The 115,343-nt window shown below is 38.2% G+C and carries 93 protein-coding genes, 1 tRNA gene, 4 rRNA genes, 4 pseudogenes and 1 other annotated feature (1 of these 103 cut by a window edge); of the genes and pseudogenes, 70 read left to right on the top strand and 32 right to left on the bottom strand.

Annotated features, from left to right (window positions below; translation table 11 throughout):
• Positions 1-1,232: 1,232 nt before the first annotated feature.
• The 3 genes from rpmG to radC all read right to left on the bottom strand — a co-directional run bounded on the left by rpmG (position 1,233) and on the right by radC (position 2,562).
• Positions 1,233-1,400, bottom strand: a complete 168-nt coding sequence (gene rpmG / locus WH390_RS08910; RefSeq protein ID WP_026821921.1) for a 50S ribosomal protein L33 — start codon at positions 1,398-1,400, stop codon at positions 1,233-1,235.
• Positions 1,401-1,411: 11 nt separating this feature from the next.
• Complete coding sequence (rpmB, locus tag WH390_RS08905; protein WP_032115801.1) at positions 1,412-1,648, bottom strand: 50S ribosomal protein L28; 237 nt, start codon at positions 1,646-1,648, stop codon at positions 1,412-1,414.
• A gap of 245 nt (positions 1,649-1,893) precedes the next feature.
• Positions 1,894-2,562: a DNA repair protein RadC gene (gene radC, locus WH390_RS08900; protein WP_032115802.1), complete on the bottom strand. Its 669-nt coding sequence runs from the start codon at positions 2,560-2,562 to the stop codon at positions 1,894-1,896.
• Positions 2,563-2,755: 193 nt separating this feature from the next.
• On the opposite strand from radC, the gene coaBC reads away from it, so the two are divergent.
• From coaBC to slmA, 3 genes are all read left to right on the top strand, one after another.
• A complete protein-coding gene (coaBC, locus tag WH390_RS08895) occupies positions 2,756-3,970 on the top strand; it encodes a bifunctional phosphopantothenoylcysteine decarboxylase/phosphopantothenate--cysteine ligase CoaBC (protein WP_032115803.1) in 1,215 nt (404 codons plus the stop codon).
• Entirely contained in the window at positions 3,948-4,406 is a 459-nt protein-coding gene (gene dut, locus WH390_RS08890) for a dUTP diphosphatase (protein WP_032115804.1), read from the top strand. The genes coaBC and dut overlap by 23 nt, the downstream gene beginning before the upstream one ends.
• A 114-nt stretch (positions 4,407-4,520) precedes the next feature.
• Entirely contained in the window at positions 4,521-5,120 is a 600-nt protein-coding gene (gene slmA, locus WH390_RS08885) for a nucleoid occlusion factor SlmA (RefSeq protein ID WP_032115805.1), read from the top strand.
• An 86-nt stretch (positions 5,121-5,206) separates the two neighbouring features.
• On the opposite strand, the gene pyrE is transcribed toward slmA, so the two are convergent.
• Together pyrE and rph are read right to left on the bottom strand one after the other, a co-directional pair.
• The gene (gene pyrE, locus WH390_RS08880; protein WP_032115806.1) at positions 5,207-5,857 is read right to left on the bottom strand and encodes an orotate phosphoribosyltransferase; all 651 of its coding nucleotides are present in this window, start codon (positions 5,855-5,857) and stop codon (positions 5,207-5,209) included.
• A 73-nt stretch (positions 5,858-5,930) separates the two neighbouring features.
• A complete protein-coding gene (rph, locus tag WH390_RS08875) occupies positions 5,931-6,647 on the bottom strand; it encodes a ribonuclease PH (RefSeq protein WP_032115807.1) in 717 nt (238 codons plus the stop codon).
• Positions 6,648-6,765: 118 nt separating this feature from the next.
• On the opposite strand from rph, the gene WH390_RS08870 reads away from it, so the two are divergent.
• From WH390_RS08870 to WH390_RS08855, 4 genes are all read left to right on the top strand, one after another.
• Positions 6,766-7,629, top strand: a complete 864-nt coding sequence (locus tag WH390_RS08870; RefSeq protein ID WP_032115808.1) for a YicC/YloC family endoribonuclease — start codon at positions 6,766-6,768, stop codon at positions 7,627-7,629.
• A gap of 411 nt (positions 7,630-8,040) precedes the next feature.
• Positions 8,041-8,262: a type II toxin-antitoxin system Phd/YefM family antitoxin gene (locus WH390_RS08865; RefSeq protein WP_032115809.1), complete on the top strand. Its 222-nt coding sequence runs from the start codon at positions 8,041-8,043 to the stop codon at positions 8,260-8,262.
• A complete protein-coding gene (locus WH390_RS08860; protein WP_032115810.1) occupies positions 8,259-8,651 on the top strand; it encodes a type II toxin-antitoxin system death-on-curing family toxin in 393 nt (130 codons plus the stop codon). The genes WH390_RS08865 and WH390_RS08860 overlap by 4 nt, the downstream gene beginning before the upstream one ends.
• 822 nt (positions 8,652-9,473) lie before the next feature.
• Positions 9,474-10,211, top strand: coding sequence for a LuxR family transcriptional regulator (locus WH390_RS08855; protein ID WP_032115853.1), 738 nt, complete (start codon positions 9,474-9,476; stop codon positions 10,209-10,211).
• On the opposite strand, the gene WH390_RS08850 is transcribed toward WH390_RS08855, so the two are convergent.
• On the bottom strand, positions 10,182-10,844 hold the full coding sequence (locus tag WH390_RS08850) for an acyl-homoserine-lactone synthase (protein ID WP_032115811.1): 663 nt from the start codon (positions 10,842-10,844) through the stop codon (positions 10,182-10,184). The two genes, WH390_RS08855 and WH390_RS08850, sit on opposite strands and share 30 nt — an antisense overlap.
• 643 nt (positions 10,845-11,487) lie before the next feature.
• Between WH390_RS08850 and pfkA the strand changes: the two genes are divergently transcribed.
• Complete coding sequence (pfkA, locus tag WH390_RS08845; protein ID WP_032115812.1) at positions 11,488-12,465, top strand: 6-phosphofructokinase; 978 nt, start codon at positions 11,488-11,490, stop codon at positions 12,463-12,465.
• Between the two features lie 70 nt (positions 12,466-12,535).
• Here pfkA and glpD read toward each other — a convergent pair whose 3' ends face one another.
• The 6 genes from glpD to gntX form a co-directional block, all read right to left on the bottom strand.
• Complete coding sequence (gene glpD, locus WH390_RS08840; protein WP_032115813.1) at positions 12,536-14,032, bottom strand: glycerol-3-phosphate dehydrogenase; 1,497 nt, start codon at positions 14,030-14,032, stop codon at positions 12,536-12,538.
• A 259-nt stretch (positions 14,033-14,291) separates the two neighbouring features.
• Positions 14,292-15,050, bottom strand: a complete 759-nt coding sequence (locus WH390_RS08835) for a DeoR/GlpR family transcriptional regulator (protein WP_032115814.1) — start codon at positions 15,048-15,050, stop codon at positions 14,292-14,294.
• Between the two features lie 17 nt (positions 15,051-15,067).
• Positions 15,068-15,922, bottom strand: coding sequence for a rhomboid family intramembrane serine protease GlpG (gene glpG / locus WH390_RS08830; RefSeq protein WP_032115815.1), 855 nt, complete (start codon positions 15,920-15,922; stop codon positions 15,068-15,070).
• 15 nt (positions 15,923-15,937) lie between these two features.
• A complete protein-coding gene (glpE, locus tag WH390_RS08825; RefSeq protein ID WP_032115816.1) occupies positions 15,938-16,264 on the bottom strand; it encodes a thiosulfate sulfurtransferase GlpE in 327 nt (108 codons plus the stop codon).
• 94 nt (positions 16,265-16,358) lie between these two features.
• Positions 16,359-16,937 (bottom strand): Fe-S biogenesis protein NfuA, encoded by a 579-nt coding sequence (gene nfuA / locus WH390_RS08820; RefSeq protein ID WP_032115817.1) that lies wholly within the window; start codon positions 16,935-16,937, stop codon positions 16,359-16,361.
• A gap of 58 nt (positions 16,938-16,995) precedes the next feature.
• Positions 16,996-17,679, bottom strand: a complete 684-nt coding sequence (gene gntX / locus WH390_RS08815) for a DNA utilization protein GntX (protein WP_032115818.1) — start codon at positions 17,677-17,679, stop codon at positions 16,996-16,998.
• A 39-nt stretch (positions 17,680-17,718) separates the two neighbouring features.
• Here gntX and bioH point away from each other — a divergent pair, with 39 nt between their 5' ends.
• A complete protein-coding gene (bioH, locus tag WH390_RS08810) occupies positions 17,719-18,495 on the top strand; it encodes a pimeloyl-ACP methyl ester esterase BioH (RefSeq protein ID WP_032115819.1) in 777 nt (258 codons plus the stop codon).
• Positions 18,496-18,583: 88 nt separating this feature from the next.
• Here bioH and WH390_RS08805 read toward each other — a convergent pair whose 3' ends face one another.
• From WH390_RS08805 to WH390_RS08790, 4 genes are all read right to left on the bottom strand, one after another.
• Positions 18,584-18,823: a FeoC-like transcriptional regulator gene (locus tag WH390_RS08805; protein ID WP_032115820.1), complete on the bottom strand. Its 240-nt coding sequence runs from the start codon at positions 18,821-18,823 to the stop codon at positions 18,584-18,586.
• Between the two features lie 10 nt (positions 18,824-18,833).
• A complete protein-coding gene (gene feoB, locus WH390_RS08800; RefSeq protein WP_032115821.1) occupies positions 18,834-21,149 on the bottom strand; it encodes a Fe(2+) transporter permease subunit FeoB in 2,316 nt (771 codons plus the stop codon).
• Positions 21,150-21,208: 59 nt separating this feature from the next.
• Positions 21,209-21,445, bottom strand: a complete 237-nt coding sequence (gene feoA / locus WH390_RS08795; protein WP_032115822.1) for a ferrous iron transporter A — start codon at positions 21,443-21,445, stop codon at positions 21,209-21,211.
• 315 nt (positions 21,446-21,760) lie between these two features.
• A complete protein-coding gene (locus WH390_RS08790) occupies positions 21,761-24,088 on the bottom strand; it encodes a Tex family protein (protein WP_341860366.1) in 2,328 nt (775 codons plus the stop codon).
• Positions 24,089-24,273: 185 nt separating this feature from the next.
• Between WH390_RS08790 and greB the strand changes: the two genes are divergently transcribed.
• From greB to hemN, 14 genes and pseudogenes are all read left to right on the top strand, one after another.
• A complete protein-coding gene (gene greB, locus WH390_RS08785) occupies positions 24,274-24,759 on the top strand; it encodes a transcription elongation factor GreB (RefSeq protein WP_032115823.1) in 486 nt (161 codons plus the stop codon).
• Between the two features lie 140 nt (positions 24,760-24,899).
• Positions 24,900-25,619, top strand: coding sequence for a two-component system response regulator OmpR (gene ompR, locus WH390_RS08780; RefSeq protein WP_026821896.1), 720 nt, complete (start codon positions 24,900-24,902; stop codon positions 25,617-25,619).
• On the top strand, positions 25,616-26,941 hold the full coding sequence (gene envZ / locus WH390_RS08775; RefSeq protein WP_032115824.1) for a two-component system sensor histidine kinase EnvZ: 1,326 nt from the start codon (positions 25,616-25,618) through the stop codon (positions 26,939-26,941). Before ompR ends, envZ begins: the two co-directional genes overlap by 4 nt.
• A 265-nt stretch (positions 26,942-27,206) precedes the next feature.
• Complete coding sequence (pstS, locus tag WH390_RS08770) at positions 27,207-28,244, top strand: phosphate ABC transporter substrate-binding protein PstS (RefSeq protein WP_032115825.1); 1,038 nt, start codon at positions 27,207-27,209, stop codon at positions 28,242-28,244.
• Positions 28,245-28,340: 96 nt separating this feature from the next.
• Positions 28,341-29,297, top strand: coding sequence for a phosphate ABC transporter permease PstC (gene pstC, locus WH390_RS08765; protein ID WP_032115826.1), 957 nt, complete (start codon positions 28,341-28,343; stop codon positions 29,295-29,297).
• 1 nt (position 29,298) lies between these two features.
• Positions 29,299-30,183: a phosphate ABC transporter permease PstA gene (gene pstA / locus WH390_RS08760; RefSeq protein ID WP_032115827.1), complete on the top strand. Its 885-nt coding sequence runs from the start codon at positions 29,299-29,301 to the stop codon at positions 30,181-30,183.
• A 38-nt stretch (positions 30,184-30,221) separates the two neighbouring features.
• Positions 30,222-30,998, top strand: a complete 777-nt coding sequence (pstB, locus tag WH390_RS08755; protein WP_032115828.1) for a phosphate ABC transporter ATP-binding protein PstB — start codon at positions 30,222-30,224, stop codon at positions 30,996-30,998.
• A 14-nt stretch (positions 30,999-31,012) separates the two neighbouring features.
• Positions 31,013-31,732 carry a phosphate signaling complex protein PhoU gene (gene phoU, locus WH390_RS08750; RefSeq protein WP_032115829.1) on the top strand — a complete coding sequence of 240 codons (720 nt, stop codon included), beginning with the start codon at positions 31,013-31,015 and terminating at the stop codon, positions 31,730-31,732.
• Positions 31,733-31,896: 164 nt separating this feature from the next.
• Positions 31,897-32,721: a transporter substrate-binding domain-containing protein gene (locus WH390_RS08745; protein ID WP_032115830.1), complete on the top strand. Its 825-nt coding sequence runs from the start codon at positions 31,897-31,899 to the stop codon at positions 32,719-32,721.
• A gap of 61 nt (positions 32,722-32,782) precedes the next feature.
• Positions 32,783-33,519, top strand: a pseudogene (locus WH390_RS08740) (amino acid ABC transporter permease).
• A gap of 1 nt (position 33,520) precedes the next feature.
• Positions 33,521-34,255, top strand: coding sequence for an amino acid ABC transporter permease (locus WH390_RS08735; protein WP_032115831.1), 735 nt, complete (start codon positions 33,521-33,523; stop codon positions 34,253-34,255).
• 249 nt (positions 34,256-34,504) lie between these two features.
• Entirely contained in the window at positions 34,505-35,833 is a 1,329-nt protein-coding gene (locus WH390_RS08730) for an NCS2 family permease (RefSeq protein WP_032115832.1), read from the top strand.
• Positions 35,834-35,996: 163 nt separating this feature from the next.
• Positions 35,997-36,500, top strand: a complete 504-nt coding sequence (yihI, locus tag WH390_RS08725; protein ID WP_032115833.1) for a Der GTPase-activating protein YihI — start codon at positions 35,997-35,999, stop codon at positions 36,498-36,500.
• A gap of 270 nt (positions 36,501-36,770) precedes the next feature.
• Positions 36,771-38,144 carry an oxygen-independent coproporphyrinogen III oxidase gene (gene hemN, locus WH390_RS08720; RefSeq protein ID WP_032115834.1) on the top strand — a complete coding sequence of 458 codons (1,374 nt, stop codon included), beginning with the start codon at positions 36,771-36,773 and terminating at the stop codon, positions 38,142-38,144.
• 45 nt (positions 38,145-38,189) lie between these two features.
• Here the strand turns inward: hemN and glnG are convergent, their stop codons facing one another.
• The 4 genes from glnG to argE all read right to left on the bottom strand — a co-directional run bounded on the left by glnG (position 38,190) and on the right by argE (position 43,639).
• The gene (gene glnG / locus WH390_RS08715) at positions 38,190-39,617 is read right to left on the bottom strand and encodes a nitrogen regulation protein NR(I) (protein WP_032115835.1); all 1,428 of its coding nucleotides are present in this window, start codon (positions 39,615-39,617) and stop codon (positions 38,190-38,192) included.
• Positions 39,618-39,626: 9 nt separating this feature from the next.
• Positions 39,627-40,667, bottom strand: a complete 1,041-nt coding sequence (glnL, locus tag WH390_RS08710; protein ID WP_032115836.1) for a nitrogen regulation protein NR(II) — start codon at positions 40,665-40,667, stop codon at positions 39,627-39,629.
• 148 nt (positions 40,668-40,815) lie between these two features.
• Positions 40,816-42,225, bottom strand: coding sequence for a glutamate--ammonia ligase (gene glnA / locus WH390_RS08705; protein ID WP_032115837.1), 1,410 nt, complete (start codon positions 42,223-42,225; stop codon positions 40,816-40,818).
• Between the two features lie 259 nt (positions 42,226-42,484).
• Positions 42,485-43,639, bottom strand: coding sequence for an acetylornithine deacetylase (argE, locus tag WH390_RS08700; protein ID WP_032115838.1), 1,155 nt, complete (start codon positions 43,637-43,639; stop codon positions 42,485-42,487).
• 623 nt (positions 43,640-44,262) lie between these two features.
• On the opposite strand from argE, the gene oxyR reads away from it, so the two are divergent.
• Entirely contained in the window at positions 44,263-45,165 is a 903-nt protein-coding gene (gene oxyR / locus WH390_RS08695; protein WP_032115839.1) for a DNA-binding transcriptional regulator OxyR, read from the top strand.
• 35 nt (positions 45,166-45,200) lie between these two features.
• On the opposite strand, the gene sthA is transcribed toward oxyR, so the two are convergent.
• Positions 45,201-46,598 (bottom strand): Si-specific NAD(P)(+) transhydrogenase, encoded by a 1,398-nt coding sequence (gene sthA, locus WH390_RS08690; RefSeq protein ID WP_406850559.1) that lies wholly within the window; start codon positions 46,596-46,598, stop codon positions 45,201-45,203.
• A gap of 211 nt (positions 46,599-46,809) precedes the next feature.
• Between sthA and fabR the strand changes: the two genes are divergently transcribed.
• Positions 46,810-47,451 (top strand): HTH-type transcriptional repressor FabR, encoded by a 642-nt coding sequence (gene fabR / locus WH390_RS08685; protein ID WP_032115841.1) that lies wholly within the window; start codon positions 46,810-46,812, stop codon positions 47,449-47,451.
• Between the two features lie 132 nt (positions 47,452-47,583).
• Here the strand turns inward: fabR and WH390_RS08680 are convergent.
• Together WH390_RS08680 and trmA are read right to left on the bottom strand one after the other, a co-directional pair.
• Positions 47,584-48,620, bottom strand: a pseudogene (locus tag WH390_RS08680) (IS5 family transposase).
• 308 nt (positions 48,621-48,928) lie between these two features.
• Positions 48,929-50,032 (bottom strand): annotated as a pseudogene (gene trmA, locus WH390_RS08675) (tRNA (uridine(54)-C5)-methyltransferase TrmA).
• A gap of 339 nt (positions 50,033-50,371) precedes the next feature.
• Here trmA and murI point away from each other — a divergent pair.
• The 8 genes from murI (at position 50,372) to WH390_RS08635 (ending at position 60,529) form a co-directional block, all read left to right on the top strand.
• Entirely contained in the window at positions 50,372-51,211 is an 840-nt protein-coding gene (gene murI, locus WH390_RS08670) for a glutamate racemase (RefSeq protein WP_032115842.1), read from the top strand.
• Positions 51,212-51,642: 431 nt separating this feature from the next.
• A 16S ribosomal RNA gene (locus tag WH390_RS08665) occupies positions 51,643-53,182 on the top strand.
• Between the two features lie 87 nt (positions 53,183-53,269).
• A tRNA-Glu gene (locus WH390_RS08660) sits at positions 53,270-53,345 on the top strand.
• A gap of 375 nt (positions 53,346-53,720) precedes the next feature.
• A 23S ribosomal RNA gene (locus tag WH390_RS08655) occupies positions 53,721-56,624 on the top strand.
• Between the two features lie 154 nt (positions 56,625-56,778).
• A 5S ribosomal RNA gene (rrf, locus tag WH390_RS08650) occupies positions 56,779-56,894 on the top strand.
• A 149-nt stretch (positions 56,895-57,043) separates the two neighbouring features.
• Positions 57,044-57,159, top strand: a 5S ribosomal RNA gene (gene rrf, locus WH390_RS08645).
• Together the 16S, 23S and 5S rRNA genes with 1 tRNA gene alongside form the textbook arrangement of a ribosomal RNA operon.
• Positions 57,160-57,476: 317 nt before the next feature.
• The gene (locus WH390_RS08640) at positions 57,477-58,469 is read left to right on the top strand and encodes a glycosyltransferase (protein ID WP_032115051.1); all 993 of its coding nucleotides are present in this window, start codon (positions 57,477-57,479) and stop codon (positions 58,467-58,469) included.
• Between the two features lie 407 nt (positions 58,470-58,876).
• Complete coding sequence (locus tag WH390_RS08635; RefSeq protein WP_032115052.1) at positions 58,877-60,529, top strand: Na/Pi cotransporter family protein; 1,653 nt, start codon at positions 58,877-58,879, stop codon at positions 60,527-60,529.
• A 226-nt stretch (positions 60,530-60,755) separates the two neighbouring features.
• Here the strand turns inward: WH390_RS08635 and rsmC are convergent, their stop codons facing one another.
• Positions 60,756-61,772, bottom strand: a complete 1,017-nt coding sequence (rsmC, locus tag WH390_RS08630; protein WP_032115053.1) for a 16S rRNA (guanine(1207)-N(2))-methyltransferase RsmC — start codon at positions 61,770-61,772, stop codon at positions 60,756-60,758.
• Positions 61,773-62,159: 387 nt separating this feature from the next.
• Here rsmC and WH390_RS08625 point away from each other — a divergent pair, with 387 nt between their 5' ends.
• The 11 genes from WH390_RS08625 (at position 62,160) to deoD (ending at position 74,218) form a co-directional block, all read left to right on the top strand.
• Positions 62,160-62,570 carry a DNA polymerase III subunit psi gene (locus tag WH390_RS08625; RefSeq protein WP_032115054.1) on the top strand — a complete coding sequence of 137 codons (411 nt, stop codon included), beginning with the start codon at positions 62,160-62,162 and terminating at the stop codon, positions 62,568-62,570.
• Positions 62,539-63,003, top strand: coding sequence for a ribosomal protein S18-alanine N-acetyltransferase (gene rimI / locus WH390_RS08620; protein ID WP_032115055.1), 465 nt, complete (start codon positions 62,539-62,541; stop codon positions 63,001-63,003). The genes WH390_RS08625 and rimI overlap by 32 nt, the downstream gene beginning before the upstream one ends.
• 115 nt (positions 63,004-63,118) lie before the next feature.
• On the top strand, positions 63,119-64,357 hold the full coding sequence (gene fliB / locus WH390_RS08615; protein ID WP_032115056.1) for a flagellin lysine-N-methylase: 1,239 nt from the start codon (positions 63,119-63,121) through the stop codon (positions 64,355-64,357).
• Positions 64,358-64,660: 303 nt separating this feature from the next.
• Entirely contained in the window at positions 64,661-65,545 is an 885-nt protein-coding gene (locus WH390_RS08610) for a triacylglycerol lipase (protein WP_032115057.1), read from the top strand.
• 386 nt (positions 65,546-65,931) lie between these two features.
• Entirely contained in the window at positions 65,932-67,521 is a 1,590-nt protein-coding gene (gene prfC, locus WH390_RS08605; RefSeq protein ID WP_032115058.1) for a peptide chain release factor 3, read from the top strand.
• Between the two features lie 198 nt (positions 67,522-67,719).
• On the top strand, positions 67,720-68,787 hold the full coding sequence (locus WH390_RS08600; protein ID WP_052044838.1) for a patatin family protein: 1,068 nt from the start codon (positions 67,720-67,722) through the stop codon (positions 68,785-68,787).
• A complete protein-coding gene (locus WH390_RS08595) occupies positions 68,777-69,571 on the top strand; it encodes a TatD family hydrolase (protein ID WP_032115059.1) in 795 nt (264 codons plus the stop codon). The genes WH390_RS08600 and WH390_RS08595 overlap by 11 nt, the downstream gene beginning before the upstream one ends.
• 247 nt (positions 69,572-69,818) lie before the next feature.
• Complete coding sequence (locus WH390_RS08590) at positions 69,819-71,105, top strand: NupC/NupG family nucleoside CNT transporter (RefSeq protein WP_032115060.1); 1,287 nt, start codon at positions 69,819-69,821, stop codon at positions 71,103-71,105.
• Positions 71,106-71,183: 78 nt separating this feature from the next.
• Positions 71,184-71,963, top strand: coding sequence for a deoxyribose-phosphate aldolase (gene deoC / locus WH390_RS08585; RefSeq protein WP_032115061.1), 780 nt, complete (start codon positions 71,184-71,186; stop codon positions 71,961-71,963).
• A gap of 252 nt (positions 71,964-72,215) precedes the next feature.
• On the top strand, positions 72,216-73,439 hold the full coding sequence (gene deoB, locus WH390_RS08580) for a phosphopentomutase (RefSeq protein ID WP_032115062.1): 1,224 nt from the start codon (positions 72,216-72,218) through the stop codon (positions 73,437-73,439).
• 65 nt (positions 73,440-73,504) lie between these two features.
• A complete protein-coding gene (gene deoD, locus WH390_RS08575; RefSeq protein ID WP_032115063.1) occupies positions 73,505-74,218 on the top strand; it encodes a purine-nucleoside phosphorylase in 714 nt (237 codons plus the stop codon).
• A gap of 66 nt (positions 74,219-74,284) precedes the next feature.
• Here deoD and WH390_RS08570 read toward each other — a convergent pair whose 3' ends face one another.
• Entirely contained in the window at positions 74,285-74,926 is a 642-nt protein-coding gene (locus WH390_RS08570; RefSeq protein WP_032115064.1) for an AhpA/YtjB family protein, read from the bottom strand.
• A gap of 120 nt (positions 74,927-75,046) precedes the next feature.
• Between WH390_RS08570 and serB the strand changes: the two genes are divergently transcribed.
• From serB to nadR, 3 genes and pseudogenes are all read left to right on the top strand, one after another.
• Positions 75,047-76,024 carry a phosphoserine phosphatase gene (gene serB, locus WH390_RS08565; protein ID WP_032115065.1) on the top strand — a complete coding sequence of 326 codons (978 nt, stop codon included), beginning with the start codon at positions 75,047-75,049 and terminating at the stop codon, positions 76,022-76,024.
• A 33-nt stretch (positions 76,025-76,057) separates the two neighbouring features.
• Positions 76,058-77,440 (top strand): DNA repair protein RadA, encoded by a 1,383-nt coding sequence (gene radA, locus WH390_RS08560; RefSeq protein ID WP_032115066.1) that lies wholly within the window; start codon positions 76,058-76,060, stop codon positions 77,438-77,440.
• A gap of 11 nt (positions 77,441-77,451) precedes the next feature.
• A pseudogene (nadR, locus tag WH390_RS08555) lies at positions 77,452-78,698 on the top strand (multifunctional transcriptional regulator/nicotinamide-nucleotide adenylyltransferase/ribosylnicotinamide kinase NadR).
• 43 nt (positions 78,699-78,741) lie between these two features.
• Here nadR and ettA read toward each other — a convergent pair.
• Positions 78,742-80,409 (bottom strand): energy-dependent translational throttle protein EttA, encoded by a 1,668-nt coding sequence (gene ettA, locus WH390_RS08550; RefSeq protein WP_032115067.1) that lies wholly within the window; start codon positions 80,407-80,409, stop codon positions 78,742-78,744.
• Between the two features lie 436 nt (positions 80,410-80,845).
• Here ettA and sltY point away from each other — a divergent pair, with 436 nt between their 5' ends.
• A complete protein-coding gene (gene sltY / locus WH390_RS08545) occupies positions 80,846-82,768 on the top strand; it encodes a murein transglycosylase (protein WP_032115068.1) in 1,923 nt (640 codons plus the stop codon).
• Between the two features lie 73 nt (positions 82,769-82,841).
• Positions 82,842-83,162, top strand: a complete 321-nt coding sequence (trpR, locus tag WH390_RS08540; protein ID WP_032115069.1) for a trp operon repressor — start codon at positions 82,842-82,844, stop codon at positions 83,160-83,162.
• Positions 83,163-83,233: 71 nt separating this feature from the next.
• Here the strand turns inward: trpR and yjjX are convergent, their stop codons facing one another.
• Positions 83,234-83,773 carry an inosine/xanthosine triphosphatase gene (gene yjjX, locus WH390_RS08535; RefSeq protein WP_032115070.1) on the bottom strand — a complete coding sequence of 180 codons (540 nt, stop codon included), beginning with the start codon at positions 83,771-83,773 and terminating at the stop codon, positions 83,234-83,236.
• A gap of 51 nt (positions 83,774-83,824) precedes the next feature.
• On the opposite strand from yjjX, the gene gpmB reads away from it, so the two are divergent.
• Complete coding sequence (gene gpmB, locus WH390_RS08530) at positions 83,825-84,472, top strand: 2,3-diphosphoglycerate-dependent phosphoglycerate mutase GpmB (protein WP_032115071.1); 648 nt, start codon at positions 83,825-83,827, stop codon at positions 84,470-84,472.
• Positions 84,473-84,565: 93 nt separating this feature from the next.
• Here gpmB and robA read toward each other — a convergent pair whose 3' ends face one another.
• Positions 84,566-85,471 (bottom strand): MDR efflux pump AcrAB transcriptional activator RobA, encoded by a 906-nt coding sequence (gene robA, locus WH390_RS08525; protein WP_032115072.1) that lies wholly within the window; start codon positions 85,469-85,471, stop codon positions 84,566-84,568.
• Between the two features lie 167 nt (positions 85,472-85,638).
• Between robA and creA the strand changes: the two genes are divergently transcribed.
• The gene (creA, locus tag WH390_RS08520) at positions 85,639-86,112 is read left to right on the top strand and encodes a protein CreA (RefSeq protein WP_032115073.1); all 474 of its coding nucleotides are present in this window, start codon (positions 85,639-85,641) and stop codon (positions 86,110-86,112) included.
• 52 nt (positions 86,113-86,164) lie between these two features.
• Here the strand turns inward: creA and arcA are convergent, their stop codons facing one another.
• A complete protein-coding gene (arcA, locus tag WH390_RS08515) occupies positions 86,165-86,881 on the bottom strand; it encodes a two-component system response regulator ArcA (protein ID WP_032115074.1) in 717 nt (238 codons plus the stop codon).
• A 646-nt stretch (positions 86,882-87,527) separates the two neighbouring features.
• Here arcA and thrL point away from each other — a divergent pair.
• The 4 genes from thrL to thrC all read left to right on the top strand — a co-directional run bounded on the left by thrL (position 87,528) and on the right by thrC (position 92,376).
• Complete coding sequence (gene thrL / locus WH390_RS08510) at positions 87,528-87,596, top strand: thr operon leader peptide (RefSeq protein WP_072012858.1); 69 nt, start codon at positions 87,528-87,530, stop codon at positions 87,594-87,596.
• Positions 87,535-87,662 (top strand) — a sequence feature (Thr leader region). (Overlaps the previous gene by 62 nt.)
• Positions 87,663-87,687: 25 nt before the next feature.
• On the top strand, positions 87,688-90,153 hold the full coding sequence (gene thrA, locus WH390_RS08505; protein ID WP_032115075.1) for a bifunctional aspartate kinase/homoserine dehydrogenase I: 2,466 nt from the start codon (positions 87,688-87,690) through the stop codon (positions 90,151-90,153).
• Position 90,154: 1 nt separating this feature from the next.
• A complete protein-coding gene (gene thrB, locus WH390_RS08500; RefSeq protein WP_032115076.1) occupies positions 90,155-91,084 on the top strand; it encodes a homoserine kinase in 930 nt (309 codons plus the stop codon).
• A 2-nt stretch (positions 91,085-91,086) separates the two neighbouring features.
• The gene (gene thrC / locus WH390_RS08495) at positions 91,087-92,376 is read left to right on the top strand and encodes a threonine synthase (RefSeq protein ID WP_032115077.1); all 1,290 of its coding nucleotides are present in this window, start codon (positions 91,087-91,089) and stop codon (positions 92,374-92,376) included.
• Between the two features lie 37 nt (positions 92,377-92,413).
• Here thrC and yaaA read toward each other — a convergent pair whose 3' ends face one another.
• Positions 92,414-93,190, bottom strand: a complete 777-nt coding sequence (gene yaaA, locus WH390_RS08490) for a peroxide stress protein YaaA (protein ID WP_032115078.1) — start codon at positions 93,188-93,190, stop codon at positions 92,414-92,416.
• Positions 93,191-93,449: 259 nt separating this feature from the next.
• Here yaaA and tal point away from each other — a divergent pair, with 259 nt between their 5' ends.
• Entirely contained in the window at positions 93,450-94,403 is a 954-nt protein-coding gene (tal, locus tag WH390_RS08485) for a transaldolase (RefSeq protein WP_032115079.1), read from the top strand.
• A 185-nt stretch (positions 94,404-94,588) separates the two neighbouring features.
• Entirely contained in the window at positions 94,589-95,164 is a 576-nt protein-coding gene (gene mog, locus WH390_RS08480; protein WP_032115080.1) for a molybdopterin adenylyltransferase, read from the top strand.
• Between the two features lie 194 nt (positions 95,165-95,358).
• Here mog and satP read toward each other — a convergent pair whose 3' ends face one another.
• Positions 95,359-95,925 carry an acetate uptake transporter gene (gene satP / locus WH390_RS08475; protein ID WP_032115081.1) on the bottom strand — a complete coding sequence of 189 codons (567 nt, stop codon included), beginning with the start codon at positions 95,923-95,925 and terminating at the stop codon, positions 95,359-95,361.
• Positions 95,926-96,276: 351 nt separating this feature from the next.
• Between satP and dnaK the strand changes: the two genes are divergently transcribed.
• From dnaK to nhaR, 5 genes are all read left to right on the top strand, one after another.
• A complete protein-coding gene (dnaK, locus tag WH390_RS08470) occupies positions 96,277-98,202 on the top strand; it encodes a molecular chaperone DnaK (RefSeq protein ID WP_032115082.1) in 1,926 nt (641 codons plus the stop codon).
• A gap of 116 nt (positions 98,203-98,318) precedes the next feature.
• Entirely contained in the window at positions 98,319-99,455 is a 1,137-nt protein-coding gene (gene dnaJ / locus WH390_RS08465; protein WP_032115083.1) for a molecular chaperone DnaJ, read from the top strand.
• 353 nt (positions 99,456-99,808) lie between these two features.
• Positions 99,809-100,681, top strand: coding sequence for a hypothetical protein (locus tag WH390_RS08460; protein ID WP_032115084.1), 873 nt, complete (start codon positions 99,809-99,811; stop codon positions 100,679-100,681).
• Between the two features lie 168 nt (positions 100,682-100,849).
• Positions 100,850-102,043 (top strand): Na+/H+ antiporter NhaA, encoded by a 1,194-nt coding sequence (gene nhaA / locus WH390_RS08455; protein WP_052044840.1) that lies wholly within the window; start codon positions 100,850-100,852, stop codon positions 102,041-102,043.
• Positions 102,044-102,219: 176 nt separating this feature from the next.
• The gene (gene nhaR, locus WH390_RS08450) at positions 102,220-103,131 is read left to right on the top strand and encodes a transcriptional activator NhaR (RefSeq protein WP_032115085.1); all 912 of its coding nucleotides are present in this window, start codon (positions 102,220-102,222) and stop codon (positions 103,129-103,131) included.
• Positions 103,132-103,195: 64 nt separating this feature from the next.
• On the opposite strand, the gene rpsT is transcribed toward nhaR, so the two are convergent.
• The gene (rpsT, locus tag WH390_RS08445) at positions 103,196-103,456 is read right to left on the bottom strand and encodes a 30S ribosomal protein S20 (protein WP_026821429.1); all 261 of its coding nucleotides are present in this window, start codon (positions 103,454-103,456) and stop codon (positions 103,196-103,198) included.
• 336 nt (positions 103,457-103,792) lie between these two features.
• On the opposite strand from rpsT, the gene ribF reads away from it, so the two are divergent.
• From ribF to carB, 8 genes are all read left to right on the top strand, one after another.
• On the top strand, positions 103,793-104,722 hold the full coding sequence (ribF, locus tag WH390_RS08440; RefSeq protein WP_032115086.1) for a bifunctional riboflavin kinase/FAD synthetase: 930 nt from the start codon (positions 103,793-103,795) through the stop codon (positions 104,720-104,722).
• Between the two features lie 38 nt (positions 104,723-104,760).
• Positions 104,761-107,577, top strand: coding sequence for an isoleucine--tRNA ligase (gene ileS, locus WH390_RS08435; RefSeq protein WP_032115087.1), 2,817 nt, complete (start codon positions 104,761-104,763; stop codon positions 107,575-107,577).
• Entirely contained in the window at positions 107,577-108,077 is a 501-nt protein-coding gene (lspA, locus tag WH390_RS08430) for a signal peptidase II (RefSeq protein ID WP_032115088.1), read from the top strand. The genes ileS and lspA overlap by 1 nt, the downstream gene beginning before the upstream one ends.
• Positions 108,078-108,138: 61 nt before the next feature.
• Positions 108,139-108,609, top strand: coding sequence for an FKBP-type peptidyl-prolyl cis-trans isomerase (gene fkpB, locus WH390_RS08425; protein ID WP_032115089.1), 471 nt, complete (start codon positions 108,139-108,141; stop codon positions 108,607-108,609).
• Complete coding sequence (gene ispH / locus WH390_RS08420) at positions 108,590-109,540, top strand: 4-hydroxy-3-methylbut-2-enyl diphosphate reductase (protein ID WP_032115090.1); 951 nt, start codon at positions 108,590-108,592, stop codon at positions 109,538-109,540. The genes fkpB and ispH overlap by 20 nt, the downstream gene beginning before the upstream one ends.
• Before the next feature lie 179 nt (positions 109,541-109,719).
• On the top strand, positions 109,720-110,541 hold the full coding sequence (dapB, locus tag WH390_RS08415) for a 4-hydroxy-tetrahydrodipicolinate reductase (protein WP_032115091.1): 822 nt from the start codon (positions 109,720-109,722) through the stop codon (positions 110,539-110,541).
• Positions 110,542-110,974: 433 nt separating this feature from the next.
• A complete protein-coding gene (gene carA, locus WH390_RS08410; RefSeq protein WP_032115211.1) occupies positions 110,975-112,141 on the top strand; it encodes a glutamine-hydrolyzing carbamoyl-phosphate synthase small subunit in 1,167 nt (388 codons plus the stop codon).
• Between the two features lie 13 nt (positions 112,142-112,154).
• Positions 112,155-115,343, top strand: the 5' portion of a protein-coding gene (carB, locus tag WH390_RS08405; protein WP_032115092.1) for a carbamoyl-phosphate synthase large subunit. Its footprint extends 36 nt past the window's final position; 3,189 of the gene's 3,225 nt are visible here — the first part of the coding sequence; its start codon is at positions 112,155-112,157; its stop codon lies off the right edge, out of view.

Raw genomic sequence — 115,343 nt, 5'->3', positions numbered from 1 at the left:
TAATTTATTATCTACTATTTTTTACTACACATCACGCTATCTATCTATTTTTTAAATAGAAATATCCATAAATATTTTTAGAAAGTTTGAATCGACAGTGGTGAAAGATTATATGGCTAGTATGAAAATAAGATAACTCGATGGTTTGATTTAGTTTATTATAACAAAAAATTGAATAATTTTTGTTACTCTTCAAGTTTCTGTTAACGGTTTGAGTAATTATGGTAATAATTTTAAATGCACCGGTTATTTCACTTTAGAGATAAATTTTAGAAGTTTATTTCATTATTCCAAAAATAGTAATTCTTGACTGTCTGCGTAATGTTTTTATTCAAAGAAAAATTATATCGATATGTAAGTTCAAACTTAATGAATAAAATAATAGGGTTTTCCTATTTTTAATAATTATTTATATTCGATAATTTTTTTCAAAAGGTTATTTATTATATTGAAAACAGATTTTTTTAGTCTATTTTAAGATAAAATTAATAAAGCTATTTGCTATTAAAGCATTAATTAAAATTTTAGTTTTATTCAAATCGTCCTTTGCACTCTTCAACACTTAGTCGATATTTTCAGTCGTTGCAATAGCTATAAAAACGCCTAGCAGTCACTTTTCTTTTTATCGGTATTAATCATATCATAAAATGTTTAGGTTGGCTGTCTTCTATATAATCGGTTAGACACCTATCAACAGCAGTTTGGTTGTCAATGATTTTTTATTAGAGGTGATATGGAGTTGTTATAGCTGTTTATATTCTTATTTTAATTAGCAAAAGATACACTGGAAAATTATCTATTTTGCTACCAACATTAGTAACTGTTACTGTCGATAAATATCTGATATCTGATATCTGATATCTGATATCTGATATCAGATAAAGTTGAGAATTTAAACTTACTTAAATTGCGACTGACCAATTTAATTGGTTTAATTAACTCAAGGCTAAAATGTCTTAATATTTTTAGTATTGAATCTTTGGACAACTTTTCTTAGGTACCATACCAATAGCCAGTAATAATAACTTATGGCGTATTTTAAACCATTAACGATTTATTTCTTGATGATAAATAAGAATATTAAAAGTGAGATATAAATTTTTCAAATAGGGCGTAGATCTTGTTGTAAAAAGAATGGAATGAATAAAAATGTGAATAATATAAGGCTTTGTTTTATATATCCAAAATACTATATAAAAAACCCAGCTTGCGCTGGGTTTTTTATTAAGAAGTTATTTAATTTTAGCTTCTTTATAAATCACATGCTTACGAACAACTGGATCGAATTTTTTCATTTCCAATTTTTCAGGCATAGTACGTTTGTTCTTCGTTGTAGTATAGAAGTGACCTGTACCTTCAGAAGAAACCAGTTTAATTTTATCGCGAATACCTTTAGCCATTCTTTAGCTCCTTAGTATTTCTCACCACGGGTACGAAGCTCAGCAAGAACTGCGTCGATCCCTTGTTTATCGATTATACGCATGCCTTTTGCTGACACACGAAGCTTTACGAAACGTTTCTCAGATTCAACCCAGAAACGGTGAGAGTGCAGGTTTGGCAGAAAGCGGCGTTTAGTTGCATTCATTGCGTGTGAGCGTTTGTTACCACTCATCGGGCGCTTACCAGTAACTTGACAGACTCGTGACATGTCTATTTCTCCAAAAATCTAATCAGCTCGAGCTTTATATCGGGAATGACTGCCTCGTCAGACTTGGAAGCCTATCTCAGCAAATTTTCTTAATATAAAAAATAACTTAACTTCAGTAAAACTCACTGAGATAGGCTCTTCTTGTCAAACCCGAGATCCTAAAAGGTGGAGTATTATACGCCCTCTAGCGCTTTCACTCAAGCCCAGAACTAATAAAGTTGCTATTTATTAGTCAAAATGTGGTACTAGAGTAGACCAAGTTCGACAAATGAAAGGCATTTTTTATGAGTGACGACAAAATGGTCAAGCAATTTTATATCTATCAAACGGCAAGCATTAGCAATTTTTTCGGTGACAATTTTATCCGCTAAACTGGGCTCTGGGTTACCCGAAGGATGATTATGTGCAAGAATAATGGATACTGCATTTACTTTAACCGCCTGCCTTAAAATTTCTCTTGGATGTACTTCTACGCGATTTATGGTGCCTTTAAACATTTCTTCATAGCAGATAATTTGATTTTGGTTGTTTAAGAATAATACAATAAAAATTTCTCTATCCTGTCCAAGATAAAAATCGAGAAGATATTTTTTCAAGTGCTTAGGACTTCTCATAATACTTTGATTAATAAGTTGTTGTGTAAAGAATCGTTTAGCGACTTCACCAATCGCTTGTAATTGTGAATACTTACAAATTCCTAATCCCTTGTGCGCTGAAAATTGTTGATAATCAGCAGATAATAGTTTGTGCAACGAGCCAAATTCTTTTAATAAGTTTTCAGCCAATATTAAAACCGGAAATCCAGGCAATCCTGTGCGAAGAAAAATGGCCAAAAGCTCTTGGTCACTTAATGATGATGCCCCATAAGCTAAAAGCTTTTCTCTAGGTTGAAGTGCATAATTTATTTCGTCCATATGTTTTTCCTGTCTATTTCCTTGTAGCTTTGACAGGTTACAGCATGCCAAAATATGGGCCAAAATTTTCTAGCGTAGTTGCGTAGCGTTTTGCAAAAAAGTTTTTTTATAGATAAAAATTGATGGTATTCTCACCTAAACTTCAGCTTATGGTAATATCAGTAGACTCATCATTTGAATTTGGATATATATGATGGCAGAACTTACAGGTAAACATATCGTACTTGGCATTAGTGGTGGTATTGCTGCTTATAAAACACCAGAATTAGTTCGTCGTTTGCGTGACCATGGTGCAATTGTACGTGTGGTAATGACGAATGCCGCCAAATCTTTTATTACACCGTTGACGCTACAGGCTGTTTCGGGCTATCCAGTTGCTGATGATTTATTGGATCCTGCCGCAGAAGCTGCAATGGGTCATATTGAATTAGCTAAATGGGCAGATTTAATTATTTTAGCGCCTGCAACTGCAGATTTGCTGGCTCGTTTATCCGTTGGTATGGCGAATGATTTATTAACAACGGTCTGTTTAGCTTCAGAGGCAACAATAGCTGTCGTACTGGCAATGAATCAGCAAATGTATCGCGCTAATATTACTCAGCAAAATATTGCAATACTTAAAGAACGCCATGTTTTAGTTTGGGGCCCAGATGAAGGTAGTCAAGCTTGTGGTGATGTTGGCCCTGGTCGAATGTTAGAGCCGTTAGCTATTGTTGAATTAGTTAAGAATAGTTTTCAGCATAAGCTAGATATGGTAAACCTGCATTTAGCAATTACTGCGGGGCCAACACAAGAAGAAATTGATCCCGTTCGTTTTGTGACTAATCATAGTTCAGGGAAAATGGGTTTCGCGATAGCACAAGCTGCTGCAAAACGAGGGGCTAATGTAACACTTATTACCGGTCCAGTTAATTTACCAACACCTGCAGGCGTTAAACGTATTAATGTTGTCAGCGCGTTGGAAATGTATAGTCAAGTACATAATATAATTGATAAACAAGATATTTTTATTGGATGTGCCGCAGTTGCTGATTATCGACCAAAAGAGTTTACAAAAGAAAAAATTAAAAAGCAGGCAGATGAAATTACTCTGACATTGGTAAAAAATCCTGATATTGTGGCAAGTGTTGGTAAATTGACTAAAAATCGTCCTTATGTCGTTGGATTTGCAGCAGAGACACAAAATGTGGAAGAATATGCCCGTAATAAGCGTACCCAAAAACATCTGGATCTTATTTGTGCAAATGATGTTTCATTAGCTGATCATGGGTTTAATTCAGAAAGCAATGCCTTGAATTTATTTTGGGAAGATAAAGAGATACATTTACCACATAGCCATAAATTAGAGCTTGGTCACCGTTTACTCGATGAGATACTTCAACGTTATGAAGAAAAAAATAGACATTAAAATTCTTGATCCTCGTGTAGGAAATAAATTTCCGTTGCCAACTTATGCGACAGAAGGATCTGCTGGGTTAGATCTACGAGCTTGCTTAGATCAGGCTATTCAATTAGAACCAGGTCAAACTGAGCTATTACCTACAGGATTAGCAGTGCATATTGCAGATCAACAATTAGCTGCAGTCATTCTTCCTCGTTCAGGTTTAGGACATAAACATGGTGTTGTATTAGGAAATTTAGTCGGTTTAATCGATTCTGATTATCAAGGTGAATTGAAGGTTTCAGTCTGGAATCGTGGTGATACAAGTTTTACTATTGAACCTGGTGAGCGTATAGCACAAATGGTTTTTGTACCAATTGTTCAAGTTGAATTTGATCTGGTACAAGATTTTGAAACGACAAAACGAGGTAGCGGTGGTTTTGGTCATTCAGGTCGTCAATAATAATCTTGTTATTTATAAAATATTATAAATTTATTAAATTTTGTGCTTTATAAATGATGAAAGGCAAGGATTGCGTGGTCTGTTTTGTTGTTTTATCAGGGGTCTTGTTTCGCCATGGCAGGAAAAGAGATAACAAAGAAGAAAAACAGGCGTGAGGAAATCTTGCAGGTGCTTGCGCAAATGTTGGAAACGAGTGATGGTAGTCAACGCATTACCACAGCTAAGTTGGCAAGTCATGTTGGCGTATCTGAAGCAGCACTTTATCGGCATTTCCCTAGTAAGGGAAAAATGTTTGATAGTCTTATTGAATTTATTGAAAATTCTTTAATTTCACGGATTAATCTGATTCTGCAAGATGAAAAAGATACCATTAGGCGTATTCGGTTGATTTTAATGTTGATACTCGGTTTTGCGGAGAAAAATCCTGGATTGACACGAATAATGACGGCACATGCGTTGATGTTTGAGCAAGTTCAGTTACAAGATAGGATTAGACAATTATTTGAACGTATCGAAGCGCAATTTAGACAGGTTTTAAAGGAAAGAAAAATACGTGATAAGCAAAGTTTTAGTTATGATGAGAGCTTATTAGCATCTCAATTATTAGTGTTTTGTGAGGGGATGCTATCACGTTTTGTACGTTCAGAATTTCGGTATTGCCCAACTAAAGAATTTGATGCACGCTGGCCTATGATCTTGGTGCAGTTGCAATAATTAATTGTACTACTCACTCCGCCTGATATTTGGGCGGAGTTTTTTTTATGTTAGTGGGTTAATAAAATTGCTAATTTTTTTATTTGTTAATAGGGAGTAATACCGTAATTCTCACGATAAGCTTTCATCGTAGCTAAATGGGTTGACATATTCGGATTTTCACTTAGATAATTAATTAAATCATTCAAAGTGATAATAGAAAATACCTTGCATTTGAATTTTTTTTCGATTTCTTGGACGGCGGATAGATTCTTTTCACCTTTCTCCTGACGATCTAGACTTAATATAACAGCACTAAGTTTAGCTTTATATCGCTTAATTATTTCTGCAGATTCTTTGATTGCAGTTCCTGCTGTAATAACGTCGTCAACGATCACAACGTTTCCTTTTAATGGGCTACCGACTAATTCCCCACCTTCCCCATGTTTTTTAACTTCTTTACGATTAAAACAGTAAGGCTTATCGAAGTGATAATGCTCAGATAGTGCAACTACCATGGTTGTTACGATCGGGATACCTTTATAGGCCGGACCAAAAATAATGTCACAAGTAGGATTATGATCCATAAACGCTTGGGCATAAAAATGACCGAGTGCAGCTAAATCTTTTCCTGTATTAAAGAGGCCAGCATTGAAAAAATAGGGGCTCTTACGACCAGATTTCAACGTAAATTCACCAAATTCCAATGCTTTTTTTTTCATGGCGAGTTTAATAAATTCGCGCTGATAACCTTTCATTAAATTTTCCTCTTTAATTTATTCTCACTTTAATTAATCGCTATAAAAAGACCGTTAAACAGATGATTAAAATTTATTGTTCTAATGCATCTTTTTGGGCGGTAAAAATAATTTGTAAACCATTTTTTGCTAAAGAAAGCAGTGATAGCAGCTCTTCATGACTAAATGGCTCACCTTCGGCAGTACCTTGAATTTCGATCATTTTACCATTATCCATCATGACAACATTCATATCTGTTTCTGCGGCAGAGTCTTCAATATATTCTAGATCACAAATAGGTTTGCCATCCACTATGCCGACAGAAACCGCAGCAACCATCGATTTAAGTGGGCTTTTTTTCAATTTTCCTTCTGTGACCATTTTATTTAATGCGTCAGTCAAAGCGACACAGGAACCAGAAATTGCAGCGGTACGAGTCCCTCCATCAGCTTGAATAACATCACAATCTAGTGTAATGGTATATTCACCTAATTGCTTTAAATCAACGGCGGCACGCAGAGAACGGGCAATAAGGCGTTGTATCTCCATGGTGCGACCCGTTTGTTTGCCTTTTGCTGCTTCGCGTATATTACGAGAATTTGTTGCCCGTGGTAGCATACCGTATTCCGCTGTTATCCAACCTTGTGATTGGCCTTTTAAAAAGCGGGGAACGCCTTCTTCGATTGTGGCGTTACATAATACTTTGGTATCACCAAATTCAATTAGAACAGAGCCTTCGGCATGTTTAGTATATTGGCGGGTAATTTTTATAGGGCGCACCTGATTAGCTTCTCTATTCTCTGGACGCATGGTGTTATCTCCGTAGTTAAATAATGTTGGTGGCGCATTATACGTTCTTCGACATTGAATGCCTATCCTATGGTTTCACTCAAGGTTATAATTTAATTTTTATTTATAGGAACGAAATATGATCCATAGTATGACCGCTTTCGCACGACGAGATATAAAAAGTGAATGGGGAAATGCGGCTTGGGAGCTGCGTTCCGTTAATCAACGTTATCTTGAAACTTATATTCGCTTGCCGGAACAATTTAGAAGTCTGGAACCTGTTATTCGTGAGCGTCTACGTGCCAGATTAACCCGAGGGAAAGTAGAGTGTAGTTTACGTTTTGAACTTAGTTCACATCAACAGAGTGAATTAGTACTGAATGAAGAGTTAGCTAACCAATTGATTAGAACTGCTAACTGGGTAAAAAAGAGTAGTGGTGAAGGAGAAATTAATCCGTTAGAAATTCTTCGCTGGCCTGGTGTTATGTCGGCTCAAGAACAGAATTTGGATGTTATTTGTACGCATTTGCTTAAAGAATTAGAACTTGCTTTAGATGATTTTATTCTCAATCGGGAAAGCGAAGGCAAGATGCTAAAAATAATGATTGAGCAACGGCTAGATGCTGTTTGTCAGGAAATTCAAGCGGTTCGTCGTCAAATGCCTGAAATTTTAAAATGGCAGCGTGAGCGCTTACAAACAAAATTAGAGGAGGCAGAAATTCAGATAGATAATAATCGATTAGAACAAGAGCTTATCATATTAGCGCAACGTATTGATGTTGCAGAAGAGCTTGATAGGCTGGATGCTCATGTCAAAGAAACACGTAATATTCTTAAAAAACAAGAAGCTGTCGGCCGTCGGTTAGATTTTATGATGCAGGAGTTTAATCGTGAAGCAAATACCTTGGCCTCAAAGTCTATTAATAGCCAAGTGACTAATTCTGCTGTTGAATTAAAAGTATTAATAGAACAAATGCGTGAGCAGATTCAAAACATCGAGTAGATTCGCAAGTAAATTCACTAAATATCATAACTTGCAACTAATACCAATAAGCCAGTGCGAATACTGGCTTTTTTAATTCAACAAGTTTCATATGATATCACTAAAGCGCACATTATTGGTGTACTTAAAAGGGTACTTAGTTGGTTTTAAGTACACTAATTTAAGGACACCTTCAATAAAATCGATAAAATATGGGAAAACTTAACGACATATAAAAAAGAACATGGATATGAAGTGGAGAACTCTTTGTAAGATGCTCAGACGGTAGTGAGCTATATTTTATTTTCCAAGCTAATAAAAAAATAAACAAGTATTATATACGTCAATTTCAATGTCTAATGGCCCCATCACTCATTTCTTTTATACAGATGTTCGACGTACAATTTAAATGTACACTTTAGGAGACATATCATGCGTACATACACTTCCACTCAAGCCCGCGCCAATATCTCAGAAGTGCTGGATGCTGCCACTCATGGTGAACCCGTTGAAATCACCCGCAGGGATGGAAGTTCAGCAGTAGTTATCAGCAAGGCTGAATTCGAGGCATATCAGAACGCTAAGCTGGATGCGGAGTTTGATGTGATTATACAGCGCTATGGGCATACTATAGAGGCATTGACAAACCGATGATATGGGTCAGCGCACAGGAAGTTATTGCTTTTCATGACCGTATATTGCAATGGCTTGCCGGCGTTGCTGGTATGCCGGATCCTAGCAGAGCGGAAGCTCTTATTTACCGGGTGCAAAATCGTGCACATTATGACGGTGTTACGGATATTTTTGAGTTGGCTGCCACTTACTGGGTTGCTATCGCCAGAGGTCACATTTTTAATGATGGCAATGAGCGTACCGCGTTTTTTGTGACCATGACTTTCCTCTACTGCAACGGTATCAATATCCGAGATAACGACAATACTTTGGAAAATTTAACGGTAGAAGCTGCTACCGGAGAAAAAACTGTTGATCAGTTAGCGCAACAGTTACGTGAGTTAGTAAATCGTATCGAGCCAATTGGTTGAATAGTCATTGTTTTTCATGTAATTAATCAAAAACTAGTTTAGTAAAAATATAATCAAATAATATTAGTAGTAAGCCACTATTCAGTACTCAAAATCATACTAGTTTATTAAGTTAAGGTGTTTTTTAAAATTGTTAGCGTGGCTAAATAACGCACTTGTATTGCTATGGTGTTGTTTTTTTAAAAAGATATTGTTAATTAGTGACAGAATATTGAAAAATTCAATCATGATAAGCATCTATCGAAAAAATATTGTTTATTTAGCACATTTATTTTCATAAAGAATAAACCATTCATAATGTTTTTATATCGTAAAATTCTTAGATAATTTTAATATGTAGGATGTTCGATATATAACTAAATGAAATTTATAGAGCAATTGAGATATAGATTAAACTGATTTTTAGAATGAAATATGGCTAATTAGTCGATATATTGATTTAATTATAAATAAATTTGTAAGCAAAAGTTTATTTCTTTGTTAAGGTTAATATATTGATATATAAGTAAAAATTAAAGTCTCGCGAAGAAAAATTGAGTTGTTAGTGGCAAATTATGATTAAAAAAAGCTATAAAGCCAGCAGAGACATCTTGCTTCTGCTGACTATATGGCTTTATGATATTGAGAAATAAATTTCCCTGGTGTTGGCCAACTTGGCAGCCTGACCTTACATGAGGTCAGGTTTTTTTATTGTTTTTATATAAATCTAATAGTGACTTTACCCTTTTTTATGCTTCGATTGTAGTTAGACTTAAGTCTAGTTTTGTACTATACTTTTGTCCTGACACGGAGGTTATTATGTATTTTGGGGGGAATTACTGGATGTCAAAGGCGTTTTTTGATAATGATACGATAAATAATGTAATAAAAAACTACTTAGATAAAGAATTAGCTGTTTTTGGGAAATTTAGGTATGCATATATAATCTTAAATAAAAGAAATCCAGCGGAAATGTTTGTGATAACAAATTATCTAGATAAGTGGGTTGAGATATATAAGGAAAGGAATTATCAACAAATAGATCCCGTTGTTATCTTTGCTCTTAATAGAGTTTCTCCTTTTGAGTGGGACGAAAGTTTGTCTGTTAATTCTAATGTTGATTTCTCCAAAATTTTTAATATTTCAAAAGATTATAATGTTGTAAATGGCTATACTTTTGTATTACACGATTATAATAATCGCCTTGCTATGTTATCAATTGTCATGATCAGTTCGGAAGTTGTGGAAATAGAAAAAAGGATAAAAGATCATAAAAATGATTTGCATATGCTTCTTCTTGATGTTCATGAAAAAATCACCTCTCTGTATCGAGAGATGATTAGACGAAACTATCAGAACCCAGCAAGTGGAAAAGATTGTTTTTCACCCCGCGAAAATGAAATTTTATATTGGGCTAGTATGGGAAAAACTTACGCGGAAATTGCAACCATACTAGGTATAAAATTGGGTACAGTAAAATTTCATATTGGCAGTGTTGTGAAAAAATTAGGCGTTATGAATGCTAAGCATGCAATAAGGCTCGGTGTCGAATTACAACTCATTAAGCCTATCTCCGAATGACGGATATATCAATGGCCATTTTTTTAAATTATTATTAACAAGTCTGTCATAATGGCTCCTTATTTTTCCAATTAGTTTATTTTGATTTTTAGAATCTATAGGTAAAAGCAGTAGATAAACTTTTTCATTTTTCTCTGATAAACCTTGTTCGATGATTGAAACCTCCCAACCGGATCGCTCTACTACTTTTAACATACCATGGCTGATAATAGTAAGAATCCCATCATAATCGCCTTTTTGCGCATAATTAATCATTGCTAGACATAGTATAAAAAAGACAGGATGTTTGTCGCAATTTAGTTCTTTTGTTCGGTCTTTGGCCACGAAAAAGCGGCTTGATTCAATATAGTTTCCTTTAGGGAGATTGAGATGCTTGAAAAAAGGGGCAAATGTGCCTGTGATCATATTAGGAAATTGCATTTCAATAAATCTAACACTACAGATGATGGTGTTACTTCTTACGCCAAATAGATAGTTAGCTTTGTCATTATCATATTCATCAAACTCCATGCCATTAATACAATTAACTGCCCAGTTAAGGCGATCTTTAAATGTTTCTTTTCTTAGCGTAAATAATTCTTTTGATTTTTTTTCAGTCAAAAGGTTGTAGTTCACATCGAATATTTCTAACATTTTTTCTCCATTATTTCATTTACTCGCAGATCCTATATTTAAAATTACTAAAATATTTCTATCTAGCGATACTATTTTTCGATTTCCACTATCGGTAATAATGCCTATTATATTTTGCCTTCTCTGTAATTTTTTGTACACTAGTGGTGTTAAGTTTATATATGCGTTTTTCGATGGAACTAACTGACTTATAAGGAATATTTTATGGGAAGTGCAAATCGGAGGTGTAAATTAATCGGACAGTTTTTAATTAAAAGTTAAAAGTTTTTATAGATAAAGTTAGCTATATTAAAAAGACATAAAAAGCGTTTTATTGATAGCGCTGGTTTAAGAAAAGTAATCTATATATTTATAGTATAAAAAAAATTAAACTATCTATTAAGATAACTGAATTATCCGCTAAATATATAATTTATTAACATAATGATTAATCATTTTTTTATTTAATTATTCTAATGATAGCATTTGCAATATTTATACTAAATTTTACCTTTATCAAAGAAAGTTAATAATTTAAGCATTCGGTAAAAGTTTTATCGTATAATGTAGTAAGCCCAATCAATTCAGCCAGTTATAGCCATAAGCGAAATGAATGAAATTATGGTTTTTATACTTATGGTAATATATTAAATCAGAGGTCACCATGAACAAAAAAGGAATAAAAAAAGTTGGCGTTTTAACCAGTGGTGGTGATGCGCCAGGAATGAATGCCGCTATTCGTAGTGTTGTGCGCATGGGACTTTCTGAAGATTTAGAAGTTTATGGTATCTATGACGGCTATATGGGACTTTATGAAAATCGAATAAAAAAACTCAACCGTTTTAGTGTTTCTGATATTATTAATCGCGGCGGTACTTTCTTAGGCTCTGCCCGTTTTCCTGAATTTCGTGATAGTGAGAAGGTAAGAACCCAAGCTATTGAGAATATGAAAAAACATAATATTGATGCCTTGGTTGTCATCGGTGGAGATGGCTCTTATCGTGGCGCAAAGAAGATCACTGAAGCGGGCTTCCCTTGTATAGGTGTACCTGGAACTATTGATAATGATGTTGCCGGTACTGATTATACGATTGGTTATTTTACCGCTTTGGATACTATTGTTGAGGCAATTGATCGTTTACGTGATACCTCAACTTCCCATAAACGTATTTCGATTGTTGAAATAATGGGGCGTCATTGTGGTGATTTGACTTTATCCGCGGCTATTGCTGGCGGCTGTGAGTTTGTGGTATTGCCCGAAATACCTTTTGATAAGGAAGAGTTACTGACAGAAATTAAATCTGGCTTAGCAAGAGGTAAACGTCATGCAATTGTTGCCATTACTGAACATATTTATGATGTTAATGAATTGGCAAAATATATTGAAAAAGCAACGGGGCATGAGACACGAGCAACGGTTTTAGGCCATATTCAGCGAGGTGGTAGCCCAGTTGCGAGTGATCGAGTTCTGGCATCCCGTATGGGTGCTTACTCTATTCAGTTACTTTTACAGGGGTATGGTGGGCGCTGTGTTGGTATTCAAAATGATAAACTGGTTCATCATGATATTATTGATGCAGTTGAAAATATGCAACGTAAGTTTAAGCAGGATTGGTTAGATACGGCGAAGAAACTTTATTAACTGGTTTGAGCGGGTTGTAGCTGATAAAGTTTCGATATAAGCCTCATAAATTTATGAGGCTTATATGGTTTTATTGCGTGATGGTTGTATTTTTAGTCAACCATTGCGTTATTCGTTGTTTCTCATCATCATTGAGCCACATACCTAATTTGGTTCTGCGCCAGATGACATCATCTAACTCTGTAACCCATTCATTTTCGACTAAATAACGTAATTCAGCTTCGTATAAATTGTGGCCAAAAGCTTCACCTAGATCTGATAACGATTGTGCTTGTTTTAAGATCAAATTGCTATTACTACCGTAAGTGCGGGCATATCGCAATGCAATGCCTTCTGGTAACCATGGGTAGCGTTTACGTAATAGTTGGGCATAACCGTCACGATCACAGCCTTCGATATCACCACCAGGTAGCGTTGCTTCTTTAGTCCACGCTTTACCGGCATTAGGATAGTAATGAGCTAATTTATCTATCGCATGTTCTGCAAGTTTACGATAGGTGGTTAATTTACCGCCGAAAACAGATAGTAAAGGTGCTTTTCCTTGTTCATCATGGATGTCGAGGGTGTAATCACGTGTAATAGCTTGAGGTGAATCAGATTCATCATCACATAATGGACGTACCCCAGAGTAAGTCCAGACAATATCTTGCTGTGTTAGCTGTTTTTTGAAATGATCGTTATAAACTTTTAATAAATAATTGATTTCATTATTATCTATGTGAACATCTTTTGGATCACCTTGATATTCGACATCGGTAGTACCGATAATGGAAAACTCGTCCATCCAAGGTATAACAAAGACAATACGATGATCTTCATTTTGTAAAATATAAGCTTGTGAGCCATCGTGTACACGAGGTACAACAATATGGCTACCTTTAATTAGCCGGATACCGTAGGGAGATTTTAATTGTAACCCTTCATCAAAGAAAGATTTAACCCAAGGTCCTGTTGCGTTTACTAATCCTTTTGCTTGCCAAGTTTCTTTTTTGCCCGTACGTAAGTCTTCTGCTTCTACGACCCACAGCCCATTCTCACGCCAGGCTTTCGTCGCTTTAGTGCGAGTTCGAACTTCACCTTTATGTCTGAGAATTTCTTGTGCATTGAGGACAACTAAGCGTGCATCATCTACCCAACAATCTGAATATTCAAAACCTTTTGTCAATTCTGATTTTAAGACAGAGTTTTTACCAAATTTTAGTCCTTTACTTCCGGGTAGACTGGTACGTTTACCTAGGTGATCATAAAGGAAAAGGCCAGCACGTATCATCCAAGCAGGACGAAGATGAGGTTGATGAGGTAGGCGAAAACGCATAGGGAAAGCGATATGAGGAGCGAGCTTAAGCAAAACTTCACGTTCGGCAAGCGCTTCACTAACTAAACGAAATTCATAATGTTCTAAATAGCGTAATCCGCCATGGATTAGTTTGGAACTAGCAGAAGAAGTTGCGCTAGCAAGATCTTGAGCTTCTAATAGTAATACTGATAATCCTCGACCAGCAGCATCAGCGGCAATACCTGCACCATTTATACCACCACCTAGCACAATTAAATCTTTTGTTTTCATGCGTCCCCCAATGTTCGAGATTGCTCAAATATGTTCGTTTTCGCTCACAATTTTAATCAAATTAGATTCTAAAGCCAACTATTATTAAGTGAAGAAAAACCATTAAATTGAAGCTATTTATCATTTATTGGAAAAATAGAGAAAAAATAGCAAACTAATTAAGAAAATGAGTATTAATCTGGAGAGAATATTAGCTTATTAAGAAGTATAGCCACAGAATAGAGCAGGAAATAAGAAAATCTCCTGCGACAAGTGAGCATTAGCATATTTCAAGTGTTACATTATGATGCTCAATCATTTTGTGGATGTTTGCAGGAGGTGCTTTGTCAGTAAAAAGATAATCAATCATCTCCATACTACCTAGGTTAACCATTGCATTGCGACCAAATTTTGAGTGATCAGTAACCAGCATAACGCAACGAGAATTTTCAATAATCGCTTTTTTTGTTCGTACTTCATGGTAGTCGAATTCGAGTAATGAACCATCTCCATCGATACCACTAATGCCTAAAATACCATAGTCTAGACGGAATTGAGTTATAAAATCTAAGGTTGCCTCACCAACAATTCCTCCATCACGGCTGCGAACTTCTCCTCCTGCTAAGATCAGACGAAAATCCTCTTTTGCCATAAGTAGGGTTGCAACATTAAGATTATTAGTGACGATCCTTAAATTTTTATGATCCAGCAAAGCATAGGCGACAGCTTCTGGTGTAGTACCGATATCAATAAATAGTGTCGCTCCATTGGGGATTTGGCGCGCAACATGTTGAGCAATCCGTTCTTTTTCGCTCGACCACATCATCTTGCGATCGTGGTAAGCAGTATTAACAGAACTTGAAGGAAGCGCGGCACCTCCGTGATGGCGCTGAATTTTATTTTTTTCCGCCAGTTCATTGAGATCACGACGGATAGTTTGTGGGCTGACATTGAAATATTCAACTAACTTTTCAGTACTTACATAGCCTTGAATACGGGCAAGTTCGATAATAGTATCATGGCGTTGAGTTTGCTTCACAAAAACCTCAAGTATCACTATATGTATTGGTCATGTTTGGTATTATTTGGTTTATGTCTATTATCCCATAATCCCATTAATAAACCGATAATTAACCCGGCAGTGTGTGCCGTGTTAGCTATTTTCATGCCAAAAATATCAAAGTAACCAAGAAATAACCATAAAACAGCAAATATCATTAACCCTCTTGGAATAGAAATACCTTTTTCTGGGTGACGTTCACCGGTTAACCAAACGTAGCCAATCAGCGAAAAAACTACGCCGGAAAGACCACCAAAAGCAGAGCCACTAAAGAGCGATTGCCCCCAATTACTAAAAAGAGCTGATACAATAGCAATGACAAATAGTTTACCTGTACCCAATTGGCGTTCTACCTGACTACCTAAATACCACCACCACATTAAATTAAATAAAATGTGCATCAACGAAAAGTGAAGTAGGGCGGGGGTGAATATTCGCCAGATTTCCGTGTACTGAGTACTTGATGGCCAAGCAAGATAAGCCATTACGGCGTCATGACCGGAAATTAACATCCAAATATAAATAAAAATAGCTAAAAAGAAAACGATGATGGTTAGTGGCCCAGATTGTTTTTTTAAATAATCAACAGTGAGATAATTACGGTAGCCAAATTTTTTATCAATATGTCCCGTTTGCCAACTTGCTGCCTGATAACGTGAATTAAGAGGATCTTGCATAAACAGCTTCAGTTCTTGCTGCACTTGATCGAGCTTATTTTCATCATGTAGCCAGAGATCAAAAAATTTTCCCTGTGGTTCTGCGCGCATTTCGATAACAATGTTTTGCATCGCCATATAATCAATAAATGCTTGTGCTAATCTAGGATTTGCTATAGAAATTAAATGGATCATAACCAGTTATATCGCTTACGAGAGTGAGTTGATGGTGTGTGGGTATTCTCTCAACCATGCTTCAAAACCACCGTTTATGCTATAAACAGTTTCGAAGCCCATATTAACTAAATATTGTGCTGCGCCTTGGCTACTATGGCCATGGTAACACATTATCATTACCGGCGAGTCAAAGTCTGTTTGCTTAATAAAGTTATTTAAGGTCTCATTCGTGAGATGGTAAGCGCCTTTAATATGCGCTGAATAAAAACTTTGTAGGTCACGAATGTCGACCATGATGATGTCACCTGTTTGCCAAAGTTTATAGGCTTGTTCAACTGTAATTAATTGAAAATTATCCATAGTAATCTGCACAATATTATTTTACATTCGGAAAAACAAGATACTCTCTGTACTTTTAAAGAGTATCCATCATTGGCAAAAATGAGTAATTATTTTAATAATAAGAGTGATCACCACGCTGATGTTCGGTTAAATCTTTTACTCCTTTTAATTCGTCTGGGAACATATTTAGCAACTGTTTTTCAATACCTTCTTTTAAGGTAATATCGACCATTGAACAGCCATTACATCCTCCACCGAATTGTAGAATTGCATATCCATCGTCAGTGATTTCCATCAATGAAACCCGTCCTCCATGGCCTGCTAATTGTGGGTTAATTTGTGATTGAATAACATATTCAACTCGTTCAATCAATGGAGCATCGTCAGCCACTTTTCGCATTTTAGCATTAGGCGCTTTTAGGGTAAGTTGAGAGCCTAATTGATCCGTTACGAAATCGATTTCGGCCTCTTGCAGAAAAGGTGCGCTAATTTCATCAATATAAGCTGAAAGTTTATCAAATTTAAGTTCAATATCCGTCGCTTCGATAGCATCAGGAGGACAATAAGAGACCCCACATTCTGCAGAAGGTGTGCCAGGATTGATGACAAATACGCGAATTTGTGTACCAGGTTCTTGATTTGCCAATAGTTTGGCAAAATGAGCTTGTGCTGCTTCAGTAATATTAATCATAATCGATGCTCAAGTTTATCATTTTAGTATGTTTATCATACGCTCTTTTCCTTACTTTCTACAAGGTTCTGCATATTGCCCAGGCTTGAACTGAGTTTGCTCCAGCACTAATCAGCAACTTAGCAACTTCATTCATTGTTGTTCCTGTTGTAATGACATCGTCAAATACGGCAATATGGCAATCTTGAAACGATTTTTTTACCCTAAAAGCTTTACTAAGATTTTGGGTACGTTTTTTAGCAGAAAGTTGAGTTTGCGGTAGTGTAGCACGAGTGCGAATAATTGAATTAGTTTGAAATTGGCATCCTAACCAATAAGCTAATTGAGTTGCTATTAAACTGGCTTGATTAAATCCACGTTGCCAATGTTTACCATGATGCAGTGGGATCGCTATTATGATATCTGGTTTACGCCAGCGTTGTTGGCGATATCCTTGTTGCCAATAGAGTAGAAATAAGCGTGCAAGGATAAAGGCGATTTGCGTTATCTTTTCATATTTGTACTGCTGTATTAGCTTGCTTAATGGTGGTATATAAGGAGTAATGGCGACAAGATTGTGCCAATAGGGTGGAGTTTGTAAGCAGCGACCGCAAGCAAGGGTGAATTGTTCAACGGGTAAAGCACAGCGATGACAAACTCGTTTTAGATAAGGCAAATGTTTTAAACAGTAGTGACAAATGCCATGAAAGCGATATTTTAGTGTTTGGTGGCATAGCCAACAATACCCAGCCATTGTTAACATAATGATGTCCTTTTTTATACCTGTAAAGCGAGAATAACTATGACGACACTGTTTTGGCAGCAGTTGGGTAAAGGAAAACAAGATATTGTGCTATTGCACGGATGGGGATTGAATGCAGAAGTTTGGCGTACCATTGAAGTGGAATGTGGTTCTCATTTTCGTCTCCATCTAGTTGACTTACCTGGCTATGGTCGTAGTAATCTTTTTCCACCGATGTCGCTACAACAAATGGCAGAGGTAATTTGGCAGAAAGCGCCCAAGCAGGCTATTTGGTTAGGTTGGTCGTTAGGCGGACTGATTGCTAGTATCATCTCACTTAACCATCAAGCTGAAATAGCAGGTTTAATAACAGTGGCTTCATCGCCCTGTTTTGGACAACAAGAAAATTGGCCAGGCATTAAACCTACGGTACTTAAGGGGTTTGAACGACAATTACAGGTTGATTTTCATCGTACAGTAGAACGTTTTCTTGTATTGCAAACATTGGGCACTAAAACAGCTAATGGCGATATACGATTATTAAAATCGGTGATACTAGAGCAGCCGTTACCTTCTGTTGCCGTGTTAAACGCAGGTTTGGAAATTTTGCGAACAACTGATCTACGGCAATCTTTATTAACCTTAAATAAACCTTTTTTGCGTATCTATGGTGACCTTGATAGCTTAGTACCCAAAAAAATAGTACCAATGCTGGATAAATGGTTACCTAATTCGCCTTCGGTGGTAATAAAACATGCCGCCCATGCCCCTTTTATTTCTCATCCTAATCAGTTTATTCAATTGTTAGTCGATTTTTTGGGTCAATTGGAGAAATGAATATGGGGAGTCAGAATAAAAGCAAAAACATTCTTTATGCTAATCGAGTAAGCGATAATTTTAATAAATTATCGCTTACTCGCATAAATTAGAGAGAAGTAACTTGATAAATTTTTAGGTTACACTTTTTTATTTCGAGACATTGCTTACAACTATGGCCCGTTAAACAGGATGATTGATCAATTTGTTCTAATTTTCCCATGGCTGCTAATTTATCTAACATAGCCTCAATCATAGGTAATGAAGCAGAGAATTTCTGACTAATTTGGTAAGCATCCGTTCTGCCATACAGCGCAACCATATCTCTGACTTGCAATAAACTGATCATCTCATTACCTCTAGTGGCATGAACCACTTTGGCTGTGGTTACATTTATGGACATTATGATGGAGTTTTAGTGTTATGCGTTTACGTGAATGGCGCAACAATGCAATTAACAGTAAGTTAAACACGACGAGCATCCCAATAACCCACGCGCTATATTGTGGATGTTGTGAGAAAGTGGCTATTTGGTAGAACAAGGCAGAAACCGAATAAGCAACATTCAAGCCCCATAGAATAGAAAATGTCATCCAGTTTCGATTCGTTTCACGGGCAATGGCTCCTAATACAGAAATACAAGGCACATAAAGTAGAACAAAGATTAGATAGCTATAGGCTGATAAAGACGAACCGAATCGTGCTGCCATAGCGCCCATTGTACTGCTATCCATATCACCATCACCTTTACTGGCTTCAATAGGATTGGATAAGACACTTAAACTGAATGTTTCTTTTAGACTATCCCAAGTTTCATTAACCGCATCTTCTAATTCATCTAACAGATTAAATTGCTCGGCGTTAAAAGGTGTTTGAGTAATATTTTCGGCGGTGTACAGTGTATTCAATGTGCCGACAACCACTTCTTTAGCTAACGCGCCCGTAATAAGTCCAACGGTTGCTTGCCAATTATCATCATTGATACCGATAGGTTTCAATAACGGGGTAACGGTTTTACTTACTGACGCTAATGCTGATTGGTTAATATTATCAACGACTTTACCGGACAAAGAAAAACTATTAAGTGCCCCGATAATCATACTGGCAATAATAATCACTTTTCCCGCTCTTAAGACAAAGCCTTTCAATCTTTGCCAGGTCTGTAATAGTAATGTTTTTAAGTGTGGTACATGGTAAACCGGTAATTCCATGATAAAAGGGGAGGATGCGCCCCGTGCAACAGTATATTTCAATAACAACCCGGTTAGGATGGCAATGACAATACCTAATAAATAAAGAGAAAAAACAATACTTGCGCCATTTTTGCCAAAAAAAGCGGCCGCAAAGACAGCAAAAATAGCCAGCCTGGCGCCACAAGACATAAAAGGCGCCATTAAAACGGTGATTAATCGTTCACGAGGAGTATCTAGTGTCCGTGCACCCATAATAGCAGGCACATTACAGCCAAAACCGACAATCAAAGGAACAAAAGATTTACCAGGCAGACCTAGTGCTTGCATCAATCTATCCATGACAAATGCTGCGCGTGCCATATAACCAGAGTCTTCCAATACAGAAAGGAATAAATACATTAAACCAATTTGGGGAACTAATGGCAAAACAGTGTTGATACCACCACCTACCCCTTGGGCAAGGAAAACCGTCAACCATTGTGGAAAGTTAAAAGTATGGCCAATCCATTGAATTCCATGGATGAAAATGGCTTCTGAGCCACCTTCAAAGAGCGGTTGTAATGCACCACCAATATTGATAGCAAGTATGAACATCAAATACATGATAAAAAGAAATATCGGCACCCCAAACCAGCGATTAAGTACTATGTTATCAATAAATTGCGTTAAGGCATTCGGTTTTGCCGTTTCAGTATTAATCACTGCTTCGCAAAGGCTGGCAATAGTTTGATAGCGTGCATCAGCGATGATGAGCTCAGGCTCTTCTTGTTGTTGAGATTGTAAATGGGTTCTAATTTTATCTAATTTATCAGTGGAAATAGCGGCACGTTCCAGGCTATATATATCACCTTCTAAGATTTGTAGTGCTAGCCAACGGCGCTGTTGATGATTGAATTTATTATGGTCGATAATTTGAATTAAATTTTCCACTTCGGTGAGCAAAAAATCGGGATAGCGGATGAGGGTTGAAATAAGATTATTACTATGTTTATCAATCGCTTGTTTTAATTTGCTAATACCTTTTGCGCGAGTCGAAACTAGTGGGATAACAGGGCAGCCCAGGCGTGTTTGAAGTTCATCAATATTAATATGAATATTTTTGTTTTCGGCAATATCCAACATATTAAGCGCAACGATACAAGGCACACCTAATTCAATAAGTTGTAATGTTAGATAAAGATTACGCTCGAGGTTAGCGGCATCGATAACATTTATCAACATATCCGCTTCGCCACTTAGGATGAAATGACAGGCAATTTGCTCATCGAGTGAGGTCTGTTCTGAAATAGTAGTTAGTGAATAGGTGCCAGGCAGGTCAACTAATTCAATATCATATTCCGAGGTTGCAAAGCGACCAGCCTTTCGCTCAACAGTGACACCAGCCCAGTTGCCAACACGTTGGCGAGCGCCTGTTAATTGATTAAAGAGTGTCGTTTTACCGGCGTTAGGGTTGCCAATAAGGCCAATAGTTAATGGTTTCATAGTTTTGGTGTCAGATGAGTAATAAGCAATAGGCTATTTAGTTATCATAAAAAATATTTTTATACCGCTTGGTTGCCGGCATCGTCCAAATTTAATAACGCAAGATCTTTTTTTCTTAAGATCAAATTCATACGGCGAGTTTCGATTTGAATAGGATCACCAAGCGGCGCTATACGAATAACGTTAAAAAAAGATCCAGGTAACATACCTAAAGAAAGTAACTTTTGACGGTAAGCTGGATTTATTTCTGCTGAAAATCCGACAATTTTGTATCGATGATTAGGAAGAATTGACATAGACACTTCCACTCTAGAGCCAAAAAAAACAAAGATACCGCAAATGGGTACCAGACGAATAGTAAAATTAATGAAAAATATTATCATTCTCATATTAATAATGATAATCATCATTATATGCTACTCGAATTAATTTAGCGCTTTTTTTAAATGACAGCAATTGATATTGATCAATAGTTCTCTAGAGAGTGAAGTATTGGCATCAAAATTAGTGTTAATTCATTAGTTTTTATTAAAAAAACCATTTTCTAAAATTGAATATGCTAATAGTCTGATGTTAGATCAGACTATTAACTATATAATATATATTAACAATTAACGCTTTTTATTGAGTGCCGCCGCTAGTGCATCACCCATTACACTATTAGCGAATAGCGTATTGTTGCGTTGGGATGTTTTAGTTGAACTGGCTGAGGAGGCATTTTTGCCTGTCTGTGGCTTATAACGATGTTGTTGTGGCGTATCTGCTGTTTTCTCATCCAGACGCATGCTTAATGCAATTCGTTTACGGTTTAAATCAATATCGATGACTTTAACGGTGATAATATCCCCTGTTTTGACTAGAGAATGAGGATCTTTAATAAATTTATCGGACAGAGAGGAAATGTGTACCAAACCATCCTGATGAACGCCAATATCGACAAACGCACCAAAATTGGTCACATTGGTCACCGAACCTTCTAATATCATACCTACTTTAAGATCTTCCATGGTTTCAATGCCATCGATAAAAGTGGCTGTTTTAAATTCTGGCCGCGGATCTCGTCCAGGCTTTTCTAATTGTTTTAGAATATCATTTACCGTCGGAATACCAAATTTGTCTGTAGTAAACAATTCTGGTTTGAGATTATTAAGCACGCTAGTGTTACCCATAATCGTTTTTAAGGGTTGCTTAGTGGTTAATAAAATCTTTTCTACAATCGGATAAGCTTCAGGATGAACTGTTGAGGCATCGAGAGGATTATTCCCTGCCATAATGCGTAAAAAGCCCGCACACTGCTCAAAAGCTTTTGTACCAAGACGTGTAACTTCCAATAGTTGTTTGCGGTCATTAAAGCGCCCGTGTTCGTTACGCCAATTAACGACATTTTGCGCAATCGCTTTACTTAGTCCTGCAATATGTGAAAGAAGAGCAACAGAGGCGGTATTTAGATCAACACCGACTGAGTTTACACAATCTTCAACTACCGCTGTCAATTTTTTAGCTAGTAAAGTTTGGTTAACATCATGTTGGTATTGACCAACACCAATTGATTTGGGATCAATTTTTACTAATTCGGCTAGTGGATCTTGTAAACGGCGGGCAATAGAGACTGCGCCACGTAAAGAGACATCGAGTGCTGGAAATTCTTGAGCCGCTAACTCAGATGCCGAGTAAACTGAAGCGCCAGATTCACTAACAATTACTTTCTGGGCGGTAATTTGCGGGTACTGTTTTTTAACTGCGGCAAAGAAGCGTTCAGTTTCACGTGAGGCAGTACCATTACCAATAGCGACCAAGGCAACTTTATATTTCTCACATAAGGATGCAATAGTCGTTGCAGATTTAGCTGCTTGTCCGGTGTGAGGATAAATCGTATCTGTGGTAATGAGTTTGCCTGTCGCATCAACAATAGCAACTTTGACCCCAGTGCGTAAACCAGGATCTAATCCCATGGTGGTATGCATACCAGCAGGCGCTGCCATCAAAAGGTCACGTAGATTACGGGCGAAAACATGAATCGCTTCTTCTTCAGCTTTTTCACGTAAGGTGCCCATCAATTCTGTTTCAAGATGTAACAGAATTTTAACTCGCCATGTCCAACTGATAACGGCTTTTCGCCATTTATCTGCTGGTGCATTATTTAAATGTAAGCCAAAGTGTTGGGTAATAATTTCTTCACAATAACTTTCTTTTGGTGGTGATTCAAATTGTGGATCGGCATTAAGTGATAATTGTAAAATACCCTCGTTACGGCCACGAAACATAGCAAGTGCACGGTGGGATGGGATATGCGAAATAAGCTCATGGTGATCAAAATAGTCGCTAAATTTTGCACCTATGGTTTCTTTACCTTCAATAACTTTTGCCGTTAAATGGGCATTTTTCCACAAATAATTACGAATTTTGCTAAGTAAATTTGCATCTTCAGCGAAGCGTTCCATTAAAATATAACGAGCACCATCGAGCGCAGCTTTAGTGTCATTAATATTTTTTTGTGGATCAATAAAGGTTTCAGCTATCTGCTCTGGTATATGTTGGGGCTCATTCCATAACCGCTTTGCGAGTGGCTCTAAACCTGCTTCAATCGCTACTTGGCCTCGTGTCCTACGTTTTGGTTTATAGGGTAAGTAGAGATCTTCGAGCTCAGTTTTATTAAAAGTGCTATTAATCGCCTGAGCAAGTTCAGCCGTAAGCTTTCCTTGTTCATTAATCGATTTTAGGATAGTTTGGCGGCGCTCGTTTAATTCACGTAAGTAACTTAAACGTGTTTCAAGTTTACGTAGCTGGTTATCATCGAGTCCTCCTGTGACTTCTTTACGATAACGGGCAATAAAAGGAACAGTATTTCCTTCATCGAGTAATGTAATGGCTGAAAGTATTTGCGCTGGCGTTGTATCTAATTCATGTGCAATAATTTTGCTTAAGGATTTATTCATCATTTTAGTTTCTTCAATACTTAAATAGGACGCAATTAACGACTTATGTGCGCATTTATACGTGTTGAAAACAATAATTTCCAGTTAACATTATATTTGGATATTAGAACTTGATGTAGTGAACGAAAACTTTTTTTGAATTATATATAGTAATTAGTTTAAATTAAGGCTAATCATACTGAGTTTTTATTGTGAAAAATAATTATATTACTCGTGAAGGGTGGGACAACCTCAAACAAGAGTTGAAGTTTCTTTGGCGTGAGGAGCGGCCGAAAGTCACTCAAGCTGTATCAGAGGCAGCGGCGCTTGGTGATCGTTCAGAGAATGCGGAGTATATTTATGGTAAAAAGCGATTACGAGAAATTGATCGACGTATTCGATTTTTATCTAAACGTCTTGAAGTATTAAAAATAGTTGATCCTGATCCTCGGCAGGAAGGTAGAGTTTATTTTGGAGCTTGGGTAAAACTACAAGATGAAAATGGTGGTATTAAAGTTTTTCGTTTAGTTGGACCAGATGAATTTAATCCGGCTAAAAAATGGATTTCTATTAATTCACCAGTGGCAAGGGAATTATTAGGTAAACAAATTGATGATGAAGTTACGGTGAATACGCCAAATGGTATTATTACTTATTGGATATTGGAAATTAATTATCAAGGAATTGAGTTGTAAATGATATAAAATTAAAAAAATCAATAAAATGTAAATATTAATCTAAAAAAGCCTAATAGGAATTAGTTATATTATTATTGTCTTATTTGTTATTAAGACACTATATATAGGGATCTTAAAAATATTAGTGGAGTCAAAAAATGCAAGAAAATTATAAAATTCTTGTTGTGGATGATGATATGCGTTTGCGCTCTTTACTGGAGCGTTATTTAACTGAACAGGGTTTTCAAGTTCGTAGTACCGCCAATGCGGAGCAAATGGATCGTATTTTGACGCGTGAATCTATTCATTTGATTGTACTGGATTTGATGTTACCCGGTGAAGATGGCTTATCTATTTGCCGTCGTTTAAGGAGTCAAAATAATCCTATCCCAATTATTATGGTAACAGCAAAAGGTGAAGAAGTAGATCGGATTGTTGGATTAGAAATTGGGGCGGATGATTATATACCTAAACCATTTAATCCTAGAGAGTTATTGGCTCGTATTCGCGCCGTATTACGACGTCAGGCAAATGAGCTGCCGGGTGCGCCGGCACAGGACGAGGCGGTGATTCGATTTGGTAAATTCAAATTAAACCTAGGAACAAGGGAAATGTTTCAAGATGATGAGTCTATGCCATTAACCAGCGGTGAGTTTGCGGTTTTAAAAGTGCTGGTCTCATATCCACGTGAGCCTCTATCTCGTGATAAATTGATGAGTCTTGCTCGAGGGCGTGAATATAGTGCGATGGAGCGTTCGATAGACGTGCAGATTTCACGTCTTCGTCGAATGATTGAGGATGATCCTACTCATCCACGTTATATTCAAACGGTTTGGGGGTTGGGTTATGTATTTGTACCAGATGGTAGTAAAGCATGAAACGATTGCGTTTTTCCAGACGTAACACGTTTTCTCGTTCATTATTTGTTATTGTTACTTTACTGTTTGCTAGTTTAGTCACCAGCTATTTAGTTGTGCTTAATTTTGTTGTAATGCCGAGTCTTCAGCAGCTTAATAAAGTCTTAGCCTATGAAGTGCATACGTTATTAACAGAGAAAATTGAATTGCAAGATGGAAATGCAATTTTAATGCCGCCATCATTTAAGAAGAAAATCTATAAAGAACTGGGTATTAATTTTTATACCGAGTCGCGTGCTATGGCAAAAGGCTTACGTTGGGCAAGACATTATGAGGAATTAAGCCAGCAGATGGCGGAATATATGGGTGGCAAGGCGGATGTTCGTCTTGAAATTGCCAAAGAGCATCCTTTTTTATGGTTAAACTCTTATCTTGCCCCAAATGTTTGGATAAGACTGCCTTTAACTGAAATAGGACAGAATCAGTTCGCCGTTGTATTTCGTTATACATTGGCTATTTTTTTGACCATTTTTGCTGTTACATGGCTTTATATTCGTTATCAGAGTAGACCATTATTTGTATTAGAAAGCTATGCCAAGCAAATGGGAAAAGGTGTCATGGTTCCAGCAATCAAGGAAGAAGGTTCATTAGAAATACGTTATGTCATCCGCGCTTTTAATCGTATGTCGTCAGGAATAAAAATGCTGGAAAATGATAGAACGATATTAATGGCAGGCGTGAGTCATGATTTGAGAACTCCGTTAACCCGGATCCGTTTAGCAACAGAAATGATGAATGAAAAGGATCAATATCTAGCAGAATCAATTAACAAAGATATTGAAGAGTGCAATGCTATCATTGGGCAGTTCATGGACTATATATGTACAGGCAGGGAAATGAACATGGAGTTTTGTGACTTGAACAAAGTCCTACTTGAAGCTGTTAATGCTGAGAGTAGTTTCCTGTCTAATATTGAGACGCAGATTAGTTCATCACCTATCATTATTAATGCTAATGTAATTGCCATAAAACGAGCAGTAACCAATATGCTGGTTAACGCCCTCCGCTATGGGAATGGCTGGGTAAAAGTCAGTAGTGGTGTGATAAAAGATCATGCCTGGTTTCAGGTTGAGGATGATGGAGCAGGAATTAAAAAAGAAAGTATTCAACATCTTTTTCAACCTTTTGTGCAAGGTGAAAGGGCAAGAAGTAATGGTGGTACAGGACTAGGATTAGCAATTATTCGCCGAATTATTGATGCTCATGATGGTGAAATTATTATAGATAAAAGTAAACGGGGAGGGTTATCTATACGGGCAACTTTACCATTAATGGAAAAATAAAAAGCTATATTTTTATTTAGCCGTAATTTAACGGATATTTTATTATATTTTATGAAATCATATAATTCTTTGATTTTGAAAATTTATTATATCGATATATAAGGCTATATTTTTAAATAAATTGATTATTTATTTAACAGTCATAAAACTGTCATAAATAATACATCTTTCTGTCATCTAACTAACCTATTTTTTCCTCGTATTTTTTAACTCGCTACAATTAACAGAGTAATTTGTTTCTCTTTCATCTCAAATAGGAGAGATTATGAAATTGATGCGTTCTATCATCGTTAATATCATAGCCATGTTTTCTTTGACGGCCATGTCAGCTTTTGCGGCAACAAGCCTTACTGGCGCTGGTGCCACATTTCCCGCGCCAGTTTATGCAAAGTGGGCAGATAGTTACCAAAAACAGACCGGCGATCAGATTAACTACCAGTGGATTGGTTCATCTGGTGGGGTAAAACAGATTATAGCTAAAACGGTCGATTTCGGTGCTTCAGATGCGCCTTTAAGTGATGAAAAACTCAATCGAGAAGGACTCATTCAATTTCCAACTGTGATTGGTGGTGTTGTTCCAACAATCAATATTTCAGGTATTCAATCTGGACAATTGATATTAGATGGCAAAACATTGGCTAATATTTATTTAGGTAACATTAAAAAATGGAATGACCCAAAAATTGTTGAATTAAATCCAGGTTTAGCATTGCCAGCACAAAATATTACCGTTGTTCGCCGTGCTGATGGTTCAGGAACGACTTTTGTTTTTACTAGTTATCTGGCTAAGGTGAATGCTGATTGGAAAAGTAAGATTGGCACGGGTTCTACGGTTAGATGGCCAACTGGCATTGCTGGAAAAGGTAATGAAGGTGTTGCTGCCTTTGTTCAGCGTCTGCCAGGTGCTATTGGCTATGTAGAATATGTTTACGCTAAACAGAACAAATTAGCTTATACCAAATTAATTTCTGCCGATGGAGAAGCGGTGTCGCCAACAGCCAGTAGTTTTAGTGCCGCTGCTAAAAAAGCTGATTGGACTAAAACCTTTGCACAAGATCTGACTAATCAGGTAGGCAAAAATGTCTGGCCAATTACTTCTGCTACTTTTATTTTATTACATAAAGAACAAAAAAATATTGAGAAGGCGAAAGCAATATTAGCCTTCTTTGACTGGGCATACGATAAAGGCGCTGAACAGGCTAAGGCTTTGGATTATGCTACCTTGCCGAACGAAGTTGTGGCCCATATTAGGGCGGCATGGAAAAGTAATATAAAAGACGCTAATGGTAATCCTGTATATTGAATTGAGTGTGGCATCAGCTGATAGCAAAAATCGCGCTCTATTATAAATGAACGATTATCCCCTTGTTATATAAGGGGATTAAAATGAGAAAAAACAATGGCTGAGAAGTTAACGACATATAAAGCACCGGGAAAAAAAGGTGATATTATTTTTGGTGCTCTCGTTAAACTAGCTGCACTAATTACACTGTTAATGTTAAGTGGAATTATTATTTCTTTGATTATTGCATCGTGGCCAAGTATCGAAAAATTTGGCTTTTCTTTTCTTTGGTCAAAGGATTGGGATGTTCCTGCCCAGGAATTTGGTGCGTTAGTGACCATTTATGGCACGGTAGTAACGTCGTTAATTGCATTGATCATTGCAGTGCCTGTCAGTTTTGGCATAGCTTTATTCTTAACAGAATTATCACCAAATTGGTTAAAGCGCCCGTTAGGTATTGCGATTGAATTATTGGCGGCCATACCGAGTATTGTTTATGGCATGTGGGGATTGTTTGTTTTTGCGCCACTATTTGCCACTTATTTTCAAGAGCCGATTGGTAACGTTTTGGCAGGTATACCAATTATTGGTGAATTATTTTCAGGCCCGGCTTTAGGTATCGGCATCTTAGCTGCTGGCGTGATCCTGGCAATTATGATTATTCCTTATATTGCTTCAGTGATGCGGGATGTTTTTGAGCAGACCCCAGTTATGATGAAAGAATCTGCTTATGGTATTGGCTGCACGACTTGGGAAGTTATCTGGCATATCGTATTGCCCTATACGCGTAATGGTGTGATCGGCGGTGTGATGTTAGGGTTAGGGCGAGCTTTAGGGGAAACAATGGCAGTCACTTTCATTATTGGTAATACTTATCAGCTAGATAGCTTTTCACTTTTCATGCCAGGAAATAGTATTACCTCTGCGTTGGCAAATGAGTTTGCTGAAGCGGAAAGTGGATTACATACCGCTGCATTAATGGAGTTAGGCTTAATTTTATTTGTTATTACTTTTATCGTGCTTGCGTTTTCTAAATTGATGATTATGCGTTTAGCCAAAAATGAAGGGCGCTAACATGGTGACGGCAGATACAACAAAAACTATTGATATTAAACAACGTCAACGTCGTCAGGCATGGCGGAGACAAAAAAATCGGATTGCACTGTTGCTCTCGATGATCACCATGGCATTTGGTCTGTTTTGGTTAATTTGGATCTTATTTACAACGTTAACCAAAGGGGTTGAAGGCATGTCCTGGAGTTTATTTACTGAAATGACGCCACCACCAAATTCTACTGGTGGTGGATTAGCCAATGCGATTGTAGGTAGTGGTTTGCTGGTTTTATGGGCTACGGTGTTAGGCACACCCCTTGGCATTATGGCGGGTATTTATTTGGCTGAATATGGACGTCGTTCTTGGTTGGCAGAAATAATTCGTTTTATCAATGATATTTTGCTGTCTGCGCCATCAATTGTGGTTGGATTATTCGTTTATATGATTATCGTTGCCAGAATGCAGCATTTTTCTGGTTGGGCAGGTGTTATTGCTCTGGCCTTGTTACAGATCCCGATTGTTATTCGAACAACGGAAAATATGCTAAAACTGGTGCCAGATAATTTACGTGAGGCAGCTTATGCTTTAGGTGCACCAAAATGGAAAATGATTTTATCAATTACCTTAAAAGCGTCTGTTTCAGGGATTATTACCGGAGTATTACTCGCCATTGCGAGAATTGCTGGTGAGACTGCGCCTTTGTTGTTTACTTCACTTTCCAATCAGTTCTGGAGTACAGATCTCAGTGAACCGATTGCTAATCTTCCAGTAACCATATTTAAATTTGCGATGAGTCCATTCTCAGAATGGCAGCAATTGGCTTGGGCAGGTGTTTTATTGATTACTTTATGTGTTTTGTTAATCAATATCTTAGCGCGTGTATTATTTGCCAAGAAAAAATATTAGTTCTTTAGTAACAGATGACAAACTTAAGAGACAAATTGATGATTAAAGTTAATGACATGGCAGAAGGTAAAATTCAAGTTCGTGACTTGAATTTCTACTATGGCAAATTCCATGCGCTAAAAAACATTTCATTAAATATTGCAGAGAATAAGGTAACGGCTTTTATTGGTCCTTCAGGCTGTGGTAAATCTACCCTGTTACGTACATTTAATAAGATGTTTGAGCTTTATACTGAGCAGCATGCTGAAGGTAAAATTTTGTTGGATGGCACTAATATTTTGACCGATGAACAAGATATTGCGTTATTGCGCGCCAGAGTAGGTATGGTTTTTCAAAAACCAACACCATTTCCGATGTCAATCTATGACAATATTGCTTTTGGGGTGCGTTTATTTGAAAAACTTTCTCGCGCTGAAATGGATGAACGTGTTCAATGGGCGTTAACTAAAGCTGCCCTTTGGGATGAAACGAAAGATAAACTTTCGCATAGTGGCTATAGTTTATCAGGCGGTCAGCAGCAACGGTTGTGCATTGCTCGTGGCATCGCGATCCGGCCAGAAATATTACTATTAGATGAGCCTTGTTCAGCACTTGACCCTATCTCAACAGGACGTATTGAAGAGTTGATAAGTGAACTGAAATCGGAATATACCGTGGTAATGGTCACACATAATATGCAGCAAGCTGCACGTTGCTCCGACTACACAGCATTTATGTATTTAGGTGAGCTGATTGAATTTAATGATACAGATACTTTGTTTACCACACCTACAGTAAAACAGACTGAGGATTATATTACTGGCCGCTACGGTTAATATAGGGTATGACCATGGATAATCTAAATTACAACAAACATATTTCTGGCCAGTTTAATGCTGAGTTGGAGCATATTCGCACTGAATTAATGAAAATGGGTGGGTTGGTAGAAGAACAACTTAAAAATGCCATTGAAGCTTTACATAACCGAGATCAGAATTTGGCAAAAAAAGTGATAGAGGATGATCAAAAAGTCAATATGATGGAAGTGGCGATTGATGAGGCTTGTGTGCGCATTATTGCTAAGCGGCAGCCGACTGCCAGTGATTTACGTTTAATTATGGCGATTTCAAAAACCATTGCTGAGCTTGAACGTATTGGTGATGTTGCTGATAAGATTTGTGAGGTTGCGTTGGAAAAGTTTTCTGAGCAACATCAATCGTTACTTGTTAGTCTGGAAGCTTTAGGCGGGCATACTATTCAAATGTTACATAATGTGTTGGATGCATTTGCCCGTATGGATCTGGATGCGGCAATTGGCGTTTATCTGGAAGATAAAAAGGTTGATGAAGAGTATGAAGGTATTGTTCGCCAACTGATGACTTATATGATGGAAGATCCTCGCACTATTCCTAGTGTATTAACAGCGTTGTTTTGTGCGCGCTCTATTGAGCGAATAGGTGATCGTTGCCAAAACATTTGTGAATTTATTTTCTATTATTTAAAAGGGCAAGATTTCCGTCATTTAGGTGGGGATTTTGTAGAAAAAATGCTAACTAAGGGTGGTCATTAACACGCTTTTCAGCGATTATTGAATGATTATTTTTTAGCTCATGGTTATTCCTTTTTGGAATAACCATAGATTTTTATATTATTTCATGTTCTAACTGTGAATTGATAATTTGACTCGAATAAACATAAATATACAAAAAATTGACAGTAAAAGGTAATAGTGAAATGAAATTCAATCTTATTGCAACTGTATTATCTGTCACATTAGCATTGGTTACCGGGTTGGCAAAAGCAGATAAATTGGAAAGTATCAAAAAAGCCGGTGTGATCCGTATTGCTGTTTTTGATAGTAATCCTCCCTTTGGTTTTATTGATGCTAAAACTAAAAAATTGGTGGGTTATGATATTGATATTGCAGAAGCGATTGCTAAAGATTTTGGTGTTAAATTAGTATTGCGTCCAACTAATCCAGCGAATCGAATACCGCTATTGACAGCAGGTAAAGTGGATCTGATTGGTGCTAATTTTACCATCACCAATGAACGTGCTAAACAAGTTGAGTTTTCAATTCCTGATTTTGCTACTGGGCAGAAATTTATCGCACGTATTGGGGTATTAAAAACGGCTGATGATATTATTCCTTTGCGTATCGGTGCAGATAAAGGAACCGTGCAGGAAATTACTCTACGTGAACGCTATCCTAATACTAAAGTAATATCTTACGATGACACCCCGCTTGCTTTTGCTGCATTACGAAATGGCAATGTACAAGCTATTACGCAAGATGATGCCAAACTGATTGGTTTATTGGGGAACTTACCGGCAAAAATTAAAGCAGATTATGAGATCTCACCTTTTAGTCTTACACGTGAATATCAGGCATTAGCAGCAGCTAAAGGTGAAACGAATTTGATTAAAGCGGTAAATAATACTTTATTGAAATTAGAAAAAAATGGTCAGGCAGAAATAATTTATAATCGTTGGTTTGGTCCAGAAACTAAAGCAGCACTACCTCGTGGTGATTTTAAATTTGCACCATTAGAAAAGTAAAAAAATATTATTTTTAATAAAAATACCTAAATGAGAGCTTCATCATAAATAGGTTGCATAAATGTTTGAACATTTTTTCTCTAGCCAGCTATTAGCCCCTGAATATCTTGATTGGATTTGGCAGGGCTTACTTATTACTATTTGGATCTCATTTTGTGCCATAGTCGCCTCAACCCTGCTAGGGTTTGTTGTCGTTGCTGCTAGAGATAGCCATACCGTATTTTTGCGTTGGTTAGCAATTAGTTATATTTCACTATTTCGTAATACGCCATTATTAATACAGCTTTTTTTTGGTACTTTGCTGCTGGAACGATATTACCAGAATCAGTTATGCAATGGCTAAATACACCACATCAGCTGGCTATTCTCGATATTAAGCTCGCATGGCCATCATTTGAATTTTTGGCAGGTGTGATTGGCTTAACTCTCTATTCTACGCCTTTTATTGCTGAAGAATTAAGAGCCGGTATTTATGGTGTAAAGCAAGGACAAAAATTTGCTGCATTAGCATTAGGTTTATCTGGCTGGCAAGCCATGCGTTATGTGGTTTTACCCCAAGCGCTAAAAATCGCAATGCCGCCTTTATTGGGGCAGTATATGAATATTGTAAAAAATTCTTCCCTAACTATGGCAATTGGTGTTGCGGAGCTTTCTTATGTTGCTCGTCAGATTGAAAGTCAAAGTTTACAAACCTTTACGGCGTTTGGTGTGGCGACAATTCTTTATATTGCCATTATTGCCCTGATGGAAGCTTGGGGACAATGGCGTCAGCAGCGTCTATTAATAAAGGGATATTAACATGGATTTTACAGTGATTGCTGAAAATTGGCGCTATCTGTTATTTGGTACATTTCCTGATGGCCCTTTAGAAGGTGCAGCACTGACTCTGTTAATAAGTTTATTAGCAGGAAATATCTCTATTTTTCTCGGTATTGCTGGTGGAATTGCATTGGCGATGTTAAATGGTTGGTGGGCAAATTTACTGGCAGCTGTGTTAGGTTTTTTTCGGGCTATACCTGTCATCATGTTAATTTTCTGGAGTTACTTTTTATTACCTGTTTTACTAGGTACGGATATTCCTGAATTGACGACCGTAATTTGTGCTTTAGCTTTGATCACATCAGCTTATTTAGCCCATGGAGTAAAAGCAGGTATTTTGGCTATAGGTCAAGGGCAATGGCAAGCGGGGATGTCGCTAGGTTTTACCCGTTGGGCGGTATTGTGGAATATTATATTGCCGCAAGCGTTACGGATGATGATCCCCTCTTTTATTAATCAGTGGATTGCATTAATTAAAGATACTTCATTGGCTTATATTGTGGGAGTGGCAGAATTATCATTTTTAGCCACTCAAATAAATAATCGAGAAATGATTTATCCAATGGAAATTTTGCTATTTGTTGCTTTAATCTATTTCATTATGTGTTTTTCACTTGAGCTGATAGCAAATCAAATCTTACGTCGTTTAGAAAAAAATCGGTCGTCACAGGCTCTATTATCAGGCAAGCAACCAAATCAGTTGGTTTGTTTCTAGTGTCCGTTATTCTTTCTAGTGCCTTTTAGAGGTAAGTGAAAGATTGGTGACATGAGTGGTTGATTCGCTGGTATTTATATCACTCTCTTTTTGATTCCACAAAGCCTTATTTCAACGTAATGACTGTGTTGAATATTCATTCGCATAATTATGTTAGATATTGTTTTCCTTTTTCTGTTTTATAATTAACTATTTGGATTAATTTTATTGTAGGATAGAGCAAAAAAACTTTTTTATTAGGCTAAATATATGAACAAAACAGATCCGATCAGACGACAGAGTTTGCTTCAGCGCATGTTTAAATTACATGAACATGGCACGACAGTTCGAACAGAAATCATTGCCGGATTGACGACGTTTTTGACAATGGTTTATATCGTTTTTGTTAACCCACAAATTCTATCAATGGCGGGAATGGATATTAAAGCTGTTTTTGTCACTACCTGCCTGGTTGCAGCGTTAGGTAGTATTATGATGGGGCTCGTCGCCAATTTACCGGTTGCTGTTGCTCCTGCGATGGGATTAAATGCCTTTTTTGCTTTTGTCGTTGTTGGTGCTATGGTCTATTCCTGGCAAGTGGCGATGGGAGCAATTTTCTGGGGAGCAGTTGGTTTATTTCTTTTAACACTTTTTCATATTCGCTACTGGATCATTGCGCATATCCCTTTAAGCTTACGGGTTGGTATTACCAGTGGTATTGGTTTATTTATTGCCATGATGGGATTGAAAAATGCTGGCATAATTGTTGCTAATCCAGATACCTTGGTGGCGATTGGTAATTTTTCTCAATCGAATGTGTTATTGGGGATCTTGGGATTTTTTATCATTGTCGTGTTAGCGGCGCGCAATATTCATGCTGCGGTGCTTGTTTCTATTGTGATCACCACGCTGATTGGGATGATTATTGGTGATGTCCAATATAATGGTGTTTTTGCGCTACCACCTAGCATCATGACGGTTGTTGGACATGTTGATATGATTGGCTCATTAGATATTGGTTTGTCTGGCATTATTTTCTCTTTCATGCTGATTAACCTGTTTGATTCTTCAGGAACCTTAATTGGTGTTACCGATAAAGCGGGTTTGGCTGATAAGACAGGTAAATTTCCGCAGATGAAACAGGCGCTTTATGTTGATAGTTTAAGTTCGGTCGCAGGCAGTGCAATGGGAACATCTTCAGTAACTGCCTATATTGAAAGTAGTTCTGGGGTTGCGATAGGTGGACGTACTGGATTAACCGCAATTGTGGTTGGCGCGCTATTTTTATTAACAATTTTTATTTCACCGCTAGCTAGTATGGTACCCGCCTATGCAACAGCTGGTGCACTGATCTATGTTGGTGTCTTAATGACATCGAGTCTAACACGTGTTGCGTGGCATGATTTAACCGAGTCAGTACCCGCTTTTATCACAGCGGTTATGATGCCTTTTAGTTTTTCCATCACTGAAGGTATCGCGTTAGGTTTTATTGCTTACTGTGTCATGAAAATAGGAACAGGACGGTGGCGTGAAATTGGTTTGGCAGTCGTTATTGTTTCGCTGTTATTTATTGCAAAAATTATTTTGGTTGATGTGTAATAGTATTGATAAATAACTGAATAATTTATTTACATTACTTCGATAATTATTATATTGAAGTTTTTATTTATTCTAATTTTACCGTATCTAGTATAAGTCATCCACATATCATATTATTGTGTTAAATATAGAATTGAAAATCAGCAATGAGAGAAAACCCGTTATGTCGGAGCATAAGAAAAAAGCAGCTAATAAGATGAAAAAAAATCGTGAATCGCTAAATTTAGCCAGTCGTGAACGAAAAAAACAGAAAAAAAAGCGCGGCCATATAGCAGGTAGTCGTTATCAAGAAAGATCTAATGCACAAAATAACAATTATCCATCAATGGAGAAAGATCCGCGCATTGGTAGTAAGAAACCGATCCCTCTACTCATTGATGCTAAAGAAGAAAAAGCCTTAAATACCAACAAGCAAAAAATAAACAAGGTAGAAAAATCAATATTATCACCCGCAGAAGAGTTGGTATTATTGGAAAATGATGAACGTCTGGCCGCGTTATTAACTGATCTTGAAGAAGGTAAAAAATTGGCCAAAGATGAAATGACTTATGTTGATAGTAAATTGGATCGCATTGATACTTTACTAAAAATAGTTGGTATTGAGCTTGATGACGAAGAAGATGATGATAAACCAGATGATATTATGCGGCTTTTAAAAGGGAAGTAAGCATTGTTTGTTTCATAACTATTTAATAGTAAAAATGGGTGTTACTGCCTAATAAAATAGTAATATTTATTACTGATTAATCACAAATAATTTATTAATAATTATCTTTGATTATCAATATTACTGATCTTAAATAGTTTGATTAATTGGATGATTATTCCATTTACATCATCTTATGATAATCTCTCATCAGTTAAGATAGTGGCAGCAAATACAGTAATGTGAGTCTGGCTATAAGATAGCAGATAGTTATTATTGAAGGATAAAAATATGTCAGAGCAGGGTATTATTTGGGATCTTTCCCTCATTCAAAAATATAACTATGCTGGGCCCAGATATACATCTTATCCTACTGCGTTAGAATTTAATCAACACTACAGTGATAGTGATTTTGCTATTGCTGCCAGTCGCTATCCTGACAGACCGCTGTCTCTTTATGTACACATTCCGTTTTGTCATAAACTGTGCTATTTCTGTGGCTGTAATAAGTTGGTGACTCGTCATAAACATAAAGTAGATAACTATCTGCTGATTTTAGCAAAAGAGATCATAGAACAAGCGAAATTATTTACTAATCGTACTGTTACCCAAATGCACTGGGGCGGTGGGACACCAACCTATTTGAGTAAATCCCAGATCAGCCAACTATTGGCAATGTTGAAATCGCATTTTCATTTTGCCACCGATGCCGAAATATCAATTGAAATTGATCCGCGAGAAATAGAATTGGATATTATTGATCACTTGCGCTACGAGGGTTTTAACCGCTTGAGTATGGGCGTACAGGATTTTAATAAACAAGTACAGCATTTAGTTAACCGCCAGCAGGATGAAGATTTTATTTTCGCTTTGATTCAACGAGCCAGAGACACGGGGTTTATTTCTACCAGTATCGATTTGATTTATGGTTTACCGAAACAGACAGCGGAAACGTTTGCTTTTACTTTAGAGCGAGTATTAGCCCTTTCGCCTGATCGTTTAAGTGTGTTTAATTATGCCCATTTACCGGCTCTCTTTGCTGCACAACGCAAAATAAAACCGCAAGATTTACCGACAGCGGAACAAAAACTGGCTATTTTGCAGCAAACGATTTTCACCTTAACACAAAATGGTTATCAATTTATTGGTATGGATCATTTTGCTAAACCTAACGACGAACTGGCTATTGCACAACGTAATGGGGTTTTACATCGTAATTTTCAGGGCTATACCACTCAGCAAAACTGTGATCTACTCGGACTTGGCGTGTCAGCAATTAGCATGTTAGGCGATCATTATGCACAAAATCAAAAAGATTTAAGCACCTACTATCAGGCCATTGAAAATCATCAACATGCATTGTGGAAAGGTTTATCTTTGACACAGGATGACTGTATTCGACGTGATGTCATCAAAACTTTGATCTGCAATTTTCATTTAGATTATGGTCAAATTGAAGATTGCTATCAGATTGATTTTAAAAATTATTTTTCTGCAGATTTACAGTTATTACAACCGATGATAGCAGATGGTTTGGTGATTGTTGGTCAAAGACAGCTACAAATTACCCCTAAAGGCCGATTATTAATTCGTAATATATGTATGTGTTTTGATATTTATTTGCGCAACAAAATGCGTCAATGTCAATTTTCACGTGTGATTTAGTTGGTTACAGAGAATAGTCTAGCTGTACACTTCAGCTCTTTTTTACTACTCGATACCAAATTCTTTCAATTTACGAGTAATAGTATTTCTCCCCCAGCCGAGTAAGCGAGCGGCTTCTTGTTTGTGGCCTTTGGTATGGATTAAAGCGCATGCAAGCATTGTTCGTTCAATCTGCGGTAAAACTTCCTGTAGTAAATTCTGTTTATTATTTTCGAGTTCGGTTTTTGTCCAATTGGCAAGTGGATCAAGCCATATTTCGTTATTTGCCGCAGGTTTCTTTTTAGGCGAATAGAGAAATTGTTGATTTTGTTGCAAATCGCTTGGCAGATCTTGCGGCAATATTACTTGACTGGAAGACATAACTGTAAGCCAACGACAGACGTTTTCTAACTGGCGTACATTACCCGTCCAAGGTAAAGACATTAAGATAGTTTCTGTCTGTGGTGCCAAAATTTTGCTCTCGACGCCAAGTTCTTGTGCTGTTTGGCGTAAAAAATGGCTGGCCAAATGTGGAATATCTGCAGTCCGTTCACGCAATGGTGGAAGCGGAATGCGGATCACATTGAGGCGATGAAAGAGATCTTCTCTAAATTTTCCTTCTTGTACTAGTTGCTCAAGGCATTGATGGGTTGCGGCAATAATACGGACATCAACTTTAATCGGTGTATAACCACCAACCCGATAAAACTGGCCTTCAGCCAATACGCGTAAAAGGCGAGTTTGAATATCAAGTGGCATGTCACCAATTTCATCGAGGAAAAGTGAACCACCATGCGCTTGCTCGAAGCGCCCTTGCCTGACCTGACTGGCGCCAGTAAAAGCGCCTTTTTCATGGCCAAATAACTCAGATTCAATCAGATCTTTAGGGATAGCTGCCATATTTAACGCAATAAAAGGCCCTGCTGCTTTAGGACTATGGCGATGAAGTGCATCCGCAATTAACTCTTTACCAGTGCCTGACTCACCATTAATAAGTACACTAATCGAGGAGCGGGATAAGCGACCGATAATTCGATAAACTTCCTGCATGGCTGGTGCTTCACCAATAATCTTGGTGACAGGAGCGGTCGGAAAAGAATTTGATCCACTACTCGATTGTTGATTGCGATAATAATTAAGTGCGCGTTCAACCAACGATATCGTTTCGTCAATATCAAAAGGTTTTGGCAAATAATCAAAAGCACCTTGTTGATAGGCATTAACTGCGGTATTGAGATCTGAATGGGCAGTCATAATAATAATCGGTAATTTAGGATGACTTTGTTTAAGTCTTGTCAGTAATGATAATCCATCGTTTTCTGGCATATGGATATCAGAGATTAAAACATCTGGACAGGTTTTCTCTAATGCAGCCAGTACACTTTGAATATCTTCAAAACTGCGACATTCCATGTTGGCATTATTTAACGCTCGTTCTAAAACCCAACGAATGGCATTATCATCATCAACGATCCACACCGTACCTTTTTGCATATCAGTTACCTAATTCTTAATAGGAAGATAAATCGAAAATTGTGTATGGCCAGGCCAACTGGAAAATTCGATCCTGCCAGCATGCTGATCAATAATATTTTGTGCAATTGAGAGTCCTAAACCATTGCCACCTTTACGATGACTGACCCTTGGATAAAACAGCGTATCTTGTATCTGTGACGGGATGCCTGGACCATTATCTGCAATATCGATCCGGGCAGCAAGTCGATACGTTTTTCCATGTAATGTCACTCGAAATGCGGTGCGAGTCCGTATAATCAAGGTTCCACCGTTTTCTTCCATTGCTTGTATCGCGTTTTGGCTTAAATTGAGTAATACCTGTTCAATTTGTTCCGGATAGTGTGCAAACTCAGGTAAACTGGGATCATAGTCTTTTATTAGTTTAATATTTTCCGGTAGTGTCAGTGATATTAAATGGAAAGTACGCTCAACAACTTGATGAATATTCTGTTTTGTTTTTGCGCCAGGATGTTGGGGGCCAAGTAGACGATCAACTAAATTACGCAAGCGATCGGCTTGCTCAATAATAACTTGGGTATATTCCAACTGATTAGAATTAGAAAGGGTTTTGGCTAACAGCTGAGCTGCTCCACGTAAACCACCTAATGGATTTTTTATCTCATGAGCTAAAGTACGGATTAATTCACGTGATGCGCTTTGTAATGATTGTTCTTGATCTAAACGGCGATGGTGATTGACTGGCGAAAATTCTAGCAAAATAAAGCATGGTGAAATGGGCTGCGCACTGATAGTCACGATATAAGAGTGATTATTAATAACCAGAGTAACGTCATTATCGGTAAAGCTTAGATTTTTTTTTATTTTTTTTTGCATTAAATTCATATTAAGCGAACAATAATCAAACAGTACTGGTAGCGGTGTACCTAGTAATTTTCTTGGGCTAGCTAAAAAAAATTGGCAGCTAGCATGATTAGCGTAATGGATAATGAGTTCATTATCGAGTAATAGAATATTATGCAATAAACAATCTAAAATATGATCGCCAATTGGTAAATTATCAATTTTCACTTGGTCTTACTCCTGCACCTTTTTAGTGCATATTAACATATTTGAGTATAAACCAAGAGTTTTTGTTCAATTTTCATGCAAAAAAACCTCATCAAAAGATGAGGTAAATATTACAATACAACAAAAATACTCAGCGGAGAATGGCTTATCAAACGCTGTAGTATATTTCGAACTCTAATGGGTGAGGTGCCATCCGAATACGTTGAACATCATCTTTTAATAAATTGATATAAGCATCAATCGTTTCATCAGTAAATACTTCACCCCGTTTCAAAAACTCCCGATCAGCATCCAATGCCTGTAGTGCTTCTTCCAGTGAACTGGCAACGGTTGGGATCTCTTGTGCTTCTTCTGCGGGTAAATCATATAAATTTTTGTCCATTGCTTCACCCGGATGAATTTTATTAATAATTCCATCGAGACCTGCCATCAATTGTGCCGCAAAGGCTAAGTACGGATTGGCAGCCGGGTCTGGGAAACGAACCTCAATACGCGATGCCCTAGGATTAGCAACGATTGGAATGCGAATAGAAGCTGAACGATTACGTGGGGAGTAAGCCAACATTACAGGTGCTTCAAAACCTGGCACCAGACGTTTATAAGAGTTGGTGGTTGGATTAGTAAAGGCATTTAAAGCTCGCGCATGCTTAATAATACCGCCAATATAATAAAGTGCCATTTCAGATAACCCGCCATATTTATCACCGGTAAACAAGTTGCTGCCATTTTTTTCCAGTGACATATGACAGTGCATACCAGAGCCATTATCACCCACTAGTGGTTTTGGCATAAATGTTGCTGTTTTACCAAAAGAATGGGCAATATTGTGCACCACGTATTTGTATATTTGTGTTTCATCGGCCTTTTTAGTCATGGTATTAAAACGGGTAGCAACCTCGTTTTGGCCTGCGGTGGCAACTTCATGGTGGTGTGCTTCAACAATTAATCCCATTTTCTCCATGGTGGAACACATAGCGGAGCGCATATTTTGTGAAGAGTCAACGGGAGGGACAGGAAAATAACCACCTTTAACGCTTGGCCGATGACCTTTATTGCCATCTTCATAATGTGCGCCAGAATTCCAGGCTGCTTCAACATCATCGATATGATAATAAGCACCAGAAATATTGTTACCAAAGCGAATATCGTCAAACACAAAGAATTCAGGTTCAGGTCCAAATAATATCGTATCTGCAATACCGCTACTACGTAAGAAATTTTCGGCGCGTTTAGAAATTGAACGTGGATCTCGTTCGTAGCCCTGATGAGTGTGGGGCTCTAGGATATCACAGCGAATAATTAGGGTTGAATCACTAAAAAAAGGATCTAATACTGCCGTCTCAGGATCAGGCATAAGCATCATATCTGACTCATTAATTCCTTTCCAACCGGCAATTGACGAACCGTCAAACATTTTACCTTCTTCAAAGAAATCTTGGTTAATTTGGTGAGCAGGGATAGTGATATGTTGTTCTTTACCTCTGGTATCGGTAAAGCGTAGATCAATATATTTAACATGGTGCTCTTTGATCATGGATAAAACATGCTCAACAGACATAAAGATTCTCCTGATTGGATCCTATTTTGAACATAGTGCCAAAAAGTTTTACTATAGTTAATTATTCACTATGCGAAAATCATGCCAAATTTTTATAACTGATAATAGATGCTTTTTTAATGATTTATTAGTAAATAATCATAAATCGAATAATAAACTGCACCATTATTGTGCAAATCGGATGCTATTAAAGCACAATCATGGTGCGGTAGTTGAAAAAAAGATAGAGCTGGTCTTATTTTATTCCCAATTTAGTAGTTTATTTTTTCAAGCAAAAATGGGATATCATTTGTGAAAGTAATTCAATTGTCGGTTTTATATATTTAAGTTCAATAAATTCATCAGGTTGGTGAGCCTGCTCTATCGAACCTGGCCCTAATATTAATGTTGGACATCGCGTTTGAATAAAGGGCGCTTCGGTGCAGTAATTAACGCTTTGAGCTTTTTTATCTAATAAATTTTCAATTATTTTCAAAATGTTATGATTTATTGGGCATTCAAAACCGGGAATAGGCGGATGAAGTTCTTCGATAGTTAAGCGATCAGGCCAACGATGTTTAATCGGTTTAAGTGCGGCATGTAACAATTCATCCAAATTTTTTAGTGACAGACCGGGTAGTGGACGAATATCGATATGTAATTCACAACACCCACAAATTCGATTTACGGCATCACCACCATGAATATGTCCGAAATTCATTGTTGGGTAGGGAATATCAAATGCCTTGTTGTGGTAATCGGTTTTTAGTCTATTTCTAAGCAAAATTAACTGACTAATGGTTTCATGCATTAACTCAATCGCATTGATACCCTGTTCCGGATCACTTGAATGGCCAGATTGACCGGTAATACGAATGGCATTGGCAATATGCCCCTTATGTGCGCGAATCGGTCGCAATGAAGTTGGTTCACCTATAATTGCTAATTCAGGCTGAATTTCTGCAGTTGCAGCAAAATAACGTGCTCCGGCCATGGTGGTTTCTTCATCAGCGGTTGCCAGAATATAGATGGGATGCTGTAACTGATCAATATCGACATTGCGTAAAGTATCAATAATAAAAGCGAAAAAACCTTTCATATCCGCGCTACCTAAACCATATAATTTGTCTTTATATTCCGTTAATTGGAAAGGATTTTTTGTCCAGCGCCCGTCATCAAAAGGAACCGTATCAGTATGCCCACAAAGTAGTAATCCAGCCTCTCCTTGGCCAAAAGTAGCCAGTAAATTGAATTTATGGCGGCTATCTGGTACAGGTTGAATGGTTATTTTACCACCTAGTGTCGTAAGCCATTCTGCCAGTAGATTAATTAATGTTTCATTACTTAGATCGCGTCTTGCATCGACAGAACTAATTGATGGTATGGCAACTAATTGACGGTATAACTCAATAAATGTGGGCAGTTTGTTTTTCACTGTTGTCAGCCTTAATGACTAAAATTTCAGTACTCATGCATTTCATTGAAAAAAAATACAACAATTAATGTTAGTTCAGTGTACAAGATTTATTAATGAGAGGGTTGATGATACAAATTTTTTCTTTTAATTGATAACAACAATATATACAGGATAAAGGAAAATTAATGGCGTATAGGATCGTCGATTAATATATTTCGATATAAAGATTTTATTTAAGAATTAAAAAAATATTTGCTTTAACATAATAATATTATTGATAAAATAATTATTTCAATATATCGATTTAAATTCAGCAATGACCATTAATTTGTTCATAAAAGTTTAGTTAAGTCTTTATTGGTGATGTGTTCAATCGATGCTTAGTGAATCTGAATTTCAATAAATAGGGTGTTGAAGCATTGATTTATGGTCGTAACTTAGTTGTGAAATATTAGCTGCTTAGTAGAATCAGTTATTGGCGCTAAACAACTCACCGCGAAAGCGTTTAATTTATTCGTTTTGTCTATAAATTATGAAGATAAATTTTTTTGCCGAATTTTTTCGTTGATAGGAAAACTGGATCCATTATGATGAATAGATAGGTTGATTCTATCAAATTTGTATTTAGGGAAGGAGTAGGCATGAATATTCGTGATTTGGAGTACCTTGTTGCATTAGCTGAGCATAAACATTTTCGGCGTGCTGCAGATGCCTGCCATGTTAGTCAACCGACCCTCAGCGGTCAAATTCGTAAATTGGAAGACGATTTAGGTGTTATGTTATTAGAGCGGACAAGCCGAAAGGTTCTGTTTACTCAGCAGGGGTTATTATTAGTTGAACAAGCCAGAACAGTATTGCGAGAAGTTAAAATACTACAGGAAATGGCTTCCTTACAAGGTGAAAGCATGTCAGGCCCGTTACACATAGGATTAATTCCTACTATCGGTCCTTATCTTTTACCTCACATCATTCCAGAATTACACCGTTTATTTCCTAAATTGGAGATGTATTTACATGAAGCACAAACACACCATCTGTTAGCGCAATTAAATAATGGCAAACTAGATTGTGCAATATTAGCGCAAGTGAAGGAGACCGAAGCTTTTATTGAAATACCTCTATATGAGGAACCTATGCGATTAGCTATTTATGAAGGACATCCATGGTTCAATCGTAAGGAAATTGAAATGCGTGAGCTTGTTGGACAGAAATTACTTATGTTGGAAGATGGACACTGTTTACGTGATCAAGCGATGGGATATTGTTTTCAGGTTGGGGCAAAAGATGATACCCACTTTCGTGCCACCAGTTTAGAGACATTACGTAACATGGTGGCAGCCGGAAGTGGTATAACACTATTGCCAGATTTATCTGTACCGAAAGAGATAAAACGTGATGGTGTTTATTATCTTGATTGTATTAACCCTGTTCCTTCACGTTCGGTTGTTTTAATTTACCGTCCTGGCTCACCGCTTAGAAGTTGTCATGAGCAGTTTGCTGAGGCAATTCGTAAACAAATGTATCGATACTATAGTAAAAATTAATTGTTTACTTACTACTAATATTGAGCTTTATTGGGTTAAAACAGACGGTTTAACCCATTCAGTGCGGCAACCCGAAATGCTTCTGCCATAGTTGGATAATTGAAGGTAGTATTAACAAAATATTCAATAGTATTACCTTCACCTTTTTGCTCCATAATTGCCTGGCCAATATGAATAATTTCTGCTGCACGCTCACCGAAGCAGTGAATACCTAGAATTTTTAATGTTTCGCGATGAAATAGGATCTTTAAACTGCCTACATTCATCCCTGCAATTTGTGCTCTGGCTAAATGTTTAAATTGGGCACGCCCGACTTCATAAGGAATTTTCATGGCAGTCAATTGTTGTTCTGTTTTACCGACAGAACTGATTTCTGGAATGGTGTAGATCCCGGTAGGAATATCCTCAATTAAATGGGTATCGCGGTGGCCCGTTGTTATCGCGCGGGCAGCGAGACGACCTTGATCATACGCGGCTGAAGCTAAACTGGGATAGCCAATAACATCGCCGACCGCATAGATATTTTTATTATGAGTACGATAGGTAGCATCAACTTTAATCAAACCTCGATTATCAATAGGAATAGCGATATTTTCTAAATTTAGATTATCGGTATTTCCCGTACGGCCATTAGCATATAATAGACAATCGGCTTTAACCTTTTTACCTGACTTCAGATGAATAATTACGCCATCATCTGTTCCTTCAATTTTTTCATATTCTTCATTATGGCGAATAACAACACCATTATTCCAAAAATGGTATGATAAAGCGTCTGACATCTCTTGGTCTAAAAACGACAGAAGGTGATCACGGGTATTAATAAGATCAACTTTTACCCCTAATCCTCTAAAAATTGAAGCATATTCACAGCCAATTACCCCTGCACCATAAATAATAACATGGTGGGGTTCATGATTGAGAGTTAAAATTGAATCGCTATTGTAAATGCGTGAATGCTGAAAATCGACATCGGGTGGACAGTATGGACGAGAACCGGTTGCGATAATGATTTTTTCAGCATATAGAGTATCGTAGGTACCATCATTATAAAGAACTTTTAAACTATGTTGGTCAATGAAAGAGGCTTCACCGGCAAACATTTTGCAACCATTTCGTTCGTAAAATCCTTCCCGCATATGTGTTTGTTGATTAATTACGGTCTCGGCTTGTTTAAGAATGTCGGAGAAAGAAGAGCGTAAAAGCCGGGATTTATCGCTGTATAATGGATTTTGATTAAATTCGATAATTCGGCTGACCGCGTGCCGAAGCGCTTTAGAAGGAATGGTTCCCCAGTGGGTACAACCACCACCAATTTTATTATAACGTTCAATGACTGCGACTTTTTTCCCTTGCTTTAGCAACCCCATTGCTGCACCTTCTCCCCCGGGGCCGGAACCAATAACGATAGTATCAAATTGAATCTGTGGCATTCGGTATAACCTATTATTATGTAAATACGAATAGACAACTCAGATTAACATTATCTTCTTTAATCAAGCTTAAATATAAGATTCAGGCTTTACATTTTAATAAATAACAGAAATTCCTTATATACTAGTTAAACTTAAGAACACTGCAAATCTGTTAAAATTTGGTATAGTAGCCTAGTTACATTATTATCGAAGAGGTATATTAATTACTGTGAGTAATATTACAGGCGTCAGGGCAAAGCAGAAAGAAAAAACGCGTCGTTCTCTGATAGAAGCGGCTTTTAGTCAATTGAGTGCTGAGCGTAGCTTTACTAGTCTCAGCTTACGTGAGGTTGCCCGAGAAGCGGGTATTGCACCGACTTCTTTTTATCGACATTTTCGTGATGTTGATGAATTAGGATTGACCATGGTTGATGAAAGCGGTCTTATGCTCCGTCAATTAATGCGTCAAGCACGACAGCGTATTGCAAAAGGTGGCAGTGTTATTCGAACATCTGTTGCTACTTTTATGGAATTTATTGGTAATAATCCGAATGCCTTTCGATTATTGCTGCGTGAACGTTCAGGTACATCGGCTGAATTTCGTGCGGCGGTTGCCAGAGAAATTCAGCATTTTATTGCTGAATTGGCCGACTACTTGCAACAGGAAAGTAATATGCCTCGGTATTTTACTGAAATTGAAGCCGAAGCCATGGTTACTATAGTATTTAGTGCGGTGGCAGAAGCATTAGATATTGATCAGGAAAAAAGGCAGCTTTTGGAAGAACGATTAGTTTTACAGCTTAGAATGATCGCCCGAGGAGCCTATTATTGGTATCGTCGTGAACAGGAGAAACATAATATTAAATTATAGGGCACCTCGAAAAACTCGAAATCTTCAATGGCTCTCCGGCTTGTCTCTAAATAATTAGATGTTTTTTGATCCCCCCGCTACTAATCCTACCGTCCATTGCCATGGACAGTGTCATTTTGTCCATTCTGGGCGTTAAAAAGCTAAGATGCCGGTACGCTGGAAGTACGCCAACCGCTTTAGGTTGTAACATGCTGCCATCATCGTCATGGCAAAATTAGCGCGCACTTGCCCAATGGTACGGATCAGTTTTCTACCCATTTGTTCCATCGCCGCGAATGCATGTTCAACCCGTGCCCTAATCTTTGCAATCCGGTGGTTGCGCCCTTGCTGAGTCTTGGACAACGGTTTATTTCGATGGCCTTTACGCTGAATCTGGCTCCTATAGCCGTTTGCCTTGAGCCAAGCTTCCCGTTCCGCAGAGGGATAGCCTCGGTCGGCGTAGATATTACGGTTGGTGTTGGCCTTGTCGATGACCCTCTCGAAATGCTGACTGTCGTGAGTGCTGGCCGTATCGGTGACGATTTTTCTGATGAACTTGTACTTCTTGTCCATGTTCACAGAAAGCTTATAGCCATAATGGCTCTTACCGTGTTTTTTAGTCCACGTGGCGTCTAAATCTTTTGCCGCCGCTTGGTTGGTTTCCAATGAGCAGGTATCGCTTCCTGCTTGAGTTGCTCCTTTTCGTCCTTCGTGAACGACTGCTTCGGAGCAGGTACCAAGGTGGCATCGATGATTTGGCCTCCCCGAGCTATAAAGCCTTTCTTCAAAAGCTGTGAGGTTACACCATCGAAAATGGCTTTAGCACCAGCTTCACCGATCCTGTTCTCGAACGTCCACACAGTGGTACGGTCAGGTATATTGATGGCATGGAGCAACCCACAGAAACGCTTGAAGCTCATTCTGTCCAAAAGCTGGTACTCCATCTGCTCGTCAGACAGGTTGTAGATACGCTTTAGAACTAAAATGCGAACCATGGTCTCGGTTGGAAATGGTGGACGTCCTCCTTTTTTGCTGACAGGGCGTGGTACCACATGGTCGATTTCCGCTGCCAGATGCGCAAAGTCTATACAGGTTTCGATCTTGACCAGAGGGTCGACCAACTGGTCAATCGTCTGTAGGTGATACTGGTCTGCAAGGAGGTCATACTTAATGGCGTTTCTTTTCTGCATGGTGGTCAGGGCAATAGGTCAGTTTTCGATAATTTTATCTGCGAAATCAAACTCTGGTTAGGTTTTTCGAGGTGCCCTATAAATAATTTTTTGCAGTAAACCAAAAATTGCAATTATTTATTGGTGTTTTCTATATTAGTTTTTTAAATGACTTTTAATATTATGAATGTTAGAGAAATATTGTCTATATCAATATTATTTAATATATTCTTAGAATAAAAATAATATTAGCTATCATTAGATAGATTTTTTGCTGTTATGACTTATAAAATAAAACGCCATATTTTTTAATGGCGTTTTTATCTCATTCAAATATGTTTTTTCTCAAGTAAAACACCGCATTCAATATGGTGGGTATAAGGAAATTGATCAAATAAAGCTAATCGATCAATTTTATGAGTTTTATTGAGTATATTTAAATTGTGACAAAGTGTATTAGGATTACAGGATATATAAAGAATCCGTGGATATTTTTGTACTAATTCAAGCGTTTTTTCATCTAAACCGCAGCGAGGCGGATCGATTAAAATAGTCTCACATTTATAACTTGTTAAATCAACACCTTCAAGGCGTTTAAACTGACGTTCACCTCGTATTGCTTGGGTAAAATCTTCTGCTGACATCCGAATAATTTTTACATTATTAATTTTATTAGCTTCAATATTATATTGAGCCGCTGCTACTGATGGTTTTGCAATCTCGGTTGCCAGAACACGATTAAAATTTTGTGCTAGTGCGATAGAAAAATTACCGTTTCCACAATAAAGCTCCAGTAAATCACCTTTTGTGTTTTTAGTAATATTAATCGCCCATTCTAACATTTTGATATTTATTCCGGCATTGGGCTGGGTAAAACTATTTTCAATTTGGCGATAGATAATTGACTTACCTGAAATAGGTAATACCTCATCAATATGATCCTGTTCAAATATAATTTTTGTTTTTGCTGCGCGGCCAATAAGTTGTATATCAAAACCTTGATTAATTAAAGCGCTACGTAATTGTTTAGATTGTTCAATCCATTCTTGTTCCAATTTTTTATGATAAATTAATGAAACAATAATCTTATTACTTAATGTTGATAAATAATCTACTTGGAAGAGTTTATACCGTAAAAGCGGTTTAGTTTTAATTAATGGAATTAAAGCAAGCATCATTTGATTAATTAATTTACTAGCGCTAGGTAATTAATCAACTCTTATACGTTGTTTAGTCGTTTGATCAAACATTATATGAAATAAATCTGGTCCTTCATGCCAGAGGCGAAATTCAGCGCGCATTCTATAATGGGAAAAATCAGAACGAAAAATTTCTGGTTTAGGTGCATTAAAAGGCAGCATAATACTGTTTAAATATTTGATTTTTTCAGCTAACTGCAAGTTGTATTGGGTAATTGACAAATTATTTAGCATGTATTCAGATTCATCTTGATAAAAAATTTTCTATCGTGAGATTGTAGGGAAAGAGAAAGAGAAGTCTAGCTTTGGTGCACGATTTATAGATAGTAATTACAAAGGTTTTTCTAAAGCTTATTTTTTGAATATTGATAGTAAGAGTCGTAAAGTTTTAGTTCTTCGATATTGGGTGGTAATGCAAAAATAAAAATAGGTTATAATATTGTCTTAAAATCAGCGGACAATTATTACAACAGCACAGGATTCATTCAATCTATTATTACTGTATAATTACTCATGACTATTTTTACTAACAATTCTCTTATCAGCATATTGTTCATTATTGTGATGAAATGAATGAAAAATGAAATAAAAAAAGTAACCTCTGCTCAGTCGAAAACGGCTCGGCCAACTATTCTAATTTTTGATTCTGGTGTTGGTGGGTTATCTGTTTATCGTGAAGTCAGACAGCTATTGCCAGATTTACACTATATTTATGCTTTTGATAATGATGCTTTTCCTTATGGAGAGAAAAGTGCAGAATTTATTATTGAACGTATTATTCGCTTCATCGATCAAATTCAACAAAAACATGCGTTAGCAATAGCAATTATTGCTTGTAATACGGCAAGTACGGTCAGTTTGCCTGTTTTAAGAGCGCATTTCCAATTTCCAATTATTGGGGTTGTTCCCGCAATAAAACCAGCAACTAAATTAACACGTAATGGTGTTATTGGATTATTAGCAACTAAGGTAACGGTTAGTGGAAACTATACTAGAGAACTGATCGATCGATTTGCCGTTGATTGTAAAGTTGAGATGATCGCTTCATCAGAATTAGTCGAATTAGCAGAAAAAAAACTTCATGGTCAGGTAATCTCAAAAGAAGCGTTAGTGCGCATTGTAAAACCATGGTTAAAAATGAAAGAACCCCCTGATACCATTGTACTCGGTTGTACACACTTTCCGTTATTATCGGCAGAACTAAAAGAAGTGCTGCTTGACGGAACCAGACTCATTGATTCAGGCGCTGCAATTGCCAGACGAGCGGTTTGGTTAATCAATAACCATCAAAATTTGATTTTGACAAAAAGTAAAAATATCGCCTATTGCACTAAAATGGATGTTGAAGCTGAAAAGCTTATTCCTGTACTGATAAATGAAGGTTTTAATCGGTTAGAAAAAATTTCTATTTAAGCCGATTTGTTGAAATATAAACCAATTAGACAAATTTTTTTAAATAACGGTTGCCAGCGGCTTAAAAGCGCCTATAATGCGCTCCCACTGGTTGAGAATAAATAATTGGATTTTTAGTCAGTGAAGTGAAAAGAAAAGTAGAAATAACTACTTGACTTTACAGGTGAAAAGCGTAATATACGCCACCTCGCGGCCTAGGTCGCACGCTCTTTAACAATTAATCAGACAATCTGTGTGGGCACTCGCAAGACATCATCAAAAAATATTTGATTTTAAAGTCTTGAAGAGTGACAAAACAGTTAATTCATATATGAACTAATATGCAGTAACGTTATTTTGGACGGCAGCGGCGAAGGTGGTCAAACATCGGCAAAGCGGGTTGAATAAAAGGGCGTTACGGTCAGTAAAACATTCTTTGAGCATCAAGCTTTTAATTGAAGAGTTTGATCATGGCTCAGATTGAACGCTGGCGGCAGGCCTAACACATGCAAGTCGAGCGGCAGCGGAAGGAAGCTTGCTTCCTTGCCGGCGAGCGGCGGACGGGTGAGTAAGGTATGGGGATCTGGCCGAAGGCGGGGGATAACCACTGGAAACGGTGGCTAATACCGCATAATCTCTAAGGAGCAAAGTGGGGGACCGTTCAGGCCTCACACCTTCGGATGAACCCATATGAGATTAGCTAGTAGGTGGGGTAATGGCTCACCTAGGCGACGATCTCTAGCTGGTCTGAGAGGATGATCAGCCACACTGGGACTGAGACACGGCCCAGACTCCTACGGGAGGCAGCAGTGGGGAATATTGCACAATGGGCGCAAGCCTGATGCAGCCATGCCGCGTGTATGAAGAAGGCCTTCGGGTTGTAAAGTACTTTCAGTCGTGAGGAAGGTATTAAGGTTAATAACCTTAGCAATTGACGTTAGCGACAGAAGAAGCACCGGCTAACTCCGTGCCAGCAGCCGCGGTAATACGGAGGGTGCGAGCGTTAATCGGAATTACTGGGCGTAAAGGGCACGCAGGCGGTTAATTAAGTTGGATGTGAAATCCCCGGGCTTAACCTGGGAATGGCATTCAAGACTGGTTAACTAGAGTCTTGTAGAGGGGGGTAGAATTCCATGTGTAGCGGTGAAATGCGTAGAGATGTGGAGGAATACCGGTGGCGAAGGCGGCCCCTGGACAAAGACTGACGCTCATGTGCGAAAGCGTGGGGAGCAAACAGGATTAGATACCCTGGTAGTCCACGCTGTAAACGATGTCGATTTGGAGGTTGTGGTCATGAACTGTGGCCTCCGGAGCTAACGCGTTAAATCGACCGCCTGGGGAGTACGGCCGCAAGGTTAAAACTCAAATGAATTGACGGGGGCCCGCACAAGCGGTGGAGCATGTGGTTTAATTCGATGCAACGCGAAGAACCTTACCTACTCTTGACATCCAGCGAATCCTTTAGAGATAGAGGAGTGCCTTCGGGAACGCTGAGACAGGTGCTGCATTGCTGTCGTCAGCTCGTGTTGTGAAATGTTGGGTTAAGTCCCGCAACGAGCGCAACCCTTATCCTTTGTTGCCAGCGATTCGGTCGGGAACTCAAGGAGACTGCCGGTGATAAACCGGAGGAAGGTGGGGATGACGTCAAGTCATCATGGCCCTTACGAGTAGGGCTACACACGTGCTACAATGGCGTATACAGAGAGAGGCGAGCCAGCGATGGGAAGCGGAACTCAGAAAGTACGTCGAAGTCCGGATTGAGTCTGCAACTCGACTCCATGAAGTCGGAATCGCTAGTAATCGCGGATCAGCATGTCGCGGTGAATACGTTCCCGGGCCTTGTACACACCGCCCGTCACACCATGGGAGTGGGTTGCAAAAGAAGTAGGTAGCTTAACCTTTTGGATGGCGCTTACCACTTTGTGATTCATGACTGGGGTGAAGTCGTAACAAGGTAACCGTAGGGGAACCTGCGGTTGGATCACCTCCTTACCTAGATAGATGGAATGTGAGTGTTCACACAGATTGTCTGATGAAATAGCGCGTCAAGCCAATCTAAGATTGACTAAAGAGCTTGAAGTCCCCTTCGTCTAGAGGCCTAGGACATCGCCCTTTCACGGCGGTAACAGGGGTTCGAATCCCCTAGGGGACGCCACTTTAGTGATTTAGAAAGGTGGTGCATCACGCTTTTAGTGTTGTGCACTGTTTGTGCTTTACGCAATAATGATTAAACCAATTTAGTGAGTTGGTTTACCAATTATGCTCTTTAACAATCTGGAACAAGCTGAAAATTGAAACACACATTATTGAAAAAATAGTGTGGAGAACTCTCAAAACTCCAATTTGAAGTGTTATTCAAATAGGCAGACGAGTAGCATGAGCGAGCAGGGTGAAATTTGCGGCGTAGGCGCGCAGTCAGCGCAGCGTACATAAGTACGTGAGCATGACGAGCACCGCACAACAAAAAATTTCGCACGGCGCAGCCATGACGCTTCTCTATTATTTGATAAGAGACACCTTCGGGTTGTGAGGTTAAGCGAATGAAGCGTACACGGTGGATGCCTAGGCAGTCAGAGGCGATGAAGGACGTGCTAATCTGCGAAAAGCGTCGGTAAGCTGATATGAAGCGTACTAGCCGGCGATGTCCGAATGGGGAAACCCAGTGCATTAATGCACTATCGTTTGATGAATTCATAGTCAAACGAGGCGAACCGGGGGAACTGAAACATCTCAGTACCCCGAGGAAAAGAAATCAACCGAGATTCCCCCAGTAGCGGCGAGCGAACGGGGAGCAGCCCAGAGTCAACATCAATATTTACCGCAGGAGAAGGGTCTGGAAAGGCCGGCAATAAAGGGTGATAGCCCCGTATCTGAAACGGTAAGTGTTGTGAACTCGAAGAGTAGGGCGGGACACGTGTTATCCTGTCTGAATATGGGGGGACCATCCTCCAAGGCTAAATACTCCTGACTGACCGATAGTGAACCAGTACCGTGAGGGAAAGGCGAAAAGAACCCCGGCGAGGGGAGTGAAATAGAACCTGAAACCGTGTACGTACAAGCAGTGGGAGCACCCGAAAGGGTGTGACTGCGTACCTTTTGTATAATGGGTCAGCGACTTATATTCTGTAGCAAGGTTAACCGCATAGGGGAGCCGTAGGGAAACCGAGTCTTAACTGGGCGTTAAGTTGCAGGGTATAGACCCGAAACCCGGTGATCTAGCCATGGGCAGGTTGAAGGTTGGGTAACACTAACTGAAGGACCGAACCGACTAATGTTGAAAAATTAGCGGATGACTTGTGGCTGGGGGTGAAAGGCCAATCAAACCGGGAGATAGCTGGTTCTCCCCGAAAGCTATTTAGGTAGCGCCTCGTGAATTCATCTTCGGGGGTAGAGCACTGTTTCGGCTAGGGGGTCATCCCGACTTACCAACCCGATGCAAACTACGAATACCGAAGAATGTTATCACGGGAGACACACGGCGGGTGCTAACGTCCGTCGTGAAGAGGGAAACAACCCAGACCGCCAGCTAAGGTCCCAAAGTCATGGTTAAGTGGGAAACGAAGTGGGAAGGCTTAGACAGCCAGGATGTTGGCTTAGAAGCAGCCATCATTTAAAGAAAGCGTAATAGCTCACTGGTCGAGTCGGCCTGCGCGGAAGATGTAACGGGGCTAAACCATGCACCGAAGCTGCGGCAGCGACATTTAGATGTTGTTGGGTAGGGGAGCGTTCTGTAAGCCGTAGAAGGTGGACTGAGAGGTCTGCTGGAGGTATCAGAAGTGCGAATGCTGACATAAGTAACGATAAAGCGGGTGAAAAACCCGCTCGCCGAAAGACCAAGGTTTCCTGTCCAACGTTAATCGGGGCAGGGTAAGTCGACCCCTAAGGCGAGGCTGAAAAGCGTAGTCGATGGGAAACGGGTTAATATTCCCGTACTAAGGGTTACTGCGAAGGGGGGACGGAGAAGGCTAGGCTATCCGGGCGACGGTTGTCCCGGTTTAAGCGAGTAGGTGGGTAGTGCAGGCAAATCCGCACTGCTACAACACTGAGACGTGATGACGAGCCACCAAGGTGGTGAAGTAGTTGATGCCCAGCTTCCAGGAAAAGCCTCTAAGCGATAGGTAATCATTAATCGTACCCCAAACCGACACAGGTGGTTAGGTAGAGAATACTCAGGCGCTTGAGAGAACTCGGGTGAAGGAACTAGGCAAAATGGTGCCGTAACTTCGGGAGAAGGCACGCTGGCATTAGGTGAAGGGTCTAGCATCCGGAGCTGAAGCCAGTCGAAGATACCAGCTGGCTGCAACTGTTTATTAAAAACACAGCACTGTGCAAACACGAAAGTGGACGTATACGGTGTGACGCCTGCCCGGTGCTGGAAGGTTAATTGATGGGGTAAGCCGTAAGGCGAAGCTCTTGATCGAAGCCCCAGTAAACGGCGGCCGTAACTATAACGGTCCTAAGGTAGCGAAATTCCTTGTCGGGTAAGTTCCGACCTGCACGAATGGCGTAATGATGGCCAGGCTGTCTCCACCCGAGACTCAGTGAAATTGAACTCGCTGTGAAGATGCAGTGTACCCGCGGCAAGACGGAAAGACCCCGTGAACCTTTACTATAGCTTGACACTGAACATTGAGCCTTGATGTGTAGGATAGGTGGGAGGCTTTGAAGTGTGGACGCCAGTCTGCATGGAGCCAACGTTGAAATACCACCCTTTAATGTTTGATGTTCTAACTTGGGCCCGTAATCCGGGCTGAGGACAGTGTCTGGTGGGTAGTTTGACTGGGGCGGTCTCCTCCCAAAGTGTAACGGAGGAGCACGAAGGTTGGCTAATCACGGTCGGACATCGTGAGGTTAGTGCAAAGGCATAAGCCAGCTTGACTGCGAGCGTGACGGCGCGAGCAGGTACGAAAGTAGGTCTTAGTGATCCGGTGGTTCTGAATGGAAGGGCCATCGCTCAACGGATAAAAGGTACTCCGGGGATAACAGGCTGATACCGCCCAAGAGTTCATATCGACGGCGGTGTTTGGCACCTCGATGTCGGCTCATCACATCCTGGGGCTGAAGTAGGTCCCAAGGGTATGGCTGTTCGCCATTTAAAGTGGTACGCGAGCTGGGTTTAGAACGTCGTGAGACAGTTCGGTCCCTATCTGTCGTGGGCGAAGGAAGATTGAGGGGGGCTGCTCCTAGTACGAGAGGACCGGAGTGGACGCACCACTGGTGTACAGGTTGTCATGCCAATGGCATCGCCTGGTAGCTAAGTGCGGAAGAGATAACCGCTGAAAGCATCTAAGCGGGAAACTTGCCTCAAGATGAGTCTTCCCTGACAGTAATGTCCTATAAGGGGTGTTCGAGACGAGGACGTAGATAGGCTGGGTGTGTAAGCGTAGCGATACGTTGAGCTAACCAGTACTAATGACCCGAGAGGCTTAACCTGACAACACCGAAGGTGTTTTTGGAGAGAGAATTTTAGCTTGTTTTGAGATTGAATCTGGTCGAATTTTGCTGAAGGCCGAGGTGTGTTTGCTACTGAGGTAGGTGAGCAGCCTGTAAGGCAGCGAAATGAGACGGGATAAATAGAAAAGAATTTGTCTGGCGGTAATAGCGCGGTGGTCCCACCTGACCCCATGCCGAACTCAGAAGTGAAATGCCGTAGCGCCGATGGTAGTGTGGGGTCTCCCCATGTGAGAGTAGGGAGCTGCCAGACTTTAATTTAATACTAATGGGAAAGACCATTAGTGAAATGAATCTGCGATAGAACAGTTTGGTTAGTGGTTATTTATCTATACTTTTAATTATTAATATGATGGATAAGCTGCTTAAACGTTCGTTAAAATATAAATAGCAAAGAATTTGCTTAGTAGCTATAGCGCGGTAGCTCCACCTGATCCCATGCCGAACTCAGAAGTGAAATGCCGTAGTGCCGATGGTAGTGTGGGGTCTCCCCATGTGAGAGTAGGGAACTGCTAAGCTTAAAATATTAAGGCCACCTAATTAAGGTGGCTTTTTTTTATCTGAAAAATAGTTATATTCAATATAAAACTTGCATAACAACTTTAATACTAATGCAATTTTTTATATCAATAATAAAAGTGATATTTATATTAATTTTAATAATTTCATTTGTTCATAATTAATTACGCGAATTATCTTGTAATATATTTATTTGATATTAGCGACATTATTATTCTATTTTTTTAACAAAATTGAGCCTATAAACATTTATCTATTGAATATTTGATATAAGATTAAATAACCTCAAAAAAAGGATAATGATTAAGGTAAACATATGTTAGCTGAACCGATGCTAAGTATTGTTGTTGATGTATTTAATGGCGAACCATTCTTACCAAAATTTTTTAATTGTCTTGAACAACAAAAATTAGAAAACTGGGAGCTTATTTTAGTCAATGATGGTTCAACGGATAATAGTGCTTTATTATTAGAGAAATGTATAGAGCGATTTCCGAATACTAAGATTTTACATCAGGAAAATCTCGGCGTGTCTGTCGCACGTAATGTGGGAATGAATATTGCTACAGGTAAATATATAGCCTTTCCTGATATTGACGATAATATTCATTTAGGTATGTATAACCGTTTATTAACGTTGGCAGAATTGGGCAATTTAGATGTTGCGATGTGTAATGGTACTTATGTTTATATGGATGGCTCACCCTCTAAATTAATTTTTCCCTTAAAAAAAGTTCCATCGACAGGCATAATTTCAGGAACTGAATGGTTACAAAAAGGTTTAAGTTCAGGTAAATTTTTGCACGTGACTTGGCTGAATATTTATAAGTTAAGTTTTATTCGTGAACATCAGTATCAGTTTGAGCCGCAACTTCATCATCAAGATATCCCTTGGACAACAGAAATATTACTTAATGCAAAACGCGTTCAGTTTATTAATGAATCTTATTATGATTATTTTATTCATAGTAAATCAGTTTCACATTCATTATGCGGTGATGCTTTACGAGTACGTAAGGTTAATACTTATTTGAAAATTATTGATATGTTAATGGATATATATAAAAAATATCCTAATGCGGTAAATCAAACTCCAGCTTGTTGGTGGCAAATTAGTAAGGAAGGTTTTGGTGTTGTATTGTCTATTCAAGCGATTAAATCGCCAAAAATTAAATATGAGATGGTTAAGCGCTTTTTTGACGAAGGATATTGGCACATTACCTGGCAACATGCGACAACGCTAAAATTAAAATGGCGACTGAGCCGACGTTATTTAAAACTAAAATCGTTACTTAAATACAAAACGTAGTATTATGTAAAAAAAGGCTTTAGTAATGAGAAAATATCATAATGCTCATTATTATTTTAAAATAAATCGATGATCTAGATGTTAAACTTATACCAGAGTTTAGTATTCTTACTCGACAAATGTGATGCATTTAATGGATCAAATAGTTTTTTGCTTTACAATGAAATATTTTATGGATATTAAATAAATTTCCCAAGTAATGAATAATGTTTGCCACTGTTTGTTTAAACAAATAGTGGCAATTTTTTGTATCGGCGTTAAAAGAAAGTTGATATCATTTTTATTAAAAGAGAAAAATAACATTTTTTAATAAAGTCTTTAAATAAAGTGAATAAATAGTTGCAAATGCTAATATAAAAGAGTCAATATGAATATAATTAGTTGTAGACAAATAGCATGGATAATTAATGTTAACATTAATTGAATTATTATCATCAGTGGCTTTATTGGTATGGGGCACATATATTGTCCGAACTGGTATTATGCGAGTTTTCGGTAGCGATTTACGCCGAATATTAGGCAAAAGTATCGGTAAAAAATCGCGCGCATTTTTGGCGGGTATTGGTGTCACTGCTTTAGTACAAAGTAGTAATGCGACGGCATTATTGGTTATTTCTTTTGTGACACAAGGTTTAATTTCTATCACGCCAGCTATGGTTATTATGTTGGGTGCTGACGTCGGTACTGCGATAATGGCCCGGGTGCTAACTTTTGATTTGGCATGGTTATCACCATTGTTAATTTTATTTGGTGTTATTACTTTTCTTAGTCAGAAAAAAAATCGTTCTGGTCAATTAGGGCGAGTTGCGATTGGCCTAGGTCTGATTTTATTAGCTTTAAAGCTTATTGTTGGTTCAGCAACACCAATTACTCATGCATCCGCTATCCAAGCAATTTTTACCTCTTTAAGCGGTGATACCATTTTAGCACTACTAGTTGGTGCGGTATTTGCTATGCTCACCTATTCCAGTCTGGCAGCGGTTTTGTTGACAGCAACATTAAGTGTAGCCGGACTCGTACCGCTTTATATTAGCCTCTCGATTGTTATTGGCTCTAATATCGGTAGTGGTTTATTAGCTATGATAGGTAGTAGCCAGCAAAGCGGATTGGCACGGCAAGTAGCTTTAGGCAGTTTATTATTCAAGCTTATTGGCGCAATAATGATTTTACCCTGGATTAAACCATTAGCTGCCTGGATTGGTCATTATAATTTTAATGCCTCTGAAGTGGTGATCTATTTTCATGTATTTTATAATTTACTGCGTTGTTTAGTAATGCTGCCATTTGTCGAATTCATGTCGCGTTTATGCCAACGTCTTATTCCTATTTCCCCTGTAGAGGCCGAGGTTTTTGCACCTCGTTATTTAGATAAAGCGGCGTTGGAGACACCTTCATTAGCGATTGCCAATGCGGTAAGAGAGACACTACGTATGGGGGATATTGTTGAGCAAATGGTTCAACGTTTGGCTGAAGTTCTAAAAGGCAATAAAATACAGCGGCGTTATATTGCACACCTGGAAGAAGAGATCGATATGCTACATAGTAGTATTAAACTCTATTTGGCTCAAATTCAGCAGAATCAACTAGGGGAAGCTGATTCTCGTCGTTGGGCTGAAATTATTGATACTGCTTTGAATTTACAGCAATCAGCCACCATCATTAATCGTATGGCAACAGAAGTGGTTAAAAAAATATTTGATAAGCAGCATTTTTTCTCCCCTGCCGGTACTAAAGAACTGAATACTCTGATGGAACGATTACAGAATAATTTGAGTTTAGCTATGTCGGTATTTGTATCTGGAGACATAGATAATGCGCGTCGATTACGAAGGGCTAAACATCGATTCCGATTATTAAATCAACGTTATGCTTATGCGCATGTTGAGCGCCTACATAAGCTAAATGTACAAAGTCTCGATACCAGCAACTTACATGTTAGTTTACTTGGGGATATGAAAAGATTAAATTCGCTTTTTTGTGCTATCGCTTATCATGTATTAGAAGATGTAAGTGAAAACCGCGCTGAACAAATTAATCCTGAAAGTGATAAAAATATATAATTAGTTATTCATTAAATAATAATTGAAACACCAATGACAGAGAGATGATTTAAATCGTTATCTTCATCGGACTTTGTAATTTGAAAATGAATTATTTATGCTAAATAAAGTTGCAATTAAATATTGTTACCGACTTCCATTCTCATCTCTCATTCACTTAAAACGAAAGTGGTAACAATGTTATTTAAATAATTAATTATTTTGCTAAAAACTTATCGTATCAGATTTAACGAAATTTGCCGGCTTGATAAACCTTGAATTTACCTGTTTGAGCAAGTATTTCATGGCGACCAAACGCTTTATCTAACCAATCTGGATAAGGTAAGAAGGCATTGGCAACCATTCTAAATTTTCCACCTGGTTTTAGATGATTTGATGCTTGTTTGATGATTGTTTCAGCGGCTGAATAATCCGTTTTTAATCCATCATGAAACGGCGGGTTGCAAATTATCCAGTCGTAACTATCTTCAATCGCAGAGTAGATATCACTTGCTATAACATTGCCAGTTAAGCCATTTATTTTTATGGTTTCAATAGAAGATGTGACTGCCGCAGCATGAGTATCGCAGAGAGTTAATTTTATGCTAGGGTTTCTCTTGCCAATAACCGTTGCAAGCACACCGGAGCCGGATGCGATATCTAATAATTTACCCTTGATAGGTTTATCAAATGTAGAAAGAAGTAGTTGACTACCGGCATCCAGCGCTTGTTGACTAAATACGCCAGGTAGGGTTTTGATAGTTATATCAGCGACTTTATAGATATTCCACCAATCATTTAAATGAAAGTGTGGTTGTTTTTCTAGCTGGCAATAATAGAGACTACAACGCCGTGCTGCATCAATTTTGCGTACACTGCCTATTTCTTCTAGAATTTTATTGGCGCTATTTACACCACTACGATTTTCACCAACAATAAAAATATCACTACCTACTGGTAAAACTGAGCAAATATTGTGTAGTTGAAAATGGGCTTCTTGCTTGTTTTTAGGCCAAAAATAGATCAGTGTATTAAATTGTCTCGCCACTGTTTTTTCAAGCGTTAAGTCATAATGGGCTTTTTCGCCTAGCGCTTTGTTAAATGATAACCAGTAGTGATATTGATTAGTTAAAATATGTAAAATTTCAGCGCTCATTTCAGCGCTAATATTATCTTGTAAGTTACCAGCGATTAAAACACGACGGCCGATAAAGTATTCATCATGGCGTAAAATCACTTCACTAGCGGGCGTCAGTGAAGACATAAATGTTGGCTCCTGTATTAGATTAGGTTTCCTTTTATCAACTATAAAAGGAAAATATTCGCCGTAAGCGTAAAAATATCGCTCATAGGATCGTAAATTTTGATAAATTTGTGAGATATGAACTTATTATCCGCGATTGTATCACTTTTATTAGATTTCAATCCAATGGTTACTTGTTATCTACTATTTAGTGATCATATTGTTTCTTGATAACTTAATAATTTGTCTATTTACCCTATTTATTTGCAGTTTAGATTCAACAAATAAATATAGTTAGAGAGAAAGAGTAATTGTGTTTATATTGCTAGGTTTTGCAATGTTATTATTTTGATTTATATAACTCGGTTTGATATGGTGGCTTGGTATATATTGTGGTGGAGTAGTTTGATGACGATTAGAGATCAATTACTAAAGCAGATGGGAATTGTGCAATGGACATTACGCGATCCTGCGCTACTGCGTGGTGAACATGCAGTGTGTATTCCTGACACTACCCAATTAATTATCATCGCTGATGAACGCATTGATTTAGGTAACCTTTTTGTCAAAGATATTTTACGAGCGATGATGATAGACAGTCGTCAGGTATGCTGTTTATTAACTAAAGAGGTATCGCTGTTACCAAAAGAAATTCTTTGGCCTTGCTGGATCATAGGCAAACAATTACCTGTTAGTTCAAAAACATGGGTCATTCATACTTTACCATTGCCAGAAATTTATTCTGATCCTCAATCAAAACGCGCTTTGTGGGCGCAAATATGCCAGCATGAAAATAATTTCGAATTTAGAACAAACTGATTTAGTCTCTGCTTTTGCTATTGAAAACATCAGTCATGCTTTTCCGTGGAGTGAAAAGGTATTCTACAGTAATCAAGGAAAGCAATATATTAATTTAAAAATCAGTCTTGAAAATCAATTGGTTGGTTTCGTCATCACACAATATTTGCTCGATGAGGCAACCCTCTTTAATATTGCTATTCATCCTGATTATCAAGGACAAGGTTATGGTGAGTGTTTACTACGCTATTTGATCGAACATTTGGCAACCAAAAATATCAAAACTTTGTGGTTGGAAGTCCGGCAATCAAATCTTGCGGCAATTCAGCTATATGAAAAACTGGGTTTTCATATTGTCACAGTAAGAAAAAATTATTATCCGGCGGCAAAAAAACGTGAAGATGCAGTGGTTATGGCGTTAACTATTTTGCCTGATAGTATGCCTGCCTTATAAATTTAAATACTTAATTAAGATAAAAAAAATAGTTTATATTCGATAATAGTACCATTGATAGGCGCTATTGAGTGGTAATTTGTGTACCAATATTCGCTTAATAGGCCTATTTGTAATGAAACAACATAGAGAAATTATCCCGCTTTTTTATAAAAAATTTAAATGTATAGGTGATCAGTGTTTGTCTCATTGTTGTCGTGGTTGGACGATTAACATTGATAAGAAGACTTATAAAAAATATAAAACTGCCCATCAAATTGAGATCAAAGAGATCACTGATAAACATCTGATCAAATATCCTAAAGGTAGTGGTACTAAAAAGTACTCTTTTATTGCACTTGATAAAGATGACAAATGTCCATTTTTTGGTGGTGACAAATTGTGTCGGATTTACAAAACGTTAGGACCTAGCGCATTGAGTTACACTTGCCAGACTTATCCGAGATTAAAAACGCAATTTGATGGTTATACGCAACATTCGTTGAGTTTTTCTTGCCCAGAGGTAGTTCGTTTAGTGTTATTTCAGCCGGATTCGATGAAATATGAAGAGAACACGGTGATTGAAAAAGTTAGAATTACTGAAAAGCGAGTTATTGATCAAAGTAGAGTAATGACGCAAGAGCATCAAATTATACAGCTATTTTGTAGTCATTTAATTATGGCTGAAAGTCCTTTTATTGAAGATAATCTTTATGCGCTTACGCAGTTTATTGTGTTTTTACAATCAATTGATTATCAAATAGAAGCAAATTATTCAAAAGTTGAAAATATATTTATGTCATTAGTGGAAGGATTAATTAATGGAGAAATATATCAACAGAGAAAACAGCTAACATCTTCAGTGGGGCATCAATTAAAGTTTTCTTTATTATTGATTATGTCACGTTTTTTTACTACCACCGCTCGCTCTAAACATTATTTATTACCCGCTTTTAGCAAAACTATGCATTTTTTTGATTTAGAGTCAGAATCGCTAAATGAAAATATGGCGGTTAATTGGGAAAAACTGGATAGTGAATGGCAAAAAATTCTATCAACTAGTTGCTTAGCTGAACCATATGTATTAAAGAACTATTTTCTTTATCGAATATATAATGAAAAATTTGGCTTATATAATTTAAAAAAGAGTTTACGATCACTTTACTATTATATTGTTGATTATTTTTATATTAAAACATTATTGTCTGTCCAGTCAGCTTATGATATTGAGGTGTCAATGGAGAGTATTCAATTAATGTTTTGTCATTATTCGACCGTAACTCAGCATACTTTTAATTTACACCTACAGCTTGATGAGTTAATTGATAAACTTAATTATGGTGATGATTTATCTTGTTTGCTGTTATTAAATTAATTACCTTTTTTAGAAGAATTTTTTCAATGCCATCTTAAATTGATGGCATTTTTATATTATTTCATATTTTTATTAGGTAATGATTACATTTATATTATTCACTTTTATAAATAATATTAACTTATCAAATATTAATTTAAATTTTTATACCAGTGAGTTTAAGTTGCTTGTTATATAATATTATTTAGCTTACCTTTTATCAGCATAAATTGTCTAATGTGATAATCCTATTTTGTAATTAATTATTTTTATAAAGTATTAGAATCTATTTTTAATATTAAATTACCTTAATAAGGAGAGATTATGTCGACGAAATATCCTATTATTTTAGTTCATGGATTCTTTGGTTTCGATAGAATAGCTGGCTATCCATATTTTTTTTCTATTGAAAGTCGATTGCAAGAACAAGGTTATAATGTATATATACCTACGTTGTCTGGAGCTAATTCAAATGAAGTAAATGGAGAGCAACTTTGGGAATTCATCGATGAGATCAAAAGAAAAGCAGGCTGTGAAAAAGTCAACTTGATTGCTCATAGTCAAGGGGCTTTATATGCACGTTATGTTGCTGCAAATTATCCAGCCAGTATTGCTTCAGTAACAACAATGAATGGAGTCAATTATGGTTCTGAAATCGCTGATCTGCTTAGAAAAATTTTGCTACCAGGCATGTTAGCAGAAAGATTAGTTACTACTACTGCTGAAGTGTTTTTCAAATTTATTTCTCTTTTGTCATCGGGTACATTGAAACCGCAAGACGGTGTCAAGGCATTAGAATCATTGACGACAAAAGTGGTCAATGAATTTAATAAAAAATATCCGCAAGGTTTGCCAACAGAATGGGGAGGGGAAGGTGATGAGGTTGTTAATGGCGTGTATTACTATTCATACGATAGTTTTATTAAAAATTCATTGCTTGATATAGGAATAAATATGTTTGATATTTCTCATCTACCATTGCGACAGTTGAATAAACTTTTTGTAAAAGAAAAAGAAAAAGAAAAAGAAAAAGAAAATGATGGGCTTGTAGGACGTTATAGTATGCGGTTAGGTAAATTAATCCGTGATGATTATAATATGGATCATTTTGATATCGTTAATCAAATTGCTGGATTTGTTTCAAATAAATATGATGTCCCTCAAATTTATGTCAATCATGCACAAATATTAGCAAAAAGAGGCTTATAAAATAAAATAGTAAAGAACACCATTTGGTAATAATATTAATCGATTATTTATTAAAATTATTCTTAATAGCTATTAATCATATGTATTATAAGAATAATATGTTAATATCTGACATATTATGTAAAAAATTTTCATTTAATCGTCTTGTTTATTCTAATAAATATTTTAATTAGTGACTTTAATATAATCAGTAATAGATTTTCTGATTTAATTAAATAATCTATATTTAGTTAAAAACAATTTTCTTTACTTTTTTTATATTTAATTTTATCGGCTAACTAAAAAATATTTTTTAATGAGTTAGTAATTGTTTTCAAAATGGCTTTGTCAGTGTAGAATTTTTGCCAATTGTTTATACATCATGTTGTGTATGTTGGGTAGTTATAATGAAAGAGAATAATTTTTGTCAGAAAATAGCGCGGCGCAGAACCTTTGCTATCATTTCTCACCCTGATGCAGGGAAAACCACGATCACAGAAAAAGTACTGTTGTTTGGCCAAGCTATTCAAAAAGCGGGCACAGTGAAGGGGCGTGGTTCGAATCAACATGCAAAATCTGACTGGATGGAAATGGAAAAACAGCGCGGGATCTCGATTACCACTTCGGTAATGCAATTTCCTTACCAAAATTGCTTGATTAATTTGCTTGATACCCCAGGGCATGAGGATTTTTCGGAAGATACTTATCGGACCTTAACGGCGGTCGATTGCTGTTTGATGGTGATTGATGCAGCTAAAGGCGTTGAAGATCGTACGCGTAAATTGATGGAAGTAACACGGTTACGTGATACACCTATTTTAACCTTTATGAATAAATTGGATCGCGATATTCGCGATCCAATGGAATTAATGGATGAGATTGAAAGTGAATTGAGTATCGCTTGTAGCCCGATTACCTGGCCAATTGGTTGTGGCAAGTTATTTAAAGGGGTTTATCATCTTTATCGTGATGAAACTATTTTATACCAGAGTGGGCAAGGGCATGCTATTCAAGACGTTGTTGTTATTAAAGGATTAAATAATACCGAATTGGACAAAGTTATTGGAGACGATTTTGCTGCTCAGCTACGAGAAGAGCTTGAACTAGTAAAGGGTGCTTCTCATGAATTCAATTTAGACGCATTTTTACAAGGCAAGTTAACACCCGTCTTTTTTGGCACCGCTTTAGGTAACTTTGGTGTTGATCATATGTTAGATGGTTTGGTCAATTGGGCGCCAACTCCTATGCCTCGGCAGGCTGATAGTCGTATCGTTAATGCCGAGGAAGAGAAATTTTCTGGTTTTGTGTTCAAAATACAAGCCAATATGGATCCCAAACATCGTGATCGGGTGGCTTTTTTGCGGATTGTGTCAGGTTGTTATCAAAAGGGTATGAAACTTTATCAGGTACGAAATAAAAAAGAGGTGGTTATTTCAGATGCGCTTACTTTTATGGCCGGTGATCGTTCCCATGTTGAAGAAGCGTTTCCAGGTGATATCATTGGCTTGCATAATCATGGCACTATTCAGATTGGTGATACCTTTACCCAGGGAGAAGTGTTAAAATTTACCGGTATTCCTAATTTTGCGCCTGAACTATTCAAACGCATCCGTTTACGTGATCCGTTAAAGCAGAAACAGTTACTTAAAGGATTGGTTCAGTTATCCGAAGAGGGGGCGGTTCAGGTATTTCGTCCTTTGGCCAATAATGATCTTATTGTTGGTGCTGTTGGTGTGCTTCAGTTTGATGTGGTGGTAGCGCGCTTGAAGAGTGAATATAATGTTGAAGCTATTTATGAGCCAGTAAATGTGTCAACCGCACGTTGGATCGAATGTGATGACGTAAAAAAATTAGAAGAGTTCAAACGTAAAAATGAACAAAACCTGGCTTTAGATGGTGGCGATAACCTCAGTTATATTGCCCCAACGATGGTAAATCTTAATCTAACCCGCGAACGCTACCCTGAAATTCGGTTCTGCAAAACGCGAGAGCATTAATTTATGGCATATTGATTTTTTATTACATTACCCTCACTTGTTATTAGTGGGGGTATGACTATTTTTTAATTGCTGTATTTATTGGTTTCTCCCAAATTTTTAAGCCGCTAAAAATCTCACTATTAAACCCAATAGTAGATTTTGAATAGCAGATTGTATTTAGAGGGTCTACTATCAGTTTTAAGGGGGGAAAGCAATATGGGAAGACATATATCAGTCACATTGGGTAATATTGAGCCTTTAGCCTTCGAGGATAATGCATTTGACCTCGGTAAAATAGCATTAGTCTGTGAGGGGGGTGGACAGCGTGGTATTTTTACCGCCGGTGTATTGGATGAATTTCTCCGTGTTGGTTTCAACCCATTTAACATCATGATAGGGACATCGGCAGGCGCACAAAATTTATCGGCCTATCTTTGTCAACAGCGTGGTTATGCCCGTAAGGTGATCACTGATTATACCACTAAATCTCAATTTTTTAATCCACTACGTTTTATTCGTGGTGGCCATATGATTAATTTAGATTGGCTAATTGATATTACCTCCCGTGAATTACCCCTTGATTTCTCTACTGGATTGTCTTACTTAGACAGCGGGCGTCAATTTTTAATCAGTGCATGTCGCTACGAGGATTTTAGTCCGGTTTATTTTCAACCAACACAAGATAGTTGGCTAGATATTATTCGGGCGTCAAGTGCTATCCCCGGCTTTTATCGCCAGGGAGCAGTATTTAATGGGGAGCTTTATCATGATGGTGGTATAACGGCTTCAATTCCTGTTGAAGAAGCTTATCGTCGTGGGGCAAAAACAATTGTGGTAATTAGAACGGTTCCTTCGGGAATTTATTATACATCTGAATGGTTAAAGAGGATGACTCGCTGGTTGGAACACCGCAATATACGGCGGATGGCTAAGATGATAAAAGTACATATTAAAAGCTATCAACAGACACAAAAATTTATTGCTGCGCCACCACCAGGTATCCAAATTTTTGAAATTTATCCACCGAAACCTTTAATGAGTTGTGCATTAGGTAGCCGTGCTTCAACCTTAGAGACTGATTATCATATTGGTCGTCAATGTGGCAGCTATTTTTTAACTAGTTTAAAACACTATTTTTCTAATGATAATTTAGCATCTTACCCGTATTCTATTGAAAATAATCAGGTTGCTAATCCGGCATCTTTGTCTGCGGAGATAATTTCGAATCAACAAGATGAAGAACCAAAATCAGGTGATGAAGGATTAGCCATTGATGTTCGTTGACACCCATTGTCATTTTGATTTTCCTCCTTTTATCCATGATATTGAAGATAGCTTTTCGCGCGCGGTGAAAGCTGGCGTGACTGATATCATTGTCCCGACGGTTGGTATTGAGAATTTTGAGCGAGTATATTCACTGGCACAACAATATCCGCATTTATATGCTGCATTGGGTTTTCATCCTTTGTATATTGCAGATTTTTTACCTGATCATTTTGCTAAATTAGTGGCATTATTGCAGCAAAACAGCAATAAATGTGTTGCTATTGGTGAAATAGGTTTAGATTATTTTGTTACTAATGCTGCGGTTAAGCAACAACAAGCATTGCTGATCCAGCAATTACAGCTGGCTAAACAGTATGATTTACCGGTTATTCTTCATTCGCGTAAAAGTCATGATCAACTAGCTGCTTTATTAAGACGATTTGACGTGCCGAAAAAGGGAGTAATTCATGGATTTGCTGGCAGTTTGTCGCAAGCTAATGCTTTTATCCGTTTAGGTTATTTTATCGGTATTGGTGGCGTTATCACCTATCAACGGGCTAAGAAAACCAGAGCAGTAGCTGCGCAATTGCCGCTGTCGTCATTAGTACTTGAAACTGATGCCCCTGATATGCCATTAGCTGGATTTCAGGGGCAGGTTAATCGTCCTGAAAGAATAGGTTTGGTATTTGAGGCACTATGTAACCTTCGGCAAGAGTCAGCAGAGGAAATTGCAACACAGCTTTATAACAATAGCTTGCAACTCTTTAATATTAAAAAAGAGCAGACTAATATGGCTAAATAATCATACCAATAAGTTATTTAATTATAATTATGGTATTTTTTAGATAATTTTTGCCGGCAATATCGCTTTTCGTAAGTGATATGTGTCGCAAAATTTATTTTTTCGTGATTTTTCGTTATGATTATTTGTGATACCGACTGTCAGTTATTAATGCGAAATCGTTATAATGTCTGCGCATTAAACTGGCAGTTTATTTTTTAAACTATATAAATTTTCATTTGTTATATAATACACAGGGATATTATTCATGCAACTCATTATGAGCCTGCTAGGGATGGTAGTATTGATTTTCATCGCTATCATTTTTTCCAGTAACCGTCGGGCAATTAAATTCCGTACCGTATTTGGTGCTTTTGTTATTCAAATTGCAATTGGCGCATTTGTTCTTTATATCCCTGCCGGTCGCCGCACTTTGGAAACTGTATCAGATGCAGTCTCTAGTGTGATTGGTTATGGACAAGTTGGCATGGATTTTGTCTTTGGTGGTTTAGTCTCTAATAAAATGTTTGAACTGTTTGGCGGTGGTGGTTTTATTTTTGCCTTACGTGTCTTACCGGTCATTGTTTTCTTCTCGTCATTGATAGCCGTACTTTATTATCTTGGTATTATGCAGTTTTTTATCAAAATCTTAGGTGGACTTTTGCAATGGATATTAGGCACCTCACGTACTGAGTCACTATCAGCGACCGCTAATATTTTTGTCGGTCATACAGAGGCGCCTTTGGTTGTCAGACCCTATATTGCCACCATGACAAACTCTGAGTTATTTGCTGTTATGTGTGGTGGATTGGCTTCGGTTGCTGGCTCGGTATTGGCTGGCTATGCGCAAATGGGGGTGCCAATGGAATATCTGATCGCAGCATCTTTTATGGCAGCACCAGGAGGATTGTTATTTGCCAAATTGATGGTACCGGAGACAGAGAAAACTCACGATGCAGTGAATATGGTCAGTGTGGCGAGCGGCGAAGAACGCCCAGTTAACATTATTGATGCTGCCGCCACTGGCGCTTCTTCCGGCATGCAACTCGCTCTAAATGTCGGTGCGATGTTGCTGGCATTTGTTGCATTGATAGCGTTACTTAACGGTATTTTGTCGGTGATTGGTGGCTGGATCCATATACCAGGCTTATCATTAGAATTGATCTTAGGCTGGATCTTTGCACCAATTGCCTATTTGATTGGTATACCCTGGCATGAAGCGACAATTGCCGGTTCTTTTATTGGGCAAAAGTTAGTGGTCAATGAATTTGTTGCTTATATGAATTTTGGCGAATACTTAAAACCTGATAGTGAAGTTATTGCCGCCGGTAAGCAAGTACTTTCTGAACATACTAAAGCCATAATCTCTTTTGCATTGTGTGGTTTTGCTAATTTAGCGTCAGTAGCCATATTACTGGGTGGTTTAGGTGGAATTGCCCCGAACCGTCGTAAAGATGTTGCTCGATTAGGTTTGAAAGCGGTATTAGCCGGTTCATTATCTAATTTGATGAGTGCCACTATTGCTGGCTTCTTTTTATCGTTAGCGACTATGTAACTTAATCTGCTTGGTATATTAAACATTGAACGATTGTTTAATCGCTAAAGCAATAATGTCAGTAGCTTTGAGAATTATATGATGGAATTAAAACTTGCTGCACAACGCGCATTAAATTTGATGGATTTAACTCTGCTAAATGATGACGATACTGATGAAAAAGTGAAGATTTTATGCCATCAAGCCAAGACTGAACAAGGAAATACTGCCGCGATATGTATTTATCCTCGCTTTATTCCATTAGCACGTAAAATGCTAACCGAACAAAAAACCCCGAATATTCGCATTGCCACGGTAACTAATTTTCCATTTGGTGGTTATGATGTTGCGATTGCTACAGCTGAAACACAAGCTGCTATTGCTTATGGGGCAGACGAAGTTGATGTTGTTTTTCCCTATCGAGCATTAATAACTGGTAATAAGCAAATTGGTTTTGACCTGGTTAAAGCGTGTAAAGAAGTTTGTCTACCGAGAGGTGTCTTACTGAAAGTTATTATTGAAGCCGGTGAATTAAAACAGCCTGATCTTATTCGACAGGCAGCAGAAATTGCTATTGCTGCCGGCGCTGATTTTGTTAAGACATCAACGGGTAAGGTTGCGATAAATGCCACCCTAGAGAATGTTGAAATTATACTTAAAGTTATTCGAGATATGGACGTTGCTAGTCAGGTAGGTTGTAAGGTGGCAGGTGGCGTTCGTACGGTAGAAGAAGCTGCCCAATATCTGGTTTTAGCCGATCGAATCATGGGAAAAGAATGGGTAAATATTCGTCATTTTCGTTTTGGGGCGTCAAGCTTATTGTCTAGTCTATTGAATACATTAGGATGCCCAATAGATAATTTTACTGGCGACTATTAATTTTTATTGATCTTTTTATGCACTGTTTCAGTAATTATTGGCTGGCAGAAAAATGAAAATGTCTATTTTAATAATCGATGAAAATGATTGTTAATAAATGATCGTTAATAAAAGAAGTTTTTAGATAATAGCATCGATTAGTATTTTGTATTTATTGACGATAGTAAATAGTTATTATGAGCTCGAATTATGGAATGCGTTATTTTTTGTTTAATAATGGATTAATTGAATTTGGACTAACCAAGGGTAGTTATGAAACGTGTATTCATTATGGTGCTTGATTCTTTTGGTATTGGCGCTACGCCGGATGCGGATAGATATGGTGATGCTGGGGCGAATACTTTAGGCCATATTGCGACCGCTTGTGCGCAAGGGAAGGCTGATAAGGGTCGTAAAGGTAAACTCTTTTTGCCCAATTTATCGCGTTTAGGGTTAGCAAAAGCCGCTGAGGGGTCATCAGGAACATTTCCAATCGGCCTGGATGAAGACGCTGAGATTATCGGTGCTTATGGTTATGCGAGTGAGTTATCTTCCGGCAAAGATACCCCATCAGGTCATTGGGAGATCGCCGGGGTACCGGTTTTATTTGAATGGGGATATTTTAAACAGCAAAAAAATAGTTTTCCGCAACGATTATTGGATATGTTAGTTGAAGCGGCTAATTTGCCCGGTTATCTGGGAAATTGTCACTCGTCAGGCACGGTGATCTTGGATCAATTAGGTGAAGAGCATATGAAAACAGGTAAACCTATTTTCTATACTTCAGCCGATTCAGTCTTTCAGATAGCATGTCATGAAGAGACTTTTGGGGTTAAAAATCTTTATCAGCTTTGTGAAATAGCGAGAAAGACGCTAGATGAAGGTGCTTATAATATTGGACGTGTTATTGCTCGTCCTTTTATCGGCAATAAAGCTGGCTGTTTTCAGCGTACCGGTAATCGTCGAGATTATTCAGTTGAACCACCTGCACCAACCATCCTACAAAAACTGGTTGAAGAAAAAGCCGGCCAGGTGGTTTCAATTGGCAAAATTGCAGATATTTATGCCAATGTCGGCATTACTAAGCAAGTGAAAGCAACCGGTATTGAAGCGCTATTTGCGGCAAGCCTTGAGGAGATCAAAAAAGCGGCCGACAATACCATTGTGTTTACTAATTTTGTTGATTTTGATTCTTCATATGGACATCGTCGTGATGTTGCGGGTTATGCGGCAGGACTAGAGTTATTTGATAGTCTTTTACCTGAAATGCTGGCATTAATTGAGAATGAGGATGTTTTGATTATTACCGCAGATCATGGTTGTGACCCGACCTGGCTAGGAACTGATCATACGCGGGAAAATATTCCTATTTTAATTTATGGTCCGAAAGTAAAACCTGGGGCACTAGGTCATCGACAGACCTTTGCTGATATTGGTCAAACCGTTGCGCAATACTTTGGTTTATCGCCAATGGCATATGGCAAAACGCTATTTTAAGTATGATGGGAAATATTTGTTCATATTCCCGATTTTATCGATAAGTAATAAAAGGAAATTTATTTATGGCCACCCCACATATTAATGCTGAGATGGGCGATTTTGCGGAAGTTATGCTGATGCCAGGCGATCCTCTACGCGCAAAACATATTGCAGAAAATTATTTGACCGACAGCCGTCAGGTAAATGATGTTCGTGGTATGTTAGGTTTTACTGGTAATTATCAAGGTCGTAGCATTTCTGTGATGGGGCATGGTATGGGGATCCCTTCCTGTTCAATTTACATGAAAGAGCTAATTACTGACTTTGGTGTTAAAACAATAATACGAGTAGGATCCTGTGGTGCTATTAGCCATCAAGTAAAGTTACGCGATATTATTATCGGCCTGGGAGCATGCACCGATTCTAAAGTTAATCGACTAAAATTTGATGATAATGATTTTGCGGCTATTGCGGATTATCAGCTGGTTCATAATGCTGTAACTGCGGCTAAAGCAAAGAATCTCGACGTTCTGGTAGGTAATATTTTTTCTACTGATCTTTTTTATACGCCTCAAATGCAATTGTTTGATACAATGGAAAAATATGGCATTTTGGGGGTGGAAATGGAAGCTGCTGGTATGTATAGCATTGCGGCGGAATATGGTGTCAAAGCACTAACTATTTGTACGGTTTCTGATCATATTCGTCGAGGCGAAAAGACAACTTCAGCAGAACGGCAAACGACATTTAATGAGATGGTTGAAATTGCGTTAGAATCAGTATTATTACTGGATTAAAAATAAATCATTAAATTTAAATCAAGCAAGAAAGCAGATTTTAATCTGCTTTCTTTTTAGCCATTTTTATTTCTTTTGCTGATTGTTTGCCGAGCGACTATTGCTTATTGATAAAAAAGGTAACTTTGGCCAGTGTATTGAAATTGATTTAGATAAAATATTAGCCAGAACAAAACCGATAGTGAGTGCTAAAAGTAACATAATCCTTAATAAATTAGCCATATTATCTATTTGTTTAGATCCTATACTAAATTGATGAGCATCAATGGTTAAACGTAAAAAGCCTTTTGGTTTTTTGGTATCGAAGATTGGAACAACCAATTGATAGTTAACATAGTTGTGGCATGGAGGGTGATTAAGGGATAATCGCTCTCGTAAAGCAACTTTTTCACCTGCATGCTGAATTTTGGTTCCATCATTAAGATAAACACTTGCATCGAGAATATGTTCATTAATAGTTAATTGATTAAGAATGGCCAGGATCTGTTTATTATTAAAATTCTTACCATCACTTTGTATATAATTGGATAAGCTAAAAGCAACTTGTTCAGCATGTGTATGAGCCAATTCTTTAAACTGCTCGACTCTGATTTTCTGATGTAACTTACTAAAATAACTAACCTTTTGGATTAGAATAATGAGTAAGAAGAGGCAAATTAAAATGATAACAGTTTTATGTAATCGAAACTTTAATTTCGTTTTAATCATAATCGGCTCTTTTAAACTTAGTTCATTATCATATTGCCAGAGGTTAAGATGATAGGATAGTTTGAAAAGCCGTTTTTTTGTTGGCTAATTGTCGTGATTGGATGACAGGAGTATGAATTAATGTCGACGAGTTTAACCTATTGTTATTTGCCTAATGAGATCCAAAAATGGCCTGGATTACCGCTTTCACTAAGTGGTGAAGAGGTTATGCCTTTGGATTATCGGGCTGGAGATAGTGGTTGGTTGCTTTATGGACGAGGACTGAATAAGCAACGTATCAGTCAATTTCAACAACGCTCTGGTAATGCGATTGTGATTGTTTCTTCTTGGCGTATTGATGATTATCAAGTCGTTCGTATCGCGGGTAGCTTAAGCGCAAAAATAAAGAAAATAGCTGAAGAGTGTGGTTTAGATGTTGTACCGCTGGGTAATATTCCCCGTTTACGTGCGCCAGGTTTGTTGGTGATGGATATGGATTCAACGGCAATTCAGATCGAATGCATTGATGAAATTGCTCGTTTGGCCGGAGTTGGCCAGCAGGTTGCTGAAATTACAGAACGCGCAATGCAAGGGGAAATTGATTTTAGTGAAAGTTTAAAAGCTCGGGTTAAGTTACTTGCTGGAGCCGACATGCAAATTTTGCAAAATGTATTAGAGCATATGCCACTGACACCAGGCTTAACCAGTCTTGTCCGTAAGTTGCAGGCATTTGATTGGCATGTTGTTATTGTTTCAGGTGGATTTAATTTTTTTACTAATTATTTGAAGGAAAAATTAAAATTAACCGCTGCGGTGGCTAACAAACTTGAAATTAAAGATAACAAATTGACCGGTAAGGTGAATGGCAACATTGTGGATGCTAAAGTCAAAGCACAAACCTTAATAAAATTAGCTAGACAATTCTCTATTCCAATCGAGCAAACCGTTGTTATTGGTGATGGCGCAAATGATGTAAAAATGATCCGTAAGGCGGGATTGGGTATTGCTTATCATGCTAAATCTAAAGTACAGGCCAGGGCAAAAGTAGTGATTCAACATGCAGATTTGATGGGTGTACTTTGTGTTTTAAGTGGTGGCTTAAAGCATGAAGAGCGTTAACGATCAAATCAATAAATAAAAGAGGCAATAACGGTGGCAAAAGCAATAAAAAGAGCATTTGTCTGTAATGAATGTGGTGCAGATTATCCACGCTGGCAAGGCCAATGTATCGCTTGTCATACCTGGAATACGATCACCGAGGTAAGATTAGCTGCCAGTTCTACTTCGCGAGCAGAACGCCTTAATGGTTATGCTGGTAGTGCTACAGGTAACCAAGTACAGAAATTGTCTGCCATTAGTTTAGAAGCATTGCCACGTTTTTCTACTGATTTCAAAGAATTTGATCGTGTTCTCGGTGGTGGTGTGGTACCTGGTAGCGCGATTTTAATTGGTGGTAACCCAGGTGCTGGTAAAAGTACATTGCTTTTGCAAACTATGTGTCGGCTTTCATCACAGATGAAAACTTTATACGTCACCGGTGAGGAGTCTTTACAGCAAGTGGCGATACGAGCGCATCGATTAGGGTTACCGTCCGATAATCTCAATATGTTATCTGAAACCAGTATTGAGCAGATTTGTTTGATTGCAGAGCAGGAACAGCCAAAATTGATGGTGATTGATTCTATTCAGGTCATGCATATCGCGGATATACAGTCATCACCTGGTAGTGTGGCACAAGTCCGAGAAACTGCGGCTTATCTTACCCGATTTGCCAAAACACGAGGAATCGCCATTATCATGGTAGGGCATGTCACAAAAGATGGTTCTTTGGCCGGCCCGAAAGTACTTGAACACTGCATTGACTGTTCGATAATGCTGGATGGTGAAGCAGATTCACGATTTCGTACCTTAAGAAGTCATAAAAATCGATTTGGTGCGGTTAATGAACTGGGTGTATTTGCCATGACAGAAAAAGGGTTAAAGGAAGTGAGTAACCCATCGGCTATTTTTCTCAGTAGAGCAGAAGAGATCACTTCGGGCAGCTCGGTGATGGTTGTTTGGGAAGGAACGCGACCATTGCTGGTGGAAATTCAGGCGCTAGTGGACTATTCAATGCTAGCTAATCCGCGACGCGTTGCTGTCGGTTTAGAGCAGAATCGATTAGCGATTTTGCTGGCTATTTTGCATCGGCATGGTGGATTACAGATGTCGGATCAAGATGTTTTTGTTAATGTTGTTGGTGGGGTTAAAGTGACGGAAACCAGTGCTGATCTTGCTTTACTCTTTTCTTTAGTATCCAGTTTCCGTAATCGTCCATTGCCGCGTGATGTTGTGGTTTTTGGTGAGGTTGGATTGGCGGGTGAAATCCGTCCAGTACCTAGTGGCCAAGAGCGGATTATTGAGGCGGCAAAACATGGTTTTAAACGAGCGATTGTTCCTTATGCTAATGTGCCCAAAAAACCATTACCCAATATGCAGTTATTTGGTGTGAAAAAACTGTCAGAGGCATTAACGGTTATGGAAAACTTTGATTAACCGGAGAAGCGATGAAACAGTTTGATTATTTGAAACAGGCTATTAAACAAACAGGTTGTACTTTACAACAAATTGCGACTGCTTGCGGCATGACAAAAGGTTATTTAAGCCAATTAATTAATGAAAAAATTAATAATCCTAGCGCGCGCAAAATTGCCGCATTGCATCGTTTTTTAAATATTGAATATCCATTAAAGCCTAAACGTATTGGTGTGGTATTTGGTAAGTTTTATCCATTGCATACAGGCCATATTTACCTGATACAGCGTGCGTGTAGTCAAGTTGATGAATTATATGTCATTCTTTGTCATGATGAACCTCGTGATCGGGCGCTTTTTATCAACAGTTCGATGTCACAGCAACCGACAGTAAGCGATCGGCTACGATGGTTATTACAAACTTTCAAATATCAAAAAATATTTATATTCATTCCTTTGATGAGCAAGGCATAGAACCATACCCACATGGCTGGCAAGTATGGAGCGAAGGAATGAAAAAATTTTTAATGGCAAAAAATATTCAACCACAATTTATTTATTCTGGCGAAGTGGATGATATTGCGCATTATAAAAAATATCTTGGTGCAGAAGTGGTGCTTATTGATCCTGAGCGCACATTTATGAATATTAGTGGCAATCAAATTAGGCAAGCGCCATTTCGGTATTGGGAATATATTCCAACGGAAGTAAAACCATTTTTTGTGCGTAAGGTAGCCATATTAGGTGGGGAATCAAGTGGTAAATCGACTTTAGTTAATAAGCTTGCGAATATTTTTAACACCACCAGTGCATGGGAATATGGTCGTGATTATGTTTTCTCTCATTTAGGTGGCGATGAGATGGCGTTACAATATTCTGACTATGACAAGATAGCATTGGGTCATGCAAAATATATTGATTTTGCCGTTAAATATGCCAATAAAGTTGCCTTTATCGATACTGATTTCATTACCACCCAAGCTTTTTGTAAACGATATGAGGGGAAACCACATCCTTTTGTGCAAGCATTAATTGATGAATATCGTTTTGATCTGGTTATTTTATTAGAAAATAATACCCCATGGGTTGCTGATGGATTACGCAGTTTGGGTAGTGATGAGGAACGTATAACATTTCAAAATTTATTGATTGAACTACTGATTGAAAATCAAGTGGAATTTGTGGTGGTTGATTCGCCTAATTATGATGAGCGTTTTTTACGCTGTATTGAGTTGGTTCAGCAACTGCTTATGATGGATGAAAAATCTCCGAATTTTTAAATGATAAGGCTTGCTTTAGCAAGCCTTATTTTATTTGGCCTATTTATTTGCTCATCTTTTTATATTTGATGCGATGAGGTTCTAGCGCATCAGCGCCTAATGTCCGTTTTTTATAATCTTCATATTCACTAAAATTACCTTCAAAGAAAGTGATTTTTCCTTCATCTTGATAATCAATAATATGAGTGGCAATACGGTCAAGAAACCAGCGATCGTGGGAAATAACTAATGCACTGCCAGGAAATTCCAGTAATGCGTTTTCTAACGCGCGTAATGTTTCGACATCCAAATCGTTAGTTGGCTCATCCAGTAGTAGCATATTACCACCAACCTGAAGTAGTTTTGCCAAGTGTAAACGGCCACGTTCACCACCAGAGAGTTCTCCAACTCGCTTACCCTGATCAACTCCTTTGAAATTAAAGCGTCCGACGTAAGCTCTACTTGGAATTTCGAAATTACCGATACGCATAATATCTTGTCCGCCGGAAACCTCTTCCCACACGGTTTTATTATTGTCCATGGTGTCACGAAATTGTTCAACTGAGGCAACTTTAACAGTTTCACCTAAGGTTATTGTGCCAGAGTCAGGTTGTTCTTGACCTGAAATCATGCGAAAAAGGGTTGATTTTCCCGCGCCATTTGGGCCGATAATACCCACGATAGCCCCTTTAGGGATCGAGAAACTAAGGTTATCAATTAAAACCCGATCACCATAGGATTTACTGAGATTTTCAACCGTTAAAACTTTGTCTCCTAGACGAGGCCCTGGCGGAATGAATAGCTCGCTGGTTTCATTACGTTTTTGATAGTCAACACTGTTTAACTCTTCAAAACGGGCTAAACGGGCTTTTCCTTTTGCTTGCCGGCCTTTAGGATTTTGTCGGATCCACTCAAGTTCTTTTTCGATCGATTTGCGGCGAGCCGCTTCGCTAGAAGCCTCTTGTGCTAAGCGAGTCTCTTTTTGTTCTAACCAAGAGGAATAATTACCTTCCCATGGGATACCCTCTCCGCGATCAAGTTCCAGGATCCAACCTGCCACGTTATCTAAGAAGTAGCGATCGTGAGTGATAGCAACAACAGTTCCTTCGTAATCATGTAAAAACCGTTCTAACCAGGCGACGGATTCTGCATCCAAATGGTTAGTTGGTTCATCAAGTAATAGCATATCGGGTTTTTCCAGCAGTAAACGACAAATAGCTACCCGACGCCGCTCTCCACCTGAAAGTTGTTCTATTTTTGTTTCCCAGGCTGGCAGGCGTAATGCATCGGCTGCACGTTCCAACTGGTTATCCAAATTGTGTCCGTCATGTGATTGCAAAATGGCTTCTAACTGGCCTTGCTCTTTTGCCAGTTTATCGAAGTCAGCATCAGGTTCAGCATAGGCCGCATAGATTTCATCAAGGCGAGTAAGAGCATTTTTTATTTCACTAACTGCCTCTTCGACTGCTTCACGTACGGTATGATCAGGATTAAGTTTTGGTTCCTGGGAGAGATAGCCAATTTTGATCCCTGGATTGGGGCGTGCTTCACCTTCAATTTCAGTATCGATACCAGCCATAATACGAAGTAATGTTGATTTACCCGCTCCATTAAGGCCAAGAACACCAATTTTGGCACCTGGAAAGAAACTAAGAGAGATATTTTTTAAGATATGTCTTTTCGGTGGGACAATTTTTCCCACTCGATGCATGGAATAGACGAACTGTGCCAATTTATTCTACCTTTTAGCTAATTGAATAATTTTAGATATCAACGGGTTGCTTATCTCATTTGAAGAAAATATTCAGGCACTTAATTAAACTCTGCCTAAATTACGATTAATAATATTAATAAGATCTAATCAAAAATTTATTGCAGATCTTTAGCATAAAGTTTTATTAAAATAAATGATTACCTTATTCACATTGTAATGAACCATGTAATTAAGCGGGTAGGTTGCTGAGTGGTTATTATACACGATCCTATTTACTAATATTAATAGTTTAATTTTTATGTAGGATATTGTTCATCAAGCGTACTGGCAATCATTTTGCAATCCTAAGGAATTATATTTTTATGATCTATTTTCTTAAATTAGTTCAGTAATTATATTTGTTTTGGATAATAATATTTTATATAGATATAGTTATCTTAGACAGGAGTAAATAATGGCGTCGAGAAAATGGTGGCCAGAGATAATATTGCTGATAATACTCTGGTTACCTTTCCATGTTCTGGGTGATTCATTAGCCGCTCAACGTGAGCGTTATCAGGCAATTAAGCAAGCCTGGGATGCTAATGATAATCATCGAGTCGCAAGTTTGATGCCAACATTAACCGAATATCCGCTTTATCCTTATCTGGCATATCGGCGATTGACGCAAGATCTTAATACCATTTCTGGAGCGCAAGTTGAGACTTTTATCAAACAATATCCCCATTTTCCCCTCAATCAAAAGTTGTCTACCCTTTTTGTCAATCAGCTTGCCCAGCGTAAAGAATGGCATAGCTTACTAGCTTTTAGCCCTTCACCGCCGAGGCCGATTATTGCTCGTTGTAATTATTACTATGCCAAATGGCAAACAGGTAATAAGCAAGCGGCGTGGCAGGGAGCGAAACAGATTTGGTTACACGGCTATCTACTACCCCAAGCGTGCGAACAGCTTTTTACCCGTTGGCAACAAGCTGGACAATTAACCACTGAATTGATTTTGCAACGTATTTTTTTAGCTATTAAAAGCAATGATGCTGCTCTGGTTACCAGCCTAGTCAATCGGTTGCCAACTAAAGATCAAATTATCGGCCAGCGCTTGGCCAAATTACAGCAAGATCTCTCTTTAGTGGTGAAATTTGCCAGCCTGGTCAAGCCATCGGCGTTTAATCGACAAGTGATATTGTTGTTTTTTAACCGCTTTGCCAGCCAGTCGGGAGAGAAGGCCAAGGCTGCGATACCGATTATTATCCAAGCACAGAAAATGAGCCCTTTACAACAGCAGCAATTGAAGGATGATATCGCCTGGCAATTATTCGGTGAGGTGACGCTACAACAAGCTAAGTGGCGTGATACTGTTATTCAACACTCATCTTCAATTTCTTTACGTGAACGAAGGGTGCGTTTAGCGCTGGCAAGCAATGATATGGTTTCGCTTGCGCAATGGTTAAAGCGATTATCTAAAGAAAGCCGAAATAAGGAAGAGTGGCAATATTGGCAGGCTATTACTTTAATCGCTCAAGGTAAGCCTAAGCAAGGTAAAAAAATATTATTCAACTTGGTGAAACGGCGCGGATTTTATCCTATGGTTGCGGCACAAAAATTGAACATTCCGTATCCTATAAATATTGCGATTGCCGCTAAACCTGAAAATGATATCGATTTATTGCCTGAGGTACAGCGAATAGGTGAATTGTTGTTTTGGAAAAAGGAAAATTTAGCCCGCACTGAATGGATTAATCTGCTTATCAGACAGAAAAAAATCCGCCAACAGCAACTAGCACGCTATGCATTTGAACATCGGTGGGCTGATTTGAGTGTACAGGCGACAATTATTGCCAAACTATGGGATCATTTAACAGAGCGTTTTCCTATTGCCTGGGAACGTGAATTTGAACGGCACACAAAAGATAAAAAAATTGATAAAAGTTTTGCCATGGCGATTGCCAGACAAGAAAGTGGTTGGAATCCACAAGTGCGTTCTGCTGCGGGTGCGATTGGTTTGATGCAATTAATGCCACAGACAGCACAACAAGTGGCAAAATTGAATGGCATTGCAGATTATACCGATAGTAGTAAGTTAATTGATCCAGAAAAAAATATTGAGCTTGGTACCGCATATTTGGAGACAGTTTTTCAGCAATTTGGATTTAACCGGGTATTAGCTTGTGCTGCTTACAATGCTGGACCTGCCAGAGTGGCGCGTTGGTTAGCAATCAGTAACGGAAAATTAGATGTTATCTCTTTTATTGAAAGTATCCCATTTTCTGAAACGCGACGTTATGTTAAAAATGTACTTGTCTACAATCTTTTTTATCAATATTTTCTCGGTAACTCAGTTAAAATATTAACAAAAAGCGAATGGATGATGAACTATTAGTGCTCTTTATGTCCATCACCGAGCTGTTTATGTTATGCTATTGTACTAGTTAAATAGTATGGCGGTATATATTATGGAAAACTATCTTATTGATCCAGCCCTTCAACCTGATGAAAATAGTGATTGGCAACGCTTTGTCGAATTATTGCGTAGTGCTTTCCAACAAGAGTTACAGCAACCCATTTTACAATTATTTTTAACCCCAGATGAACGTGTGGCATTGGGGACTAGGGTTCGGATTATTCAGGCATTAATGGACGGTGAAATGAGTCAGCGAGAGCTTAAAAGTGAGTTAGGTGTCGGAATTGCAACCATCACGCGGGGTTCTAATAGTCTGAAGAGTGCGACTAAAGAGGTGAAAGTTTGGTTGGAACAGCAGTTACTCAAGCCATAAACATCTTTTATTAAATTGTAAAATGTACACCTTTAGCCACTCTTTATACGATTTGGTTACGCTGACATGAGCTAGCTGTCATGTAGCACATTAAGTTCTTTATAAATTTCATGTTGGATAGGTGCTAATGCTAAAATAAGCGCTTGTTGGTAGACACTGGTACGGCTGAGTAAACCATTGGTAAAAAAACCAATTGCCCCTTCGTTGTGTTTAATATTAGCCATACCAGTGATATTCGCCATCACATCGCCTAACTCGCGGCCTTGTTGAATACTAAACAAAATTTGCTCTGGTAACATAATACTGGCAGAACGTGATTCACCGCGAATTTGTTTATGTTCAATGGTTATCCAGGCAAAAGTCATTTCATCTTCAACCCCAGCTTCAATACCTACCCAAAAATCGGCTTCGGGCCGAACTTGACGTGAAGCCATAACACGCTGGCGTGCACCTGTGCGGGTTTCCGTATTACCAATTGGTTGTTGGGCTACATTACTACTAACATTGATACTTTCTATTTGATAATTGCCAGCACCAAAAACAGCTTCAAATGCTAAATGAATAGCGTTTATTTTGGCCGGATTTGCGGTTGCTGCGATTACTTTATACATTAATTAGTATCCTTTAAAATATTATTTTGTGAAGTATAACGGAAAATTATTATGTTACAGGTCTATCTTGTTCGCCACGGAGAAACTGAATGGAACGTGGCTCACTGTATTCAGGGACAATCTGACAGCCCACTCACTGAAGTTGGCATTAGACAAGCTAAATTGGTTGCTGAAAGAGTGAAATCAATTGGCATCACTCACATTATATCCAGTGACTTAGGGCGCACGCAGAAAACGGCAGAAATTATCGCGCAAGCTTGCCATTGTAACATTATTCTTGAGCCACGGTTAAGGGAATTGAACATGGGGATCCTTGAAGGGCGGGCAATTAGTTCGTTAAGTGACGAAGAAGAGCGTTGGCGTCGAAATTTAGTTAATGGCTCTCCTGGAGCACGTATTCCCGATGGTGAATCTATGGGAGAGATAACAGAACGCATGTTTACTGCGCTAGAGAAGTGTCGTTCTTTACCAGCAGGGAGTATACCTTTATTGGTTAGTCATGGGATAGGGTTAGGAGCACTACTTAATCGCATACTGGGTGTGCCGACTTACGCTGAAAGGCGTTTACGTTTACGTAACTGCTCTATTTCAAAGGTAGATTTTCAGGAAACGCCTTGGTTGGCCAATGGCTGGGTAGTAGAAACCGCAGGGGATATCTCTCATTTAGTTGAGCCAGCATTAGATGAACAGCAAATTTAACTCTGGTAATAATTAAATAATGTAAGAATAATATTGCCAAGGGAAATATTCCCTTGGATTTGATTAGGGAGTAACTATTATAATCAATTCGTTTTAGCTGGTGGAAGGCGTTCTTTTAATCGGCACAAAATAATCAAATGAGACCATATGGTTTTCTGGATTATTGTAGTTACATTCAGGATTATTAGGATCTTTCAGCTGATAATGTTCTATATCGTGTCCCGCGCGACGGGTTAGATTGAGATTAGGCATATAAACACCATAAATCATATATAAAAACTGTTGTAGATCACTTTTTGTTGGTTTTCCTTCAAAAGTAAAGCGGGCATAATCACCGCCTTCGATGATAACTGAATGGTATAAATTATTTTCATTATCAGCATATTGCGGTTCGACTGCAGTAATATATGAAACCGTTTGTTCATCATCCTTTTCTGAGCTATGCACGACACGATATAATCCATAAACTTCATTAGGTATAATTTTTGTTTTATCTTGATAATATTGCCAGAAATGTTGGCGCATTTCAGCACAGGCAGTAGACCATTTTTCTAATATATATGAGCAAGTTTGTTCTATTCCCATTAAATGTTTTGGTGCTAGTGTGACAAAGGACACATTTGGTAATTTTTGTTCTTCTAGAGTGATTGGTGGTTGCATACCTGTAGCACACCACTCTTCACTGCGACGATAGAGAGCTGGTGTAATGCCAAATTGTTTTTTAAACGCACGAGTAAAGGTTTGCTGTGAATCAAAACGGTATTGCAGTGCAATATCAAGAATTGGCCGACTAGTCAGCCTAAGCGCAACAGCCGCACGGGAAAGTCGGCGAGCACGGATATAAGAGCCAATAGCTTGCTGAGTAATGTTTTTAAACATCCGCTGTAAATGCCATTTTGAATAACCAGCTTTAGCTGCGACGTTATCGAGAAATAGCGGCTGATCTAGATGTGTGTCTATCCAATACAGTAAATCGCGGATAATATTGCTTTGATCCATAGAAGTACCTGGTTTAAATAATCACCTATAAATAGTATAAAGACTTTATTATAAACATCCATTTAATACTAAATTGCTTTATATAGCTATTTTATTATTTTTATGGATATTAATAATGTAAAAATAATTTTATTATTTAATGAGTGCTATTAAGGAAAATTGATATCATGCGAAATTTGTCAAAATTACTATCTATTTTAATAATATTTTTTCTACCAAATTCAATATTGGCAGAAGAAATCGGTTCTGTTGATACGGTATTTAAACTTTTTGGTCCTGATAATAAAATTGTTATTGAAGCATTTGACGATCCGGATATTAATAATATAACTTGTTATCTGAGTCGAGCAAAAACAGGCGGTATTAAAGGAGGTCTCGGCCTGGCAGAAGATACTGCTGATTCGGCAATTTCTTGTCAACAGGTTGGGCCAATAATTATAGATGACAAAATTAAATTAAATAATAAAAAGGGGCAAGTTGTTTTTCAAAAACGTACTTCATTGATTTTCAAAAAACTACAAGTAGTACGTTTCTACGATAATCAACGGAATGCACTTATTTATTTAACTTATTCAGACAAAATAATTGATGGATCGCCTAAAAATGCTATTAGTGCTGTGCCAATTATGCCATGGCATTAATATATTTATTAAACCCCCCAACACCTAAAAAAAGGGGTTTAATATGTTATATTTATTCTTCAATATCACCACAGAAGCGATAACCTTCACCATGGATGGTGGCAATAATTTCTGGTGTATCGACTATCGATTCAAAGTGTTTACGAATACGGCGGATAGTCACATCAACAGTTCTATCGTGGGGCTTTAATTCACGTCCGGTCATTTTTTTCAATAGTTCTGCACGTGTTTGAATTTTACCTGGATTTTCACAAAAATGTAACATGGCTCTGAATTCACTACGTGGTAATTTATATTGATCACCAATCGGGCTGACTAAAGAGCGACTGTTAATATCCAGTTCCCAGCCATTAAATTTATAACTTTCTACCTGGCGGCGTTCACCACTAATTTGGCAAAGATTCATTGTGCGCGAAAGTAAATTTCGGGCACGAATTGTTAATTCGCGAGGGTTGAAAGGCTTAGTTATATAATCATCGGCCCCAATTTCTAATCCTAATATCTTATCAACTTCATTATCACGCCCGGTAAGAAACATCAGCGCAACATGAGCTTGTTCACGTAATTCGCGCGCAAGTAGCAGACCATTTTTGCCTGGCAAATTAATATCCATAATGACCAGGTTAATATCATTATCAGATAAAATATTGTGCATTTCGGCTCCATCAGTAGCTTCATGTACAATATAGCCTTCTGCTTCGAAAATGCTTTTTAAGGTATTGCGTGTGACAATCTCGTCTTCAACAATCAAAATATGTGGGGTTTGCATATGTGCTACCTAACTCTCTACAATATAAATTACCAGATTTACACACTAATGTTTCAAGAGCATGCTTTCTCTAATTTCGTTTTATAATACTAATGAAAGCTTAGCGAATATCATTAAAGTTCATATAATTTTTTTGTAACAAAAAAACAATTATGCCGAACCTAAAAGAAATTTACTAAACAATTCTTTTCTCATTTTATGTTAACAGCAATATAACAGCTAAAAGCCTATTTACCACCTAAAAAAATGACTTTTGTTGATACACGTCAAAATCGAAATAAAGCTATTATAAAGATTATTACTTAAATTATATGATTTTTTGTGTCATAAAATATTGTATTTAAATTAAAATAGGCACTAATGTAATTTATATGAAAAATATAAACGCAGAGCTTCATATTATTATTTATCTGTTAACATACAAGCGTTGCTGATTGTAAATAGATAAAAATTCTCATTTATTCGGTTATGTTTGTTTTTTTATCTGCTTAAAGTTAAATGTATTCTATTGGTAATAGTTACTTAACAAAGAAATGAATATGTTTAATTAGTTTTAGTAATTAAAGAACAAATTATTTGACTTTGCATTAAAATTGTTTTAACCAGTATATAGCTAAATATTTTTTAATAGAAACTTAGGACAGTGATGCGTAAGACCAGCTTCAATACCACCATTATTACCACTACCGTAACCATTGGTTATGGGGCGGGCTGACGCATAACTAAAATCAAAATCGAACATAAAGCCCGCATCCAAGCAAATGATGCGGGTTTTTTTTTAACGCAATTTCAGGAGGAAAAAACCAGTGCGTGTGCTCAAATTTGGTGGAACGTCGGTTGCTAATGATAATAAAATGCTCAACGTTGCTAATATTATCGCGGATAAATTTACACAAGGGCCGGTGGCTTTAGTTTTATCGGCACCAGCGAGGATCACCGATTATCTTGTTGCTATGATCGATGCGGCGACGTCGGGCGCCGATATTACTGTGCATATCAAGGCGGCGAAGGACATTTTTTCTACCTTGCTGTCCGGTTTGAAGAACAAGCAATCTGATTTTGAATATGAAAAAGTCAGGCAAATGATTGAAAATGAGTTTATTCAAATTGAGCAAATCTTACATGGCATTTCGCTATTAGGATTGCGACAATGCCCAGAAAGTATTCATGCCGGATTAATATGTCGCGGCGAAAAAATTTCGATTGCTATTATGGCATCGATACTGCGTGCCCGTGGCTATCTAATAACGATTATTGATCCAGTAGAAAATTTATTCGCTGAAGGGCACTATCTTAGCGCGACAGTGGATATCCGTGAATCGAGCCAGCGCATTAGCGCGTTGAATATACCTAAAGATCATCTTATTTTGTTAGCGGGTTTTACCGCCGGTAATTTGCACCATGAACCGGTAATATTAGGACGTAATGGCTCAGATTACTCTGCCGCTGTTCTTGCTGCTTGCTTACAGGCAGATTATTGTGAAATTTGGACCGATGTTGATGGTGTTTATACTTGTGATCCCCGTATTGTACCAGAGGCTCGTTTGCTAACAGAAATATCCTATCAAGAAGCGATGGAGCTCTCCTATTTTGGCGCTAAAGTCCTCCATCCTAGAACAATTGCTCCGATTGCCCAATTTCAGATCCCATGTTTAATTAAAAATGCCTCAGTGCCTAATGGCAATGGCACTTTGATTGGTAATGTTGAAAACCGTGAGTGTATGCCAATTAAAGGGATCACCAGTCTAAATAATATGGCGATGATTAATGTCTCTGGGCCGGGTATGAAGGGTATGGTAGGTATGGCTGCTCGCATCTTTTCCACCATGTCGTATAAGGGAATTTCAATTGTATTAATCACGCAATCTTCTTCTGAATATAGTATTAGTTTTTGTCTGCATCAGGATCAATTAGCTGAGGCATATAAAGCACTGACTGAAGAGTTTTATTTGGAATTAAAGGAAGGTTTGCTTAGCTCATTGGATATCATTGAGCAGCTTGCTATTATCTCAGTCGTTGGTGATGGAATGCGAACTTTCAAGGGAATATCAGCCCGTTTTTTTTCTGCCTTGACGCTTGGTAATATTAACATTGTCGCTATTGCACAAGGCTCTTCTGAGCGTTCAATTTCTGCTGTGATTGATAATAATATGACTACAGTCGCTGCGCAATTATGTCACCAAATGTTGTTTGATACCGCTCAAATTATCAATGTTTTTGTTGTTGGTGTTGGCGGTGTTGGCAATGCTTTACTTGAACAAATTTATCGGCAACAAAATTGGTTGAAAAAGAAACATATTGATCTGCGAGTTTGTGCAATTGCTAATTCGCGGGTGATGTTAACTGATATTAAAGGCTTAACGCTGGATAATTGGCAAATAGCATTATCACAATCTAAACAAGCTTTTAGTTTAAGTGATCTGTGCCAATTACAGGATAAACACTGTTTTCTCAATCCAGTCATCGTTGATTGTACCGCTGATCAGCAAATAGCGAAGCACTATGCTTTTTTGCTTAAGGCGGGGTTTAATATTGTTACGCCAAATAAAAAAGCCAATACAGATAGTATGGATTATTATCACCAGCTTCGATTGGTTGCTGAGCAATCAAAACGTAAATTTCTGTATGAAACGAATGTTGGTGCTGGTTTACCGGTTATTGAAAATTTGCAGAATTTACTCAATGCCGGTGATGAATTGCTAGAGTTTAGCGGAATTCTTTCTGGCTCACTTTCCTATATTTTTGGTTTACTCGATGAAGGGGTGTCTTTATCGCAGGCGACGCTGTTAGCAAAAGAAAAAGGTTTTACTGAACCAGATCCTCGAGATGATCTTTCTGGTATCGATGTTGCTCGTAAGCTGTTGATCCTAGCGCGTGAAGCCGGTTATTGTCTTGAACTTAATGATATTGAAATTGAACCTATATTGCCCGCCTCTTTTGATGTTAGTGGTAACGTTAACCATTTTCTTCAACAATTAACACAATTAGATCAAGATTTTAAAATAAGGGTTAGCCAAGCAACGGCACAGGGAAAGGTTCTTCGTTATATCGGGTTAATTAAAGACGGTTGTTGTCAGGTAAAAATGGTAGCAGTCGATGAACACAATCCACTTTATAAAGTTAAAAATGGTGAAAATGCTTTAGCATTTTATACCCGCTATTATCAGCCCATTCCATTAGTATTAAGAGGTTACGGTGCGGGTAATGATGTTACTGCCGCAGGGGTATTTGCCGATATATTACGGACGTTAACAAGGAAAATAGGAGCATAAAATGGTCAAGGTTTATGCACCCGCATCGATAGGTAATGTCAGTGTTGGGTTTGATGTATTAGGTGCGGCTATCTCTCCGGTAGATAATAGACAATTAGGTGATTGTGTCTCGGTCGTGAAGGCAGATAAGTTTAATTTGAAAAATAGTGGATCTTTTGTTGGCAAATTGCCCCAGCTGCCGCAGCAAAATATCGTCTATCAGGCCTGGCAACTGTTTTGTCAAGAATTGGGTGAATCTCTCAATGTTGAAATGACATTAGAAAAGAATATGCCGATTGGTTCTGGATTAGGCTCTAGTGCCTGCTCAGTGGTAGCAGCGCTGATGGCATTAAATGAATATAGCGGTCGCCCTTTTGATAAAAACAGCTTGTTATTAATGATGGGACAATTGGAAGGGCGTGTCGCTGGTAGTATTCATTATGATAACGTTGCGCCCTGTTATTTGGGCGGTATGCAACTGATAGTCGAACAAAATAATGTGCTGAGTCAATCAATCCCTATTTTTGCGGATTGGATTTGGGTGATGGCTTACCCAGGAATCAAGGTTGCTACAGCAGCAGCGAGGGCGATTCTGCCGAGCCATTATCAACGGCAGGATACGATTAATCATGGTCGATTATTAGCCGGTTTTATTCATGCCTGCCATACCCAGCAAACTGATTTAGCGATCGATATGTTACAGGATGTGATCGCTGAGCCTTATCGTGCTCAAATATTGCCCGGTTTTATCGCAGCCCGCAAAAAAGTAAAAAATATCGGCGCAGTCGCTTGTGGTATCTCTGGCTCTGGGCCGACATTATTTGCAATTTGCTATGAAAGAAAGACAGCAGAAAAAGTAATGCAATGGCTGACACAATATTACCTACAAAATGGAACAGGTTTTGTGCACATGTGTCGTTTAGATCAAGTTGGTGCAAGAGTGATAGGCTAAAAATGAAATTATATAATTTAAAAAATCAAAGTGAGCAGGTCAGTTTTGTGCAGGCAGTTAAACAAGGGCTTGGTCAGCAGCAGGGCCTTTTTTTCCCGCTTAATATACCAAAACTGAATGATGAACAGCTAGCTAAATGGTTACAGTGCGATTTTATCACCCGTAGTAGCTATATTTTATCAGCCTATATTGGCGATGAAATACCGTTAGAACAAGTGACAGAGTGTGTTAAACAGGCGTTCAATTTTCCGTTAGTTGTGAGACCAATAGAAGAAAATATTGCCAGCCTGGAGTTGTATCATGGCCCAACCTTAGCATTTAAAGATTTTGGTGGCCGATTTATGGCACAAATATTGGCACAAATTGCCAGTAACCAACCCATTACTATTTTAACCGCTACTTCAGGTGATACTGGAGCCGCCGTAGCCCATGCTTTTTATCGTCTTAAAAATGTTCAGGTTATTATTCTCTATCCGAAAAATAAGATCACGCCTTTACAGGAGAAATTATTCTGTACACTAGGGGAAAATATCCACACTATCGCAATCAAGGGTGACTTTGATGATTGTCAAAGGCTGGTAAAACAGGCTTTTGATGATGAGGAATTAAAACGGCTATTATGTTTAACCTCCGCGAATTCTATTAATATTAGCCGGTTATTGGCGCAAATTTGTTATTATTTTGAGGCTGTTGCACAGTTAGCGGTTGAAAACCGCCAACAGTTAGTTATTTCCGTACCCAGTGGTAATTTTGGTAATTTAACCGCCGGCTTATTTGCCAAAGCAATGGGGCTACCGGTGAAGCGTTTTATAGCTGCTACTAATGTTAATGATACTGTTCCACGCTATCTGTCTGAGGGCAAATGGTTGCCTAATCAAACGATAGCGACTCTGTCAAATGCAATGGATGTCAGCCAACCCAATAATTGGCCACGGATAGAGACACTTTTCCAGCGCCAAAAATGGGAGCTTGATGAGCTTAGTCATGGTGTTGTTGATGATAGAATGACTGAAAAAACCGTTCAACAACTGGCTAGTAAAGGCTATATATCTGAGCCACATAGCGCAGTTGCTTATCGTATTTTACGTGATCAGTTGCAAGATGATGAATATGGGCTGTTCTTAAGTACCGCACATCCAGCAAAATTTAAACAGAGTGTCGATCGTATTATTGCTAAAACATTACCATTACCAGCTGCTTTAGCAAAACGAGCTAATTTACCGATATTTTCCCATCAATTACCCGCTGATTTTGCTTTGTTGCGTAAATTTTTATTTATGCATGCGACTTAATAACAATGATCTGAAATGGAAGCGTTAGCTTCCATTGTTAACCATGTTGTGATCGTTTAAACACTAGTTGATTATCTTTGGAAGCAGCGTTATCAAATTGATAACCGGCTAAGTTAAATTCAGTCAGTTGTTCAATATTTTTTAGTTGATTTTGAATAATAAAGCGACTCATTAATCCGCGCGCTTTTTTCGCATAGAAACTGATGACTTTATATTTCCCCTGTTTTTCATCTAGAAAAATAGGTTTCACAATATAAGCATCCAGTTTTTTGCTATTAACGGCATTAAAATATTCATCTGAAGCTAGGTTAATCAGAATATTATCACCTTGCTTGCTTAAGGCCTGATTAAGATTTTCAGTAATGATATCCCGCCAAAAGGCATAAAGATCTTTTCCTTGTTTATTATTGAGTTTAGTTCCCATTTCCAATCGGTAAGGTTGCATCAGATCAAGTGGCCGTAATACACCGTATAAGCCTGATAGAATACGAAGATGTTTTTGGGCAAAGGTGAAATCTTTTGGCTTAAAATTTTCCGCTTGCAGGCCGGTATAGACGTCACCTTTAAAAGCTAAAATAGCAGGTCGGGCATTTTCTGGGGTAAAATTAGCATGCCACTGTCCAAAACGCGCTGCATTTAAACCGGCTAATTTATCACTAATATGCATTAGACTGGCAATTTCCGCCGGTGTCAGTTTACGACATATTTGAATCAATTGCTCAGCCTGTGATAATAGGGTTGGCTGACTATATTCTGTGGTGGCAAGCGGACTTTCATAATCAAGTGTTTTGGCAGGTGAAATCGTGATAAGCATAATTAATACCTAGTAAAATTCATAAATAAACAACTTTAATCAAAATAGTAAATGGCTATCATTAGGCTTATTTGTAGCATTTAACGTTAATTATTGCTATTTAAACGATAGTAGGGTGTGAAAATAAGCTAACAAAATTTGTTATCGACAACAAAACAATGGTGGTGAATTTATTTGTTGTAATATCAATGAATGATATTATCACAGCAAGATAGGATTTTGAGCCTCGGCTTCATCTCAATAACAACGGGATTAAAAAATGACCGATAAATTAACCTCTTTACGAAAAATAACGACGGTTGTAGCAGATACAGGTGATATAAGCGCAATAAAGCTTTATAAACCTGAAGATGCAACAACTAACCCTTCTTTGATCCTTAATGCGGCTCAGATCCCAGAATATCAGCCTCTCATTGATGAAGCGATCTCATGGGCACGGCAACAAAGTCAATCACGTGAGCAACAAATTATTGATGTGTGTGATAAATTGGCTGTTAATATTGGGTTAGAAATCCTGCAATTAATTCCCGGAAGAATTTCAACGGAAGTTGATGCGCGCCTTTCCTATGATACTGAAGCCTGTATTAATAAAGCGCGGCATATTATTGAGCTTTATAATCGTGCCGGCATTAAAAATGAGCGTATTTTGATAAAATTGGCTTCAACCTGGCAAGGGATCCGTGCGGCAGAGCAGTTGGAAAAAGAGGGTATTAACTGTAATCTAACGCTATTATTCTCTTTTGCTCAGGCACGAGCTTGTGCTGAAGCCGGTGTTTATCTGATTTCACCTTTTGTCGGTCGTATTCTTGATTGGTATAAAGCGAATACCGATACAAAAGAGTATGCGCCACAAGAAGATCCTGGCGTTATCTCTGTTACACAAATTTACAATTATTATAAGCAGCACGACTATAAAACGGTTGTCATGGGGGCAAGTTTCCGCAATAGCGGTGAAATTTTGCAACTGGCAGGCTGTGATCGTTTAACAATTTCTCCAGCATTACTTAAAGAGCTTTCTGAAGCCCAAGGTGAAGTGCCCCGCAAATTGGCATTTAATGGTCAAATTCAGTCACCGCCTAAGCCGATGACAGAAGCAGAATTCTATTGGCAACATTATGCAGATGCCATGGCAACGGACAAACTGGCGGATGGTATTCGTAAATTTGCTATTGATCAGGAAAAATTGGAAAAAATGGTTGCCCAGCAGCTGTAATTAACATTTCTCTGTTATAACCTAAAAGCCTAGTGGATTATCGTACTGGGCTTTTTGCTTTTACTTGCTGGTCTGATTGTGCTCAAGGGTAGTAAACAATATTATTTGCTTTTGTATCGCTACAGCATAAGTTGAATAGATTTAGTATTAAACATCTTGTTTTCAATATCGAATTTGAGGATCTCATGGATAAATTGCGCATAGGTTTGGTTTCTGTTTCAGATCGGGCAGCCAATGAAATTTATCAAGATCAGGGGATCCCTGCACTTAAAAACTGGCTTTCAATGGCACTAAAAACCCCTTTTACGGTTGAGCCACGTTTGATCCCTGATGAACAAAAAATTATTGAACTTACACTCTGTGAGCTGGTTGATGAATTTGCTTGTCATTTAATTTTAACCACCGGTGGCACTGGCCCAGCGCTACGTGACGTAACACCGGATGCGACACTGGCGATTGCTGATCGGCAAATGCCTGGTTTTGGTGAACAAATGCGGCAAATTAGTTTGCATTTTGTGCCAACGGCGATCCTCTCACGCCAAGTTGGCGTGATCCGCAAGCAAACATTGATTTTGAATTTACCTGGACAACCAAAATCAATTACAGAAACATTAGCCGGTTTAAAAGATGAACATGGACGTGAAATTGTTGCCGGAATTTTCGCTAGCGTGCCTTACTGTATCCAATTACTAGAGGGTCCCTATGTTGAAACCAATCCCAACGTGATTAAAGCATTTAGACCTAAATCAGCCATGCGATAAAATGGATTAATCTGGCTATTTTCGGCATTAGGAAATAACTTTAGTAATGATTAAAGCCGCTGTTAAATTGCGCTGCCATCAATTAGCGTCAATTTTAAAGCCAAAAATTCTCTAGTGTCGTCATAGTGGCGAATAGAGCAGGGTGTGTTAATAAAGCAGTATAAAACTGCTTTATTAATGTGGCAGGATGCTGTTTAAGACCTATTACCAATAGGTAATATTGTACGGCCAAATTGTTCATTAATGACTTCTGCCATAGCAAGGTAAAAAGCGCTGGCGCCACAAATGATACCTTCGTAACCAGCAATAGTCAGAATGGTTTGATTTCCATACATATTACCGATTGCTAACAGCGCAAAAAGTACGGTCAGACTAGCAAAAACGAATTGTAGTGCGCGATTAGCCTTTAACGTGCCAACAAACATAAATAAGGTAAAGATACCCCACAATGCCAAGTAAACTGCCAGAAAATCTGCGGATGTTACTTGCACCGACGCTATTTCAGGCAGCATTAATAAACCAACTAAGCTGAGCCAAAATAAGCCATAAGATGAGAATGCCGTTGCGGCAAAAGTATTTCCTTTTTTATATTCAAAAATACCGGCAATAATCTGGGCAATACCACCATAGAAGATACCCATACTTAGTATTACTGATGTTAATGGAAAAAATCCAGCATTGTGAATATTTAATAAAATTGTTGTCATACCAAAACCCATCAAACCTAATGGGCCTGGATTGGCAATATTATTTGAACTCATACATTCCTCTAAATGTCATTAAATATATAATATTCAATAGGATATAAATTTTTATATGCTATCAGGGCTTACATAAAGCAAGTATAATAGGTAGTGTTTGGTTCAAAACAAAGATTAAAATGATTTTTCATTTAAAAAATATTTTTTTACTTTCCCCTTGATGAATATTTTTATGTTCCCACTTTAATGAATAGCGTAGTTACCAATGGTCAATCTATCAACCTGTCACAAGGTGTCTCGTTAGGTAGATTTTTTTTGAGGTCAGGGAAAAAATCCCTTGAAAAAAATTCATTGAGCCTCATATAGGTTGGTAACTAGATTGGTTAAGAATTCCCTTTGGAGGCTGTTTAGATGGGTAAAATTATCGGGATTGACCTGGGTACAACTAACTCTTGTGTAGCTATTATGGATGGCACAAATGCGCGGGTATTGGAAAACAGTGAGGGTGATCGTACCACACCTTCTATTGTTGCATATACTCAAGATGGTGAAATTCTTGTGGGGCAGCCGGCAAAACGTCAGGCTGTGACAAACCCACAAAATACATTTTTTGCCATTAAGCGTCTGATTGGACGTCGCTTTGAAGATGAAGAAGTTCAACGTGACATTTCTATTATGCCTTATAAAATCATTGCCGCAGATAATGGTGATGCTTGGTTGGATGTTAAGGGGCAAAAAATGGCTCCTCCTCAGGTTTCCGCTGAGGTGTTGAAAAAAATGAAAAAAACGGCTGAAGATTATCTAGGTGAACCCGTTACTGAAGCTGTTATTACTGTACCAGCTTATTTTAATGATGCTCAGCGTCAAGCAACTAAAGATGCAGGTCGCATTGCTGGTTTAGATGTAAAACGTATTATTAATGAACCAACAGCAGCGGCGCTTGCTTATGGTTTAGATCGTGAAGTAGGTAACCGTACCATTGCGGTATATGACTTAGGTGGTGGTACTTTTGATATTTCAATTATTGAAATTGATGAAGTTGATGGTGAAAAAACCTATGAAGTGCTGGCCACTAATGGTGATACTCACTTAGGTGGTGAAGACTTTGATAATCGTCTGATCAACTATTTGGTCGATGAATTTAAGAAAGAACAAGGTTTTGATCTACGCAATGATCCACTAGCAATGCAACGCTTAAAAGAAGCAGCAGAGAAAGCCAAAATTGAGCTCTCTTCTGCTCAGCAGACTGATGTCAATCTGCCTTACATTACTGCAGATGCAAGTGGTCCTAAGCATATGAATATTAAGGTGACTCGAGCGAAACTTGAATCACTGGTGGAAGATTTGGTTAAGCGCTCAATGGAGCCGCTGAAAGTTGCACTGCAAGATGCCGGCTTAAATGTTAATGACATAAACGACGTCATTCTGGTTGGTGGTCAGACGCGCATGCCAATGGTGCAAAAAGCGGTTGCTGACTTTTTCGGTAAAGAACCCCGTAAAGACGTTAACCCTGATGAAGCGGTTGCTATGGGTGCGGCGGTGCAAGGTGGTGTATTAGCTGGTGATGTGAAAGATGTCTTGTTACTTGATGTAACTCCACTATCTTTAGGTATTGAAACCATGGGTGGTGTAATGACAGCGTTAATTGCCAAAAATACTACTATTCCGACTAAACATAGTCAGGTGTTTTCAACTGCAGAAGATAACCAGTCGGCAGTAACCATTCATGTATTGCAAGGTGAACGTAAACGCTCAGGTGATAACAAATCATTAGGGCAGTTCAATTTGGATGGTATTCAAGCGGCACCGCGTGGTATGCCACAAATTGAAGTTACCTTTGATATTGACGCTGATGGTATCTTACATGTATCTGCTAAAGATAAGAATACTGGCCGCGAGCAAAAGATTACCATCAAGGCATCTTCTGGTCTGAAGGAAGATGAAATCCAAAGAATGGTAAGCGATGCAGAAGCAAATGCGGAATCAGATCGTAAGTTTGAAGAATTAGTTCAGGTACGTAATCAGGCTGATCAATTGATTCATGGTACGCGTAAACAAATTGAAGAAGCGGCTGATAAGTTACCTGCTGATGATAAAGCTAACATAGAGAAAGCCATTTCTGAGTTGGAAACTGCGGTGAAAGGTGAAGATAAGGCCATCATTGAAGAGAAAATTCAAGCTTTAGTTCAAGCTTCGGCCAAGCTACTCGAGTTAGCTCAACAGCAGGCTCAAGCAGGTACCGCTGATGCTGGAGCAGGCGCCCAACCTAAACAGGATGATAATGTTGTTGATGCTGAATTTGAAGAAGTCAACGACAAGGATAAAGATAAAAAATAGTGGCCCTTAGCGGGCACAGTAATGGTGTTAAGGATCATTTCCTCTGTTACTGAAAACCGAGTACGGGCGTTGGGGGAACTCTACGCCCGTTTCCGTGTGTTAAGGGTAGAATAAATATGGCAAAAAGAGATTATTATCAAGTTTTAGGCGTTACTAAAACCGCTGACGAGAAAGAGATCAAAAAAGCGTATAAACGTCTGGCAATGAAGTATCATCCAGATCGCAATCAGGGTGACAAGGAAGCAGAAAGTAAGTTTAAAGAAATTAAAGAAGCTTATGAAATTTTAACTGATGCGCAAAAACGCGCTGCTTATGATCAATATGGACATGCAGCTTTTGAACAAGGCGGCATGGGCGGTGGATTTAGCGGCGGTTTTGCTTCGGGCGCTGATTTTAGTGATATTTTTGGTGATGTATTTGGTGATATTTTTGGTGGTGGTAGGCGTCAGCGATCGGCTCGTGGGGCTGATCTCCAGTACGAAATTACCTTAACCTTAGAGGAAGCAGTTCGCGGGGTCAGCAAAGAGATCCGTATCCCGACTTTAGAAAAATGTGATGTTTGTAACGGCAGTGGCGCTAAACCAGGCACTAAGCCAGAAACTTGCTCAACTTGTCATGGGGCAGGTCAGGTACAAATCCGGCAAGGATTTTTTGCAGTTCAACAAACTTGTCCAACTTGCCATGGTCGTGGTCAAATCATCAAAGAACCTTGTATTAAATGTCATGGTCATGGCCGAGTAGAGAAATACAAAACTTTATCAGTAAAAATTCCACCAGGGGTTAATACAGGCGATCGTATTCGCTTAAATGGTGAAGGTGAGGCCGGAGAAAACGGCGTGCCAGCCGGTGATCTATATGTTCAGGTCAATGTCGCAAGACATGCTATTTTTGAGCGCGATGGCAATAACTTATATTGCGAAGTACCCATTAATTTTGCGATTGCGGCTCTAGGTGGTGAAATTGATGTACCGACACTTGATGGTCGGGTAAGTCTCAAAATTCCAGCTGAAACACAAACAGGAAAAATTTTCCGCATGAAAGGAAAAGGTGTGAAGCCTGTTCGTGGTGGTATGACGGGAGATTTAATGTGCCGTATCCTGGTGGAAACGCCGGTTAAACTAAATGAAAAACAAAAAGCATTGTTGAAGGAATTTGGTGAATCCTTGAATGGCGAAAGTGATGGCAGGAACAGCCCTCGTTCAAAGAGTTTCTTAGATAGTGTGAAAAAGTTTTTTGATGATCTGACCAAGTAACGATATTTAGCTAAATAGATAGAGCATCGATAGTCAGTGATCGGTGCTTTTTTTATTGATTAAAAATAAGAACATTCAATTTGATTTACGGAATAGAGGAGGTAGTTATAAAATTGCAGGTTAATTGTGGTTATTTAATTAATGTAAGTTATTTAATTCGTTCAATTTATGCAAATTATATTTAAAAATTTTAATTTTCAAGATTAATTTTGCCTGTTTTATGCAAGTTTCCTGCTTAAATTTCTATATAAAAATAAATTAAGATTAATTCCAATAAGTTAAACGTGAGCTTAACAAAACTTGCTATACAATTTAGTTTTATTTTTAATTAATTTATTGGATGGGAAATAATTATGTCAGAATCATTAGTGATAAGAATAAAAAATTCATTTTCTTTTAATAAGCCCGTTATAACTGAACACAATTGCCAGCAAAATTTTAAAAAAGAATTGATTGACTGTTTAAAAGCTATAGCAAATAACAGTAAAAATAGTATTAAAATTAGTAAGACATTTGAATTATCAGCTAAACAGTACTGTTCTCTTTCTGCTGAAGGATTGGAGGTACTTTTAGATCGTAAATATGATGGTTTACTGGAAATAAATAAAGCTAACCTGCAAAAATTTGGTTTTTGTCTTTTTGAGTGTATTAAAGAGATAAAAAATTCAGATAAGTTAGATAATATACGAAGACAAATAGGTGGAAATATTATAGATACAATTGGATTAAGATTTTTAATTGAGAATGAGAATGATCAGGATTTTAATTATGTGAATGAATGTTCAAATAAAATTTGTGATATCAAAAATGAAGATAAAAGAATTAAAGAAATCATGCAATGTTTTGATAACTTTATAGATATAAGTTATAGAAATGAGCAAGCTAATGAGAATAAGATGAAATTAAAAGAATCAATCTTAACTGAAAAAATGACTGAATTAGTGGAAGAAAAATCAGAATTAGCGCCATCTTCAAGCAGCGTTGAGAAAAAAAGTGTAATAGAAAAAGATGAAGCCGTTCTTTTTGGTAAAATCGGTGTACAGGTTAAAGAAAGCCAAGGAGCTGAGAAACGAATTCAAGCTAAATCGCAGCAAGAGAGCAAGCCAACTTTTTGGCAAAAATTAAGCCAAAAAACCAGCCAATTATTTGCAACATCATGGAGTTTTATCAAAACTAAACTTATCGGATTTTTATTACCTACTTTTTTTAGTACCAAGATTAACTAATTGTTTTTCAATGCTAGCCTAATTTTAAACAGCTAATCGGCTAAATAGCGTCAAAATAGTTAGTAACTGCTCGGTATAAACGAATTATTTACGTTAAAAAAAATGGTTTTCCGAATTGTATGGATTAGCGTAAAATTAATTAAGCTAATTAACACTGAGGTTATAGTAATGACGGCAATTATACGACAGTTTTTAAAATTAGAAGCAGCAAGTGGGGTGCTGTTAATTATTGCTGCCATCTTAGCTTTGATTATGGCTAATACCCCATTGCAAGGTATTTACCAGCAATTTCTTAATATTCCCATTGCGGTTAAAATCAGCGTATTAGATATTGATAAACCTTTTTTATTGTGGATCAACGATGGTTTAATGGCCATTTTCTTTTTGGTGGTTGGCCTGGAAGTTAAACGAGAACTGATAGAAGGCTCGTTAGCTGGTCGTGATAAAGCAATATTTCCCGCTGTTGCTGCGGTAGGCGGTATGTTATTACCCGCTTTGGTATATCTATTTTTTAATTTGAATGATGAAATTGCCCGGCAGGGTTGGGCGATCCCAGCGGCGACAGATATTGCATTTGCATTGGGTATCATGGCACTATTAGGTAAACGTGTACCAACAGAGTTAAAAGTATTTCTACTGGCGTTGGCGATTATTGATGATCTTGGCGTAATTATCATTATTGCTCTCTTTTATACTAAATCTGTTTCTATCATGGCCTTAGGGTTAGCTATGCTTTCTCTATTGGTATTAATATGGATGAATTGGCGTAAAGTTGAAAATACTTCTGCTTATTTGGTTGTTGGTGTCATCTTATGGGTTTGTATTTTAAAATCAGGTATCCATGCAACGTTAGCTGGTGTCATTGTGGGCTTTTTGATACCGCTTAAAGGGGGACAAAATAATTCACCCTCTGAACAGTTAGAACATCTTTTACATCCTTGGGTTGCTTATTTAATTTTGCCATTATTTGCCTTTGCTAATGCAGGCATACAACTTGATGGTGTTACCCTAACTAATCTTGCCAGTGCTTTACCGATCGGTGTCGCGTTAGGTTTATTAATTGGTAAACCAACAGGTATTTTTCTGTTTAGTTGGCTAGCGTTAAAATTAGGCGTTGCAAAATTACCCGCCAAAATTAACCTTAAGCAGATATTTGCTGTTTCAGTACTCTGTGGTATTGGCTTTACCATGTCAATTTTTATTGCCAGTTTAGCATTTGAAGGTTTAGGTAATTTTAGTACTTATGCACGGTTGGGGATCCTAATCGGTTCGACGCTAGCGGCTATCTTAGGATTATTATTATTGAATAGTGTATTACCTAAAAAGCCAATTAGCACTAAAGCCGCTAATAATGCAGGATAACGTTAATTTTAAGTTATATTTGCGTGAAATAAATAGTATTTTTGTGTTCCCAATACAATATTTTATTTTTGTAGCGAGAGTATCTTATTTAGGTAAAATGAAATGAATCGTTTATCTTCTAATGTTCAGAAAATAACGAATATAAACAGTTATCGGTGGTACAAAAAGGAATCGATATGAGAGTGTCGCATCTCAATTTTAATCATCTCTATTACTTCTGGCATGTTTGTAAAGAGGGATCGGTTGTTGGCGCCGCTGAAGAACTTTATTTAACGCCTCAGACAATAACGGGTCAGATTAAGGCATTAGAAGAACGTTTGAATGGTAAATTATTTAAAAGGCAAGGCAGAGGGCTGGTTCCTTCAGAACTAGGGCAACTAGTTTTTCGTTATGCTGATAAAATGTTTGCGCTAAGCCAGGAAATGCTAGATATTGTTAATTATAGTCGTGAAACAAATTTGTTATTTGATGTTGGTGTTGCTGACGCTTTATCGAAACGGCTGGTAAGCCGTGTCCTTGAAACAGCTATTGTTGAGCATGAGCGGATCCATTTACGCTGTTTTGAATCGACACACGAGCTTTTATTGGAGCAATTAAGTCAACATAAGTTAGACATGATCTTATCTGATTGCCCGGTTGATTCGTCCCAACAAGAGGGGTTATTTTCCGTCAAGCTTGGAGAATGTGGCGTTAGTTTTTTCTGTCGCAAACCAATACCGGAGAAACCTTTTCCACTGTGTCTAGAAGAGCGGCGATTATTGATCCCAGGTCGGCGTTCTATGTTAGGTCGTCACCTGCTTTCTTGGATCCAAAATAATAATTTGCAGGTAGAAATCCTGGGCGAGTTTGATGATGCTGCATTGATGAAAGCATTTGGCATGTATCATAACGCAATATTTGTTGCGCCATCACTCTATGCTAGTGAGATTTTTTTAGATAATGAAGTAGTTGAAATTGGTCATATGGATAAAGTAAAAGAAGAATATTATGTTATTTTTGCTGAACGTATGATCCAGCATCCAGCAGTGCAACGTGTTTGTAATAAGGATTTTTCTGGTCTATTTGATCAAAGCTTTTATAAACAATAAGAGCCATTTTTAATAATAATAAAAAAACCGGCTGAAGCCGGTTTTTTAGCAAAATCAAAATAAATTACATTGATTTGATTTGCGCTACTAAATTTGCTTTATGACGTGCAGCTTTATTTTTGTGGATCAAGCCTTTGCTAGCATAGCGATCAACAATAGGTTGCATGTCGTTAAATGCTTTTTGTGCTGCTTCTTTATCGCCAGTAGCGATAGCGGCATAAACTTTTTTGATAAAAGTACGCACCATAGAACGACGGCTAGCATTATGCTGACGACGTTTCTCTGATTGTATGGCACGTTTCTTAGCTGATTTGATATTAGCCAAGGTCCAACTCCCAAATATTTATTCTATCGAGGACAATCTAAAGGCCGAGGAATATGCCTTTTTAGCCTTCATTTGTCAATGAATTTGTGTAAATAAGCATCGTGTACAGCAATGCGATCTGTTGTGATGACCCGGGATTTTACCAGTTTACTGATTGAGAATACAGTTTTAAATGTGAAAAACCGGATGAAATTGTAGGAAAGTGGTTAGATTAAGTATTTTTTTACTGACAAACAACCATTTATTATCTTTGTTATAAATATTAATCAAATGGTGACTTAACCTTCAAGGTAGTAAGCGGTATAATCCAGCAATTTTTATTATATTGAGCCGATTATGAAGTTAGTACGTGGTATACATAATATTCGCGCATATCATCATGGTTGTGTGTTGACTATTGGCAATTTTGATGCTGTTCATCGAGGGCATCAGGCATTATTGAAACATTTAAAACAACAGAGTCAGCGTCTTGGGCTGCCAACGATGGTCATGATTTTTGAACCTCAACCATTGGAGTTTTTTTTGGGCGCAAATGCGCCAGCACGTTTAACGCGTTTACGTGATAAGATAAAATACTTTACCGAATATGGCGTTGATTATTTACTGTGTGTTAAATTTAATCCAACATTTGCTTCATTGACACCGCAGGCTTTTGTTTCACAATTGCTGGTGGAAAAATTGGGGGTTAAATTTTTGGCGATAGGTGATGATTTTCGTTTTGGCAAAGATAGACAGGGTGATTTTAAATATCTTCGTGAGGCAGGGGAACAATATGGTTTTGAAGTGGCCAATACTGAAAGTTTTTGTGACGCCGGCCAGCGAGTTAGTAGTACGGCTGTCAGGCAAGCACTATTAAGTGATAATCTTACCCTTGCTGAGAATCTTATGGGACACCCCTACCGATTGAGTGGTCGAGTGGTACATGGTCGCCAGCTTGGTAGTGCGATCGGTTTCCCGACCGCGAATATACCATTTAAATGTTTAGTTATGCCTGTTAAAGGCGTTTATGTGGTAGAAGTATATGGATTAACCGATCACCCTTTGCAGGCAGTGGCAAATATTGGCACACGCCCAACCGTGAATGGGGTTGATCAGCAAATTGAAGTTCATTTAATAGATGTGCATATGGATATATATGGACGTCATATTGATGTTGTATTGCGTAAAAAATTGCGTAACGAGCAGCGATTTGCTTCTATTGATGAATTAAGACAGCAAATCGGTAAGGATATAATGGCTGCGAGACAATTCTTCCAGTCGTCATAATTTAGATATTTAGCAGAAAATTGGAACTGAGAATTTAGATGAGTGACTATAAAAATACCCTGAATTTACCGGAAACAGGGTTCCCTATGCGCGGTGATCTCGCTAAACGAGAACCACAAATGTTAGCCCGTTGGTATAAAGAAGGTTTGTACCAAGCTATTCGCCAGGCCAAAACAGGCAAACAGATGTTTATATTGCATGATGGTCCTCCTTATGCAAACGGTAGTCTTCATATTGGTCACTCAGTTAATAAAATTCTCAAAGATATTATCATTAAATCTAAAGGACTGGCCGGATTTGATTCGCCATATATTCCTGGTTGGGATTGCCACGGTTTGCCAATTGAACATAAAGTTGAACAAATTATCGGTAAACCCGGTGACAAGGTTTCTGCAGCTGTTTTTCGTGAAGAATGTCGCAAATATGCCAAAGAACAAATTGAGGGCCAGAAAGCTGATTTTATTAGAATGGGCGTACTTGGTGATTGGGAACAGCCTTATTTAACCATGGATTTTAGTACTGAAGCCAATATTATTCGTGCGTTAGGTAAAGTGATTGAAAATGGCCACTTAGTGAAAGGTGCTAAACCGGTTCATTGGTGTACTGCTTGCGGTTCTTCCTTAGCGGAAGCGGAAGTTGAATATTATGATAAATCATCACCTTCCATTGATGTACGCTTTAACGCGGTGGATGCTAACGCTGTTTATAGTAAATTTGGCGTAAAATCGTCGGCTTTGCCGGTTTCAGCCGTGATCTGGACGACCACACCTTGGACGTTACCCGCCAACCGTGCGATTGCGGTTAACGCTGATTTTGAATATCAATTAGTGAAAGTCAATAATAATGAATGTTTAATTTTGGCAAAATCACTGGTTGAAACAGTAATGCAGCGTATTGCAGCAACAGAGTGGCAAATTTTAGCACAATGTAATGGCTCTGAATTGGAATTACTGCGCTTTCATCACCCATTTATGAATTTCGATGTGCCTGTTATTTTAGGTGATCACGTTACTTTAGACGCGGGTACCGGGATTGTACATACGGCACCAGGCCATGGTCCGGATGATTATATTGTTGGGCAGAAATATAAACTTGAAATAGCAAATCCCGTCGGTCCAAATGGGTGTTATTTACCTAATACTTATCCTGGTTTGGACGGTGTTTTTGTATTTAAAGCAAATGAATTAATTATCGAACTTTTAGCGGCAAAAGGGGCATTGCTACATAAAGAAATATTACAGCATAGTTATCCTTGTTGTTGGCGGCATAAGACACCGGTTATTTTTCGTGCTACACCTCAGTGGTTTGTTAGTATGGAAAAAAATGGTTTACGTGAACAATCGCTAAAAGAGATTAACGGGGTTAAATGGATCCCAGATTGGGGACAAAGCCGGATTGAATCTATGGTTGCAAATCGTCCAGATTGGTGTATTTCTCGTCAGCGCACCTGGGGTATGCCGATGGCATTATTTGTGCATAAGCAGACAGAACAATTACATCCACGGACGTTAGAATTGATTGAAGAAGTCGCTAAACATGTTGAAAAAGCAGGTATCCAGGCGTGGTGGGATCTTGACCCCGTTGCCCTATTAGGAAGTGATGCAGCTGATTATGTTAAAGTCCCGGATACGCTTGATGTCTGGTTTGATTCTGGTTCTACACACTATGCGGTTGTAGATGTTCGCCCTGAATTTAAAGGCCATTCTGCTGATTTATATTTGGAAGGCTCTGATCAACATCGTGGTTGGTTTATGTCGTCTCTAATGCTATCAACTGCGATGAAAGGAAAAGCGCCTTATCGAGAAGTATTAACCCACGGTTTTACGGTTGATGGACAAGGCCGTAAAATGTCAAAATCTTTGGGTAATACCATTAGCCCACAAGACGTCATGAATGATTTAGGGGCTGATATTCTACGGCTATGGGTTGCTTCAACCGATTATACTAGTGAGATTGCTGTTTCAAATGAGATTTTAAAACGTTCTGCCGACAGCTATCGGCGTATTCGTAATACAGCACGCTTTTTATTAGCCAATTTGAACGGTTTTGATCCTACTTCACATCAAGTTAAACCAGAAGATATGGTGATATTAGATCGATGGGCTGTAGGGCGGGCGAAAGCCGCTCAAGCGGAAATCGCTATGCATTATGCTAATTATGATTTTCATGCAGTCGTTCAGCGTTTGATGCAGTTTTGTTCAGTTGAAATGGGTTCTTTCTATTTAGATATTATAAAAGATCGTCAATATACGGCAAAAAGTGATAGCTTGGCACGTCGTAGTTGTCAGACAGCCTTATTTCATATCATAGAGGCCTTGGTACGCTGGATTGCGCCGATCCTTTCTTTCACGGCCGATGAAATTTGGCAGCAATTGCCTGCTAGACAGAGCAAATATGTTTTTATTGATGAATATTATGCTGACTTGTTTGGCTTGGATGCTAATGAAACGCTTAATGATGAATTTTGGAATGAGTTATTAATTATCCGTAGTGAGGTTAATAAAGTTCTCGAACAAGCGCGTGCAGACAAACTTATCCGTAGCTCGTTGGAGGCTGCAGTGATTTTATATGCTGATACAGAACTGGCTGAAATACTTAATCGTTTAGGTGATGAGTTACGTTTTGTATTGTTAACTTCACAGGCTAAAGTAATTGATATTAGCCAAGCCCCAGTTCAGGCACAGAATAGTGAACTGAGTGGATTGAAAATTGCTTTCCAGCAGGCGGAAGGTGATAAATGTCCTCGTTGTTGGCATTATGCAACGGATATTGGTCGGGAGGCGGAGTATGCAGAATTATGCGGCCGCTGTGTTACTAATGTAGCCGGTAACGGTGAAATACGTAAGTTTGCCTAATGAAAAATCCTATTTGCTCTACTGGCTTACGCTGGTTATGGTTAACGGTTGTGATATTAATTGTTGATCTTGGTAGTAAGCAACTCATTTTGAATAATTTTCAATTATATGAGTCGATACCATTAATGCCTTATTTCAATTTGGCTTATGCTCAAAACTCTGGTGCAGCATTTAGTTTTCTAGCTGATAAAGGGGGATGGCAGCGTTGGTTCTTTGCCTTGGTTGCGATTGTCATTTGTGTGGTGCTTATCGTAATGATGTATCGCCAAAGCGTGAATAAAAAATTGAGTAATATTGCTTATGCATTAGTTATTGGTGGAGCACTAGGGAATTTGTGCGACCGCTTAGTCCATGGCTTCGTAGTTGACTTTATTGATTTTTATGTTGGTGACTGGCATTGGCCAACATTTAACATTGCGGATATGGCGATTTGTCTTGGTGCGGCACTCATCATTTTTGACAGTTTCATCAATACAGATAAAAAAGCGAGTGGGTCTTAGATTATCGTTCGTTTACGTTGATAACAGGTTGATTTATTTTTAACAGTGGGTTTTTATTGTCATGTTAACCTTAGTACAAGCAAATAGTGCCGTGTTGCTGCATTTCACGATCAAACTTGAGGATGGTTCAATTGCTGATTCAACCTATAATCAGGATAAACCGGCACTTTTTCGCCTTGGCGATAAAAGCCTATCGCGAGCACTTGAAAAACAATTAATTGGTTTAAGTGTTGGTGAAAAAAAGACATTTACTTTAGGCGGAGAGGACGTTTTTGGTAAACCAAACCCAGATATGATCCAATACTTTATGCCAAAAGATTTTATTCAGGTCGGTATACCTGAAGTCGGTGCCATCATATTATTTACCACGATAAATGGTAGTGAAATGCCAGGGATCGTAACAGCAGTGACGGAAGAGTCTATCATTGTTGATTTTAATCACCCGTTAGCGGCTCAGAATATCATTTTTAACATTGAAGTGTTGGAAATTGACCCGAAATGGGAGGAATCAAATGCAAATATTGCTGGCTAACCCTCGGGGTTTCTGTGCAGGTGTTGATCGAGCAATTAGTATTGTTGATAGAGCACTGGCACTTTATGGTGCGCCGATTTATGTTCGTCATGAAGTTGTCCATAACCGTTATGTGGTTGACAATTTACGGCAACGTGGTGCGATTTTTATTGAACAAATCTCTGAAGTCCCTGATGGTGCTATTTTGATCTTTTCTGCTCATGGTGTCTCTCAAGCAATTCGACAGGAAGCTAAGCAACGTCATCTGACCATGTTATTTGATGCAACTTGTCCATTGGTGACTAAAGTGCACATGGAAGTTGCGCGTGCCAGTCGTAAAGGTAAAGAAGCGATTTTAATTGGTCATGTTGGGCATCCTGAAGTAGAAGGCACAATGGGACAATATAATAATCCGGTTGGTGGTATGTATCTGGTTGAATCACCGGCGGATGTCTGGAAATTACAAGTAAAAAATGAAAATAACCTCTGTTTTATGACCCAGACTACCTTATCTGTTGATGATACTGCTCATGTTATTGACGCGCTAAATACTCGTTTTCCAAATATTATTGGGCCACGCAAAGATGATATCTGTTATGCGACAACTAATCGTCAGGAAGCAGCGCGTGAATTAGCTAATAAGGCTGATATTGTACTAGTTGTCGGCTCTAAAAATTCTTCTAATTCCAATCGTCTTGCTGAATTGGCTCAAAGAGCAGGCAAGCCGGGCTACCTGATTGACTCTGCTGATGATATTCAAGAACATTGGCTGGAAAATATGCAGATTATTGGTCTTACTGCTGGCGCATCTGCACCAGATATTCTTGTTCGTCAGGTTATTGAACGCTTAATGGTTTTAGGTGCCAGTGAAATGATCGAACTTGCTGGTCATGAAGAAAATATTGTTTTTGAAGTACCAAAAGAGCTACGTGTTGAAATCAAGCAAATATAATAATAGCGATTTGGGCATTTTATTAAATGAATTTTTTAGTGCAGCCATTTATCTATTAATTAAGCCAACTCTAATGGCTTTTTTTGTCACTGACGGTTGCTGTATGCGTTAAGCTAGGATGATTGTTAACCTTATCGAACTCAGGATACTTAATCTGCTTTTAATCAAGAGAGATAAACATGACTAATTCAGATATTCGTGTTGCCATCGTTGGTGCGGGTGGCCGCATGGGACGTGAACTAATTAAAGCAGTTTCACAACAGAATGGCGTTGTTTTAGGGGCAGTGTTAGAAAGAAAAGGTTCAAGTATAGTAGGTACTGATGCTGGTGAATTAGTCGGCATTGGCGGTTTAAATGTTATAATTAGTGATGATCTAATTAATGTTTTAGATAAATTTGATATTTTGATCGATTTTACCCGTCCCGAAGGTACGCAAAATTACCTGTCAGTTTGTAAAAAATATGCCAAAGCGATGATTATTGGCACTACAGGTTTTAATGAAACTGAACAGAAGTCGATTGAAGAAGTGGCGAAAACGATCCCTATTGTATTAGCAGCCAATTTTAGTGTTGGCGTTAATTTGATGTTGAAGTTATTAGAAAAAGCCGCAAAAGTGATGGGCGAATATAGTGATATTGAAATTATTGAAGCTCATCACAGGCATAAAGTCGATGCGCCCTCAGGAACAGCCTTAGCAATGGGCGATGTTATTGCCAAGTCAATTGGCCGTGATTTAAAAGATTGTGCAGTGTATGGTCGCCAAGGTATTACTGGTGAAAGGAAAAATAACAGCATTGGCTTTGCAACGATTAGAGCTGGCGATATTGTTGGCGAGCATACGGCGATTTTTGCTGATATAGGTGAAAGAATAGAGATAACTCATAAAGCATCAAGTCGGATGACGTTTGCAAATGGGGCTGTGAAGGCCTGTTTGTGGTTAAAAGGGAAAAAAAATGGTTTATATAGCATGAAAGATGTATTAAATTTAGAAAATATTTAATTTTTTATATATCTATTTATTTGATTAATAAAGGTTAATTTTAAGATCATGATTTTTTTGGCGGTTATTAAGTTTTTTATTTTATAACTTTTATTTCTATTATTTAAAATAAAAATTTTATTGACTTAAGATGATTTTTTGCACATTTACTATAATGAAATTTATCTAAACCATACTTTTACAATTATCATGCTATGCAATCGATTATTTTGCTAAGATAATTTATCATTTTACTAGTTACATTGATTTTTCATTATAAATTAACTAAAAAAGTAATAAAAAATTATTTTTTACTAGACAATCACTCTTCTCATCATTAGAATGCGCGCAATTTGCCAAAAATTTGCTTAAATTCCATTTTGGCACGAATTTATTGGTTTACGCATGAATAAATATGCTCAATAAATGTTTTTTTATTCTCCCGGAGGGTATTTTGATTAAGCCAGCTATATTGGTTCTGGAAGACGGAACCCAGTTTCATGGTCATTCCATTGGGGCTGAAGGAATTGTTGTTGGAGAAGTAGTTTTTAATACATCAATAATTGGATATCAAGAAATCCTCACTGATCCTTCCTACTCCCGCCAAATTGTTATACTCACTTATCCCCATATTGGAAACACAGGAATTAACCCAGATGATGAAGAGTCCGCAATCATTCATGCTCAAGGGCTTGTTATACGTGATTTACCGTTAATTTATAGTAACTTTCGTGGAAAAGAAAGTTTATCTGATTATTTAAAACGCCATAAAACAGTCGCCATTGCTGATATTGATACCCGTAAGCTTACGCGGCTATTAAGGGAAAAAGGCGCGCAAAATGGTTGCATTATTACTGGTGAAAATTTAGATATCGATTTAGCATTAGAAAAAATTAAATTATTTGGTGGAATAAAAGGGCTGGATTTAGCTAAAGAAGTTACTACTAAAGACATTTATACTTGGCAGCAACAGAGTTGGCATCTTGGTGCCGATGGATTATCGGCTACTAAGGCACGCGAGCAACTGCCTTATCATGTCGTTGCTTATGATTTTGGTGTTAAACGAAATATTTTACGTTTACTCGTTGATCGTGGCTGCTATTTGACGGTTGTGCCAGCAACAACAGCGGCTGATGAAGTATTAAAAATGGCACCTGATGGCATTTTTCTTTCTAATGGTCCGGGTGATCCAGCAGCCTGTGATTATGCAATTAAAGCAATTAAACAGTTTTTAACAACAGAAATACCTATTTTTGGTATTTGCTTAGGTCATCAATTACTGGCATTAGCCAGTGGGGCTGATACTGTTAAAATGAAATTTGGCCACCATGGTGGTAACCATCCAGTAAAAGATTTAGTTAATAATCGCGTTATGATCACTGCACAAAATCACGGTTTTGCAGTCGATGAAGCAACCTTATCTGACAAATTGCGCGTGACCCATAAATCACTGTTTGATGGAAGTTTACAAGGCATACATCATACCGAGAAGCCTGTATTTGGATTTCAAGGGCATCCCGAAGCAAGTCCAGGCCCTAAAGATGCAGAACCCCTATTTGATTATTTTATTGAATTGATTAAAAAATATCGTCAAACAAATTTAGATACTCAAGTTGATTGATCAGGAGCGAAAAATGGCGAAGCGGACAGATATCAAAAGCATCCTGATTTTAGGTGCAGGTCCAATTGTTATTGGCCAAGCTTGTGAATTTGATTATTCAGGTGCACAAGCGTGTAAAGCACTACGAGAAGAGGGTTATCGAGTTATTTTAGTTAATTCCAATCCGGCGACAATCATGACGGATCCGGATCTAGCTGATGCGACTTATATTGAGCCAATTCAGTGGGAAGTGGTACGCAAAATTATTGAAAAAGAACGTCCTGATGCGATTTTGCCTACGATGGGAGGGCAAACTGCTTTAAACTGTGCTTTAGAATTAGAGCGTAAAGGCGTATTAAAAGAATTTGCTGTTACCATGATTGGCGCAACGGCTGATGCAATTGATAAGGCAGAAGATCGTCAGCGATTTGATAAAGCAATGAAGAAAATCGGCCTTGAAACAGCACGTTCAGGAATTGCTCATTCCCTGGAAGAAGCGTTAGACGTAGTAGCAAAAGTAGGTTTCCCATGTATTATTCGCCCTTCATTTACCATGGGCGGTTCGGGTGGTGGTATTGCATACAACCGTGAAGAGTTTGAAGATATTTGTCTGACAGGTTTAGATCTTTCACCGACCAACGAATTATTGATAGATGAATCGCTGATTGGTTGGAAAGAGTATGAAATGGAAGTGGTGCGTGACAAAAATGATAATTGCATCATTATCTGTTCTATTGAAAATGTCGATGCAATGGGGATCCATACGGGAGATTCTATCACTGTCGCACCCGCTCAAACATTAACTGATAAAGAATATCAAATCATGCGCAATGCATCGATGGCAGTGTTGCGAGAAATTGGTGTAGAAACTGGTGGTTCAAATGTTCAATTTGCCGTTAATCCTAAAACTGGCCGCTTAATTGTTATTGAAATGAATCCACGAGTATCACGTTCTTCGGCCTTGGCATCTAAAGCAACTGGTTTTCCTATTGCTAAGGTTGCAGCAAAACTTGCCGTAGGTTATACACTTGATGAATTAATGAATGATATTACCAGAGGACGGACACCTGCTTCTTTTGAACCTTCTATTGATTATGTCGTGACTAAGATCCCACGCTTTAACTTTGAAAAATTTCCGGGTAGTAATGATCGTCTGACAACACAGATGAAATCTGTTGGTGAAGTAATGGCTATTGGGCGAACTTTTCAAGAATCAATGCAAAAAGCATTGCGTGGATTAGAAGTTGCCGCAACGGGTTTTGATCCTAAAGTAGATTTGGATGAATTCGACTCGTTAACAAAAATTCGCCGTGAATTGAAAGATGCTGGTGCTGAACGTATCTGGTATATAGCCGATGCTTTCCGCGCAGGTATGTCTGTGGATGGTGTATTTAATCTAACCAATATTGATCGTTGGTTCTTGGTACAAATTGAAGAGCTTGTTCGTTTAGAAGAGAAAGTTACTGAGTTTGGCATTAATGGCTTATCAGCAGAATTCTTGCGGCTATTGAAGCGAAAAGGGTTTGCTGATATTCGTTTGGCTAAATTAGTCGGTGTTTCTGAAGCTGAAATCCGTAAATTACGCCAAAATTATAAACTGCATCCTGTTTTTAAGCGAGTTGATACTTGTGCAGCAGAGTTTGCTACAGATACCGCTTATCTCTATTCCACTTATGAAGATGAATGTGAAGCCAACCCCGACAATAGCAAATCTAAGATTATGGTACTCGGTGGTGGACCAAACCGTATTGGTCAAGGAATAGAGTTTGATTATTGCTGTGTTCATGCTGCGTTGGCGTTACGTGAAGATGGCTATCAGACAATAATGGTAAACTGTAATCCTGAAACGGTTTCTACTGATTATGATACATCTGATCGTCTTTATTTTGAACCAGTAACTTTAGAAGATGTATTAGAAATAGTCAGGGTCGAACAACCTGAAGGTGTAATTGTGCAGTATGGTGGCCAGACACCTTTAAAATTGGCGCTTGCCTTAGAAGAAGCGGGGGTTCCAATTATTGGCACTAGCCCGGATGCGATTGATCGCGCTGAAGATCGAGAACGTTTTCAACAAGCAGTGGCCCGTTTAGGACTTAAGCAACCAGAAAACGCCACGGTTACAACAATTGAACAGGCTATAGAAAAGGCTCACAGTATTGGTTATCCATTAGTTGTACGTCCTTCCTATGTTTTAGGCGGGCGAGCAATGGAAATTGTTTATGATGAAACTGATTTACGTCGGTACTTTCAGACCGCGGTAAGTGTTTCCAATGATGCACCAGTATTGCTCGATCATTTCCTGGATGATGCTATTGAGGTTGATGTAGATGCCATTTGTGATGGGGAAACCGTATTAATTGGTGGTATTATGGAGCATATTGAACAGGCGGGCGTTCACTCTGGTGATTCAGCCTGTTCCTTGCCACCTTATACCTTGAGTCAGAATATACAAAATGTCATGCGTGAACAGGTAAAAGAGCTGGCCTTTGAACTACGCGTTCGAGGATTAGTGAATGTTCAATTTGCGGTTAAAGATAATGACGTCTATTTAATCGAGGTGAATCCCCGTGCTGCGCGTACAGTGCCTTTTGTATCAAAAGCAACAGGAATACCACTGGCAAAAGTAGCCGCTCGTGTCATGGTCGGGCAATCCTTAGCTAAACAGGGTGTAACGAAAGAAATTATCCCACCTTATTATTCGGTAAAAGAAGTCGTATTACCATTTAATAAATTCCCTGGTGTTGATCCTATCTTAGGGCCAGAAATGCGTTCCACCGGTGAAGTCATGGGTATTGGTCGCACTTTTGCCGAAGCATTTGCTAAAGCTATGTTTGGTTGTTCTTCTACTATGAAAAAATCTGGCCGCGCATTACTTTCAGTAAGAGAGAATGATAAAGCCAAGGTTGTTGATTTAGCGGCTAAATTAATTGCGCATGGTTTTGAGTTAGATGCAACTCATGGTACCGCAATTGTGCTGGGTGAGGGCGGAATTAACCCGCGTTTAGTTAATAAAGTGCATGAGGGACGGCCTCATATTCAGGATAGAATAAAAAATGGTGAATACAGTTATATTGTCAATACTACCGCGGGCCGTCGTGCAATAGAAGATTCGAAGCTGATTCGTCGTAGTGCATTACAATATAAAGTAAATTATGATACCACTATCAATGGCGGTTTTGCGACCGCGATCTCTCTCAATGCTGATCCTACAGAGCAGGTTATA

Source organism: Candidatus Arsenophonus nilaparvatae (assembly GCF_045346035.1).
In the GTDB taxonomy this organism is placed as follows: Bacteria; Pseudomonadota; Gammaproteobacteria; order Enterobacterales; family Enterobacteriaceae; genus Arsenophonus; species Arsenophonus nilaparvatae.
This window is presented reverse-complemented; position numbering and strand designations above follow the sequence as displayed.

Bases quoted from the DNA above. Each gene is read 5' to 3' on its own strand.
- coaBC (WP_032115803.1), top strand. From the start codon at position 2,756: ATGGCAGAACTTACAGGTAAACATATCGTACTTGGCATTAGTGGTGGT.
- WH390_RS08640 (WP_032115051.1), top strand. From the start codon at position 57,477: ATGTTAGCTGAACCGATGCTAAGTATTGTTGTTGATGTATTTAATGGC.
- glnA (WP_032115837.1), bottom strand. From the start codon at position 42,225: ATGTCTGTTGAGCATGTTTTATCCATGATCAAAGAGCACCATGTTAAA.
- mog (WP_032115080.1), top strand. From the start codon at position 94,589: ATGGATAAATTGCGCATAGGTTTGGTTTCTGTTTCAGATCGGGCAGCC.
- glpE (WP_032115816.1), bottom strand. From the start codon at position 16,264: ATGGATAATTTTCAATTAATTACAGTTGAACAAGCCTATAAACTTTGG.
- deoC (WP_032115061.1), top strand. From the start codon at position 71,184: ATGATGGAATTAAAACTTGCTGCACAACGCGCATTAAATTTGATGGAT.
- trpR (WP_032115069.1), top strand. From the start codon at position 82,842: ATGGAAAACTATCTTATTGATCCAGCCCTTCAACCTGATGAAAATAGT.
- WH390_RS08745 (WP_032115830.1), top strand. From the start codon at position 31,897: ATGAAATTCAATCTTATTGCAACTGTATTATCTGTCACATTAGCATTG.
- slmA (WP_032115805.1), top strand. From the start codon at position 4,521: ATGGCAGGAAAAGAGATAACAAAGAAGAAAAACAGGCGTGAGGAAATC.
- WH390_RS08610 (WP_032115057.1), top strand. From the start codon at position 64,661: ATGTCGACGAAATATCCTATTATTTTAGTTCATGGATTCTTTGGTTTC.
- pstA (WP_032115827.1), top strand. From the start codon at position 29,299: ATGGTGACGGCAGATACAACAAAAACTATTGATATTAAACAACGTCAA.
- glpG (WP_032115815.1), bottom strand. From the start codon at position 15,922: ATGATCCATTTAATTTCTATAGCAAATCCTAGATTAGCACAAGCATTT.
- dapB (WP_032115091.1), top strand. From the start codon at position 109,720: ATGACTAATTCAGATATTCGTGTTGCCATCGTTGGTGCGGGTGGCCGC.
- phoU (WP_032115829.1), top strand. From the start codon at position 31,013: ATGGATAATCTAAATTACAACAAACATATTTCTGGCCAGTTTAATGCT.
- serB (WP_032115065.1), top strand. From the start codon at position 75,047: ATGTCGACGAGTTTAACCTATTGTTATTTGCCTAATGAGATCCAAAAA.
- WH390_RS08870 (WP_032115808.1), top strand. From the start codon at position 6,766: ATGATCCATAGTATGACCGCTTTCGCACGACGAGATATAAAAAGTGAA.
- oxyR (WP_032115839.1), top strand. From the start codon at position 44,263: ATGAATATTCGTGATTTGGAGTACCTTGTTGCATTAGCTGAGCATAAA.
- rsmC (WP_032115053.1), bottom strand. From the start codon at position 61,772: ATGTCTTCACTGACGCCCGCTAGTGAAGTGATTTTACGCCATGATGAA.
- hemN (WP_032115834.1), top strand. From the start codon at position 36,771: ATGTCAGAGCAGGGTATTATTTGGGATCTTTCCCTCATTCAAAAATAT.
- sltY (WP_032115068.1), top strand. From the start codon at position 80,846: ATGGCGTCGAGAAAATGGTGGCCAGAGATAATATTGCTGATAATACTC.
- satP (WP_032115081.1), bottom strand. From the start codon at position 95,925: ATGAGTTCAAATAATATTGCCAATCCAGGCCCATTAGGTTTGATGGGT.
- glnG (WP_032115835.1), bottom strand. From the start codon at position 39,617: ATGCAAAAAGGTACGGTGTGGATCGTTGATGATGATAATGCCATTCGT.
- thrC (WP_032115077.1), top strand. From the start codon at position 91,087: ATGAAATTATATAATTTAAAAAATCAAAGTGAGCAGGTCAGTTTTGTG.
- WH390_RS08635 (WP_032115052.1), top strand. From the start codon at position 58,877: ATGTTAACATTAATTGAATTATTATCATCAGTGGCTTTATTGGTATGG.
- WH390_RS08460 (WP_032115084.1), top strand. From the start codon at position 99,809: ATGTCAGAATCATTAGTGATAAGAATAAAAAATTCATTTTCTTTTAAT.
- yjjX (WP_032115070.1), bottom strand. From the start codon at position 83,773: ATGTATAAAGTAATCGCAGCAACCGCAAATCCGGCCAAAATAAACGCT.
- gpmB (WP_032115071.1), top strand. From the start codon at position 83,825: ATGTTACAGGTCTATCTTGTTCGCCACGGAGAAACTGAATGGAACGTG.
- pstB (WP_032115828.1), top strand. From the start codon at position 30,222: ATGATTAAAGTTAATGACATGGCAGAAGGTAAAATTCAAGTTCGTGAC.
- arcA (WP_032115074.1), bottom strand. From the start codon at position 86,881: ATGCAAACCCCACATATTTTGATTGTTGAAGACGAGATTGTCACACGC.
- WH390_RS08735 (WP_032115831.1), top strand. From the start codon at position 33,521: ATGGATTTTACAGTGATTGCTGAAAATTGGCGCTATCTGTTATTTGGT.
- WH390_RS08790 (WP_341860366.1), bottom strand. From the start codon at position 24,088: ATGATGAATAAATCCTTAAGCAAAATTATTGCACATGAATTAGATACA.
- feoA (WP_032115822.1), bottom strand. From the start codon at position 21,445: ATGTCAATTCTTCCTAATCATCGATACAAAATTGTCGGATTTTCAGCA.
- creA (WP_032115073.1), top strand. From the start codon at position 85,639: ATGCGAAATTTGTCAAAATTACTATCTATTTTAATAATATTTTTTCTA.
- WH390_RS08850 (WP_032115811.1), bottom strand. From the start codon at position 10,844: ATGTTAGAAATATTCGATGTGAACTACAACCTTTTGACTGAAAAAAAA.
- deoB (WP_032115062.1), top strand. From the start codon at position 72,216: ATGAAACGTGTATTCATTATGGTGCTTGATTCTTTTGGTATTGGCGCT.
- ompR (WP_026821896.1), top strand. From the start codon at position 24,900: ATGCAAGAAAATTATAAAATTCTTGTTGTGGATGATGATATGCGTTTG.
- WH390_RS08570 (WP_032115064.1), bottom strand. From the start codon at position 74,926: ATGATTAAAACGAAATTAAAGTTTCGATTACATAAAACTGTTATCATT.
- sthA (WP_406850559.1), bottom strand. From the start codon at position 46,598: ATGCCACAGATTCAATTTGATACTATCGTTATTGGTTCCGGCCCCGGG.
- rpmB (WP_032115801.1), bottom strand. From the start codon at position 1,648: ATGTCACGAGTCTGTCAAGTTACTGGTAAGCGCCCGATGAGTGGTAAC.
- prfC (WP_032115058.1), top strand. From the start codon at position 65,932: ATGAAAGAGAATAATTTTTGTCAGAAAATAGCGCGGCGCAGAACCTTT.
- deoD (WP_032115063.1), top strand. From the start codon at position 73,505: ATGGCCACCCCACATATTAATGCTGAGATGGGCGATTTTGCGGAAGTT.
- tal (WP_032115079.1), top strand. From the start codon at position 93,450: ATGACCGATAAATTAACCTCTTTACGAAAAATAACGACGGTTGTAGCA.
- pyrE (WP_032115806.1), bottom strand. From the start codon at position 5,857: ATGAAAGGTTATCAGCGCGAATTTATTAAACTCGCCATGAAAAAAAAA.
- WH390_RS08600 (WP_052044838.1), top strand. From the start codon at position 67,720: ATGGGAAGACATATATCAGTCACATTGGGTAATATTGAGCCTTTAGCC.
- nhaR (WP_032115085.1), top strand. From the start codon at position 102,220: ATGAGAGTGTCGCATCTCAATTTTAATCATCTCTATTACTTCTGGCAT.
- fkpB (WP_032115089.1), top strand. From the start codon at position 108,139: ATGTTAACCTTAGTACAAGCAAATAGTGCCGTGTTGCTGCATTTCACG.
- yihI (WP_032115833.1), top strand. From the start codon at position 35,997: ATGTCGGAGCATAAGAAAAAAGCAGCTAATAAGATGAAAAAAAATCGT.
- WH390_RS08590 (WP_032115060.1), top strand. From the start codon at position 69,819: ATGCAACTCATTATGAGCCTGCTAGGGATGGTAGTATTGATTTTCATC.
- WH390_RS08860 (WP_032115810.1), top strand. From the start codon at position 8,259: ATGATATGGGTCAGCGCACAGGAAGTTATTGCTTTTCATGACCGTATA.
- lspA (WP_032115088.1), top strand. From the start codon at position 107,577: ATGAAAAATCCTATTTGCTCTACTGGCTTACGCTGGTTATGGTTAACG.
- WH390_RS08805 (WP_032115820.1), bottom strand. From the start codon at position 18,823: ATGATCAGTTTATTGCAAGTCAGAGATATGGTTGCGCTGTATGGCAGA.
- nfuA (WP_032115817.1), bottom strand. From the start codon at position 16,937: ATGATTAATATTACTGAAGCAGCACAAGCTCATTTTGCCAAACTATTG.
- nhaA (WP_052044840.1), top strand. From the start codon at position 100,850: ATGACGGCAATTATACGACAGTTTTTAAAATTAGAAGCAGCAAGTGGG.
- dnaK (WP_032115082.1), top strand. From the start codon at position 96,277: ATGGGTAAAATTATCGGGATTGACCTGGGTACAACTAACTCTTGTGTA.
- rph (WP_032115807.1), bottom strand. From the start codon at position 6,647: ATGCGTCCAGAGAATAGAGAAGCTAATCAGGTGCGCCCTATAAAAATT.
- murI (WP_032115842.1), top strand. From the start codon at position 50,372: ATGAAAAATGAAATAAAAAAAGTAACCTCTGCTCAGTCGAAAACGGCT.
- dut (WP_032115804.1), top strand. From the start codon at position 3,948: ATGAAGAAAAAAATAGACATTAAAATTCTTGATCCTCGTGTAGGAAAT.
- pfkA (WP_032115812.1), top strand. From the start codon at position 11,488: ATGAACAAAAAAGGAATAAAAAAAGTTGGCGTTTTAACCAGTGGTGGT.
- robA (WP_032115072.1), bottom strand. From the start codon at position 85,471: ATGGATCAAAGCAATATTATCCGCGATTTACTGTATTGGATAGACACA.
- fliB (WP_032115056.1), top strand. From the start codon at position 63,119: ATGAAACAACATAGAGAAATTATCCCGCTTTTTTATAAAAAATTTAAA.
- WH390_RS08595 (WP_032115059.1), top strand. From the start codon at position 68,777: ATGTTCGTTGACACCCATTGTCATTTTGATTTTCCTCCTTTTATCCAT.
- feoB (WP_032115821.1), bottom strand. From the start codon at position 21,149: ATGAAACCATTAACTATTGGCCTTATTGGCAACCCTAACGCCGGTAAA.
- radC (WP_032115802.1), bottom strand. From the start codon at position 2,562: ATGGACGAAATAAATTATGCACTTCAACCTAGAGAAAAGCTTTTAGCT.
- WH390_RS08730 (WP_032115832.1), top strand. From the start codon at position 34,505: ATGAACAAAACAGATCCGATCAGACGACAGAGTTTGCTTCAGCGCATG.
- WH390_RS08855 (WP_032115853.1), top strand. From the start codon at position 9,474: ATGTCAAAGGCGTTTTTTGATAATGATACGATAAATAATGTAATAAAA.
- ispH (WP_032115090.1), top strand. From the start codon at position 108,590: ATGCAAATATTGCTGGCTAACCCTCGGGGTTTCTGTGCAGGTGTTGAT.
- pstC (WP_032115826.1), top strand. From the start codon at position 28,341: ATGGCTGAGAAGTTAACGACATATAAAGCACCGGGAAAAAAAGGTGAT.
- WH390_RS08865 (WP_032115809.1), top strand. From the start codon at position 8,041: ATGCGTACATACACTTCCACTCAAGCCCGCGCCAATATCTCAGAAGTG.
- ribF (WP_032115086.1), top strand. From the start codon at position 103,793: ATGAAGTTAGTACGTGGTATACATAATATTCGCGCATATCATCATGGT.
- glpD (WP_032115813.1), bottom strand. From the start codon at position 14,032: ATGAAAACAAAAGATTTAATTGTGCTAGGTGGTGGTATAAATGGTGCA.
- gntX (WP_032115818.1), bottom strand. From the start codon at position 17,679: ATGTTAACAATGGCTGGGTATTGTTGGCTATGCCACCAAACACTAAAA.
- envZ (WP_032115824.1), top strand. From the start codon at position 25,616: ATGAAACGATTGCGTTTTTCCAGACGTAACACGTTTTCTCGTTCATTA.
- pstS (WP_032115825.1), top strand. From the start codon at position 27,207: ATGAAATTGATGCGTTCTATCATCGTTAATATCATAGCCATGTTTTCT.
- yaaA (WP_032115078.1), bottom strand. From the start codon at position 93,190: ATGCTTATCACGATTTCACCTGCCAAAACACTTGATTATGAAAGTCCG.
- rpmG (WP_026821921.1), bottom strand. From the start codon at position 1,400: ATGGCTAAAGGTATTCGCGATAAAATTAAACTGGTTTCTTCTGAAGGT.
- thrB (WP_032115076.1), top strand. From the start codon at position 90,155: ATGGTCAAGGTTTATGCACCCGCATCGATAGGTAATGTCAGTGTTGGG.
- rimI (WP_032115055.1), top strand. From the start codon at position 62,539: ATGAAAATAATTTCGAATTTAGAACAAACTGATTTAGTCTCTGCTTTT.
- dnaJ (WP_032115083.1), top strand. From the start codon at position 98,319: ATGGCAAAAAGAGATTATTATCAAGTTTTAGGCGTTACTAAAACCGCT.
- bioH (WP_032115819.1), top strand. From the start codon at position 17,719: ATGACGACACTGTTTTGGCAGCAGTTGGGTAAAGGAAAACAAGATATT.
- ileS (WP_032115087.1), top strand. From the start codon at position 104,761: ATGAGTGACTATAAAAATACCCTGAATTTACCGGAAACAGGGTTCCCT.
- WH390_RS08625 (WP_032115054.1), top strand. From the start codon at position 62,160: ATGACGATTAGAGATCAATTACTAAAGCAGATGGGAATTGTGCAATGG.